The sequence below is a fragment of the Pandoraea apista genome (genome assembly GCF_001465595.2).
GTDB classification, from domain to species: Bacteria; Pseudomonadota; Gammaproteobacteria; order Burkholderiales; family Burkholderiaceae; genus Pandoraea; species Pandoraea apista.
Map to the genome: position 1 here is coordinate 573,297 of NZ_CP013481.2, position 115,343 is coordinate 688,639.

At 62.7% G+C, this 115,343-nt stretch carries 95 protein-coding genes, 2 tRNA genes and 3 rRNA genes (1 of these 100 only partly in view); 45 read left to right on the plus strand and 55 right to left on the minus strand.

The genetic code is table 11. From position 1 onward, the window contains the following. On the minus strand, positions 1 to 1,319 hold the 5' portion of the coding sequence (locus tag AT395_RS02685; RefSeq protein ID WP_042113280.1) for a GumC family protein. It extends 820 nt beyond the left edge of the window; 1,319 of the gene's 2,139 nt are visible here — the first part of the coding sequence; it begins with the start codon at positions 1,317 to 1,319; the stop codon falls past the left edge of the window. A 257-nt stretch (positions 1,320 to 1,576) separates the two neighbouring features. Here AT395_RS02685 and AT395_RS02690 point away from each other — a divergent pair, with 257 nt between their 5' ends. From AT395_RS02690 to AT395_RS02705, 4 genes are all read left to right on the plus strand, one after another. After that, a complete protein-coding gene (locus AT395_RS02690; RefSeq protein ID WP_042113279.1) occupies positions 1,577 to 2,293 on the plus strand; it encodes a polysaccharide biosynthesis/export family protein in 717 nt (238 codons plus the stop codon). A 102-nt stretch (positions 2,294 to 2,395) separates the two neighbouring features. Next, positions 2,396 to 3,727: a hypothetical protein gene (locus AT395_RS02695; protein WP_053086325.1), complete on the plus strand. Its 1,332-nt coding sequence runs from the start codon at positions 2,396 to 2,398 to the stop codon at positions 3,725 to 3,727. Next, positions 3,702 to 5,369 (plus strand): glycoside hydrolase family 44 protein, encoded by a 1,668-nt coding sequence (locus AT395_RS02700; protein ID WP_231606066.1) that lies wholly within the window; start codon positions 3,702 to 3,704, stop codon positions 5,367 to 5,369. Before AT395_RS02695 ends, AT395_RS02700 begins: the two co-directional genes overlap by 26 nt. Position 5,370: 1 nt before the next feature. Then, a complete protein-coding gene (locus tag AT395_RS02705; RefSeq protein ID WP_072632756.1) occupies positions 5,371 to 6,711 on the plus strand; it encodes an oligosaccharide flippase family protein in 1,341 nt (446 codons plus the stop codon). Here the strand turns inward: AT395_RS02705 and AT395_RS02710 are convergent, their stop codons facing one another. Further along, positions 6,712 to 7,641 (minus strand): NAD-dependent epimerase/dehydratase family protein, encoded by a 930-nt coding sequence (locus AT395_RS02710; RefSeq protein ID WP_048628125.1) that lies wholly within the window; start codon positions 7,639 to 7,641, stop codon positions 6,712 to 6,714. It abuts the gene before it with no gap. A gap of 13 nt (positions 7,642 to 7,654) precedes the next feature. Continuing rightward, positions 7,655 to 9,373 carry an FAD-dependent oxidoreductase gene (locus AT395_RS02715; protein WP_048628124.1) on the minus strand — a complete coding sequence of 573 codons (1,719 nt, stop codon included), beginning with the start codon at positions 9,371 to 9,373 and terminating at the stop codon, positions 7,655 to 7,657. 233 nt (positions 9,374 to 9,606) lie between these two features. Here AT395_RS02715 and AT395_RS02720 point away from each other — a divergent pair, with 233 nt between their 5' ends. After that, positions 9,607 to 10,437 (plus strand): WecB/TagA/CpsF family glycosyltransferase, encoded by an 831-nt coding sequence (locus tag AT395_RS02720; RefSeq protein WP_082164674.1) that lies wholly within the window; start codon positions 9,607 to 9,609, stop codon positions 10,435 to 10,437. A gap of 44 nt (positions 10,438 to 10,481) precedes the next feature. Here AT395_RS02720 and AT395_RS02725 read toward each other — a convergent pair whose 3' ends face one another. Together AT395_RS02725 and AT395_RS02730 are read right to left on the minus strand one after the other, a co-directional pair. Then, on the minus strand, positions 10,482 to 11,897 hold the full coding sequence (locus AT395_RS02725; RefSeq protein WP_231606065.1) for an undecaprenyl-phosphate glucose phosphotransferase: 1,416 nt from the start codon (positions 11,895 to 11,897) through the stop codon (positions 10,482 to 10,484). 242 nt (positions 11,898 to 12,139) lie between these two features. Then, positions 12,140 to 12,667: an outer membrane lipoprotein gene (locus AT395_RS02730; protein ID WP_042113275.1), complete on the minus strand. Its 528-nt coding sequence runs from the start codon at positions 12,665 to 12,667 to the stop codon at positions 12,140 to 12,142. Between the two features lie 453 nt (positions 12,668 to 13,120). Between AT395_RS02730 and AT395_RS02735 the strand changes: the two genes are divergently transcribed. Beyond that, positions 13,121 to 14,608: an MFS transporter gene (locus tag AT395_RS02735; RefSeq protein ID WP_048628123.1), complete on the plus strand. Its 1,488-nt coding sequence runs from the start codon at positions 13,121 to 13,123 to the stop codon at positions 14,606 to 14,608. 109 nt (positions 14,609 to 14,717) lie between these two features. Here AT395_RS02735 and AT395_RS02740 read toward each other — a convergent pair whose 3' ends face one another. Together AT395_RS02740 and AT395_RS02745 are read right to left on the minus strand one after the other, a co-directional pair. Beyond that, entirely contained in the window at positions 14,718 to 15,518 is an 801-nt protein-coding gene (locus AT395_RS02740) for a hypothetical protein (RefSeq protein WP_042113272.1), read from the minus strand. Between the two features lie 212 nt (positions 15,519 to 15,730). Continuing rightward, on the minus strand, positions 15,731 to 16,207 hold the full coding sequence (locus tag AT395_RS02745; RefSeq protein WP_042113271.1) for a CBS domain-containing protein: 477 nt from the start codon (positions 16,205 to 16,207) through the stop codon (positions 15,731 to 15,733). 586 nt (positions 16,208 to 16,793) lie between these two features. Here AT395_RS02745 and infA point away from each other — a divergent pair. Next, positions 16,794 to 17,015 (plus strand): translation initiation factor IF-1, encoded by a 222-nt coding sequence (gene infA / locus AT395_RS02750; protein WP_010808709.1) that lies wholly within the window; start codon positions 16,794 to 16,796, stop codon positions 17,013 to 17,015. Here infA and AT395_RS02755 read toward each other — a convergent pair. The 4 genes from AT395_RS02755 to AT395_RS02770 all read right to left on the minus strand — a co-directional run bounded on the left by AT395_RS02755 (position 17,012) and on the right by AT395_RS02770 (position 19,621). After that, positions 17,012 to 17,470, minus strand: coding sequence for a GNAT family N-acetyltransferase (locus tag AT395_RS02755; protein ID WP_048628122.1), 459 nt, complete (start codon positions 17,468 to 17,470; stop codon positions 17,012 to 17,014). The two genes, infA and AT395_RS02755, sit on opposite strands and share 4 nt — an antisense overlap. 1 nt (position 17,471) lies before the next feature. Next, complete coding sequence (locus tag AT395_RS02760) at positions 17,472 to 17,768, minus strand: acylphosphatase (protein WP_042117472.1); 297 nt, start codon at positions 17,766 to 17,768, stop codon at positions 17,472 to 17,474. 157 nt (positions 17,769 to 17,925) lie between these two features. Then, on the minus strand, positions 17,926 to 19,038 hold the full coding sequence (locus tag AT395_RS02765) for a metallophosphoesterase (RefSeq protein WP_048628121.1): 1,113 nt from the start codon (positions 19,036 to 19,038) through the stop codon (positions 17,926 to 17,928). Positions 19,039 to 19,234: 196 nt separating this feature from the next. Beyond that, positions 19,235 to 19,621 (minus strand): nucleotide pyrophosphohydrolase, encoded by a 387-nt coding sequence (locus AT395_RS02770; protein ID WP_082117676.1) that lies wholly within the window; start codon positions 19,619 to 19,621, stop codon positions 19,235 to 19,237. 218 nt (positions 19,622 to 19,839) lie between these two features. Between AT395_RS02770 and AT395_RS02775 the strand changes: the two genes are divergently transcribed. From AT395_RS02775 to AT395_RS02790, 4 genes are all read left to right on the plus strand, one after another. Further along, positions 19,840 to 20,115, plus strand: a complete 276-nt coding sequence (locus AT395_RS02775) for a 2Fe-2S iron-sulfur cluster-binding protein (RefSeq protein WP_042113267.1) — start codon at positions 19,840 to 19,842, stop codon at positions 20,113 to 20,115. Between the two features lie 63 nt (positions 20,116 to 20,178). Then, positions 20,179 to 21,846, plus strand: coding sequence for an energy-dependent translational throttle protein EttA (gene ettA / locus AT395_RS02780; RefSeq protein WP_042113265.1), 1,668 nt, complete (start codon positions 20,179 to 20,181; stop codon positions 21,844 to 21,846). 167 nt (positions 21,847 to 22,013) lie between these two features. Beyond that, positions 22,014 to 22,799, plus strand: a complete 786-nt coding sequence (locus AT395_RS02785) for a 3-hydroxybutyrate dehydrogenase (protein ID WP_172961526.1) — start codon at positions 22,014 to 22,016, stop codon at positions 22,797 to 22,799. 82 nt (positions 22,800 to 22,881) lie between these two features. Beyond that, complete coding sequence (locus AT395_RS02790; RefSeq protein WP_042113262.1) at positions 22,882 to 24,063, plus strand: DUF3734 domain-containing protein; 1,182 nt, start codon at positions 22,882 to 22,884, stop codon at positions 24,061 to 24,063. Positions 24,064 to 24,218: 155 nt separating this feature from the next. On the opposite strand, the gene AT395_RS02795 is transcribed toward AT395_RS02790, so the two are convergent. The 6 genes from AT395_RS02795 to AT395_RS02820 all read right to left on the minus strand — a co-directional run bounded on the left by AT395_RS02795 (position 24,219) and on the right by AT395_RS02820 (position 31,024). Beyond that, positions 24,219 to 26,030, minus strand: a complete 1,812-nt coding sequence (locus tag AT395_RS02795) for a chemotaxis protein CheW (RefSeq protein WP_048628120.1) — start codon at positions 26,028 to 26,030, stop codon at positions 24,219 to 24,221. Beyond that, complete coding sequence (locus tag AT395_RS02800; RefSeq protein ID WP_042113260.1) at positions 26,027 to 26,554, minus strand: chemotaxis protein CheD; 528 nt, start codon at positions 26,552 to 26,554, stop codon at positions 26,027 to 26,029. The genes AT395_RS02795 and AT395_RS02800 overlap by 4 nt, the downstream gene beginning before the upstream one ends. Beyond that, positions 26,538 to 27,380 carry a CheR family methyltransferase gene (locus AT395_RS02805; protein ID WP_048628119.1) on the minus strand — a complete coding sequence of 281 codons (843 nt, stop codon included), beginning with the start codon at positions 27,378 to 27,380 and terminating at the stop codon, positions 26,538 to 26,540. Before AT395_RS02805 ends, AT395_RS02800 begins: the two co-directional genes overlap by 17 nt. A gap of 105 nt (positions 27,381 to 27,485) precedes the next feature. Continuing rightward, the gene (locus tag AT395_RS02810) at positions 27,486 to 29,183 is read right to left on the minus strand and encodes a methyl-accepting chemotaxis protein (protein WP_042113257.1); all 1,698 of its coding nucleotides are present in this window, start codon (positions 29,181 to 29,183) and stop codon (positions 27,486 to 27,488) included. A 1,022-nt stretch (positions 29,184 to 30,205) separates the two neighbouring features. Then, entirely contained in the window at positions 30,206 to 30,523 is a 318-nt protein-coding gene (locus AT395_RS02815; protein WP_042113255.1) for a hypothetical protein, read from the minus strand. A gap of 207 nt (positions 30,524 to 30,730) precedes the next feature. Beyond that, on the minus strand, positions 30,731 to 31,024 hold the full coding sequence (locus tag AT395_RS02820; RefSeq protein ID WP_042113251.1) for a hypothetical protein: 294 nt from the start codon (positions 31,022 to 31,024) through the stop codon (positions 30,731 to 30,733). Positions 31,025 to 31,186: 162 nt separating this feature from the next. Between AT395_RS02820 and AT395_RS02825 the strand changes: the two genes are divergently transcribed. Then, a complete protein-coding gene (locus tag AT395_RS02825; RefSeq protein WP_048628118.1) occupies positions 31,187 to 31,768 on the plus strand; it encodes a VOC family protein in 582 nt (193 codons plus the stop codon). A 71-nt stretch (positions 31,769 to 31,839) separates the two neighbouring features. Here the strand turns inward: AT395_RS02825 and AT395_RS02830 are convergent, their stop codons facing one another. The 5 genes from AT395_RS02830 to hemA all read right to left on the minus strand — a co-directional run bounded on the left by AT395_RS02830 (position 31,840) and on the right by hemA (position 36,102). Continuing rightward, positions 31,840 to 32,448 carry a UbiX family flavin prenyltransferase gene (locus AT395_RS02830; RefSeq protein ID WP_048628117.1) on the minus strand — a complete coding sequence of 203 codons (609 nt, stop codon included), beginning with the start codon at positions 32,446 to 32,448 and terminating at the stop codon, positions 31,840 to 31,842. A 10-nt stretch (positions 32,449 to 32,458) separates the two neighbouring features. Beyond that, a complete protein-coding gene (grxD, locus tag AT395_RS02835) occupies positions 32,459 to 32,773 on the minus strand; it encodes a Grx4 family monothiol glutaredoxin (protein WP_039373971.1) in 315 nt (104 codons plus the stop codon). Between the two features lie 81 nt (positions 32,774 to 32,854). Further along, positions 32,855 to 33,727, minus strand: coding sequence for a peptide chain release factor N(5)-glutamine methyltransferase (gene prmC, locus AT395_RS02840; RefSeq protein ID WP_042113248.1), 873 nt, complete (start codon positions 33,725 to 33,727; stop codon positions 32,855 to 32,857). Next, positions 33,727 to 34,809 (minus strand): peptide chain release factor 1, encoded by a 1,083-nt coding sequence (prfA, locus tag AT395_RS02845; RefSeq protein WP_042113247.1) that lies wholly within the window; start codon positions 34,807 to 34,809, stop codon positions 33,727 to 33,729. Before prfA ends, prmC begins: the two co-directional genes overlap by 1 nt. After that, positions 34,810 to 36,102, minus strand: coding sequence for a glutamyl-tRNA reductase (gene hemA, locus AT395_RS02850; RefSeq protein ID WP_048628116.1), 1,293 nt, complete (start codon positions 36,100 to 36,102; stop codon positions 34,810 to 34,812). A gap of 284 nt (positions 36,103 to 36,386) precedes the next feature. Here hemA and AT395_RS02855 point away from each other — a divergent pair, with 284 nt between their 5' ends. The 3 genes from AT395_RS02855 to AT395_RS02865 all read left to right on the plus strand — a co-directional run bounded on the left by AT395_RS02855 (position 36,387) and on the right by AT395_RS02865 (position 38,803). Further along, positions 36,387 to 36,641, plus strand: a complete 255-nt coding sequence (locus AT395_RS02855) for a GlsB/YeaQ/YmgE family stress response membrane protein (RefSeq protein WP_042113245.1) — start codon at positions 36,387 to 36,389, stop codon at positions 36,639 to 36,641. A 32-nt stretch (positions 36,642 to 36,673) separates the two neighbouring features. Then, complete coding sequence (locus tag AT395_RS02860) at positions 36,674 to 36,913, plus strand: GlsB/YeaQ/YmgE family stress response membrane protein (RefSeq protein WP_042113244.1); 240 nt, start codon at positions 36,674 to 36,676, stop codon at positions 36,911 to 36,913. Between the two features lie 390 nt (positions 36,914 to 37,303). Then, a complete protein-coding gene (locus AT395_RS02865) occupies positions 37,304 to 38,803 on the plus strand; it encodes an MDR family MFS transporter (protein WP_042113243.1) in 1,500 nt (499 codons plus the stop codon). Positions 38,804 to 38,897: 94 nt separating this feature from the next. Here AT395_RS02865 and AT395_RS02870 read toward each other — a convergent pair whose 3' ends face one another. Further along, complete coding sequence (locus AT395_RS02870; RefSeq protein ID WP_048628115.1) at positions 38,898 to 41,339, minus strand: penicillin acylase family protein; 2,442 nt, start codon at positions 41,337 to 41,339, stop codon at positions 38,898 to 38,900. Between the two features lie 264 nt (positions 41,340 to 41,603). Here AT395_RS02870 and AT395_RS02875 point away from each other — a divergent pair, with 264 nt between their 5' ends. After that, complete coding sequence (locus AT395_RS02875) at positions 41,604 to 42,008, plus strand: GtrA family protein (RefSeq protein WP_042113241.1); 405 nt, start codon at positions 41,604 to 41,606, stop codon at positions 42,006 to 42,008. 36 nt (positions 42,009 to 42,044) lie between these two features. On the opposite strand, the gene AT395_RS02880 is transcribed toward AT395_RS02875, so the two are convergent. The 3 genes from AT395_RS02880 to AT395_RS02890 all read right to left on the minus strand — a co-directional run bounded on the left by AT395_RS02880 (position 42,045) and on the right by AT395_RS02890 (position 46,271). Then, complete coding sequence (locus AT395_RS02880) at positions 42,045 to 43,163, minus strand: glycosyltransferase family 2 protein (RefSeq protein ID WP_042113240.1); 1,119 nt, start codon at positions 43,161 to 43,163, stop codon at positions 42,045 to 42,047. 5 nt (positions 43,164 to 43,168) lie between these two features. Next, complete coding sequence (locus AT395_RS02885) at positions 43,169 to 44,482, minus strand: glycosyltransferase family 87 protein (RefSeq protein WP_048628113.1); 1,314 nt, start codon at positions 44,480 to 44,482, stop codon at positions 43,169 to 43,171. Positions 44,483 to 44,885: 403 nt separating this feature from the next. Then, on the minus strand, positions 44,886 to 46,271 hold the full coding sequence (locus AT395_RS02890) for an SLC13 family permease (protein WP_048628112.1): 1,386 nt from the start codon (positions 46,269 to 46,271) through the stop codon (positions 44,886 to 44,888). A 139-nt stretch (positions 46,272 to 46,410) separates the two neighbouring features. Between AT395_RS02890 and AT395_RS02895 the strand changes: the two genes are divergently transcribed. Beyond that, positions 46,411 to 47,067 (plus strand): GntR family transcriptional regulator, encoded by a 657-nt coding sequence (locus AT395_RS02895; protein ID WP_048628111.1) that lies wholly within the window; start codon positions 46,411 to 46,413, stop codon positions 47,065 to 47,067. Beyond that, complete coding sequence (locus AT395_RS02900; RefSeq protein ID WP_197088107.1) at positions 47,064 to 47,537, plus strand: GNAT family N-acetyltransferase; 474 nt, start codon at positions 47,064 to 47,066, stop codon at positions 47,535 to 47,537. The genes AT395_RS02895 and AT395_RS02900 overlap by 4 nt, the downstream gene beginning before the upstream one ends. Positions 47,538 to 47,618: 81 nt before the next feature. On the opposite strand, the gene ychF is transcribed toward AT395_RS02900, so the two are convergent. Together ychF and ypfJ are read right to left on the minus strand one after the other, a co-directional pair. Further along, positions 47,619 to 48,713 (minus strand): redox-regulated ATPase YchF, encoded by a 1,095-nt coding sequence (gene ychF / locus AT395_RS02905; RefSeq protein WP_039373958.1) that lies wholly within the window; start codon positions 48,711 to 48,713, stop codon positions 47,619 to 47,621. A 163-nt stretch (positions 48,714 to 48,876) separates the two neighbouring features. Then, positions 48,877 to 49,740: a KPN_02809 family neutral zinc metallopeptidase gene (gene ypfJ / locus AT395_RS02910; RefSeq protein ID WP_042113235.1), complete on the minus strand. Its 864-nt coding sequence runs from the start codon at positions 49,738 to 49,740 to the stop codon at positions 48,877 to 48,879. Between the two features lie 186 nt (positions 49,741 to 49,926). On the opposite strand from ypfJ, the gene AT395_RS02915 reads away from it, so the two are divergent. The 3 genes from AT395_RS02915 to AT395_RS02925 all read left to right on the plus strand — a co-directional run bounded on the left by AT395_RS02915 (position 49,927) and on the right by AT395_RS02925 (position 53,840). Next, positions 49,927 to 51,126, plus strand: a complete 1,200-nt coding sequence (locus AT395_RS02915) for a UbiH/UbiF family hydroxylase (RefSeq protein ID WP_042113234.1) — start codon at positions 49,927 to 49,929, stop codon at positions 51,124 to 51,126. Positions 51,127 to 51,212: 86 nt separating this feature from the next. Continuing rightward, the gene (locus AT395_RS02920) at positions 51,213 to 51,977 is read left to right on the plus strand and encodes a DsbC family protein (RefSeq protein ID WP_042113231.1); all 765 of its coding nucleotides are present in this window, start codon (positions 51,213 to 51,215) and stop codon (positions 51,975 to 51,977) included. Positions 51,978 to 52,043: 66 nt separating this feature from the next. Further along, a complete protein-coding gene (locus tag AT395_RS02925; RefSeq protein WP_125347597.1) occupies positions 52,044 to 53,840 on the plus strand; it encodes a M61 family metallopeptidase in 1,797 nt (598 codons plus the stop codon). Between the two features lie 40 nt (positions 53,841 to 53,880). Here AT395_RS02925 and AT395_RS02930 read toward each other — a convergent pair whose 3' ends face one another. Next, on the minus strand, positions 53,881 to 54,819 hold the full coding sequence (locus AT395_RS02930; protein WP_045852649.1) for a LysR family transcriptional regulator: 939 nt from the start codon (positions 54,817 to 54,819) through the stop codon (positions 53,881 to 53,883). Between the two features lie 238 nt (positions 54,820 to 55,057). Here AT395_RS02930 and AT395_RS02935 point away from each other — a divergent pair, with 238 nt between their 5' ends. Together AT395_RS02935 and AT395_RS02940 are read left to right on the plus strand one after the other, a co-directional pair. Next, on the plus strand, positions 55,058 to 55,657 hold the full coding sequence (locus tag AT395_RS02935) for an FMN-dependent NADH-azoreductase (RefSeq protein ID WP_048628109.1): 600 nt from the start codon (positions 55,058 to 55,060) through the stop codon (positions 55,655 to 55,657). A gap of 40 nt (positions 55,658 to 55,697) precedes the next feature. Beyond that, a complete protein-coding gene (locus AT395_RS02940) occupies positions 55,698 to 56,597 on the plus strand; it encodes a pirin-like C-terminal cupin domain-containing protein (protein ID WP_048628108.1) in 900 nt (299 codons plus the stop codon). Positions 56,598 to 56,678: 81 nt separating this feature from the next. Here the strand turns inward: AT395_RS02940 and AT395_RS02945 are convergent, their stop codons facing one another. The 9 genes from AT395_RS02945 to dsbD all read right to left on the minus strand — a co-directional run bounded on the left by AT395_RS02945 (position 56,679) and on the right by dsbD (position 67,631). After that, complete coding sequence (locus AT395_RS02945) at positions 56,679 to 58,970, minus strand: TonB-dependent receptor (RefSeq protein WP_048628107.1); 2,292 nt, start codon at positions 58,968 to 58,970, stop codon at positions 56,679 to 56,681. A 325-nt stretch (positions 58,971 to 59,295) separates the two neighbouring features. Beyond that, positions 59,296 to 60,291: a uracil-DNA glycosylase gene (locus AT395_RS02950; protein WP_042113225.1), complete on the minus strand. Its 996-nt coding sequence runs from the start codon at positions 60,289 to 60,291 to the stop codon at positions 59,296 to 59,298. A 92-nt stretch (positions 60,292 to 60,383) separates the two neighbouring features. Further along, positions 60,384 to 61,079 (minus strand): CYTH domain-containing protein, encoded by a 696-nt coding sequence (locus AT395_RS02955; RefSeq protein WP_042113223.1) that lies wholly within the window; start codon positions 61,077 to 61,079, stop codon positions 60,384 to 60,386. Positions 61,080 to 61,221: 142 nt separating this feature from the next. Further along, positions 61,222 to 62,034 carry an indole-3-glycerol phosphate synthase TrpC gene (gene trpC / locus AT395_RS02960; RefSeq protein WP_048628106.1) on the minus strand — a complete coding sequence of 271 codons (813 nt, stop codon included), beginning with the start codon at positions 62,032 to 62,034 and terminating at the stop codon, positions 61,222 to 61,224. A 69-nt stretch (positions 62,035 to 62,103) separates the two neighbouring features. Continuing rightward, a complete protein-coding gene (gene trpD, locus AT395_RS02965; protein WP_058375286.1) occupies positions 62,104 to 63,132 on the minus strand; it encodes an anthranilate phosphoribosyltransferase in 1,029 nt (342 codons plus the stop codon). A gap of 37 nt (positions 63,133 to 63,169) precedes the next feature. Next, positions 63,170 to 63,757: an anthranilate synthase component II gene (locus AT395_RS02970; protein WP_048628104.1), complete on the minus strand. Its 588-nt coding sequence runs from the start codon at positions 63,755 to 63,757 to the stop codon at positions 63,170 to 63,172. A gap of 395 nt (positions 63,758 to 64,152) precedes the next feature. Continuing rightward, positions 64,153 to 64,965, minus strand: a complete 813-nt coding sequence (gene dsbG / locus AT395_RS02975) for a thiol:disulfide interchange protein DsbG (protein ID WP_082164671.1) — start codon at positions 64,963 to 64,965, stop codon at positions 64,153 to 64,155. A 9-nt stretch (positions 64,966 to 64,974) separates the two neighbouring features. After that, entirely contained in the window at positions 64,975 to 65,805 is an 831-nt protein-coding gene (locus AT395_RS02980) for a TlpA family protein disulfide reductase (RefSeq protein ID WP_048628103.1), read from the minus strand. Then, on the minus strand, positions 65,802 to 67,631 hold the full coding sequence (gene dsbD / locus AT395_RS02985; protein WP_231606064.1) for a protein-disulfide reductase DsbD: 1,830 nt from the start codon (positions 67,629 to 67,631) through the stop codon (positions 65,802 to 65,804). Before dsbD ends, AT395_RS02980 begins: the two co-directional genes overlap by 4 nt. Positions 67,632 to 67,803: 172 nt before the next feature. On the opposite strand from dsbD, the gene AT395_RS02990 reads away from it, so the two are divergent. Together AT395_RS02990 and AT395_RS02995 are read left to right on the plus strand one after the other, a co-directional pair. Next, the gene (locus AT395_RS02990; protein WP_042113215.1) at positions 67,804 to 68,469 is read left to right on the plus strand and encodes a response regulator; all 666 of its coding nucleotides are present in this window, start codon (positions 67,804 to 67,806) and stop codon (positions 68,467 to 68,469) included. Then, the gene (locus AT395_RS02995) at positions 68,466 to 69,878 is read left to right on the plus strand and encodes an ATP-binding protein (RefSeq protein WP_048628102.1); all 1,413 of its coding nucleotides are present in this window, start codon (positions 68,466 to 68,468) and stop codon (positions 69,876 to 69,878) included. The genes AT395_RS02990 and AT395_RS02995 overlap by 4 nt, the downstream gene beginning before the upstream one ends. 35 nt (positions 69,879 to 69,913) lie before the next feature. Here the strand turns inward: AT395_RS02995 and AT395_RS03000 are convergent, their stop codons facing one another. The 8 genes from AT395_RS03000 to rpe form a co-directional block, all read right to left on the minus strand. Continuing rightward, on the minus strand, positions 69,914 to 72,205 hold the full coding sequence (locus tag AT395_RS03000) for a DUF3141 domain-containing protein (protein WP_376738402.1): 2,292 nt from the start codon (positions 72,203 to 72,205) through the stop codon (positions 69,914 to 69,916). Between the two features lie 105 nt (positions 72,206 to 72,310). Beyond that, complete coding sequence (locus AT395_RS03005) at positions 72,311 to 73,525, minus strand: ABC transporter permease (protein WP_082164670.1); 1,215 nt, start codon at positions 73,523 to 73,525, stop codon at positions 72,311 to 72,313. After that, positions 73,525 to 76,326 carry a ribosome-associated ATPase/putative transporter RbbA gene (gene rbbA, locus AT395_RS03010; RefSeq protein WP_269432137.1) on the minus strand — a complete coding sequence of 934 codons (2,802 nt, stop codon included), beginning with the start codon at positions 76,324 to 76,326 and terminating at the stop codon, positions 73,525 to 73,527. Before rbbA ends, AT395_RS03005 begins: the two co-directional genes overlap by 1 nt. Positions 76,327 to 76,336: 10 nt before the next feature. After that, a complete protein-coding gene (locus AT395_RS03015; protein WP_042113212.1) occupies positions 76,337 to 77,410 on the minus strand; it encodes an HlyD family secretion protein in 1,074 nt (357 codons plus the stop codon). 20 nt (positions 77,411 to 77,430) lie between these two features. Beyond that, positions 77,431 to 78,984, minus strand: coding sequence for an efflux transporter outer membrane subunit (locus tag AT395_RS03020; RefSeq protein ID WP_045852648.1), 1,554 nt, complete (start codon positions 78,982 to 78,984; stop codon positions 77,431 to 77,433). A gap of 288 nt (positions 78,985 to 79,272) precedes the next feature. Further along, the gene (gene trpE / locus AT395_RS03025; RefSeq protein WP_042113210.1) at positions 79,273 to 80,778 is read right to left on the minus strand and encodes an anthranilate synthase component I; all 1,506 of its coding nucleotides are present in this window, start codon (positions 80,776 to 80,778) and stop codon (positions 79,273 to 79,275) included. A gap of 387 nt (positions 80,779 to 81,165) precedes the next feature. Then, complete coding sequence (locus AT395_RS03030) at positions 81,166 to 81,876, minus strand: phosphoglycolate phosphatase (protein ID WP_042113209.1); 711 nt, start codon at positions 81,874 to 81,876, stop codon at positions 81,166 to 81,168. Next, the gene (gene rpe / locus AT395_RS03035; protein WP_042113208.1) at positions 81,873 to 82,553 is read right to left on the minus strand and encodes a ribulose-phosphate 3-epimerase; all 681 of its coding nucleotides are present in this window, start codon (positions 82,551 to 82,553) and stop codon (positions 81,873 to 81,875) included. Before rpe ends, AT395_RS03030 begins: the two co-directional genes overlap by 4 nt. Positions 82,554 to 82,839: 286 nt before the next feature. On the opposite strand from rpe, the gene apaG reads away from it, so the two are divergent. Beyond that, positions 82,840 to 83,214 (plus strand): Co2+/Mg2+ efflux protein ApaG, encoded by a 375-nt coding sequence (apaG, locus tag AT395_RS03040; RefSeq protein ID WP_039375444.1) that lies wholly within the window; start codon positions 82,840 to 82,842, stop codon positions 83,212 to 83,214. Between the two features lie 27 nt (positions 83,215 to 83,241). Here the strand turns inward: apaG and AT395_RS25455 are convergent, their stop codons facing one another. After that, positions 83,242 to 83,502 (minus strand): hypothetical protein, encoded by a 261-nt coding sequence (locus AT395_RS25455; RefSeq protein ID WP_048628100.1) that lies wholly within the window; start codon positions 83,500 to 83,502, stop codon positions 83,242 to 83,244. On the opposite strand from AT395_RS25455, the gene mltA reads away from it, so the two are divergent. Beyond that, on the plus strand, positions 83,501 to 84,643 hold the full coding sequence (mltA, locus tag AT395_RS03050) for a murein transglycosylase A (protein WP_048628099.1): 1,143 nt from the start codon (positions 83,501 to 83,503) through the stop codon (positions 84,641 to 84,643). The genes AT395_RS25455 and mltA overlap by 2 nt on opposite strands. A gap of 66 nt (positions 84,644 to 84,709) precedes the next feature. Here mltA and paaK read toward each other — a convergent pair whose 3' ends face one another. The 5 genes from paaK to paaN all read right to left on the minus strand — a co-directional run bounded on the left by paaK (position 84,710) and on the right by paaN (position 90,556). Beyond that, positions 84,710 to 86,005, minus strand: coding sequence for a phenylacetate--CoA ligase PaaK (gene paaK / locus AT395_RS03055; RefSeq protein ID WP_042113203.1), 1,296 nt, complete (start codon positions 86,003 to 86,005; stop codon positions 84,710 to 84,712). A 96-nt stretch (positions 86,006 to 86,101) separates the two neighbouring features. After that, on the minus strand, positions 86,102 to 86,560 hold the full coding sequence (gene paaI, locus AT395_RS03060; RefSeq protein WP_172417036.1) for a hydroxyphenylacetyl-CoA thioesterase PaaI: 459 nt from the start codon (positions 86,558 to 86,560) through the stop codon (positions 86,102 to 86,104). Positions 86,561 to 86,681: 121 nt separating this feature from the next. Beyond that, positions 86,682 to 87,464: a 2-(1,2-epoxy-1,2-dihydrophenyl)acetyl-CoA isomerase PaaG gene (paaG, locus tag AT395_RS03065; protein WP_042113199.1), complete on the minus strand. Its 783-nt coding sequence runs from the start codon at positions 87,462 to 87,464 to the stop codon at positions 86,682 to 86,684. A 48-nt stretch (positions 87,465 to 87,512) separates the two neighbouring features. Further along, a complete protein-coding gene (pcaF, locus tag AT395_RS03070) occupies positions 87,513 to 88,715 on the minus strand; it encodes a 3-oxoadipyl-CoA thiolase (protein ID WP_048628098.1) in 1,203 nt (400 codons plus the stop codon). A gap of 146 nt (positions 88,716 to 88,861) precedes the next feature. After that, a complete protein-coding gene (gene paaN, locus AT395_RS03075; RefSeq protein WP_048628097.1) occupies positions 88,862 to 90,556 on the minus strand; it encodes a phenylacetic acid degradation protein PaaN in 1,695 nt (564 codons plus the stop codon). A 513-nt stretch (positions 90,557 to 91,069) separates the two neighbouring features. Here paaN and AT395_RS03080 point away from each other — a divergent pair. The 8 genes from AT395_RS03080 (at position 91,070) to AT395_RS03115 (ending at position 99,581) form a co-directional block, all read left to right on the plus strand. Further along, on the plus strand, positions 91,070 to 91,846 hold the full coding sequence (locus AT395_RS03080) for an enoyl-CoA hydratase (RefSeq protein ID WP_042113194.1): 777 nt from the start codon (positions 91,070 to 91,072) through the stop codon (positions 91,844 to 91,846). 82 nt (positions 91,847 to 91,928) lie between these two features. Beyond that, positions 91,929 to 92,732 (plus strand): basic amino acid ABC transporter substrate-binding protein, encoded by an 804-nt coding sequence (locus AT395_RS03085; RefSeq protein ID WP_042113191.1) that lies wholly within the window; start codon positions 91,929 to 91,931, stop codon positions 92,730 to 92,732. 583 nt (positions 92,733 to 93,315) lie between these two features. Beyond that, positions 93,316 to 94,848 (plus strand): 16S ribosomal RNA (locus AT395_RS03090). Between the two features lie 64 nt (positions 94,849 to 94,912). Next, positions 94,913 to 94,989: transfer RNA gene (locus AT395_RS03095), tRNA-Ile, on the plus strand. Positions 94,990 to 95,034: 45 nt separating this feature from the next. Next, positions 95,035 to 95,110: transfer RNA gene (locus AT395_RS03100), tRNA-Ala, on the plus strand. Positions 95,111 to 95,393: 283 nt separating this feature from the next. Beyond that, a 23S ribosomal RNA gene (locus tag AT395_RS03105) occupies positions 95,394 to 98,271 on the plus strand. Positions 98,272 to 98,415: 144 nt separating this feature from the next. After that, positions 98,416 to 98,528, plus strand: a 5S ribosomal RNA gene (gene rrf, locus AT395_RS03110). The 16S, 23S and 5S rRNA genes sit together here with 2 tRNA genes alongside, the layout of an rRNA operon. A gap of 231 nt (positions 98,529 to 98,759) precedes the next feature. Further along, positions 98,760 to 99,581 carry a DUF3047 domain-containing protein gene (locus tag AT395_RS03115; RefSeq protein ID WP_072632758.1) on the plus strand — a complete coding sequence of 274 codons (822 nt, stop codon included), beginning with the start codon at positions 98,760 to 98,762 and terminating at the stop codon, positions 99,579 to 99,581. A 97-nt stretch (positions 99,582 to 99,678) separates the two neighbouring features. Here AT395_RS03115 and AT395_RS03120 read toward each other — a convergent pair whose 3' ends face one another. After that, on the minus strand, positions 99,679 to 100,875 hold the full coding sequence (locus tag AT395_RS03120; RefSeq protein ID WP_042113189.1) for a M20 aminoacylase family protein: 1,197 nt from the start codon (positions 100,873 to 100,875) through the stop codon (positions 99,679 to 99,681). Between the two features lie 214 nt (positions 100,876 to 101,089). Between AT395_RS03120 and AT395_RS03125 the strand changes: the two genes are divergently transcribed. Then, the gene (locus AT395_RS03125) at positions 101,090 to 103,165 is read left to right on the plus strand and encodes a molybdopterin-containing oxidoreductase family protein (protein ID WP_042113188.1); all 2,076 of its coding nucleotides are present in this window, start codon (positions 101,090 to 101,092) and stop codon (positions 103,163 to 103,165) included. Positions 103,166 to 103,226: 61 nt separating this feature from the next. Continuing rightward, positions 103,227 to 104,348 carry an aminopeptidase gene (locus tag AT395_RS03130; protein ID WP_042113187.1) on the plus strand — a complete coding sequence of 374 codons (1,122 nt, stop codon included), beginning with the start codon at positions 103,227 to 103,229 and terminating at the stop codon, positions 104,346 to 104,348. 91 nt (positions 104,349 to 104,439) lie between these two features. Here AT395_RS03130 and AT395_RS03135 read toward each other — a convergent pair whose 3' ends face one another. Beyond that, on the minus strand, positions 104,440 to 104,919 hold the full coding sequence (locus tag AT395_RS03135; RefSeq protein WP_039375674.1) for a MarR family winged helix-turn-helix transcriptional regulator: 480 nt from the start codon (positions 104,917 to 104,919) through the stop codon (positions 104,440 to 104,442). A gap of 181 nt (positions 104,920 to 105,100) precedes the next feature. Then, positions 105,101 to 106,267, minus strand: a complete 1,167-nt coding sequence (locus tag AT395_RS03140) for a porin (protein WP_042113186.1) — start codon at positions 106,265 to 106,267, stop codon at positions 105,101 to 105,103. A gap of 318 nt (positions 106,268 to 106,585) precedes the next feature. Here AT395_RS03140 and coq7 point away from each other — a divergent pair, with 318 nt between their 5' ends. The 8 genes from coq7 (at position 106,586) to mraY (ending at position 115,330) form a co-directional block, all read left to right on the plus strand. Further along, complete coding sequence (coq7, locus tag AT395_RS03145) at positions 106,586 to 107,230, plus strand: 2-polyprenyl-3-methyl-6-methoxy-1,4-benzoquinone monooxygenase (protein ID WP_048628055.1); 645 nt, start codon at positions 106,586 to 106,588, stop codon at positions 107,228 to 107,230. 423 nt (positions 107,231 to 107,653) lie between these two features. Then, positions 107,654 to 108,082 carry a division/cell wall cluster transcriptional repressor MraZ gene (gene mraZ, locus AT395_RS03150; protein WP_010806918.1) on the plus strand — a complete coding sequence of 143 codons (429 nt, stop codon included), beginning with the start codon at positions 107,654 to 107,656 and terminating at the stop codon, positions 108,080 to 108,082. Between the two features lie 46 nt (positions 108,083 to 108,128). Beyond that, positions 108,129 to 109,058 carry a 16S rRNA (cytosine(1402)-N(4))-methyltransferase RsmH gene (gene rsmH / locus AT395_RS03155; RefSeq protein WP_376738401.1) on the plus strand — a complete coding sequence of 310 codons (930 nt, stop codon included), beginning with the start codon at positions 108,129 to 108,131 and terminating at the stop codon, positions 109,056 to 109,058. Further along, complete coding sequence (gene ftsL / locus AT395_RS03160) at positions 109,055 to 109,399, plus strand: cell division protein FtsL (protein ID WP_042113183.1); 345 nt, start codon at positions 109,055 to 109,057, stop codon at positions 109,397 to 109,399. Before rsmH ends, ftsL begins: the two co-directional genes overlap by 4 nt. Next, positions 109,396 to 111,171, plus strand: coding sequence for a peptidoglycan D,D-transpeptidase FtsI family protein (locus AT395_RS03165; RefSeq protein ID WP_042113182.1), 1,776 nt, complete (start codon positions 109,396 to 109,398; stop codon positions 111,169 to 111,171). Before ftsL ends, AT395_RS03165 begins: the two co-directional genes overlap by 4 nt. A gap of 32 nt (positions 111,172 to 111,203) precedes the next feature. After that, the gene (locus tag AT395_RS03170; RefSeq protein ID WP_048628091.1) at positions 111,204 to 112,742 is read left to right on the plus strand and encodes a UDP-N-acetylmuramoyl-L-alanyl-D-glutamate--2,6-diaminopimelate ligase; all 1,539 of its coding nucleotides are present in this window, start codon (positions 111,204 to 111,206) and stop codon (positions 112,740 to 112,742) included. Then, positions 112,739 to 114,145 carry a UDP-N-acetylmuramoyl-tripeptide--D-alanyl-D-alanine ligase gene (locus AT395_RS03175; RefSeq protein ID WP_048628053.1) on the plus strand — a complete coding sequence of 469 codons (1,407 nt, stop codon included), beginning with the start codon at positions 112,739 to 112,741 and terminating at the stop codon, positions 114,143 to 114,145. Before AT395_RS03170 ends, AT395_RS03175 begins: the two co-directional genes overlap by 4 nt. A gap of 15 nt (positions 114,146 to 114,160) precedes the next feature. Beyond that, entirely contained in the window at positions 114,161 to 115,330 is a 1,170-nt protein-coding gene (mraY, locus tag AT395_RS03180) for a phospho-N-acetylmuramoyl-pentapeptide-transferase (protein ID WP_042113180.1), read from the plus strand. Positions 115,331 to 115,343 lie beyond the last annotated feature (13 nt).

The following is a 115,343-nucleotide window of genomic DNA, read 5'->3' on the forward strand; positions in this document are numbered from 1 at the left end:
CGCATGCTCGCCATAATCAGCACGGTCAGCGCGGAAATCAGCAGGCCGGCAACGATCGATGCGGCAATCAACAGGCTCGCCGAGACACTGCGTTGCGAGGGCGGGAACGGCGCCTGAATCACGCGCACGTTCGTGCCGTTGATCTGGCTGACCTGCCCTTGCTGCACGCGCGCGAGTTCAACCTGGCGCGAGCGATCCTTGAAGCTGTCGGCAAGGATGTCGCGACGTGCCTGCAACTGGCTCAACTGGCTCGATACATCGCTCATGCCTTGCAGCTTCGAACGCGTTTGCTTGATCTGCTCGTCGAGCGCGCTTTGCTGTGCGAGACCGCCGGCGATGCTCGCGTTGAGCACGGCCAGACGTTCCTGCACCACATCGTAGTAATTGTTATGACCCAGACGCGTCGCGGTCATCATCTGCTGCTTCTGATTCGCGATGTTGGCGCGCATGTCGGCGATCTGCTTGTCCAACTGCTGCACGAACGGCGACGTCGGCAAGTAACGCGAAGCGAAGTCGGCACGCTTGGTCTCCAGCTCCATGAGCGTGACCTGCATGCCGTTGATCGCACGGCTGGATTCGGAGTCGTCAGAGTAGATCGGAATGGTCGAGCGCACGTCTCTGGTCGACGCCTGCAACGACTTCAGTTCGCTGCGGTCCTGCGCGAGCTTGGCGTCGGTTTCCAGCTTGCGCTGAACCAGTTCGGCCTCGAGTTGCACGGCGCGCGACGTCTGGTCGTCGATCTTGACGATGCCGTGCTTTTTCTGGAACGCAAGCAAATCGGCGTCGGCCTTGTCGAGCTGCTTGCCCACGTCATCACGCTGGCTGACCAGCAGATTGACGCGGCCCGAGGTAAAGATCGAAGCACGTTGGCGGAAATACTTGTCGAGCAGACGCGCCAGCGCCCCGGCCGCCACTTTGGGATCGGTATCCGAATAACTGAGCGAGATGGTGTTGGCGAGGTCGTTCTGCTCGATGTGCAGGCGGCGCTCGAAATTCTGCAATTCGCGATTGATGTCGCTCTCGGTCGCCCCCGGACCAAGCTTCGACAGGATCACTTCCCGGTGCAGTTCCGGGCTCGACAGAATCTGCGCTTCCACGCCGTTCAACTGCCCGGGCGGCGGCTGTATCGATACGCTGGGATTCGGGTTGTTGGTCTGATCGTAATAACCCGCGTTCAGGACCAGCAGCGTCGCTTGTGCCTTGTACGGAATCGGTACGAACAGCGCAACGAGAATGCCGAGGGCAACGATTGCGAGAAATACGGTTGTCGCAATCTTGCGGTAATAGAAAAGTGTGTTGAGATAATCCCGGATCGTCACATCGACGACCGCAGCACGCCGGTCAGGCCTTGTTCTAGTCGTAATCGCCATAGAGATGCAAGAAACAGAAAGGTTGCCCGGCCATTGTGAATGGTTACAAGGCGCATATCTTACGGAAGAAAGTCCCCGAAAAGTCCCCCAAAAGCCGATATTGTCCTATAAATCCGACGTTCTTTTATCGTGCTTGGCGAGACGGCCGAACTGCACTAGAGTACGGTCGAAACCGTGAAACTCCTCCGCTTCTTGCCATCTGTCCCATGAATATTCTCCGCACGACCTGCGCACTGATGCTGACGATGCTCACAGCATGCACGCACACGTGGGTCGACACGAAATACCAGCAGGCCGATCGCTTCGCTACCTGGGTGGACGCAGCGCCGAGCCCGTATCGCTTGTTGCCCGGTGACGATATTTCGGTCGTTCTGCCATTCAACATCGAACTCAACTACAAGGGCCGCGTGGCCCCGGATGGCACGATCGCCATGCCGTTCGCCGGTAATCTGCCGGCCGCCGGGCAGACGCTCGCCCAGTTCGGCGAGACAGTCAACCGCGCACTGGCGGCCAACGGCATGACCGCCAACGCCCACGCGATTGTCGCCGTCACACAGACGGCGGCGCACATCTTCGTCGGCGGCGAGGTGGGCAAGCCCGGCGAACTGGCGCTTACCCCCGGCATGAGCGTGATGCAGGCAGTCATTACCGCACAGGGCTTGCTCGATACGGCGCGCACCGGCGAAATCGTGCTGATTCGACGCAGTCCCGACGGCCGTCCTATGCTGCGTACGGTGGACGTGAAGGCGCTCACTCAGCAAGGCGACCCGGCGCAGGACATCGTGCTGCAATCCAACGACACGATCTTCGTGCCGAAGTCGTCGATCGCCGAAGTGGACATGTGGGTCGACCAGTACATCAACAAGGGCCTGCCGTTCCAGAAGAACCTGAATTACGACATCAACGGCGCACGCAGCTTCTGATGCTCTGATGTAGATAACCGCTCGCGTCCGGCTGCCGCAGGTTTCCCTCGGCCGCCGGACCCGCCGAATCCGCCAAGTCTAACCACCGAATTCAACCACTTCGTGACAGCCGGGCCGCAAACCCTCGAACTGGATTCCGCCACCCCCAGCGAAACGACAGACGCTCTGCCGCCGGTCTTCGCGGGCGACTTGCCGCGCACGTTCGTCGTTGGGTGTCTGGTTGCGCTCTTGCCGTTTTTCGGCCAGACCTTCCATTACATTACGGCCCTTTACCCGCTGTGGGCACTGTCGAAGGCGTTCCCGATTCTCACGCTGCCGCTGGTGCTGCGACTGGGCAGTCAGCCACGCTTTCCGATGACCCGGCAGGTGCTGCTGAGTTTCGCGTGGCTGCTGCTGGTGCCGAGCTTTGCCGCCGTTATTTATTTCCACGAGAGTGTTTTCGTCAGTATCACGGCGCAGGTGAAGTTGCTGCCGATTCTATATTTCTTTTCGTTTTTGGCGTTGTTGCTGATGCTCAAGCCCACCCTGGGCGAATTGGGGCGCAGCTTTGTGATTCTGGGCGCGGTCGTTGTCGGCGCCTTGATTCTCATGTGGATCGTGGTGCCCGCCAGTTGGTACAAGGAAACCTATGTTTTCGGGCAGGCGCCGTTCTTCACCAGCGACAGTCGCGGGCATCGCATCCGGATGTCGATGTATTTCCCGTTCATTCTGTTGTTTTTTTGTTACCGCCGCGCATTCTTCGAGCGGCATCTCGGCTATCTGGCCGGTGCGCTCGTCTGTCTGGCCGTTGCGCTGCTGATCGTGAAATCGCGTGCACTGGCGATCGGCATTCTGGGCGTGCTGGTCATCAACACCTTCGTGTGGGCGCGGCCGCGCGCGCGGATCGGCTTGCTGCTGGTGGCTCCTGTCGTGCTGGCGGCGATTTTCTCGATGGGGTATCTGGCGACCATTTTCAGCGCCGGGGCCGAGACGGGGTTCGATACCCGCCGCATTTCCGCGCAATTGGCGACCCGCTTCCTCGGTGACGACGCCCTGCGCTGGTTGTTCGGCGTGGGCACCATCAGCCCTGCGAGCGGCGATACGCTCACGACCTACTTCCACCATTTCTTTTTCCTGGCGGACATTACCTGGCTGGGTATCGTGTTCGAGTTCGGCCTGATCGGTGCGCTGATCATCCTGTGCCTGCAACTGCGGGGATTGTTTTTCTACCGGCGGTTGCGTGCGGAAGTCGAAGACGATTTCCTGGGTGCGCTGTACGACTATCTGGTCTTCGTCCTGCTGGCTTCGTTCTTCTATCCTCCAACGCTTGCGCCGGGCGAGACCGCCGTTATTCTGGCGATCTTCGTCTATATCTGGCGCGAAGGCGGTTTCGATCATCGTGCACATCGTGCAGATACCCGGAGTTTTCATGCGACGCGTGTTGCCGCGCCGTAGTGCGTGTTCCAAACTGGTTCATCTGATGGGCGCGGCCGTGCTGCTGACATCCGCCGCGTGTACGAAGGCGACCTCCGGCGAACCCCTGCCGGTCGCCATTGCCGTGGACGCCGCCGCGAATCGTCACCCGATCAGTCCGTTGATTTACGGCATCAACTTCGGTACGACGGCGATGTTGCAGGATCTGCGCGCGCCATTGAATCGTTCGGGCGGCAATAGTGCGTCGGCCTACAACTGGCGGCTCGATGCCCGCAACGCGGGGCGGGACTGGTACTACGAGAGCCTGCCGGTGAATCCGGCCGATATCAACGATCAGTTCGGCGACCGGTTCGTGGCGTTGACGCAGGCCGGCGGTGCGACCCCGATCATCACGATTTCGATGCTCGGGCGCGTAGCCACGCTTTCACGCGCCCGCGAAAGGCTGGCCAGCTTCTCGATTGCCAAGTACGGGCCGCAACAGAATTACGATGTGGACGGCATGACCGACGCGGGGAACGGTATTCTGCGCGATGGCACGCCCGTTGTGAACGATCCGAACGACGCTACCGTGCCCGACGATCCGGCGAGCCAGCAGGCGCGTGTCGCGGCGCTGGTGCAGCAATTCGGGCCGGCGCGTGCGGGTGGCGTGCGCTACTACGCCATGGATAACGAACCCAGCCTATGGCAACTGATCCACAACAACTCGCATCCCGTTGGCGCACATGCGAGCGAAATTGCCGCCAAGGTGATCGCTTACTCGCGCGCGGTGAAAGCGGCGGACCCGGGGGCCAAGGTGCTCGCGCCGGAAGAATGGGGCTGGAACGGGTATCTGTATAGCGGTTTCGATCAACAGTATTCGATCAAGCACGGCTATGCGCAGGCACCGGATCGTCAACACGAGACCGGCGGCATGCCTTACATCCCGTGGCTGCTCACGCAGTGGAAGAAAGCCGGGCGTCCGGTCGATATCTTCAGTCTGCACTTCTACCCGCAGAGCAAGGAATATGAGGAGCCGGTCGATAGCAATTCAGAGGCTATCGCGCTGATGCGCAATCGCTCCACGCGCAACCTATGGGACCCGAATTACAAAGATCCGACGTGGATCAACAGCGTCGTTGCGCTGATTCCGATGATGCGCCAGTGGGTCGACACGTATTACTACCCCGGCACGCCCATCGCCCTTACCGAATACAACTGGGGGGCCGATCACCGCATGAACGGCGCGACCGCACAGGCCGATATTCTGGGCATTTTTGGCCGGGAGCGGCTGGACATGGCGACCCGCTGGGGCACGCTCGATCCCTCGATGCCGGTCTACAAGGCGATCAAGCTGTATCGCAATTACGACGGCAACGGTGGCGAATTCGGTTCGACCAGCGTTGCCGCCACCGTGCCGGACCCGGATACCGTTTCGGCGTTCGCCGCACTGCGTGAGAAAGACGGCGCCCTGACCGTGATGGTCATCAACAAGCAACTCGAGCGAGCCACGCGGGCCACGATCTCGCTGGCCAACTTTGCACCGTCGGGCACGGGGGAAGTGTGGCGTCTGGCCGACAACCAATTGACCCGCCAGCCGGACGTCACCTATGCCGGCGGCGAACTGCGGGCCGATCTGCCGGCCCAGAGCATTGTGCTCTTCGTGCTGCGCAAGCCGGTGAAGTGATATGACGGATTCGGGCACGCCGCCGGGCAAGACGGGCGCATCGATGATTCGCGGCAGCGCGATCAGTCTGGGTGTTCGCTTGCTCGACCTGCCCAGCCGCTACGGTTTTCACTTACTGATTGCGGCAGCGCTTGGCGTTGTCGACACCGGTAACTTCTACATCGTGTTCAGCACGATGGTGGCACTTGCTGGGTTCGGGCGTCTGGGGATCGATCAGGCGCTGACCCGGCAGTTGGCGATGGACGTCGCTTCAGGCCAGTCAGGCGCCGTTCGCCCGATGATTCGGCGCGCGCTCGTGCGGGTCTTCACCGCGTCGGCTGCGGTGTCGGTTTTGCTGGCTGCGGGCGCGGGGGTGTTCGCGCACGACATTCTCAGAAAACCCGAACTTACCGTGCCGCTTATGCTTGGCGCGCTCTCGTTCATTCCGCAAAACGTGGGGGCGGCCCTCGCCGGTGCGCTCGCAGGCTTGCAGCGCGTGGGCTACAGCCAGATGATCTATTCGTGGCTCTGGCCCGCGATTTTCTGCGTGGCGGTCATTCCGCTGGTGGTCACCGGACAGTTGACGGTGACGAATACGCTGGTGCTCATCGCCGTGAGCTTCACGCTCGCGGCGGTTGCCGGTGCGGTGCTGCTGCGACGCTTCCTGCGCGAGGTTCCGGCAGGCATGCCGCACGGCACTCTCCCGGGGCTGCTCAGGCCTGGTTTGTCGCTGTTCTCGCTGGAACTTACGAAGCTGCTGATTACGTCGGCGCCTGCCATCGTTCTCGGGATTGTCGCAACCTCGCGTGAGACGGGCCTTTTCGCCCTTGCGTGGCGGCTGGCGCTGGTCGTCAACATTCTCATCAGTGGTGTGACCGGCATGGCAGCGCCGCGATTCGCAAGCCTTTATGCACGTCAGGATCTGCCGGGGCTCGAGCGCAGCGCTGCGCAAGCGATCGGACTGGTGCTGTGTCTGGCGCTGCCGGTGACCTTGGGCATGCTGGTGATTCCGCAGCATTTGCTGGGCCTGTTCGGTCACGGCTACGACGACGGAGCGAGCGCGTTGCGTGTGCTGGCGTTGGGGCAGATTGCCGCCGCCTGTTTCACTGCGATGCCCGAACTGCTCGGCATGACGGCGCACACGCGTGCGCTCATGCGTATCAACGTGGTGTCCGTCGGGGTGCTATTGCTGGGCCTTGCCGTGCTGACACCCCTTGGCGGAAGTGTTGGGGCGTCCGTGGCGGCGTCGCTCGCTATTGCCGTGAATGGGGCCGCGGCCACATGGGCGGCCCGCCGATTGCTCGGCGTGTCGCCGTTTGCCACGCTCTGGCAGTGGACGGCGGGACGTGTCGCCCGCCGTTGATCAGGACCGCGCCGCTTCTGCCCGAACGGCCTCGCGCCAAGGTGTCCACGTCAAATCGAAGGTCTTCTCCGCCAGACTGGCATCGAGGCAAATGTCTTGCTGCCAGAGGTGCGCGAGCGACGGCGGCAGCGGCGGAGGTAATGACGTCAGGCCGATCTTGCGGCCTGCAATCTCCGCGATCTTGAGTGCGGGAGCGACCAGTTTCGTCTCGATCTTCAGGCGTCGCGTACCGATGCGTTTGACGGGCGTGGCGCCCAGCGCCATCGCATAAGCGATGAAGTACTCGTTCCAGCGCGGCGCGTTTGCCATTGCGAGGTTGTAGGCCCGGCCGCCAGCGTCGGGCCGTCGCAGCGCGCCGAGCGCGGCGGCGACCACATCGTCGACATGCACGAGGTTGCTGTGCGCGTCGCCCGCCGCGCCGAGATCGCCGAGGCGGCCAGCGCGCAGCAGTTGCGCAATGCGCTCCGACCATTGCGGACTACCGCCGCCGTAGACGCATCCCGGGCGCAACATCGAAACCGTGGGCAGGCCGGCGAGCGCCTGCTCCGCTTCCACTTTGGCCATACCGTAGGGGCTCGCCCCTGCGAGTGCCGCTGTCTCGTCGATCCGGCCCTCGGCTGTGCCGTAGACAGCCATCGAGCTGAAATACACCACAGGAACCGGTGCGCTGCGCGCTTCGAGCGCAGCGCGCAGCGCACGCGCGTTGGCAACGATCGTTTCGGGCGACCCGGCAACGCAGTTCACCACACCGTCGACGTCGGCGAGTGCGGCGCCAAACGCGGCGGCGCTGAGCGCATCCACTGGGCGCAGGCCGGCATCGGCACGGCGGGAGGCGGCGATCGGTTCGGCCCAATCGGTGGCGGCGAGTGCGTTGACGACATGGCGGCCGATGAAGCCGGTGGCGCCGGTAACGAGGATGCGGGCTTTCATGGAGCGGTGGGTTTCAGGGAGAAGTCGGTGAGAGGGCGGTGGTCGAAGCCTTCGGCAGCGGCAGCGCGCAGACATTGGCATGGCTTTGCAAGTGATCGGCAAGCCGCAGTGCCAGCGCCACGATGCTCAAGGTGGGGTTCGCCTGTCCGGACGTCGGGAAGACCGCCGAGCCGGCAATGAACACGTTGTCGGCCTCGTGTAAACGGCTGTCGGCGTTGACCACACTGCTCGCGGGATCGCTGCCCATGCGCGCGGTGCCGATATGGTGGCCGCCGTAGGCACCGTAACGGGTCATTTCGGCTTCCACCTCGGCGGGGTCATACGAGAAGTGGCCAACGCCGGTGCGTTCGATTTCCCGGGCAAGCGCAGCCAACGCCAGCGTGACGGTCGCCACATCCTGCGGCGTGTACTGCCAGTCGATGTGGATGCGGCGCATGCCCAGTGCATCCACGCCGTCACCCAGCGTTACGCGGCTATCCGCGTTGGGGACCTGCTCGGCGTGAAAATCCAGGCTGAAACGAAGATTGGCAGGCCGTACGATCACGGAGGGGAATTTCCGTTCGGCGAGTGTCCGGTTCAACAACCAATGCGTGAGAAATCGCACAGTATTCGGCACATCCGTGACGACGTTTCGCGCGTGCGCCAGCCAGTTCCCCACGCCACCCGTGGCGTCGCCATACAGGCGCTTCGCGTATTCATACGGCACGATGGGGCGTGCCAGATACAGCGCCGAGAGAATGCCATTGCGATGTCCGGCATCGGGAATACGGGGATGGTGCAGACGGGCAATGAAATTGCCCGCATGCAGGTCGCGCTGCGCTTGCGGCCGCAGGGCCAGCCGGCGGCGGCAATAGATGCCTTCGTCCGATACGTCGTAGCCATGCCAGACCGAGGCGGCTTTCGAGAGGTCCATCGTGCCGATCGTGCCCGCGAGATGGCACATGTAGTACCGCCCGACGACGTCGTTCGCATTTCCCAGCCCCCGGCCGCTGACGCCGGGGCTGTTCAGCAGCACGCGTGGCACTTCGAGACCGCCGGTCGCGAGTACATAGGCCCGGGCGGCAACGGTAAAGGTCTTTCCTTCGAGCGTTCGCACGTCGGCCGGTCCGACAAGGCGCGCTTGCCCCTCCTGAATCGGCAGACGGCAGAGGTTGGCGTGCTGTATGACGCGTATCCGCCCCTTGGCCAGACGGTTGCGGTAACGCGCGCCGAAGTCCGTCGGGCAACTGGACCTCTCAAGCGTGTTCGTCGAGAAGACATCGCTCTCGAAGCCGCCGATCATGGGGGGCGAAGGGGGAGACGGAGGGGGGAATGCCTGCTCGGCGGTGTAGGCAAATTCACCGGCCTCGCACAGGGCGTTGGCTTGCCCGTACCACGGCATCAGGTCGTTCAGCCCAATGGGCCAGCCGCTGTGCGGTATATAGTCGCGGGCGTCGAAGTCGATGGCATCGAGCGGCATGCAGCGTCCGCCCCACAGCGTGGTCGAACCGCCGAAGCGGCGTACGCGATAACTGTCGGCGGGCGGATGCAGCCGAGGGTCGGCGAGGGTGCCGGCGTAGAGCTGCTGCACGGCCGGCTCGGGAGTGTCGCCGCCGCTCTCGAGCAGGATCACGTCGAGCCCGCTCGTTTCGAGCGCAAGGGCAAGCGTAATGCCGGCGGCGCCTGCACCGGCGATGCACAGGTCGGCTTGCAGACAGGTACCGGAGGGAATATCGCGGGCGTCGAGGATCATCGTCTGCGGGAACCGGCAGCGTAGCTAACGGTAAAGAGAAAAATGAAGACAAAGGGACGGCGCAGGCAGCCGCTGCGATGGTAGCCGATCCCCCGCTCCGGGATGACAACTTTTCGCGACAGGTGCGCACACTGCCGCGAAAAGTGTCGCTGACGAACAGAAGACTCACTGCTACTATCGTGCCTGCCATCGAATGCACCCGGCATTGCCGCGCGACAGGAACACGCTAAGTCATGACCCGTGACACCGATCTGAAAAACGCACCGCACACTTCCGTTCGCCCCCGGTTCGAGCCGAGCATCTCGCTGTTCGGATTGAATATCGCAGCCGTGCCGTTCGATACGGCCGTCGACGTGCTCGCGCAGGCGGCCGCGCAACGCGACGGCCGTGCGCGCATTGTGGTGACGCCGAACGTCGATCACATCGTGCGGCTCGACAAGCAGCCCGAGTTCAAGCAGCAGTACCGTGAAGCCGACTACCTCTTCGCCGACGGCATGCCGATCATCTGGGCGAGTCGTCTCTTCGGCATGCCGCTGCCGGGGCGCGTGACCGGTGCCGATCTGCTGCCTGCCTTGTGCGACAGAGTGCGTGCGTCGGGACGCCGTGCAGTCTTCGTTGGCGGCCGGCCGGGGCAGGAAGCGCAGTTGACCGAAGGATTGTCTCAACGCTTTCCGGGACTCGATTTCACTCTGATGGTCCCGTCGATGACGTTCGATCCGACCGGGCCGGAAGGCGAAGAGATCGCGCAACGTGTGCGTGCCGCCGCGCCCGATCTCGTCTTCGTCTGCCTTGGCATGCCGAAGCAGGAGCGTTGGGCGATGGCGTACGCGGGCACTATGCCGGGCGGTCTGATACTGTGCGTTGGCGCGGCGATCGAGTTTGCGGCCGGCATGCAGAAGCGGGCGCCGAGGTGGATGCAGCGCACAGGCCTCGAATGGGTCTTCCGCATCATGCAGGACCCGGGGCGGATGTGGCGCCGCTATCTTGTCGACGACCGTCGCTTCATTGGTATCTGCTGGCGGCAATGGCGCAGCTTCGCACGCGAGGGGCGTCCGTCTGTGTAGTGCGGGCATGAGGGGCGTCTCGCGCACGTGGCGAGCGAGGGCGCTCAGACCGCGTTGCGTCCCGTCACTATCGCCGGGATCGTCTTGAGCAGGATCTTGATGTCGAGCCACAGCGACCAGTGGGTGATGTAATAACGGTCGTATTCCACACGACGCCGCATCTTGTCCGGCGTATCGGTTTCCCCGCGCAGACCATTGATCTGCGCCCATCCCGTAATACCCGGTTTGACGCTGTGGCGCAGCATGTAGCCGGGAATCACGCGCCGGTACATTTCGTTGTGCTCTTCCGCGTGCGGGCGAGGCCCGACGAGACTCATCGATCCATTTAGGACGTCGAACAATTGCGGCAATTCATCCAGCGATGTGCGGCGCAGATGCTTGCCGAGTGGCGTAATGCGGCTATCGCCCGCATGTGCTTGCCGCAAGCCGCCGGTGGTGGCGGCAGCGGCATCTTCCTGCTGGTCCACTCGCATCGAGCGGAATTTGCGCACGATGATCGGCTCTCCGCGTTCGCCGTAGCGGCGCTGGCGGAAGAGAATCGGACCGGGCGAATCGAGTCGCACGGCAATGGCAATCGCGATCATCACCGGCGCCAGCAACAACAGCAGCACTGTTGCGCCGACCAGATCGATGGTGCGCTTGACCATTCGCAACAGCCCTTGCACGGTGATGTCGTGCAGCGCAAGCAATGGCACGCCGGCCAGATCGGTGCTGGTCATCGGCAGGTCGCCCGGGAAGCGGAACTCGGGCAGCAGGTAGATCGAGGCCGTTGAATCGTACAACCGGTTGACGATGTCGCTGGTGAGTTCCTTGTTGTCTTGCTGTCCGATGGCGATGAAGACGATCTCGTAGGCGTTGGCCTGAATGTGCGCTGCGGCGTCGGCGTAGCGGCCGAGGTAAGGCGGCAATACTTCCCCGTCTTCTGCCGTGACCGGCGTGTCGTTGTAATAACCCGACACTTGGATGCCGAGAATCGGCGAGCGGCGCAGACGCATATGCAACTTGCGCGCCTCGGGCCCGAGCCCGAAAAATGCGGCGCGTCGCTGATTGCCGGGGGCGTTGTTGATGCTGTGCGCCATGCCGCGCAGGATCGCCAGTCCGATCATCTGCATGGGCAATGCCAGCAGCGCCCACTCGGCGACCATCAGACGCACGTCTTCGGTGCGCTCGTACGTCAGGAACAGCAGCACGATCGTGGTCAGCAGCAACCGGCACCAGCGCATGGCGCCGCGTCTGAGCATCCAGCCTACGTCACGTGCGCTTGCGAGCAGGTGGAAACTGGCGAAGACGATGAATGCGGCCGCCGCCAGAACACCTACGAGTGTTAGCCCGTATGGGGTATAGGGGTTGTGTCCGTTAAGCAGGAGGACGACGAAGAAAGCGCCCGCGTTGAGCACGGCGCTGAAGCCGCCGACCATCGCCATGAAAAGCCGATGGTGGTAGGTCGTCTGTGTCGACATGACGGGATTCGAAGGGTAGCAATAACTGGCGGGACTCGACAAAGTTCCGGAACGGCGAGAGCCCTCCGATGGTCGCGCGTATCTTATCAGGCAATATTCCCTTTGCGTGTGAACGCTAAGGCGACGCATTATTGCCGCGTTTCGTCCCCCCGGCGTCCCCCGTCAAAATCAGGCTGACCCAGAAAACAACAACGCCCGCCGGATGGAAATCCGGCGGGCGTTCATTTCGGTGCCGCTTCAGATCAGTACGGGTAAACCGTATCGTTCGCGACGGCGGCGCGCTGGCCCTGCTGCACGCGCAATGGCGGCGCTTGCGTGACCGTGGCCACGCGGCCGTCGTCCAGACGCACCGTGATGCGATAGAGCACGTTCGGCTGCCCCATGCCGTTCTCGATGCGGTTGCCTGCGATGGCACCGATCACGGCGCCGCCGATGGTGGTGGCGGTGCGTCCGCGCCCGCCGCCCATGGTGTTGCCGAGCAGGCCGCCGGCTGCGCCGCCGAGCACCGTCCCCAGAATGTTGGGGCTGTTGTTCGCGCCGTTCATCTGTTCAATCGATTCGACACGGCCGTAAAGCGCACCCGGAATCTGCTGCTGTTGTTGGGGCGGCTGCTGGTAGCCAGGTTGATAGCCTTGCTGATACCCCGGTTGTTGGTAGCCCTGCTGGTAGCCTGGCTGCTGGTACCCGTACTGCGGGCCCGGTGCAACGCAGCCAGCCAACATGACGGCGGCCAGTGCCGCGCTGATTCCCGTAAGTGCTTTGATGTTCATTTTGGTTCGTCCTCGTGAGCGTGAGGTAAATGCGCCGCCGCCTTGATGGGTGACGTTGCGCACAATGTGTCGCATCTCTTGCGACCACGACGCGGAATGTAGGGTTCCGCAGGCCTTTGTGCTGTAAGAAAAGGTAAGTGTTTGTAATGGCGACCACGTCGCTATGGCGCGGGTTCGCGGCGCCGCCGCGCATTTTGATGTGTTCCTCGATGATATTCCCGTTGGGTGAGACATGGGGTCATGCTCTGTAAATGCTTAATGCATGAGTGCAATCAACTAATTTTCATGGAGATATTCGCGCTTTGTTGCTGTGCGACGTCAAAAATTCGCTTTGTGACGCGGGAATCGTCTAAGCATATAACCAGAAAACACTTGGATGCACCGGTACCAAGCGGTAACATCGCGACCTTTGGCGCTGGCCAGACCGATCATCGTTTTTCCCTGTTCCGCATTATGTCCGTCGACGTTTCCTTGTCTTCTGCCGCGTCTGCACACGCGAGCCCCGCGGTATCGTCCGCCTCTCATGCCAAAGGTGCCGCCGGTCCCGCAGTGATCCGCTCGGCTGCCGATGTCGCGCAACTCGTCAACGAGGGTGGCGCCCGCGTGTCCAACGCGCGCTGGATCGTAGCCATCGCGCTCGGGGGGGTCTTCCTCGACGCCTATGATCTTGGCGCGCTCGCTTTCGGTCTGAAAGACGTGGCCCGCGAATTCCATCTCACGCCGGCAGGCACAGGCATGGTGGCATCGGCCATCACGTTCGGCGCCATCGTGGGGGCATTCCTCGGCGGATACTTCACCGACCGCATCGGCCGTTATCGCGTGTTCATGGCCGACATGCTGTGCTTCGTGATCGCAGCCATCGCCTGCGCATTTGCGCCGAACGAGTACGTGCTGGCCGGCGCGCGCTTCGTGATGGGGCTGGGCGTGGGGATCGACTTGCCGGTGGCGATGGCATTCCTCGCCGAATTCTCGAAGCTCAAGGGGCGAGGCAACAAAGCGGCACGGGTCGCGATGTGGTGTCCCACCTGGTATGCGGCGATCTGCGCGTCGTACCTGCTCGTGCTGCTCTGCTACTCGGTGTTGCCATCGTCGCACAGCGCGCTCTTGTGGCGAATCATTCTCGGCTTCGGCGCGATTCCGGCGCTGGCAATCATCGCCGTGCGTAGCCGCTATATGAGCGAATCGCCGGTGTGGGCGGCGAATCAGGGCGACCTCGAGGGCGCCGCAAAGATTCTGAAGCGTTCCTACGGTATCGATGCCGTTGTCGCCGCCGATGCGCAGCGGGTGGCACCGAAGCGCCCTGCCGCATGGCGCAACTACGGGGCGTTGCTCAAGGGCGTGTATCTGCGTCGTACGACGCTTGCGACCATCATCGCCGTGGCGTCGTCGTTCGCGTACAACGCGGTGGCGTTCGGGCTGCCCGTGATCATCGCGAGTTTCCTCGCGCAGTCGATGCTCACCACAATTCTGATGTCGCTCGCGCTGAACCTGCTGTTCGCGTTCACCGGTGGGTTGCTGGGCGTGCGCCTTGTGCCGAAGGTGGGGGCCTGGAAGCTGACGGTACTCGGCTACGCCTGCCAGTTGGCGGCGCTCGTCGGTCTTGCGCTGGTCGGCAAGCCGGACGGTGCGGTGCAGGTGGCATGGGCGTTGGGTTTCCTCGCGCTGTTCCTGCTGGGACAGGGTTTTGGTCCGGGGGCGCATTCGATGACGTTTGCATCGCTGAGCTACCCGACGTCGCTGCGCGGCGTGGGGGTCGGCTTCAACCAGACCCTGATGCGCACCAGCTCGACCGTCTCGCTGTTCCTTTTCCCGGTGCTGGCGGCTGCGCTGGCGACGAAGGTGTTCTGGGTTATCGCCGCGGCGCCGGCTATCGGTTTGCTGGCGCTGCTCGCGATCCGTTGGGAACCGTCGAATTACGACGTCGACGCAGAAGACTTCTGAGCGTTGCCCGCCTGCGGGCGGATCCGTGGCGGCGCCGCAATGGCGCCTGCCAATATCGGGCGGCGAGGGTCGCGAGACCGTAGGACCTGTGACAGGGACGCCCGACAATTCAGCGCAACCCGATCTCGGGCGAGAACAGGCGCTCACGCTTCATGAACGGGTCGATGTCGCTCGCCAGATTGCGCTGGCGCGAACACGACGTTTTCCCGTTCATCTCGATACACTCCCGGGTGCCCAACGGATTGCCGCCTTCGCGCGTGGCCTTCGGTCCGCTTACCGCCGCCTGACCCGATCCGAATTCACGCGCGAAGGCGCGTTGTGCGACGTTGCCCTGCACCGACGGCGTATCGAGTGATGCGGCGCGCTGCGACTGGTCGGTGACCGCGCGCTCGGCGCTCGCGATTGGCGACGAGGCTTTCGCCGCCGATTGTGCGCCGGCGTTCCGCGAAATATCGGCGCGCCAGTCAGGTGCCGGGGCGCTCGGCGCTGGCGACGGCGCCCCCCGTAGCTCGGCGGGCTTGACGGATAGTGAGGGCGGCGAAGTCTGCGGCTGCGGTGTTGCAGGTGCCGGTGCACGGGCTGTGGGCGGGGCGCTGGCGCTGCGCGGTGATTCGGCGCCGGAAGAGGCTCGATGCGCCGGATTGCGCGGCGCGGGTGTTACCGACGGCGTGGATGGCGCGATGAGCGTGACCTGCATGGCCGTGCGTCCGGAGGCGTTGTCGCTGAGGTCGACGAGAGAGGCCGGGGTGGCGATCCACGCCAGCCAGTGCAGCGCGAGCACCGCCCCCGCGGCCCACCAGACGCCGCGAGGCAAGTGCGTGTCAACGGCATGGAACGCCGAACGTCCGTCGATCGAAGACGCCTGGCGGGCGAAGGCCAGATCGGTTGAGTTAGCGGGTGTGAGGGACAAGGGCAGGCATGGACGCTGTCGAAAACCGGGAGGGGCGTTTGCATTTTGGCATACGCCGCCCAACACAGCGGACCACGTCTGGCTGTTTGTGTCATGTCCCCGAAAAAACGGCGCTTCGAACGAAGCGCCGTGCCCCTGATTGCGCTGCCGGTCTTAATGTGACGAATGCGACGCGATGCCGGGTGGCATCGATGTGCGGAGTGAGCGCTGGCTCAGCTTGGGCGCGATGACGTGCGGCCCGTCAGCGCGGCGCCGCCGCCCATGATGTAGTTCTCGAGCTGGTCGATGGTGAACTGCTGTTCCGTAATGATGGCCTTGACCAGATCGCCAATGGACAGCAGGCCGATCAGTTCGCCGTCTTTCATGACAGGCAGGTGACGAATGCGGTGCTCCGTCATCAGCGACATGCAGTCTTCGTTGGTCTGCTCGGGGCTGACGTAACGCACGGCCGAGGTCATCACGTCGCGTATCGGCGTGTTGACCGAGGTGCGTCCCATGAGCGCCACTTTGCGCGCGTAGTCGCGTTCGGTGAAGATGCCGACGATCTTGCCGTCGTCTTCACTGACCAGCACCGCGCCGATCCGTGCTTCGGCCATCAGGGTCAAGGCATCGAGGACCGAGTCGGTCGGGCGTACCTGGTACACCGTGTCGGCCGATTTCGACTTCAGGATCTGAGCGACTGTTTTCATGGTCTTCCTCCTGCGGGCTACGGGTACTTACAGCATAGTTGAGTGCTCGTCGCGCGTCATGCCCGCGTTGACCCCGAGTGAAGGGTCCGAGGGGCAGCCCCATGCGTGAGCCGTAGGTGCCGTCATTGGTGCATTGCGTCACAAATAGACGACAAAAGCTTCCAAAAGGGCTTGCCATTGCTATATTTTTCCCACGGCCGACGTAGAAAGGCGTATCCTAGCGGGATCGGCGAAAATTCGCCGATCATCGCCTGACGATCGCGAAATGCTTTATCGGCGCCGCTGACAGCCATGTCCTGCGAGCCGGATCACTCGGTGTGCCGATGACGCGGACCCTACGGTCTTCGCCCTCCCGACACGCACTGCTCGTCATTGTGGCACTGCCGCAATGTGCCTTGCTCCTTCGAACCATCGCCGCTTTTCGGTGCGCCGTCATGCCTTCGTGGCCGGTCCACCGGGTAGGCTCCTTTTGGCGTTCGATGTGCACTCCGTCAAAGACAGGAGTGCGGCGAGGGTATTGGCGAACGAACCTTCAGTAACATCGGTGCTGCGCCCTCGCGAGCGGCACCCTCAAGAGGACACGATATTGGCCAAGGAAGAACTGATCGAATTCAGCGGACACGTCTCGGATGTGCTGCCGGACAATCGCTTTCGCGTCACGCTCGAAAACGGCGTGGAAGTGATGGCATATGCGAGCGGTCGCATGCAGAAGAACCGCATCCGCATTCTGGCGGGTGACCGCGTGACGCTGGAAATGTCGCCCTATGACCTGAGCAAGGGCCGCATCAACTACCGTCACAAGAATTAAGTCAGCGAAGACGTCTGGCTTTTGCGCGCAAGCCGTTGCCCGTCACGGGCATAGCCATGCCGCGCATAGAAGCGATGTGCGGCGACCCGATGGTCGCTGCTCGTCACTTCGAATTTCTCGCATCCCTGCTCGATGAACCATGCGTGCGCGGCCGCCATCAGCGCGTGCCCGACGCCCGAGCCTCGCACATTCTCCTCGACCACCAGCGCTGTAATGCGCCCCAGACGCCCCGCCAGATGAAACATGGTGAGCGCGTGCAAACCCATGCATCCCACGATTTGACCGTTTTCGTCGACCGCGACGAACGCTGCGTCGTCGCCATTGGCCGCTGACAGGGCGATGTTCCGGAGAACGATCTCCAGCGGCGTGTCGTAGCCCAGTTGTGCGAGCAAAGCGACGATGCGAGGAGCGTCGTCGTCGACGGCGCGGCGGGTCGTGAGTGGGGGTGTCGTCATGTCAGAGCTGTTCGAAACGGTCGAAGCGGCGGCCGGTGTACTCCACTTCGCTTTCAAATTCAGTTACGCGTGCGCCGGGCGGCCCATGCCGCATCCATTCGAGCATCTTGTCGACCTGGTCGGGCGTGCCTTGCACCGTCGCGAGGATGTCGCCCTCGGGCAGTGCCTGCACCCAGCCGCGGACACCAATCAGATGCCCCTCGCGCACCGCCGCCTGTCGATAGCCGACGCCCTGAATCTTCCCGCGCAAACGGACGACAACGGTTTCGAGCGAGGAACTGGGCGGGAGTGACTTCATGGCGGCGAGTAACAGGAAAACGAGCAGGAAAACGGGCAGGAGAACGAGCGAGAAGCACGTACGCGAACGCAAACGACAGGCTTTCGGGGCAGGCGCGATTGTAGCGTCATCGCGTGACGGCCACGCTCGCGCCTTCCCTGGCGCGCGGTGTTGACGCTTACGCCTTGCCCGGCACCAGATGCAGGCGCGTGATCTCCGATGGCGCACCGAACCGCTTGGGCGGTCCCCAATAGCCCGTGCCACGGCTCACATAGATCGCCAGCCGGCCGAGCCGGTGCAGGCCATGCACATACGGCTGTTGCAACGGTACGAAGTACATCCACGGCCAGAATTGTCCGCCGTGTGTGTGTCCGGAGAGTTGCAGATCGAAGCCGGCTTCCTGTGCCGCCGGTGCGCTGCGCGGCTGGTGCGCGAGCAACACACGCGGCACCCCCTCGGGGGCGCCGGCGATGGCGGCGAGCGGGTCGCTGCGCTTCTCCGGATCGAAATGGTGCGCGGTGAAGTCTGTCACGCCTGCCACGGTCAGCGACGCGCCTTCGTGCTCAAGCACCACATGCTCGTTTTCGAGTACGGTCAGGCCGATGCGGCGCAATTCCTCGACCCATGCCGGGGCCCCCGAGTAGTACTCATGGTTGCCCGTGCACACATAGGTGCCGTGGCGCGAGGTGATCTGCGCGAGCGGTGCGATGTGATCGCGCAAGGCGTGCACGCCGCCGTCGACCAGATCCCCGGTGATGGCGACCAGATCCGGCTTGAGTTCGTTGGTCGCTTTGACGATGGCTTCAATGTAACGGCGGCGAATGGTCGAACTGACGTGAATGTCGCTCAACTGCACGATGGTGAAGCCCTTGAGTTCGGGCGGCAGGTTGGCAATGGGTACGTCGATGTCGACGACGCGTGCGAGGCGCCGCGCGTTATAGAAGCCAAATACGGTGGCCAACGCGGTCAACCCCAGCACAATGACCGCGGAGCGGGTCACGAGTTGTTCGTCGAGTACCGAGAAGGCCATCGCAACGCCCAGCACGAGATCGCGCAGCAGCGTGAGAACGAATAGCGTAGAGAAAATGCCGATGGCCGTCATGCCGGTCCAGGTCAGCAATGTCGCGAGTGGCTCACGCTGAATGGCACGGCTCATGAGGCCGAGCGGGATCAGGACGGTCGAGGCGATCAGCCATAACCCTCCCAACACCTTCCAGCCCGCGTCAACCGGCAGGGGCGTGAGCAGCCGCCAGCCAATATACGCGTGCAACAGCGCGATGAGACCGAGCATCAACCAGCGCGGCCGTGCGGGTAATGTGCGTCGCGACGACTTGCCGTGCGCGTGTGCGCTACCGGAAGGGGGCTGCGGCGCCTGTGAGGCGTGAGACGGTTGAGACATGGCGTGGTCTGATCGGAAATCGGGGCGGCGTGGGCGCTATGCCAGCGTTATGCGGGCGCGGCGCGCGATTACAAGAGCGCGCGAAAAACTATGCGCGCGGCGCTGGGTACTTTTGTGCGTTCATCACGAGTTTCTCCGACACCGCCCGGTTCAGATCAACGCCCAGCACCGACGACAGCCGCACGAGATACATGGCGATATCCGCCAGTTCCTGTTCAACATGCCGCGCCTCGCTTGTCTGCATGACGGCTTTGGCTTCGGCATCCGTATGCCACTGAAAGATCTCGACCAGTTCGGCCACTTCGACGGACAACGCCATCGCAAGGTTCTTCGGCGTGTGGTACCGGTGCCAGTCGCGCGCGTCGGCAAATGCTTGGAGGGCGGCTTCCAGCCCGGTCGTATCGATGAGGCGGTCGTTCGCGACATCGGTGCCGACGTCACCGGAAACAGCGGATTCCTTTGGGGCAGCAGACATGGGAGACGGTATTCGGAAGGGTTGGCCGCAGATGGGCTCGGGGACGCGACAAAAAGCCGCAGGAACGAGGTATGGTAGCGCGTTGAGGCAAGATGCGCCGTGCACTGCTCCGATCTCTTCCGAAACCGTATCCCTTGGACAGTTCCTCTTCCGATCCCGTCGCCGCACCGAATGAGCACCGGGAAGCGCCCGAGCCGGCGGCTCACCGTGTGACGGTCATGCCGTCGGGCTGGCAGTTCGATGCGCCGGCCGATACACCGATTCTGCTGGCGGCGCTGGCGGCAGGTATCAAACTGCCGAGCTTGTGCCGCAACGGCACCTGTCGCGCGTGTCTGTGTCAGGCTCGAACCGGCGGTGAGCCTGCACCGGTGGCCTATCGGATCGACTGGCCGGGGTTGTCGCGCGAAGAGAAGGGGCAGGGTTGGCTGCTGCCGTGCTGTGCGTACGCGCGCGCGGACCTCGTCATCGACGCGCCCGACGCTGCGCTTTGTTAAACTTGGCGCTATCTGGCGCTCGCCTCCGAGCCGTCATAACCGTTTCAGGATCAGGAAAGCCGAATGGCACAGTACGTATTCAGCATGAACCGCGTGGGCAAGATCGTGCCGCCCAAGCGTCACATCCTCAAGGACATCTCCCTGTCGTTCTTCCCGGGCGCCAAGATCGGCGTGCTGGGCCTGAACGGTTCGGGCAAATCCACGCTGCTCAAAATCATGGCGGGCGTGGACAAGGAGATCGAGGGTGAAGCGATTCCGATGGCGAACCTGAATATCGGTTATCTGCCGCAGGAGCCGCAGCTCGATCCGGAACAGACGGTGCGCGAAGCCGTGGAAGGCGGCATGGGCGAAGTGTTCGAAGCGCGCACGAAGCTCGACGAGATCTACGCCGCGTATGCCGAGCCGGATGCCGACTTCGATGCGCTTGCCGCCGAACAGGCCAAGTACGAGGCGATTCTCGCCGCGAGCGACGGTAACAACATCGAACAAACGCTGGAAGTCGCCGCCGATGCGCTGCGTCTGCCGCCGTGGGACGCCAAGATCGGCGTGCTCTCGGGGGGTGAAAAGCGCCGTGTGGCGCTCGCCCGTCTGCTGCTCTCGAAGCCGGACATGCTCCTGCTCGACGAACCGACCAACCACCTGGACGCCGAATCCGTCGACTGGCTCGAACAGTTCCTCACGCGTTTTCCGGGCACCGTGGTCGCCGTTACCCACGATCGCTACTTCCTGGATAACGCCGCCGAGTGGATTCTCGAACTCGACCGCGGTCACGGCATTCCCTGGAAGGGCAACTACAGCTCCTGGCTCGATCAGAAGGAGCAGCGCCTGAAGCAGGAAGAGTCGACCGAGTCGGCCCGTCAGAAAGCGCTCAAGAAGGAGCTGGAGTGGGTGCGTCAGAACCCGAAGGGCCGTCAGGCAAAGTCGAAGGCACGTCTTGCCCGTTTCGACGAGCTGAACAGCCAGGAATACCAGAAGCGCAACGAAACCCAGGAAATCTTCATCCCGGTGGGTGAGCGTCTGGGTAACGAAGTCATCGAGTTCAAGAACGTGTCGAAGGCTTTCGGCGACCGTCTGCTGATCGACGATCTGAGCTTCACCGTGCCGCCGGGCGCGATTGTCGGCATCATCGGCCCGAACGGCGCCGGTAAGTCGACTTTTTTCAAGATGCTCACGGGCCGCGAACAGCCGGACAGCGGCGAGATCAAGGTGGGGCCGACGGTCAAGATGGCTTACGTCGACCAGAGCCGCGACGCGCTGGATGGCACCAAGACGGTGTTCGAAGAGATCTCGGGCGGTGCCGATGTGCTGACGGTGGGTAAGTACGAAACGCCGTCGCGTGCCTATATCGGCCGCTTCAACTTCAAGGGCTCGGACCAGCAGAAGCAGGTCGGTTCGCTCTCCGGCGGTGAGCGTGGCCGTCTGCACATGGCCAAGACGCTGATCTCCGGCGGCAACGTGTTGCTGCTCGACGAACCGTCGAACGATCTGGATGTCGAAACCCTGCGAGCCCTTGAGGACGCGCTGCTCGAGTTCGCCGGTTGTGTGATGGTCATCTCGCACGATCGCTGGTTCCTCGACCGTATCGCCACGCATATTCTGGCCTTTGAAGGCGACTCGCACGTCGAGTTTTTCCCGGGCAACTATCAGGAGTACGAGGCGGACAAGAAGAAGCGCCTCGGCGAGGAGGCCGCAAAACCGAAGCGAATCCGCTACAAGCCGATCGCGCGGTAATGCAGGAAAAGGCGCCGCAAGGCGCCTTTTCTGTTTGAACGGTGGCATGGCAGGTCGCCGCAACCGGCTTGCCGTCCACCACCCGTGTTCGACGTGCCATGCCGACGCGCACTGCGCGGCATGACCCGCCATTTTGACGAATCAGGAGTGAGCAAATGAGCCAGTCAGTGAATCAGTTGAATGGGAAGGTCGCCGTGGTGACCGGTGCGGCCAGCGGTATCGGGAAGGAAATTGCGCTGACGCTCGCGCGCGCCGGAGCGGCCGTGGCGATTGCCGATCTTAACCAGCAGGGTGCCGACGCCGTAGCCGAAGAGATCAAGGCGGCAGGCGGCAAAGCCATCGGCGTGGCGATGGACGTGACCAGCGAAGAGGCGGTGAACAGCGGCATCGACAAGGTCGCCGATACGTTCGGTTCGGTCGACATCCTGATCTCGAACGCGGGCATCCAGATCGTCAATCCCATCGAGAACTACGCGTTCTCCGACTGGAAGAAGATGCAGGCCATTCACGTCGACGGCGCGTTCCTCACGACCAAGGCGGCGCTCAAGCATATGTACAAGGACGACCGCGGCGGCATCGTCATCTACATGGGCTCGGTGCACTCGCATGAGGCGTCGCCGCTCAAGTCGGCCTATGTGGCGGCCAAGCATGCATTGCTGGGCCTCGCGCGCGTGCTTGCCAAGGAAGGGGCGAAGCACAACGTGCGCTCGCACGTTATCTGCCCGGGCTTCGTGCGCACGCCGCTCGTGGACAAGCAGATTCCGGAGCAGGCCAAGGAACTGGGTATTTCGGAAGACGAGGTCATCAAGAAGGTCATGCTCGGCGGCACGGTCGACGGTGTGTTCACCACGGTCGACGACGTTGCACAGACCGCGCTCTTCCTGTCCACTTTCCCGACGGCCGCGTTCACGGGCCAGTCGTTCGTGGTGAGCCACGGCTGGTTCATGCAATAAGCAGACGGTTGCACCGCGCCGGCAGTCTTGAACGCCGGCGCCGCCCCGAAGGTCAGTATCAGGAAGTTTCAGGAGAACGGTCATGACGGCCAATCCGCCGAAAGTCCCCAAGCGCGCTATCGATCTGCCGCCCTACGAGACGGTCGCACTCGTTTTGCAAGGCGGGGGAGCACTCGGGGCCTATCAGGCGGGGGTGTACGCCGGCTTGTTCGAAGCGGGCATTGCTCCGAACTGGATCGCGGGCATTTCCATCGGCGCGCTCAATACGGCGGTCATCGCGGGGAATCCGCCGGCGCGTCGCGTGGCCCAGCTCGAAGCGTTCTGGCGCACGATCTGCGAACCTGCCGTGTTCCCTCCGCTGCCCGCACCGCTCGAAGCGGCCATTCTCAACGGCCCGGAGTCGGGCCGCATTGCTTACAGCGCGTGGCAGGCCTGGCGCGCCATGGTCGAAGGCCAGAAGGGCTTTTTCTCGCCGCGCTGGCCGCAGCCGCTGCCTACCGCCATGGGCGATCCGGCGCATGCGAGTTATTACGACACGTCGGCGCTACGTAGCACGCTGGAGCGTTTCGTCGACTTCGACCGCATCAATTCGCGTGAGGTTCGGGTGTCCGTTGGCGCTGTCAACGTACACACGGGTAATTTCGTCTACTTCGACAACACACGTGAGGTGTTACGCGCGGAACACTTCATGGCGTCCGGCGCTTTGCCGCCGGGTTTCCCTGCTGTGGAAATCGACGGTCAGTTTTTCTGGGATGGCGGCCTCGTATCGAATACCCCGCTCTCGGAAGTACTGGGCACGTCGCCGCGTCGTGACACGCTCGCGTTTCAGGTCGATCTGTGGAGTGCGCGGGGGCCGCTGCCCGACAATCTGAACGACGTTGCCGACCGGCAGAAGGACATTCAGTTTTCGAGCCGCACGCGTCTCGTGACCGACAATCTTCAACGCGCTCAGCATTATCGTCGGGTCCTGCGCGAGGTGCTCGAACGGGTGCCTGCGGAGGTGCGCGCGCGCGACCCATGGTGTCATGCCGCCGAAGAGATCGCTTGCAGCAAGCGTTACAACGTCATTCAACTGATCTATCGCAACAAAGAGTACGAGGGGCACTACAAGGATTATCAGTTCGGCCTGTCCACCATGCTCGATCACTGGGCGAGTGGCCTCGACGATGTGCGACGCACACTCGCGCACCCCGAATGGCTGACGATGCCCAACGACACGACCGGCTTCATCACGCACGATATTCATCGTCACGAAGTCGTCTGACGCCGTCTGCATCCCGCGTTCCCCGCCCGGCACCTCACCGCACTGCTGCCATACCACCCCTGCGACGTGCCCCCCGACACGCCGCAGGGCCATGCAACCAGCGCGGGTCTCGCGCCGGCATTACACCGAAAATCCCTCCCGAGCATCGCCTGCAATTACTGCACCAGCGCGGTCTCCAGCCGCGTTTTGAGCGGTTGTAAATCGAGCAGCATCGCAGTGCGTGCAGCACCATCTGCCGCAGGCAACTCGACCGCTTCGCGCATGTCGTTGCGCATTTCATGGGTGGCCCGGCCGAGCAACATGGCGGGCACCGGCAGCTTGTCGGCTTCGTCGATCGTGACAATGTTCTCGATCGCGTCGACGAGCAGCCCGAACTTGTCTTTGCCGTGTTCGATCACGAGAATCTTGCGCGCTTGCGTATCGTCTTGCGACGGCATGCCGTACAGCGCTCGCAGATCGACGATAGTGACCAACTCGCGCCGCAGGTTGAGCATGCCGCGCACGAACGGTGGCGCACCCGGCGCGGGTATGACGTCCGGCGAATCGTGAATGATCTCGCGCAACTGATCGAGACGCACCGCCAGCATATGTTGCAGACGGAACGACACGTAAGCGTGCCGCGTGCCTCGGGCCGACTTCGCCCCGGTGCCTTGATACGCCGAATCGCCCGCCTTCGCGGGCTGCGCCTTGTCGGTCTCGCGGTACAAGTCGCGATGGCCACGCGTGAGGTCGAGTACCTGCGAGTGCGTGAAGAGTTCGTCCGCGTTGAGCAACACGATGTCGTCGGCTTGCTCGCGTGTGATGCAGCCCGAGAAAAGCTGCGCGTGCGAGGCACTGAACGACGGCATGGCGAGCAATTCATCGGCGTAGTACGTCACGATACTGTCGACGGCATCCACCAGCAAACCGAAGTGCACGTCTTCCTGCTTGACGATCAGAATGCGCCGCGGGTCCGACGCCGTACCCGCAATGCCGGCTTCCGGGCGGCTCGCGTGCAATCCGAGGAAATGCGCGAAGTCGACGACCGGCACGACGGTGCCGCGCAGGTTGAGCATGCCGACGCAAAACTCGCTGGCAAGCGCCGAGCTCTGCAAGTCGGGAATGCGGATGATTTCGCGAATCGCACTCATCGGCAGTGCGAGGCGCGAGTGCTCGACAATGAACGACACGCATTGCGATCGCTGACGTTGCTGGCGGCGTTGCGGCGCCGTGAGCGCCTGCCGCGCGAGCAACTGCGGCATGTTCTCGATGTGCACGAGCGCGGCCGGTGCGAGGATCTGGAGAATGCGGTCGCCGCCGTCGAGTTTGATCGCACCGGAGACCACCTGTGGCGCGGTGTGCGATGCGTCGTACTCGAACCCGGTGCGTTGCGAGGCGCGCACGCGCAGGATCTCGCTCGTCGTGTCGAACAGCAGCCCAACGCGCACGCCGTCGACATCGACAATGGCGATCTTCTCGGTCGCGGGTGCGGCGTCGACCGATGTGTGCGACGTCATGGCGAGCAACGGCTTCAGGTCGACGATCGGGATGAGGGTGCCGCGCAGGTTGAATAGCCCGAGCAGAAACGATGGCGAAAGCGGTACGGGTGTGACGCGCTCAGGGTAGTTCACGACCTCCTGCAACGCGGCAATGGGCAGGGCGAACTCGACATCGCCCAGATGAAACGAGCCGAAGACTTCGATGTCGTCCGGACTCGACGGACTCTGAGCGGGGGGTATGCGTGCGGCTGCGGCACCGGGCGCGGGGTCTGCCGCTCCGGCTTGCGCTTCGGCCGGCTGCGCACGCGCCGAGGCGGTCGGCGATGCCGTGTCGCCGTGAGACGGCATGTCGCGCAGGCGCGTCGTCGTGCCGGCGGGCGTGCCGTAATCGGCATACCCCCGATAAGGCGACACCGTGGGCGGCAGTACGGCCGTGCCCGCGACGGCGTCGCGATGCAGAAATGGAAATCCTGGCGTGCGTGCGTTCATGATTCCCGTCCTACGAGTCGAAGCGCGGGGCGACGCAGCGTCGCAGCGCCCCCGTTGGTGCCGATCGCGCGAACGTGGAACGCGTGATTCGCACAATCGATGGTGAGTTGCCGTCCGATCTCACCGCCGACTTCGACGTGCACGATCGGAATACCGGTCTCGGCAAGCAACGCCTGCGCCATTTGGGCGTTGGCCACGCCGATCAACCCGTGCCGGGCGGGCGGCTGGTGCGGCATCATGTTGCCGCCGCCAGCGATCACGGCTTCGATCTCGCCGCGGCGTGCGCCATCGGCCTTCATGAGTGCGAGCAACGATGGCACGGCTTGCGTTACGTACTTTGCCCCGATAGCGAGCGTGGGATTCGGCGCCTCGGGCAGCAGGCAGTGCGCGAGTCCGTAGAGTCCGCGTGCGCGCCACATCAGACCGATGCCCACACACGAGCCGAGCGTGGCGCGCAGCACGTCTTCGCCGCGCCCGATGCGCACCTCGCCCATCAACACCTGAATGTCATGCGACGGCCCCATTTGACGCTCCCTGATTCCGGTAAATGAGAGGTTGCTCAAACTGATAGCCGGTCGAGAGCCGCGAGAGCGACTCGGATTCACCGACGATCAGCACGCCTTCGGGGGCAAGTGTGCGGCGTACGTTCTCCAGAACGCGTTCCTGGTCGGTGGTTTCGAAATAGATGAGCACGTTGCGCAGCATGACGAGATCGAACGCCTCGCGACGCACCATGCGCTGATACAGGTTGTGTTCGGCAAATGTAATGTGAGCCCGCAATTCCGGCGCGACGCTGAAACCGCCGGCGTTCGGACGGAAGTACTTCGCGAGCATGGCCGGGCGTTGCTGCTTGAGGCCGTCGATGCTGCGCCCCCCGTAGTTGCCGGCCATCGCCACGGCCAGCACCTGACTCGAAATGTCGGTGGCATGAATCTGGTACTGGAACCCGGCGTGCCGAATGCGGAATTCTTCGCAGATCATTGCGGCCGAGTACGACTCTTCGCCGGACGACGCGGCGGCCGACCACATCCGGAAGGTGCCCCCGGGATTGGCGGCGTGCCAGCGCGGCAGATAGTGCTGGGAGAAGTAGTCCCAGACACGCGGCGTGCGAAAGAATGTGGTCTCGTTCGTCGTTACGAGATTCACGAAGTTGCGCACTTCCTCTGGCGTGTTTTCGAGCAGCGCGAGATAGTCGCCGTAGCAACGCAGTGAGAGCGTGCGCAGGCGAGGGCGTAACCGGCCCTGCAACATCGTCCACTTCTTCTCGCTCATCGAGATACCGGTGTACCGGTGAACGGCGCGTAGTAGCGCTAATTGGGTACCGGGGTCGGCGTCGGCTTCAATTTCCATAGTCAGCCCTCTTGGAGGACATTCGATCCGGTTCTGTACCGTCGGACAGCGCCGGAAAATACCGGTCGGCGACCGCGCAAGCCTGCGGTCGCCGCCGGGTAGTGCTTACACCTTGAATCGCGATACGGTGCGGTCGAGTTCCTCCGCGCCCTGATTGAGACCGGTCGTTGCCTGCGCGATCGTCTCGCAGGCGCCGGCGGACTTTTCCGTCTCTTCCGCAACGTGCTGAATGGCGAGACTGACTTCACGCGCGGCAACGAGTTGCTCTTCGGCGGCACACGAAATCTCGGAGATTGCCTGCGTGGTGCGCGACACACCGCCAACGATCTTCTCGAATGCCTCGCCCGCCTGACGCGACACTTCGCTGCCCTGCGCTACGCGCTTGGTCGACTCGTTGATGAGCTTGGAAATCTCCTTGGTCGCCTGCGACGAGCGCTCGGCGAGCTTGCGCACTTCGTCGGCCACGACCGAGAAGCCGAGGCCGTGCTCGCCCGCGCGCGCCGCTTCGATCGCCGCGTTGAACGCGAGCAGGTTAGTCTGCCCGGCAATCTCGCCGATCACCTTCACGATCTCGCTGATGTCTTCCGACGACTTGTTGATCAGCTCCATCGCTTCGACCGAGCGGGCAATGGCGCGCGCGCCGGTTTCGGCTTCCTGCTGCGTCGATTTGGCGAGCTGGTCGGCGCCTTTGGTGTTGTCCGCAATCGAGTTGATCGACGCCGTGAGTTCTTCGATGGACGCGTTCATCTCTTCGACGGTTGCGCCGAGCGCCTGGGCACCGGTGGCGACGGTATTTGCACGATCCGCAATGTCGCGCGACGCGCCGGAGAACTCGCCTGCCGAATTGACGACCTTGCCGATCACGCCGCGCAGGTCATCCATCATGTGACGAATACCGTCGGCCAACTGGTCGATGGGGTCGCTGCCCGAAACGGCGATTTCGCCGGTCAGGTCGCCCGCAGCCGCACGATTGACCGTGTCGAGCAGCAAAGCCACCTTGCGCTGGTCGTCTTCGGCGCGGCGCTTCACGCTCGCCTCCAGTTCGACCTGCTGCGTAATGTCGGTGGCGAACTTCACGATTTTGTACGGACGCCCGTTCGCATCGAGGATCGGGTTGTACGTCGCCTGAATCCAGATTTCCCGTCCGCCGCGCGCGATGCGCTTGTAACGGCCCGCGTCGAATTCGCCGCGATTGAGCTTCGCCCAGAAGTCGTGATACAGGTGCGAGGCGACGTATTCCGGCTCGCAAAACAGACGGTGATGCTTGCCGCGAATGTCGTCGAGCGAGTAGTCAAGCGCCTTCAGGAAGTTGTCATTGGCCGTGATGACGGTGCCGTCGAGGTTGAATTCGATGACCGCTTGCGCAAGGTCCATGGCGCGCACCTTGCCTTCGAATTCGGCCTGACGTTCCCGGTCGGCGGTGATGTCGGTGGCGAACTTGATGACCTTGTAGGCCACGCCGTTGGCGTCGAATACGGGGTTGTAAGAGGCGCGAATCCATACCTCACGGCCGCCCTTGCCGATGCGCTTGTACTCGCCGGCATCGAATTCGCCGCGGCCGAGTTTGGCCCAGAATTCGCGATAAGCGCCAGACGCCGCGTAACTGGCCTCGCAGAACATGCGGTGATGCTGGCCCTGAATTTCGTCGAGCCGGTACCCAAGCGTCTGCAGGAAATTATCGTTGGCGTGCAGAACGCGCCCTTGCAAGTCGAACTCGACGACGGCCTGCACGCGATTGAGCGCGGCGCTGACGGCCTGTAGCTCCTGCTGTTCCATCTGGAATTCAGGCGTGGCGATTTCCATGACCTTCTCCCCTGATACGCTAGCCCCGGCGCGTGTCGTGCGGCCGTCACGAAAGGGATGCTGCGGTATGCCCCGTAGTTGGCGCGCAGTCCTCTATAGACGCGATTACGACAGCGCAATAGGCAACTTGAGATCAGTGCCTACCCGCATGTTGTTTTTGCATCGAACCGTAAAAACGCTTCGAAAGCCGCGTCAAATAAGGAGTTAAAGATATAGGAATGGCGCGCGAAGTCGACGCTGTTATAGCGTCAATACACTTCAAACGTGCAGATGAAATGGATAATCAGTTTTCGCCTGCACGATAACGGCGCAGGAAATGGTCGCGATCCGGAATCGGAGATTCTCGATATGGCGGATCGGAGGCGTGGCGAAAAAGACCCCCTCCCGCGTCTGAAACGGGAGGGGGGGCGTACTCAAAGTCGCACTCTTCGGGGCAATTGAAAGGGCGACGCACATGACTATGCAATCCCCGTGCCAGACGGGGCGATGCCTGGAAGTGCCCGTCGTTATTGACTTGTGGCATACCCGGGCATGCGATGTTACGACCGCATACGCCACGTGTTACGTAACAAAGTGCGACACATTCCCGATTTGGCAACCTTCGCTTACACGGCTTACAGACGCGTGATGGGCTTCCTACAGGCGCGACGATATAAAGAAAGCGAACGGATTCACGTTCCATTTCAGGAGTTAGATCATGAAGTTCGTCGTTGCTGCGCTGCTTGCCGTCACGCTTGCCGGGTGTGTTGTCGTTCCGGCCAGGCCGTATTACGGAGGCTATTACGGCCATCCGTGTTGCTATCGCTATTAATGCTTAAAAATGTTTTACTCAATAAAAAACGATGGCCGACTTCGGGAATTGAAAATCAAGTTCCATCAATGAACAGGGAGCCATGTTTTTTCCAATTCCGATAAAAAAAGCCCCGCAGGTTTTACCCTGCGGGGCACTTCTTGTCGGTCGTCGCGAACCCGCGTCATCGGTGGGGCGGGGTTCGCGATAGCGATAGGCCGCTTTGACTCACTTAACGGTGATGATGCCAGTCGCGGCGATCGTAATCGCGACGATCCCAGCCCCGATCATGACGCCAATGGCCCGGTGGCGGGCCACGCCAGTAATGCGGTCGCGGTGCGTAGACCACGGGCGGGGGCGGAGCGATGACCATCGGGGCCGGGGCTGCGTACACCGGCGGCGGTGCATAGACCGGGCCCGGCGCTACGATGGCCGGCCCGGGAATGCCGATATTCACCGAGACGTCGGTGCGGGCGAACGCACTGCTCGAAACGAGTACCGCCGCGATGGCTGTGACGGCCGCAGCAGCGATCCGGAATTGACCTTGCATCTGTTCTCCTTGTTTTCCGTCTGGGCCGGTGCGCATCGACTCGATGCGTCACCGGCGCGCGATTCGTTGTGCAGATTTTACGGTTCGCGTTTGCCGGCCTGTGCTACGGCGGCACTACAGATGTAACAAGGCGTAAGGAAATTTGCGATGACGATCGCAGGCAAGGGCCTTTCGCTGACTTTGGCTCGCTTTGTCTTGCTTAGCGATTCAGCGTCGTTCGTGATCTCGCGGCGCGAGAAAACTCGCAGGACGACGTCCGCGTCGCGCGGACGTCGCGAAGTACGACGGGCGCCGCAGGTCCTGGGTATCGTTCGGCGAGCGCCAGTAGGGGGTACGCTGCGTGCCGAGCAGATCGCCCGGACGGTGTGGCGATAGTGGCGGCATCGACGCTGGCCAGGCCACCTGACGCCAACGCGCGCCGGCGGGCACGACGAGTACCAGCATGACGAAAACGAGGGTCACGACTGCGTAGACGACAACAGGCGAGAGGGTGGTCTCCATGACAAACTCCGGTCGCGAACATGTCACACCACGGGGGGATGCGGCTTGGCACGCAAAGTGTGGCGTTTTCACTATAGTCCATGCGGCTCTTGCTGACACTCGGTTGCTGCTACGCAGGTTGCGGGACTACACTACAGGCGCAGTTTCCCGAATGCCGCTGCCATGCTGCGCGGCGGCCACGCTGGCGTCAATCGCCACTTCGCTGTCCGGGGGATCGTGATGAATCAGGTCGAGCCAGACTCCACGCTCGCCGTCGCGTCGACGGCACCTGTGACCCCTGTGGCCATCGATCACGTCGCGTACCCGAGTTACGACGCAATTCTCACACATCGATTCTACGTCGACGTCATGGGTTTCACGCTCGCCGGCGCGCAGACCGGCATGAGCCGCCTGTGGGGCAAGCCTTATCTGCTGGTGAGCTATGAGATTGCGACGGGCGAAGCGCTGGCGTTCTTCAATTGCGACGGTCTGGCGCCGGACGGGCATTCCGACACCCCTGCGGCACAGATTCATCACGTTGCTCTGCGCGTGAGAGACCTCGAAGCGCTTGAGCGCTGGAAGTCACACCTCACTGCGCACGACGTGCGGTTCGCGGTTGAGCATCATGGCGATGGAGACCATCTCTATCTGCTCGATCCGAACGAGATCATGTTGGAGTTGTGTGTGCAGACCCCCGAGTCGGCTGCCGGGCAGTGGCAAGGGGCGCTCGACACTTTGCAGCGCTGGGTCGACGGCGTGAGGTGAGCGGCCGCGAAGGCGCTCGACGCACTCGCAACGCGCGTCACAGCGTCACACACCGCCGCAGACAAACCAACTCAGGCTTCGGTGTCCTTGCCAAGGCCGTCCCAACTCGTCGCGACGGGGGGCGCGATGTCGAACAGGTCGATCACGCGCGAGACCGTATCGTCGACCATGGCATCGAGCGATGCCGGATGGTTGTAGAACGCCGGCAGCGGCGGGTAGACGATGCCGCCCATTTCGGTAACCGCCGTCATATTGCGCAGATGCGCGAGGTTGAAGGGCGTTTCGCGCACCATCAGCACGAGGCGGCGGCGCTCCTTCAGGGTGACGTCGGCGGCGCGGGCGATCAGATTGTCCGAAAGCCCGTGCGCCACGCTCGCGAGCGTCTTCATCGAGCAGGGGGCTACGACCATGCCCGCAGTCGCGAACGAGCCGCTCGCGATGTTGGCGCCGACCTCACGCACGCTATGGTAGTGATCGGCTAGCGCCTGCACGTCGGCACGCTCCAGCCCGAGTTCGTGACGCAGCGTCAGCCAGCCTGCGCCCGACACCATCAGATGCGTCTCGACGCCGCCCATGGCACGCAGGCGCTCGAGCAGACGCACCCCATAGATCGCGCCGGTCGCGCCAGTGATGGCAACGACCAGACGCGCGGGCCGGGGGGTTCCCGTCGATACCGTCATCGAGGCGGAATTACGCGAGGTCGGCGAGAACCTGCTTGAGTTCGCCGCTCTGGTACATCTCCATCATGATGTCCGAGCCGCCGATGAATTCACCGCCGATGTAGAGCTGGGGAATGGTCGGCCAGTTGGCGAATTCCTTCACGCCCTGACGAATTTCCTCGTCTTGCAGCACGTCCACCGTGAACAGATTGTCGACGCCGCAGGCCTTCAGGATCTGCACGGCGCGGCCCGAGAAGCCACACATCGGGAATTGCGCATTGCCCTTCATGAAGAGCACGACGGGATGTTCGGTGACGATTTGCTGGATACGTTGCTGGGTGGTCATGGTGGAAAAGCCCGTTGGGATGCCGGAAATTCGGCGTATCTGGCATTTTAGCGGTTTTCGGCCGCGTCCGTCGGCGTGTGCTCAGACGCGCCGGCCGCCGGTCGTGCGCTCGATACCCGCCAGATCGCGCTCGGAGAAGACGTCGGCGAAGCCCGCCGCCCGGCAAAGCGCACGAACGTCGGCGGCCTGATGATAGCCGTGCTCGCAAAGCAGCCAGCTATCCGGCAGTAGGCGCGACCGTGCCCCGGCCACGATGGTGCGCAGCGCGGCCAGACCGTCGGCGTGATCGGTCAGGGCGTCGACCGGCTCGAAACGCAGATCGCCCTGCGAGAGATGTTCGTCCCCTGACACGATGTACGGCGGGTTCGAGACAATGATGTCGAACGGGGCAGTGTCGCCCGGCAACGCGGCGTACCAGTCGCTGGCGACGAAGGTGACACGGGCGTCCAGCCCAAGTCGACGGGCATTCTCGCGCGCGACGTCGAGCGCGTCGGTCGAGCGGTCAAGGGCGGTGACGCGGGCGTCGGGCCGGCTGTGGGCGATGGCCAGTGCAATCGCGCCGCTGCCGGTGCCCAGATCGAGCACGCGCGGCGTTGCGCGTCCGTCGAGCCGCGCCAGGGCGAGTTCCACGAGCAATTCGGTTTCCGGCCGGGGAATGAGGACTGACGGGCTGACCGTCAGCGTCAGGCCGAAGAACTCGCGTGTGCCGGTCAGATAGGCAATGGGCTCGCCCGCGAGGCGACGCGCATGCAGCGCGCGATAGACGGCGACGGTCTCGGGCGAGAGCGGCTCGCGATCCCGGGTAATCAGTTGCGTGCGGGTCCAGCCGAGCACATGGCCGAGCAGAATGCGCGACTCCGGCGGCGGGAGTCCCGGTTCGCGCAGCAGCGAGGCAACGGTAGCGTCCGTGGTGCCCGTCTGCGCAGCGTGAGCGTCGCCGGCGCCGTGCGGCATCAGGCGGCCTCGCCCAGCGACGCCAGCAGTTCGGCCTGATGCTCGGTGACGAGGGCGTTGATCATCTCGTCGAGATCGCCGTCCATGATGTATTCGAGTTTGTAGAGCGTGAGGTTGATGCGGTGATCCGTCATGCGCCCTTGCGGGAAGTTGTACGTGCGGATGCGTTCCGAACGATCGCCCGAGCCGATCAGGCTTTTGCGGGTGGCGGCTTCCTTGGCTTGCTGGGCGCGCAGTTGGCCGTCCTTGATACGCGCGGCCAGCACTTTGAGTGCCTTGTCCTTGTTGCGGTGCTGCGAGCGGTCGTCCTGACATTCGACAACGATGCCCGTCGGCAAGTGCGTGATACGCACGGCGGAGTCCGTTTTGTTGACGTGCTGCCCGCCCGCGCCCGACGCGCGGAACGTATCGATGCGGATGTCGGCCGGATTGATTTCGACTTCGGCGACATCGTCGGCTTCCGGCATGACCGCCACCGTGCACGCCGACGTGTGAATGCGGCCTTGCGTTTCGGTGGCCGGTACGCGCTGCACACGATGACCGCCCGACTCGAACTTCAGACGCGAGTACGCGCCCTGTCCGATCAGACGCACGATCACTTCCTTGTAGCCGCCCAGATCCGATTCGCTGGCCGACATGATCTCGACCTGCCAGCGCTGGCGTTCCGCGTAACGCGTGTACATGCGCAGCAGATCGCCCGCGAACAGCGCCGATTCGTCGCCGCCGGTGCCCGCGCGGATTTCCAGAAAGATGTTGCGGTCGTCGTTCGGATCGCGCGGCAGCAGCATGCGTTGCAGCGTGCTTTCCATGTCGTCCATACGCGCTCGGGCATGAGCGGCTTCGTCTTCCGCGAACTCGCGCATTTCCGGGTCGGCCGCCATTTCCTGGGCTGCTGCGACATCGCTCTGGGCGTCGCGGTACTGGCGATATTGTTCGACGACCGGCGCCAGCTCGGCGTGTTCGCGTGTGAGCTTGCGGTAGTTGTCCAGATCGCGCGTGACGTCGCCCTGGCTCAATAGCCCATCAAGCTCGACCAGACGTTGTGTCAACTGGTCGAGCTTGGCTTGCATGCTCGCTTTCATCTATTTGTCGGCGTTTCCCGAGGTGCGGAACAGTTCGGGAATGAGGTGAATGATTTGCTCGCGCGAATCGCCGCGCGCCGTATTCAGCGCGTGCGTCGGGCCGTGCAGGAATTTCTTGGTGAGGGACAGGGACAGGGCTTCGAGTACGGCGGCGGGATCGTCGCCACGCGCGAGCATGCGCTGGGCACGCTCAAGCTCGGTCACGCGCATTGCCTCGGCGGTGCCGTGAATGTCGCGGATGACCGGCACGACGCTGCGGGCGTCGAGCCATTGCATGAAGTTCTGAACACGCGTCTCGATGATCGCCTCGGCCTGTGCGACCGCGGCCTGACGCAGCGCATTGCCTTCGCGCACTACCGCGCCGAGATCGTCGACGGTGTACAGGAAAACGTCGGCCAGACGGCCGACTTCCGGTTCGATGTCTCGTGGCACGGCCAGATCGACCATGAACATCGGCTTGTGCTTGCGGGCCTTGATGGCGCGCTCGACGGCCCCCAGGCCGATCAGCGGCAACGTGCTCGCTGTGCACGACACGACAATGTCGAACTCATGCAGGCGCTGCGGCAGCTCCGACAGACGGATGGCCGTGCCGCCCAGACGCTCGGCGAGCTTCTCGCCGCGCTCGGCCGTCCGGTTGGCGATGAACAGCGCCTTCGGATTTTGCGCGGCGAAATGCGTGGCGCATAGCTCGATCATTTCGCCCGCGCCGATGAACAGCACCTTCTGCGTGCTGATGCTCTCGAAAATGCGCTGGGCGAGACGAACCGCTGCGGCGGCCATCGACACCGAATGCGCACCGATCTCGGTCTGGCCGCGAACTTCCTTGGCGACCGCGAACGTGCGCTGGAATAGCTGATTCAGATAGGTGCCCAGTGCGCCCGCCTCGGATGCGGTGCGCACGGCATCTTTCAACTGACCGAGGATTTGCGTCTCGCCGAGCACCATCGAGTCGAGTCCGCTCGCCACGCGAAACGCATGACGTACGGCATCGGACTGGGGAAGGGCGTACAGATGAGGAGCAAGGTCGCCGGCCGGAATGTTGTGGAACTGGGCCAGCCAGTGCACCGCGCGCTCGCGCGCGGCGGCGTCGTCGGTGACGCAGTAGATCTCGGTGCGATTGCAGGTCGACAGAATGGCGGCCTCGGGGGTGCTCAATCTGCCGCTATCGCCGCCGGTCCACAAACTCTTCAGACCTGCCAGCGCCGGCTCGATTCGCTCGAACGGAAACGCCACCCGTTCGCGCAGCGAGACGGGCGCCGTGTGGTGGTTCAGGCCGAGAGCGAGCAGTTGCATGATGTGGGGGATCTGATAGCCCCTGATTATAGCGCGTCGACGCGATACCCGTTTCGGGGGTGCCGCAGCTACCGCGCTTTGGGATCGCGTGCTCCATCATGGCGCAGACGTCCGGTTTTGACAAATAGACATCCCTTATACCCGGCATAGCGCGGACCGCTACCGGTGTCGCCGTCTGATATATCAGACGGCGGCCAAGCCCGGCGGGGCTGCAAATGGCGATTGCCGAAACGGCCGGTTTCAAGGCTATACTGCCTTCGGATTCCCGTCCTTGGAGACACGTCATGGGCATTATCGGCACCATCGTTGTCGGTCTGATTGTCGGCCTCATCGCACGCGCCCTGCATCCCGGCCGGGACAGCATGGGCATCATCATGACCATCATCCTCGGCATTGCCGGCGCGCTGCTCGCCCGCTATGTCGGACAGTTTCTCCACTTCTACACCGAAGGCCAGTCGGCCGGCTGGATCGCCTCTATCATCGGTGCGATCGTGTTGCTGGTGATCTACGGCGCCATCAAGCGGAGCCGCGCGGCCTGAGCGCGCGCTGACGCTAACCACGAGGCCCTGTCATGGACATCGTCGTGCTTTTGCTGGTAGGACTCGTCGCCGGGTGGCTTGCCGGGCTGGTGGTCGGCGGCAGCTTCGGTCTTATCGGCGACATGGTCGTCGGGGTGATCGGCGCGTTCGTCGGCGCATGGCTGCTCCGGCATCTGGGCATTGCCGTGGGATACGGCACGCTCGGTCGCATCATCACTGCCACCATCGGCGCGATCGTGCTGCTCGCGTTGTTACGTCTGGTGCGACGATAGGCCGCACGCGCGCTCCGGAATTCGAGACGTTCTCCGGCGGTTTGTGTCGCGCCGGGGCAACGTTGCCTGACGGATCGGCGTAACGGGCGTTTTGCGTAGTCCGAGACCTTCCAAAACCAGCCTCCGAGCAGGGTTTTGCGGGCCGCAGAGGCCCGTGGGACAAGGGTTTTGGCCTCGCGGCCCGATGACGCCGCGGGCGTCATACGCGTTTTCCCGCGTTCGGCTATGCTTGTCGCCATCGCCAGGCCCAAGTCGTCTTGACTACGCGTGCGGCACCGCCGCCACGTTCGATCCCCGTCTTCCGTCCTCTGGCGTGGCTGCCGTGCCTGACAGGGCGCGGCGGCGCTCCTCGCAAGTTGGTACGCCCGATCCCCCTCATTAAAAGAACACATGTCTGCGACACGCAATTCCATGCGGCCATTCATCGTGGCATCCGTCATGGCGGCGACCTCCATGGTCGCCATCGAGGCCACGATCATTTCGACCGCCATGCCGCAAATCGTCGCCCAGCTCGGCGGCCTGAATCTGTATAGCTGGGTCTTCTCCGCGTTTTTGCTCGCACAGACCGCCATGACCGTGGTGTTCGGCAAGCTGGCCGATCTCTACGGCCGCAAGCCGGTCATCCTGGTGGGCATTGTTGTCTTCCTGGTGGCCTCGCTCGGCGGCGGGCTGGCGTGGTCGATGCCCGCGATGATCGCTTTCCGCCTGTTGCAGGGTGTGGGCGCCGCGTGCATTCAACCGGTCAGCCTGACCATCATTGCCGATTACTACCCGATCAGCGAGCGCGGCAAGGTGCAGGGCTATCTGGCAAGCGTGTGGGCCATCTCGGCCGTGCTTGGTCCGATGCTCGGCGGCCTCATCATTCGCGAGTTGTCGTGGGCGTGGATTTTCTGGATCAACATCCCCATCGGTTTGCTGGCGGCAGTGGGCTTCATCGCTTATCTGCATGAAGAGGCACCGCGCCAGCGTCCGAGTATCGACGTGCTCGGCGCCGTATTCTTCACGATTGCCGTGGCGGCGCTGATGATTGCGCTCACTGATGCCAACGCCTTCTCCGACACGCATGTCTGGGCCGGGGTGCTGGCTTGTGCCATCGCGTCGCTGCTGTTCGTGTGGCAGGAACGTCGCGCGAAGGACCCGATGATCTCGTTCGCGCTGTGGAGCCGTCGTCCGATTGCCGCGGCCAATGCGGCGACACTGCTCTCGGGCATGGTGCTCATGGGGCTGACTACCTTCCTGCCGATGTATGCGCAGGGGGTGCTGCGTCAAACGCCGGTGGTCGCAGGCATGGCGCTCACCATGATCATGGTCGGCTGGCCGATTGGCGCGACGCTTGCCGCCAAGACCTTCACGCGCTTCGGTCTGCGCCGCATTCTCGTGGGCGGCAGCCTGCTAATGCCGGTCGGCGGGATCGTCTTCGCGTTGCTGGGGCCGAGCAGTTCGCCGTTGCTCGCGGGCTTCGGCTCGTTGCTCATGGGTTTCTCGATGGGCACGGGCAGCGTGAGCGCGCTCGTGCTGATTCAGGAACTGGTTGACCCGTCGCAGCGTGGCAGCGCCACGGCGTCGAACATCTTCTCGCGCAATCTGGGCAGCACGCTGGGCGCAACGCTCTTCGGGGCCGTGCTCAATTTCGGGCTGACGCATTCGAGCGATGTGGGCGTCGTGACCTCAGATCAGTTGCGTCACGTACTCGAAGACCGGGGCGTGTCGACGGTGGCCGATCAGGCGATTCGCGCGGTGTTGCAACATTCTCTGCACCTGACGTTCCTCTCGATTCTGGCGATTTCGGTCGGCGTGGTGGTGTTGCTGCTGCTGGTGCCCACCAACGCAGTGGACCGTTCGCGCGGCGCCAAGCGTGAAAAGCCCGAATTCGTGCCGGGCGGACACTAATCGGCGCATTCGTCTGCGAGATATTGAAAAACGGCCGGCCGGGATCTCCCGCCGGCCGTTTTTTCATGGCTTCGGCACATCAACTACCGAGGTCTCAACGCGACGCTTCCGGCACCAGATGCAGACGCGACTCGGTATCCGCTTCAACGGCCGCACGCGAGTACGGCAACTTGAAGTACTCGCCATCGAGCCACTTCTGTGCCAGATCGCGATAGTGCGGGCTGTCAGGGTTGCCCGATTCGCCGGGCAGGTTCATCGCCCGCGTGTTGTCCCAGTTGCCTACATCGACCACGATCCGGAACGACGGCCCGTTCGTCTGCCGGAAATCGCTCACCCGGTAGGTCGACTGGTTCGGGGTGAACGGACTGCCGCCCTTGGGCAGCGGGCCGACGTTGAGCTTGGCGCGCATGTCGGCGTCTACCGCGTCGGCGAGCGGGTGGGCGTTCAGATTCGTCTGAAGTTTGCCCCACTGCCATGCGCCGGGATCGCTCCCTTGCAGCTTGACCATCTCACCCCAAGCGTCGCCCAGACTCGAGAGCAACACGGCGTCTCGTCTGGCGTTGGCATTCTCGCCGAAGCGGGCCGCGGGCTGTTCGAGCGCATCGAGCATGGCGGCCGGGTCGGGGGCGCCGAAGCTGTCTGCCGCGGCCTTGGGCAGCACCGCATTCTTGTAGGCGCGGCCAAGATGACGGCTGAACCAGACTTCCTCGAGCGCAGCCTGAGCGGAGTCTGCCCGCATGTCGGCATCCCAGCCTTTGAGCAGCTTGAGCGCGGCGGCCGTTTGCGGGTCGTCGCTCGAGAGCGGGGCGAGCAACGCCATCAGACGCCGCGCCGGAATCGACACGATGTCGTTTTGCAGCCGCTCGGAGTCCTCGATCGACACCTTGTCCTTCGCCTTGAGTACCTCGTCGATGCGGGCGTGCCGTGAGCCGTTGGTCCATTCGAAGCCGAGCTTGCGTTCGGCGTAAGGGTAGCCGGCCGGCATGTTCATCTCGTTGGATGTCGTGAAGTAACCGGTCGCCGGGTTATAGGCGGACGGCAACTGGTCGCGCCGCCAGAAGCCAGCCCACTCATAGCGGCCGTCGCCCGGCACGGGCATCAGGCCGTCCCAGTTGGGACGAATCGGGGCCATGCCGCTCGGCACCCAACCGATATTGCCCGCCGTATCCGCGTAGACCTGATTGACGGTCGGTGCGCCCCATGTGTTCAGCGCCGTCTGAAACTCGGCGTAGGTTTTCGCGCGCATGTAACGCATGGCGTCGAAGTAGGGCGACATACCCGGCTCCAGCCAGGCGGTGCGCACGGCATAGGCGCGGTGCTTCGCGGCGTCGACGTAAATGACCGGGCCGTGCTTTGTGAACTTGAGGTCGGTCTGGACCGGCGCACCGTCGCGCACTTCGATGGTCTCGTGGACGGTGCGCATCGGCACCCACTTGCCGCGATAGCGATACTGATCGGGGTTGGCGGGGTTCAGCTCGTAGACGTACAGATCTTCCTGATCGATGTTGAAGATCGTGAGGCCGAACGCGATGGTGCCGTTATGGCCGATCGCCACACCGGGAATGGCCGGCTCGCCCGCGCCGATCAGATTGAGCGTGGGCGTGCTCACCTGCACGATGTAGCGCAGGCTCGGCGCGGCGTAAGCGCGGTGCGGATCGTTCGCCATAATGGCGCGGCCCGTGGCGGACTTCTGCGGGGAAATGACCCAGTTGTTGCTGCCTTCGGCCGATTCGGTCGAGACATCGTACGGGCCGTTGTCCGCGAGTTGTACCACGTCGGCGTCGGCGCGTTGCAGCGAATCCCGGGTGATCTTCACGCCTTGCGTGGCGAGATCGAAGACTTTGAGCAGATCGTCGGGAAGGCACGGATCGAGTCCCTCGGGCACTTGCGTTTTCCATGCCGGTTGCAGGCCCACGCGCACGCTGTCGGCGTCGAGCGAGGCACGGCACACGACTTTGGCGCGAGCGACTTCGCTCTTCAGATTACGCGTCAGACCGTGGCTGCGAATGCGCACGATGTCTTCGGCCGACCATTTCGCCGGCCAGTAGCCGACCTTGCGGAATTCGTACGGCATCTGATCGGGGTGTGATGCAAGCCAGCCGATATAGGCGTTCACGCCAGCGGCAAACGCCTCGGCGGCGGGCTTGGCGTCGGGGCCGTAACGGCGCCACTCGGTGGCCATGTCACCCCGGTAGACGAAGCGGCGTGCGGCGTCGTCCTGCGCGACGTAGGCGCGTCCGAACACTTCGGATAACTGGCCGAGGCCGCGGCGTCGCCACAGGTCGATCTGGAAAAGACGGTCGCGTGCAGCGTTGAAGCCCTGCACGAAGAAGCCATCGCGCTCATTAGCGGCGAAGATGTGCGGCACGCCGTTATGATCGATCAGGATGTCGGCCGGTTGCGACAGGCCGGCGACGGTCAGGGTTTGTGTTGGCGTTGCCGCCGCTGCGCCATCGGCAGCATGCAGCGACGCACTCCACGTCGTGACGGCAAAGGCCAGCACACTGGCGGCGTGGATAGCATTGGGGCGATGCATTGTCTTCCTCCTGTTCTTGTTGGGGGGCGTGATACTGCGGAGTACCACGCAATCCTAGACGGATCGCAAAGGTGTGCAACCCATATTTTTGAAAATGGAATAAATTCTTAATCGTCGAGCCGCAACGGGGTGTTTCGCCGCGTCTTGCCGTGAGGGGAATGCGCCCGTCTCGTCAGGTGAACCCGCCGCCTTTTACTTGTCGCTTCTGCGAGCACGCCAATGCCGGATATGCCTCAGACGCCCTCGAATGAACCTGCCACGCGGATGGAACGCTGGCGTGCGTCGCCGCATGTGCGCACGCTCGTGGTGCCGCTCATGCGCTTCGGGGTCTCGGGGGTGATTTCAACGGCGGTGCATGTGATCGTTGCGATCACACTCATCGAGGTCTTCGGGGCGGGGTCGGTACCGGCGAATGCCGTGGCGTTCTGCACTGCCACGCCGTGTTCCTATCTGCTCAATACGCTATGGAGCTTCTCTGCGCGAGTGCATCGCACAAGTCTCGCGCGTTTCGTCCCGGTGTCGATTTTCGGGCTGATACTCACCACGGTCGTCGCGCGTATGGTCGAACATCTTGGCGGCAACCCCTGGATGGGCATCGCCGCCGTCGTGCTCATCGTGCCGCCGACCACGTTTGCACTACATCGCTACTGGACCTATCGTCAGGGATAACACCGGTCACGGCAGTTCAATGCGTTCGCCGTCGCCTCAACGAACGATGAAACGATGGGCGCGCGACGCGAGCGACTTGCCGCCGCCGGCGTGTGCCCGGATCGCCTTTCGCGCAGGTGCCGGCCGTGCACCGGATTCGTGCAGCGGCGCGCGCGACGGCAAGTGGCTCACCTTGACGCTCGACTGGTAGCGACGCCGCACCAGATACAGCGGACGGCCTTTCGACTCGTAGTAGATCCGCCCGACGTACTCCCCGATCACCCCGATTCCCACGAGCTGAATGCCGCCGAGGAACAGAACACCGACAAGCAGCGAGGCGTAGCCGGGCACGTCGACCCCGTGGATAAGTGTGCGCAGCGCGATATAGCTGCCGTAAGCGAGCGAGACAAGGGCGAGCGACACGCCGATATAGGTCCAGCAACGCAGTGGCACGGTGCTGAAACTGGTAATGCCTTCGAGCGCGAAATTCCACAGCCGCCAGCCCGAGAACTTGGATTCGCCCGCGCTGCGCGCTTCGCGCACGTACTCCACGATTTCCGTGTGGAACCCCACCCACGCGAACAGTCCCTTCATAAAGCGGCGGCGCTCGGGCAGCCGCTTGAGCGCGGTCACGACACGCCGGTCGATCAGACGGAAGTCGCCAACGTTCTCGGGCAACTTCACTTCCGAGAGACGATTGTGCACCCAGTAATAGAGGCCCGCGGCGACCCGTTTGGCAACGCTGTCGCTCGCCCGGTTCGTGCGTTTGGCCAGCACGACTTCAGCGCCGTTGCGCCAGCGCTCGATCATCACGGGGATAAGGGCGGGCGGGTCTTGCAGGTCGGCATCGATGGGGATCACGGCGTCGCCCTGCGCTTCGTCGATGCCTGCGCTCAGCGCCGCTTCCTTGCCGAAATTGCGGGTGAAGTCGATCACGCGGATACGCGCGTCGGCCCGGCGCAACGCGAGCAGAGTACTTAGCGTGTCGTCGGTACTCCCGTCGTTCACGCATACGATCTCGAAGCGCACATGGCTCATGCTGTCGAGCACGGGGGCCACGGCGCGGTAGAACTTGTCGAGCGCGGGCGCTTCGTTGTGACAGGGCACGACGAGCGAGACGAGCGGCGTGCGCAGCTGCGGCGGCGGTGAGTGGCGGGTATCGACGGCGCGGGGCATGGTAGTTACCTCGTGAACGCAGGCGCGGTGGCAGACGAGCGGCGACGTGAGATGAGGCTGCCCGAGGTGTGCGAGGTGTCCGGCACATCCGGCAAATCGGGGACATGCGCAAGGCGGCGACGGCGGCGCCACAACAGCGCGAGCGTCGTCAGCGTGATGAACGGCATGAACTGGAAGCCGATGTGTTGCACGCCGAGCAGACCGCACAGCGGTGTGAGCCATAGCACGACGAGCCATTCGCGTTCACCGCGCAGCCATCCGCGCGCGATGCCGTCGCGCACATACCAGGCGATGACGAGTGCGAGAATCGCGAGATCGTAGTCGTAGAGATAGGGGCTCACGAGTGTGGTCGCGCACACGAGCATGGCGGCGCGCAACGCGAACGCCGTCGGCCGCCGCCAGAAGTCGATCATCGCCGCCACGGCGCACAGTGCGACCCCGCCATGAATAACGGCCGCCATCAGGAGCGATGCGCCCAGCATGCGTGCCGTGACGAAGAACGTCGGCACGCGGGCGATCTGCGCAGTGCCGTCGACGATGCTCTGCCGTGCAAATGCCGTCGCGTGCAGGAACGCCGGATAGACATCGGGGCCGAAGACCGCCGCGGCGAGCGCCGTTGTGCCAATGACCGTGACGACACACGCCGTCAACGCGCGCCACTGGCGAGCGCAGAGAAAGGCCAGCGGGAAGAGCAGGGCGAGATGCGGTTTGATGAAGAGCAGACCGGTGAGAACCCCCGCCCAGACCGGGCGCTTGCGCAGCATGGCCAGCGAAAAGCCTGCGAGTCCGGTGGTGTAGAGCGAGATTTGTCCTGCGAGGATTACCACCAGCACACCGGGGAAACCGACGGTGGGCAGTCGGGCATCGCGCCACGGGGCAGTGCGTCGCAGGGCGGCGTAGTAGAGCGCGAAGCCGACACAGGCATACCCCGTGTAAGCGTAGGTGAACGAGAGCAGCGCGACCGGCGCGAGCAGCAGCATGGCGACGGGCGGATAGAGCCACGGCATCACCCCGCCCAGCTTCTCGGCCCAGGGTTGCCCGGCAATCTGTACGCGCGTCATCAGTTCGATGTTGTAGGCGTCGAGCGGATGCCCTTGCAATACGAAATGCGACGCCCCCCAGAACGGCAGGAAATCGAGGCCGACAGGGCCGATCTTCGGCGTCGGGAGATACGAGTGCTGATACCACCAGGCCACGCCCACGGCGATGGCGAAGAACAGGCCGGCGCCGCTGTACAGACGAATGCGCGCGCGGTCGTCGGACCAGTGTCGGCGCTCGCGCGGTGCTGCTTCAACGACGGTCGACGGCTTCGATGTCATGCATGAACCTCCCCTCGGCTGCATGAAAACGGCGATGTGCGACTACGGTGACTGCATGGGGTAACGCGCGGTGATTCCGGTTTGCTTCTTGTCTGATGAACGATTGTCGCGGGTCGCGCGCCGCAATCTCAAGCAGGGCATTCCCGGTATGGCGCGCGTTGCGGCATTGTGCGCGGCGTCTCACACGCCGAAGGCTTCGAACGGCGAAGCATTGTCGCCATGCCCGGCACGCACGGTTCCATATTAGACGAGACGGTCTGCGAAAGGATCGGGACAAGCGGCTTCGGCACTTGGCGAATCGGATTCCCCTGGCCGATGTGGCAAACCGGCGTTTGAAGGAAGAATTCGAGCCGCGTGATCGGACAATGTGCCGCCATGCGCTCTACGTCGTACGTTGCAACGGTCAGTGAAGGCGAAGGAGACCGATGAGTTGCCACCAGAGCGCGGTGAGCGGTACGACCGTGACGAGCGCGACAAGCGCGGTTGCGACGCAATAGCGGGTGGCGTCGCGAACGCCGATGCCGGCCAACGCCATGGCCAGCACGAGCGGCGGGGCCTGATATGGCAGCGCGATGGTGGAGATGCCGACGGCTTGCGTCAGCAAGACTGCCTTCACGCTGAGAGGTGCGCCGAGGGCAAGGGCCGGTACCAGCGGGGTGTACAGAGCGGGCGCAGCATTCGAGGTGACGAGAAACGTCAGCGCCACCGACAACCCGACGAGGACCAGATACGCCCATGCCGTCGACATTTGCGCGAGATCGAGCCGGGACAATACCGGGCGCAGTGCATTGGCGAGTCCCGCATGATCGACGGCGGCCGTCAGTCCGATGATGGCGGCGACGAACCACAGCGGCGCGAGCTTGACCTGTTTGAGAAACGCATCCGGATTCACCAATCGCAACGGTCCGAGGCACAGCAGCGCAATGCCGAGTCCGACCCAACCGGCGGCGATGTGATGCCAGGGCTCCGTGAGCCAAAGACCGAGCATCAACGCCAGTGCGGCCAGCAGACGCCATTCGTGCGGGTGCATTGCGCTGTGTGAATTGTCGTTCGCCAGTGTTTCGGGGAGGGGCGTCAACCGGTCAGGAAAGCACCGCATCGCCACGGCGACCAGCACGATCCCGCGCACAACGGCAAGCACCGGCACAAGCGCAACCGCGTATTCGCCATAGCCGAGCCGAATGCCGAGCACCGTCTCGGCAGTCCCGGCCATCACGAGGTTAGGCAGATTGGCAGGAAGAATGGCGGTCGACAACTCGCAACTGGCCAGCGCCGTCGCGAGCAGAAGACCGATGCGGCCGGGGCGGCCCTCGGTCAATCCGACACGCTCGCAGAAGCTCAGCACGATCGGCGTGAGGATGGCAATGCGGCCAAGCGTTGACGGCATCACAATGCCGAGGACGAAAGCGATGACAACGAAGCCTGTCAGCGCGATGCCATAAGCATGGCCGCAATGGTCGGCGAGCCGCGAGGCGACTCGCTCGCCGAGTCCGGTGACACTGAGTGCCATGCCGATGACCGCGCCGCTGAAGACAAGCCAGAACGCACTCGACGTGAAGCCCGAGAACACCACATTCGCACCGAGCGACGTGCCGGTCGCGAGCAGGAACATCAACACGAGCGATACGAGGAAGTCCGGCAACCAGCCGGTCGCCCAGTAGCCGAGGCAAAACAGAACGATGATCGCCACGGCGAGCGTGTCGCCGCGCAGACCCGCAGCGTGCAGAGCGAGACCGGCGCCGGCGCTTAACCCGGCGAGCAGGGCATGACGCCAAAGTCGGCCGGGCATAAAGGCGTCGGCAGGGGCTGCGGCGACCGCAGACACGGGGGCAGACGAGGAGGGGCTGACCGGGGGCATAAACGTCACCTGTCCTTAAATAATATATAATTTGTTTTGATTATATATAGTTAACCGACGGAGAAGGTCGATGCGTCAGGATGCGGGCACGGGCACGGCGGTGGAGCGCACATACGAAGCACTGCGCGAGCAGATCGGCCGTGGCGAGTTGAAGCCGGGCGAGGCGCTGCGTCAGGACCATCTGGCGGCGGCGTTGGGCGTGAGTCATGTGCCGGTGCGCGAGGCGCTCACCATGCTGGCGTCAGATGGATTGGCGGTAAGCCGTGTCAATCGCGGCACGGTCGTCACTTCGCTCACGGAAGACGACGCGCTGGAACTGGCGGATTTCCGGGCGTTGCTGGAGGGGAGATTGATGGCGCTGGCGATGCCGAATTTGTCGCGGGCGGATCTCGCGCGGGCGCGGGCGGCGCTCGACGCCCTGGAGGCGGCGACAGAGCTTGCGGACATCGTGACACGCAACGCCGCGTTTCACGGCATGCTCTACGCGAAGGCCGAGCGTCCCTACTTTCAGCGTGCTGTGGCAACGGCGAGACTGAACCTTGGGCGCTATCTGTTCCTCACTTGGCAGAAGACGGGTAACGCGACGCGCTCGCATGAAGAGCATCGTGAGTTGCTGCGTTTGTGCGAGGCGGGTGACGATGCCGGCGCCGTTGCGTTGGTGCAAGCGCACAACCGCGCGACAGGCGAGCAAATTGCACAGATCATTCGGGAAGGATGGGCGGCGTGAGCGAGTTCGGAACCTGTCATGCCGACGGCGGCGATTACGTTGTCGAGGCGCTGGCGGATGCGGATCGGCGTGCGGTTGCGAGACTCTATTACGAGGTGCGCGTCGCCACCATGACGTGGCTCGATCCGTCGACCTTTGGCGAGAACGATTTCGCGTTGCATTCGGCGGGCGAAGAGGTGCTTGTCGCGAAATCGGACGATGGCAGCGTTCTGGGCTTCGTTTCGGTGTGGCGCGCCGACGAATTCATCCACATGCTCTATGTTCGCCAGTCTTCGCAAGGAAGTGGCGTTGGCGCGCGGCTACTGCAAGCGCTGCCCGGTTGGCCGGGGCGTCGCTACCGGCTGAAGTGCCTTGTCCGAAATACGCGCGCCAGCGCGTTTTACGCACGTCATGGCTTCCGTGTGACGGGGCATGGCGTGTCGGACGAGGGCGAATACGAGGAGATGACGTTTGCGGGGCCACGGAGCTGAAACCCTCGCATTTCCTGCGCTGAAAACAAAACACCCCGGCGCGATGGCCGGGGTGTTCGGGAATCCTGCGAGACGGCAGCGTCAGACGTTGAACAGGAAGTTCATCACGTCGCCGTCATGCACGACGTATTCCTTGCCTTCGGCGCGCATTTTGCCGGCTTCCTTCGCGCCCTGTTCACCCTTGTACTGGATGTAGTCGTCGAAGGCGATGGTCTGCGCACGGATGAAGCCGCGCTCGAAGTCGGTGTGAATCACGCCGGCGGCTTGCGGAGCGGTGTCGCCCACATGGATCGTCCACGCGCGCACTTCCTTTACGCCTGCCGTGAAGTACGTTTGCAGGCCCAGCAGCTTGAAGCCCGCGCGAATCACGCGATCCAGACCCGGTTCGTCCATGCCCATGTCGGCCAGGAATTCCGCCTTGTCGGCGTCTTCCATATCGGCAATTTCCGCCTCGATAGCGGCACATACGGCAACCACCGGCGCATTCTCCGCTTCGGCGTACTTGCGCACGGCGTCCAGATGCGGGTTGTTCTCGAAGCCGTCGTCCTTCACGTTGGCAACGTACATCGTCGGCTTGGCGGTGATCAGGCAGAACGGCTTGATGAGCGCCTGCTCGTCGTCCGAGAGCTTGAGCGAGCGCACCGGACGCGCTTCGTTAAGCACCGGTACGACCTTCTCGAGCACGGCCACGAGCTTCGCCGCTTCCTTGTCGTTGCCCGACTTGGCGGCCTTCGAATAGCGTTGCAACGCTTTTTCGACGGTGCCCAGATCGGCCAGCGCCAGTTCGGTGTTGATGACCTCGATATCCGAAATCGGGTTCACCTTGCCGGCAACGTGGATGACGTTCTCGTCTTCGAAGCAGCGCACGACGTGCGTAATGGCGTCGGTTTCACGGATGTTGGCGAGGAACTGGTTGCCCAGCCCTTCACCCTTCGATGCGCCTGCCACCAGACCGGCGATGTCCACGAATTCGACCGTTGCCGGCATGATGCGCTCGGGTTTGACGATCTCGGCCAGCTTGCCCAGTCGCGGGTCCGGCACTTCCACCACGCCGACGTTCGGCTCGATGGTGCAGAACGGGTAGTTTTCGGCAGCGATGCCCGCTTTGGTCAGGGCGTTGAAAAGGGTCGACTTGCCGACGTTGGGCAAGCCGACGATGCCGCATTTGAGGCTCATGCTAAATCCTGTCTAATCCGATATATGCGCCGTTGCATTCGCCGGTCGTTGCGTCGGTGATTGCGTCGCGGAAAGTCCGCTATTGTACCCGTTCTGCCTGCAACAACGCCCTTGGCCCAATGGCATCCGCCCATGCAGCGGTCCGGGCCTGCGGCCACTGCGCTCAACTCAGTTGCTTCGCGGAGAACGTGTCGCACTTGCGCACGTCGCCGTATTGCAGCCCCTGCCGCAGCCAGTACACCCGCTGAGCACTCGTACCGTGCGTGAACGACTCGGGCACCACGCGGCCCTGCGACTGCTGTTGCAACCGGTCGTCGCCGATGGCCGCAGCGGTTTTCAGGCCCTGCTCGATGTCGCCCGGCTCCAGCAACTGCTGATTCGCCTTCGCCGCGTTGTTCGCCCAGACACCGGCGAAGCAGTCGGCCTGCAACTCCAGCCGCACTGACAGCGCATTCGCCTGTGCTTCACTGGCGCGGCGGCGAACTTCGTCGAACTTCTCCGAAATGCCCAGCAGATTCTGGATGTGATGCCCCACTTCGTGCGCAATCACATACGCCTGAGCGAAGTCGCCGCCTGCACCGAAGCGCTGCTGCAACTCGTCGTAGAACGCCAGATCGATGTAGACCTTGCTGTCGCCCGGGCAGTAGAACGGCCCCATCGCCGTTTGTCCGGTGCCGCAGGCCGTAGGCGTCGCGCCCGAGAACAGCACCAGCTTCGGTGGCACGTACTGCCGGTTCAGTTGCTGCGGGAACACGGTGGTCCAGGTGCGCTCGATGTTACCGAGCACCTTGCGGGTGAACACAGTTTTCGGATCGTTGGCTGGCGCGGTGTTCGGCGCCGGCTGCGACTGTGTCTGCCCCTGAAGCATCTGCGAGCCTTGAATGATGACGCGCGGATCGATCCCGAAGAAGTACGACGCGGCCAGCGCGACGACAATCGTGCCGATGCCGATCGTGGTGCGTCCGCCGAAACCGCCGCCCCGCCGATCCTCGACGTTCTGGCTTTCGGATTCATTGTCGAGACGCATAGGGGGCTCCGTGTCGGTAATCGATATGGGCGAAAGTATAGCGCCGGGGCGTGACGCGCGACGCTGCGTCGCAGGAGGTGCCGGGCGGCAGGCCGTCGCGGGCGCGGCAGGCGTGCGACAATACGCCATCTCGTTTTCTGAACCAGCCGGCTCGCGCGATTCAGGCGCTGGCGCTGCATTCGCCGCATGTCTCAAACGCATACCTCCAGCCAAACGCACGATGTCATCGTGGTCGGTGGCGGTCTGGTCGGCAAGGCTGCCGCCCTGCTGCTCTCCCAGGCTCGCCTGTCCGTCGCACTGCTCGCCCAGCCGGCCGCTGCCGCACCGGGCGCGGGCGCTGCCGGCGGCGATCGGTGGGACGCCCGCATCTACTCGCTATCCTCCAGTTCGCAAACGCTGTTCGAGCGCATGCGCGTATGGCAAGCGGTCGATCCCGCGCGCGTGAATCCCGTCTATGACATGGAAGTCTTCGGCGACGAGCGCGGCAGTCTTCACTTCTCCGCGTATCAGGCGGCCGTGCCGCAACTGGCCTGGATCGCCGAGTCGTCGAATCTCGAGCGCGCACTCGACGCCGCGCTTCGCTTTTCCCCGCAAGTGCAATGGCTCGACGCCCGCGCCGACGCGCTCGAAATCGATGCCGCCGCCGCTTCGGTGCGCCTGTCCGACGGCAAGACGCTGCGCGCCTCGCTTGTGGTCGGCGCGGACGGCGCTCACTCATGGGTGCGCAGCACCGCCGGACTCGACGGCACCGTGCGTCCCTACGAACAACTTGGCGTGGTGTGCAACTTCCGTGCGGAACGGGCCCATCGCGATACTGCGTTCCAATGGTTCCACGACGGCGAGATCATCGCGCTATTGCCGCTCCCCGATCAGCACGTCTCGCTGGTCTGGTCGGCCGCCAACGATCACGCGAAGCACTTGCTCGCGCTCGATCCGCAGGATCTGGCCGATCGCGTTGGTGCGTTTTCGAACGGTGAACTCGGCCGGCTCACGCCGGTCTCAGCGCGGGCTCAGGGCTTTCCGCTCGTGCTTGCGCAGGCCAAACGCCTGATCGCACCGCGCGTGGCGCTGGTCGGCGATGCGGCGCACGTGGTGCATCCGCTCGCCGGTCAAGGCATGAACCTCGGTCTGCGCGACGTGGCGGCGCTCGGCGATGCCCTTGCCGGGCGCGAGTCGTTCCGCGACTGCGGCGATGCCGCGGTATTGCGTCGCTACGAACGTGCCCGCAAGGAGGATATCGGCAGCATGGCGTTCACGACAGACGGCTTGCACAAGTTGTTCTCGACGAGCAGCCCGCTTGCGAAGTTCGTTCGCAATGCCGGGCTGGACAGTGTGAACATGCTGCCCTTCGTCAAAAAATTCCTGATCGGCCGCGCCCTGGGCTGACCCTTTGGGCGTCAATGCCGGCGATTCCGACGACCACCGGAATCGCCACACGCGCCGCTTGCTTGATACATTTCTGGAGATATTCGATGTTGCAACGTTATCGCGCCTCGGCGCTCGCAGCGTTCGGTCTGGCGGCAGTCTGCGCCGCAACGCTTACGACGTCGGCGGTTGCGCAGAACAAGTCCGATGCGTCGCTTGACCGGGTGAAAGCCGCCGTGCAGAAAACGCTTGGCGCAGATGCCCCCATCAAGTCGGTGGCGCGCACGCCGATTCCCGGGCTCTATGAAGTGTCCATCGGCGGCGAGATCATGTATGCCGACGAGAAGGCGCAGTACGTGATTCTTGGCGGCAACCTCGTCGATACGAAAACGCGTCAGAACCTGACCGAAGCGCGTCAGTCGGAGTTGAACAAGGTCGACTTCGCCAAGCTGCCGCTGGATCGCGCCATCAAGTACGTGAAGGGCAACGGCAGCCGCAAGATCGCTGTCTTCTCCGACCCGAACTGCCCGTATTGCAAGCGCTTCGAAGACTCGCTCAAGAACTCGAAGCTCGACAACGTCACCGTCTACACCTTCCTGTACCCGGTGCTCGGCCCGGATTCGGACGCCAAGTCGAAGGCGATCTGGTGTGCCTCCGAACCGCTCAAGGCGTGGCACGACTGGATGCTCGACAAGAAGGCGCCCCCGACGCCCACCGCCAAGTGCGACGACGGTGCGGTCAGGCAGAACGTGGCGCTCGGCCGCCAGTACAACGTAACGGGCACGCCGACGATCATTCTGTCCGACGGCCGCCGCTTGCCGGGCGCCGTGCCTGCCGACGAACTGGAAAAGGCGCTCGCGACGGTCAAGTAACTGTCTGCCGAACGCCTGTTTCTCCCGAAAACAAGAAGCCGCCACGTCATGAAAGCCACGTCAGCCTTGCCTGCGATCCGTTACGCGATCGTTCCGAAGTCGCCTGCCGCCCACCTGTTCGAAGTGACCGTCACGGTTTCGAATCCTGCCCCCGAAGGGCAGCGTTTTACGCTGCCCGCGTGGATTCCGGGCAGCTATATGGTGCGCGAGTTCGCTCGCAATATCGTGACGATCGGCGCCACCTGCCGTGGCCGCAAGGTCGCGCTCGACAAGCTCGACAAGCACACGTGGCAGGCGGCGCCGTGCAAGGGCACGTTGATCGTGACCTATGAAGTGTATGCATGGGACTTGTCGGTGCGCGCGGCGCATCTCGACGATACGCACGGCTTCTTCAACGGCACGAGCGTGTTCCTGCGCGTGGAGGGTCAGGAGCAGGCGCCCTGCGAGGTCGACGTGCTGCGCCCGCGTGGCGCGGCTTACAAGGCGTGGCGCGTCGCAACCGCGCTCGAACCGGCCCAGGGCACCGCTGCGCTCGACTTTGGCCGCTATCTGGCGGTCGATTACGACGAACTGATCGACTCGCCGGTCGAGATGGGCGCGTTTGTGCACGGTACGTTCAAGGCCTGTGGCGTAACGCACGAAGTCGCCATCACCGGGCCCGTGCCGAACCTCGACCTGGATCGGTTGCTGCGCGACATGAAGAAGATCTGCGAGGCGCAGATTCGTCTGTTCGAGCCGGGCGCCAGTTCGCGTTCGCGCGTGCCGATGTCGCGCTATGTCTTCTTGCTGATGACGGTCGGCGAGGGTTACGGCGGTCTGGAGCACCGTGCCTCCACGGCTTTGCTCGCGAGTCGCAACGATCTGCCTGTGCAGGGGCAGACGAACATGAGCGACGCCTATCGCGGCTTCCTCGGTCTGGTGAGCCATGAGTACTTCCATACGTGGAACGTCAAGCGCATCAAGCCGGCGGTGTTCGCGCCGTACACGCTCGATCAGGAGAACTACACACGCCTGCTGTGGCTGTTCGAAGGCTTCACGTCGTATTACGACGATCTGATGCTGGTTCGCAGCGGCGTGATTGCGCCTGCCGCGTATTACGACCTCGTCGCCAAGACGGTAGCCAACGTGTTGCGTGGCAGCGGGCGTTTCAAGCAAACCGTGGCCGAGAGTTCGTTCGATGCGTGGACGAAGTACTACCGTCAGGATGAAAACGCACCGAACGCGATCGTCAGCTATTACACGAAGGGCTCGCTCGTTGCGCTCGCTCTCGATTTGACGATCCGCTCGCGTACTCGTGGCCAGAAGTCGCTCGACGACGTTATGCGTGCGCTCTGGCAACGTTATGGCCGCGACTTCTATCGCGGCTCGCCCGTGGGTATCGACGAAGACGCGGTGCAGCCGTTCTTCGAAGAGGTTTCCGGGCTCGATCTGTCGGAGTTTTTCGCCACGGCGATCAACGGCACGCGCGATCTGCCGCTCGCAACGCTGCTTGAGCGCGTGGGCCTCACACTGTCGCCGGTGACGCCGGAGAACGGCCGTCCTGCGCTCGGCGCGAAGACGGCCAAGCGCGGCGACGATCTCACGCTGACGCAGGTGCTCGATGGTGGCGCAGCGCAAGCCGCCGGTCTGTCGGCGGGCGACGCGCTCGTGGCCATCGACGGGCTGCGCGTGACGCCGGGCAACATCGACAAGTTACTGGAGCGCTATCGTCCCGGCGACCGGGTGACGGTCCACGCTTTCCGTCGCGACGAACTGCGCGAGACGGCACTCACGCTCGATGCGCCGGAGATCTCGCAGTACCGCATTGCCGAGACCAAAGATCGCGCCGCCGCACAGCGTCGCGCGAAGTGGCTGTCGGCCTGACGCGTCTTACCGCTTCGCGCCCGGCCGGTGTGCGCGGCGCTTAACCTTCTGCCGGACCCGGCACCGCCGGGTCGCGGTTCTCTTCCGGACAGGATCTGGCAACCGCGAGCATGTGCTCGATGAATACCTGTGTCTTGCGCGGCAGGAAGCGCCGGGAGGGCGTGACCAGATGCACCGGACTTTCGGGCAGCGACCACGCCGGCAGCACCTTCACGAGACGTCCTGTGCGCAGGGCGTCGTCCGCCAGAATATCCGTGAGCGCCGCGATGCCGCTGCCTGCAAGCGCCATCTCCTTGACCATGCCCATGCTATTGACCTGAATCGCTCCGTGCATGGTGATGTCCACACGCTGACGGCCCTTGTGCAGCGTGTCCGAGTTGAACAGGCGACGCGCGCCTTGCAGGATCACGAAGCGATGTCCCGCGAGTTCGTCGGGCGTGGCGGGCAGTCCCGTCGCGCTCAGATACAGCGGGCTTGCATACAGGCTGCGTGTGAGTTTGAGCAGCGGCCGCGCCACGAGTGTGGAGTCGGAGAGTTGTCCGGCCCGGATGGCAACGTCGACACGCTCGGCAATCAGATCGACCTGCCGCGAACTCAGATCGACATCTACCGTGATCTCGGGATAGGCAGCGCAGAACGTGGCAAGGGGCACTGCCAGCCACTGTGCGGCAAAGTCGCCCGGCGCGGTGATGCGCAGACGTCCACGCGGCTTGCTCGACAACTGTGAGGCAAAGTCGCGCGTCTCTTCCACTTCTTCGAGAATCGGCAGGCAACGCTCGTAATACGCCTCGCCCACTTCGGTCAGCTCGAGGCGTCGCGTGGTCTTGTGCAACAGCTTCGTGCCCAGCCGCGCTTCGAGTCGAGACAGACGCCGGCTCACCGTCGCCTTGGGCAGATCGAGCCGCTCGCCCGCGCGCGTAATGCTGCCCGAGCGCACGACCTCCGCGAAGATCAGCATGTCATTCAGATCGTCAATCATCGCGAGTGCTCCTCGGTGACGCAGGGCGTCCGGCATGGACAGCCGCACCGAACATTGGCGGAAAGTGGGTCGAATTACATTGTTCCAAAAAGGGAACAAACAATTCGATTTTACCGGCTTGTTTCATTTTTAGGGGTAACTACAATTCATCCCAAGCCGACGCACAATTCAAGGCACTCCCGAGAACGGGGTCCGGTGCGCACGGATTATCGAACCCCCAGGCTCAGGAGCCACTGAAATGACCACGATTCTGCAAATCAATTCCGCCGCCCGTTCGCAAGGCGCCAATTCGACCACCCTCGCCAATGAAACGGTTGCGCAACTGGTCGCGAAAAACCCCGGTGCCAAGGTTGTCGTGCGTGACCTGCTGGCCGACGGTGTGCCGCATCTGGACGAAGCGGTGATCGGTGCGTTCTTCACGCCGGAAGACCAGCGCTCGGCTGAACAGAAAGCCATCATTGCCCGCAGCGACGAGTTGATCGCCGAAATTCAGGCCGCCGACTATGTTGTTTTCGGCGTGCCGCTGTACAACTTCCAGGTGCCGACGCAACTGAAGTCGTACTTCGACTGGATCGCCCGTGCCCGTGTGACGTTCCGCTACCGCGAAGACGGCAGCGTGGAAGGCCTGATTCAGGGCAAGAAGGTGATCGTGGCGTTTGCACGCGGCGGCAACTACAAGGACACGCCGGCTGACAGCCAGACCCCGTACATCAAGACGATTCTCGGCTTCCTCGGCATGACGGACGTGACGTTCATCTTTGCCGAAGGTTTGGCACGCGGTCCGGAATCGGCGGCTGCGGCTTTCGCGAACGCTCGCGAAGCCATCGCTGCGCTGTAAGCCCCGGGTATCGCGGTTCTCCCGCACGCGCAGGCCCCCAATGGTCACTCCGACGCCCTTGCATCCGCGTCAGACGAAGCGTCCGGCCGCCCATGCCGACGCAAGCGCCATCCCGCGCGTGCTTCCCGTCTCCCGGCCCGGCCGCTGTGCCGCCGCCGCGGGGGCGGGTATTTTCGATCAGGTCGACGAAACGGACCCGTTTCTGTCGGTCGACATTTTTCGCCGTCACGGCGCCTGTATTCCGGCGCACCCGCACGCGGGATGTGTGGTGGCGACCTATCTTTTCCCCGAATCGACCGCCTCGCTGCGCTGCCGTCATGCCCACGGTGGCGACGACGTTCTGCCCCCGGGCGATCTGCTCTGGCTGGACACGAACTGCGGCACGGTGCACGAGGAAGTGCCCGATAACGCTCGCGCCGCAGTGCGCGGCGTGCGACTGATCGTCAATCGTGCCGGGCGTCATGCGCGCGGCGCGCCGGTGCAAACCGTCGTTCGCGCCGCCGCTATGCCGCGCTGGTCCGAGGGCGCGGTCGACCTCACGTTGGTCTGCGGACAGTGGGATGAGCGTGAGGTGGCGCGTGCACAGGGCGAGCGCACCACGTTGTTGCAGCTCGACTGGCGCGACGACGCGTTGCGAACGCTGACCATTCCGTGCGATGGCCGTCGTTGGGTGGCATTGATTGCACAGGGCGAGGCGGCGCTTGCCGGTCATGCCCTGCGTGCGGAAGGCGGCGGGGCGGAAGCTGTGACGCTGCCGCCCGGCGTGTGGCAACTGGCCGGGCGCGCCGGGGCGCGTCTGATTGTGGCCGGTGGCGAGCCGCTTGCCGAACCCGTGGTCTATCGCGGCAACTTCGCAGCGCGCGACGAGAGCGATCTCGTTGCGCTCACGCGCCGCTATCAGCAAGGCGAGATGGGCACGCTGCCCCCTATCGTCGAATAAGACCCTACCCGCGCGTCCGAAAGCAAAACGGGGATCCGGCCACCTGGGCCGGATCCCCGTTTCCGGTTTACCGAAGTGCGATTACTGATGGAAGTTCAGCGTCAGCATGGCGGTGCGACCCGGTGCCCATGTTGCGTAGATCGGATAAGCGCTCGCGTAGTATTTTTTGTCGAAGATGTTCTGCACGTTCAGTTGCAGATCGACAGTGCGCGACACGCGATACGTTGCCATGGCGTCGAAGCGTGCGTAACCCGGTGTCCACTTGCGCGTGGTGGACGACACCGATGCATAAGTGAGGCTCGAGAGTGTCATGCCCGCGCCGACGGTGAATTTTGGCATCACTTCATAATCGGTCCACAGCGTGAGGTTGTGCTTCGGCACCATCACCATCGGCAGGCCGTTCGAGCCCGGCGCTGCCCCCGGTCCCGCGTCCGTCGTGATCGCGTTCAGATACGAGTAACCGCCGAACACGCGCCAGTGGTTCGTCAGGCTGCCGGCCCAGCCGAGTTCGGCGCCGCGCACGCGTTGACTGCCCGCGTTGATCGTGCCGCCGAGGCCATCCGAGACGCGCGCGTTCGTCTTGTCTGTCTGGAACAAAGCAGCAGTCAGCGACAGGCGTTGATCGATCACGTCCCACTTCGCACCGACTTCGATGTTGCGGCTGCGTTCCGGCGAAAGGTTGTTGTTCGTCGCGGTGATCTGGTCGGTACCGCCGCCCAGACCGCTGTTCGCGCCCGGCGGGTTGGCCGAAGTGCCGTACGACGCATACAGGCTCAGCGACGGCAGCACCTTGTAGATCACCCCCAACTGGAAGCTGAACAGGTTGGAGGTGTTTTTCAGATCAGGGGCTCCCGCCTGCACGGCGCTGACGTCGAAACGATCGAATCGCGCGCCCGCGTTGATGAGCCAGCGATCCGAGAGCTTCACGCTGTCGAACAGGTAGGCCGACGCCACGTTGGTGCGCGTGTTGGTCGCCGCGCCGGGGAAGCTCTTGTCGCCGTTGAGCGCAATGCTGCCGGTCCAGGGGTTGTCCGGATTCCAGTTACCGAGGGTCGTGCAGTTGTACGCCACCGAGCACGGACCGCCCGAGCGAATGTTGTTGCCGGCGCGATCGGTGACGAGATAACCCTCGTACCGGCTTTGCTCGTTGCTGAATTCGACGCCGCCCGTGAGCGTGTGCTCGAAGCCGAACAGCGTGGCTTTGCCCGTGAGTTCGGTCTGGTTGGCGATGCTGTTGGTCGCGTACTTCCCGCTCTTGGCTTGCAGCGAAATGATGTTCGACGTGGCCGACTGGAACTGCGGATTCGTGGCGATGTAATCGAGCGTGGCGCGGCCGACCATCGTGGTGTTCTTGATCTTCCACGTGTCGTTAATGCGGTGCTCGACCTTGATTTCGCCGGTGTCGGTCTGGCCACGGCGATAGTCGCGGTTGTTCAGGCCGTAGAACTGATTGCGCTGGAAACCGCCGTCCGGCGTGCCGCCTGCCGAGCGGAACGGCGCGCTGAAGTCCGGCATGTCATACGAATTCAGGTGGTAGTAGCTGACCGTGACGGTGGTCGGGCTGTTCAGGCCAAAGGCGACCGACGGTGCCACGCCCCAGCGCTTGCTGTAGACGTTGTTGCGACCCGCCTGATCGGCATCGTGGCCCATCACGTTCAGGCGCACGGCGGTCTGATCGTTGACCTGACGGTTCACGTCCATCGTCAGACGCTTGTAGCTGTCGGTGCCGAGACCGAGGCTCGCGTTGGTGAAGTCTTCCAGACGCGGGGTCTTGGTCGTGATGTCAATGCTGCCACCGACAGCGCCACGTCCGGCATAGACCGAATCCGGGCCCTTGATGACGCTGATGTTCTCAATGTCGAACGTCTCGCGGTTCTGTACGCCGGAGTCGCGCATGCCATCGACGAAGATCGAGTTGCGCGATTCGAAGCCGCGAATGACTGGGCGGTCTGCCGACGGGTTCGCGGCGGCATCGCCACCGATGAACGTGATGCCCGGCACGGTCTTGAGCGCGTCGGCGAAAGTCGTGGCGTTCGTCTGCTTGATCAATTCTTCCGGAATGACTGTGATCGAGCGCGGCGTGTCGCGCAGCGGGGCCACGAACTTGTATGACGGCAACGTCTTTGTCTGCATGGGCGACGATACGGTGCTGTCGTTGACCTGTGTCGTCGGCAGGGCGACCGCAGGTGCGGCGGTCGGGGCAGACGTTTGACCATTGGCCGACGAAGCCGACGAAGCCGACGAATCGGGCGATGCAGCCGACGTTGACTGGGGCGTTTGCGCTTGGGCGTTCAGGGAGCTGAAGCTACCGGCGACCACGAGGGCGCAGGCTGAGGCAAGCAGACGCTGACGCGTCTGGAAGGCGGTTGACATACGTGTGTTCCGGCAGTGGCGTCACCGTCGGACACTTCGCAGGCCGGGCAACGCACAATTATTGTTTTTGATAATGAGATAGATTCGCATTACCGTTACGGAGCGGAAGTGTAATATTTCAAAACATTCCTGTAAACGTTTAATCGCGCGCATGACGCCGTTTTTCTCACGATGTGGAATTCATGAGGCGGCATACGCCGATTCGTATCGGTCTGCCGATGAGATTCGCCCGGGCGCAGACGCGATCGCCGGGACGATCACGTCTGCGCGCCGGGGGGCGCAACGTCGGAAATGGGGAGAGGCTGCGGGTGAATCCCGCAGCGGTTCAATTCGGCACGCGCCAGTCGATGGGCGTCTTGCCGTGTTGCCGAAGGAAGGCGTTGGCGGCGCTGAAGTGGCCGCAGCCGAGAAAACCGCGATGCGCCGAGAGGGGCGACGGGTGAGGCGCCTCGAGCAGCAGATGGCCGTGACCGGCGAGCAGCGGCGCTTTGGCCTGCGCATGGCTTCCCCACAGCAGAAAGACCAGCGGCCCCTGCTGCGCGGCAAGGCCTGAGAGCAAGGTGTCGGTGCAGGCTTGCCATCCCCCGGTCTTGAACGGCTTCGCATGACTGGCTGCGTTGGCGGCTTCCACCGTCAGCGTGGTGTTCAGGAGCAGCACGCCTTGTTTCGCCCAGGCGTCGAGATTGCCGTGCGAGGGCGCGGGGATGCCGAGATCGCGTTCGATTTCCTTGTAGATGTTGCGCAGCGATGGCGGCACGCGTACGCCGCGTTGCACCGAGAACGCCAGACCGTGCGCCTGCGCAATACCGTGATCGTCGCCGTGATAGGGGTCTTGCCCGAGGATGACCACCTTGACGTCCTTGGGCGAGGTCATGCGAAGCGCGTGGAAGATGTCCGCCGGGTAGACGGTCTTGCCGGTGGCGACTTCGGCGTCGACGAAGCGGCACAGCGGTGCGTAAGCCGCGCTCTCGACGAATGGTGAGACCAGCGTTTTCCAGTCGTGCGGTAATGCGTCGAACTGATCTTCGACACGGCCTTTGAGCGGACCCGCGGCGTTGTCGCCGCCCGAGCCGGGGGTGGCCGCCGCCGCGACCGGCCCGGACACCGGGGTCGACGATGCCCCCGATTTAGGCGGACGTCCGCGGCGGCGCGGCGGCGCATCGGCGGCCTTGGGTACCTCCGGCGTCCCGGTCGCCTGGGGAGCGGCTTGCTCCGGCACGGTCGCGTTGTCAGTGCTGGCGGCCGGCGCAGCGTCGTCGAACAGCGAACCCTGCCGTTCGTCGTGTTTCGCCGGGGATCCGGCGCGTGAGCGTGATGTCATGCAATGCGTCTGTCGAGTGGGCCCGGCAGGCCAATCAGGCCAATCATGCCGAAAGGGCGGGCGGTGTAAGGAGGGCGGTCGGCGCGCGTCGGTCAGTGGCCGAGAACATCTTGCCGCAGACGATAGCCGCGCTGTGCCTTGCTCACATTGTCGCTGTGCAACTCGGGCAACACATCGCGCAAGTTCTGCGCGAGGGCGTGGAGAACGCGCTCGCCCTGACCTTCGCGATCGTTGTCAGGCGTGTCGAGCAGCTCCAGTTCGACCTCGACGAGCGGCGCCGTGTGACGTTTGCCACCGGCGTCGACGGCGACCTCGCCCCGATCGAACGCAATCTCGACGGCGGTGCCGTCACCGGCGATATACCGCCACAGGCGCCGCACGAAGTTTGTCTCGAACTGGGCGACGACATTCGCTCCTTCGGCACGCAACAACTCGGCGGTAGCCGGCACATCGCAGGCTGCAATCAGCTTCGGCAGTTCGAGCGCTTCGCCCTGCACGGCTTGCTCCCACTCATGACGCACATGCAAGCCATCGCGCGCTTCGCCAACCGACTTGAGCGTTTGCAGCCATTGTCCGGCGTGAGCGTCGCGCGCCACGAAGCGCAGGCGTAGCGCAGCCTTGGCGCTTGCCAGCGCGAGCGAGGGGGTGTCGAAATAGCGATTGACGAGACGGCGTTCCCCTCGCGCTTCGGCGCCGGGCAAGCGGTCGAGGTGAGAGATCAGCGCGTCGGCGCGTGCGGCGGGCAGGTCGCCCGGCAGAGCAAGTTTGAGTTCGCGTTCGATGGCCATCGAGCAGCTCCTTTGAGGGGGAAACGCCGGGCGTGCCGTGCGTCGCTGCTCCGTGCAGGCGCGATACAGCTTGCCGGGCATCGAGTGGTGTCCCAAGCGGGACACCGTGCCATCGATCGCTTATGTGACACGGGGTTGCGCGTCAGCGGGGCATGTCGAACAGCGTGGCGAGTGCATCGCCCGGCTCGGGCGCGCGCATGAAGGCTTCGCCGACGAGAAAGGCATTGACGTTGGCCGCGCGCATGCGCGCCACGTCGTCACGCGACAGGATACCCGACTCCGTGACCACCAGACGGTCGTCCGGAATGTGTTTGAGCAGGCCCAGCGTCGTGTCGAGCGAGACTTCGAAGTTGTGCAGGTTGCGATTGTTGATGCCCAGCAGCGGCGTGCTCAGCTCCAGCCCCGCGTCAAGTTCGCGGCCGTTGTGCACTTCGACGAGTACGGCCATACCGAGTTCGTGCGCCTGCGCTTCGAGCTCGCGCATATGCGCCAGCTCCAGCGCGGCGGCGATGAGCAGAATACAGTCGGCCCCCATCTCGCGCGCCTCGTAGACCTGATAGGCATCGATCATGAAGTCTTTGCGCAGCACGGGCAGATCGCAAGCGGCGCGTGCGGCCTTCAGATACTCGGGCGCGCCTTGAAAGAACTGTACTTCGGTCAATACCGAGAGACAGGCGGCGCCGCCTTGCTGATACGACTCGGCAATTTTCGGCGGCACGAAGTTCTCGCGAATCACGCCCTTGGACGGGCTGGCCTTCTTGATTTCGGCGATCACACCGGACAAACCGCCGTCGATCTTCGTGCGCAGCGCACCTACGAAGTCACGCGTGCGCAGCGCGCTGTCGCCGACAGTGGCTTCGGCGTCGCGGCGCAAGCTGGCGAGGTCGCGAACGCGCTTCGCAGCGGCGACTTCTTCGGCCTTCACGGCCAGGATCTTGTCGAGAACGGTAGACATATCGATTTAGGATTCGGAGCTACAGGATAGCGGCGGGCGCGATCGGGCCCGCCGGGGGCGTGTCGAATTTCAGGCTTTGAACCGCTGCGTGAATGCGATGAACGCGTCGAGCTTCGCGCGCGCCGCGCCGCTGGCGATCGATTCGCGCGCCATGCCGATGCCGTCGGCAATCGATGCTGCACGGTTGGCGGCGTAGAGGGCGGTGCCGGCGTTCAGCGTGACGATCTCGCGAGCGGTGCCCGCCTTGTTATCGAGCGCTTCGATGAGCATCGTCTTCGACTCCTCGGCGCTGCCGACCTTCAGGCTGCGATTGCTCACCATCTGCAGGCCGAAGTCTTCCGGATGAATTTCATATTCCGTGACCTTGCCGTCCTTCAACTCGCCGACCAGCGTGGCGGCGCCGAGCGACACTTCGTCCATGCCGTCCTTGCCGTAGACCACGAGCACGTGTTCGGCGCCCAGACGCTGCATCACGCGCACCTGAATGCCGACCAGATCGGGGTGAAACACGCCCATCAACTGGTTCGGCGCACCGGCCGGATTCGTGAGCGGGCCGAGAATATTGAAGATCGTGCGCACGCCCATTTCCTTGCGGATCGCGGCAACGTTCTTCATGGCCGGATGATGGTTCGGCGCAAACATGAAGCCGATGCCGACATCGCGCAGACACTCGGCCACCTGTTCGGGCGAGAGCATGATGTTCACGCCGAGCGCTTCGAGCACGTCGGCACTGCCCGACTTCGAGCTAACGCCACGATTGCCGTGCTTGGCGACCTTCGCGCCGGCCCCGGCGGCCACGAACATCGACGCGGTGGAAATATTGAACGTGTGCGACACGTCGCCACCCGTGCCCACGATGTCCACAAAATGCTCGTCGGCCGGTGAATCGACGTGATTCGCGAACTCACGCATCACTTGCGCGGCGGCGGCGATCTCGCCAATGGTTTCCTTCTTCACGCGCAGGCCGGTAATGATCGCGGCGGACATGACCGGGGAAATCTCACCCTTCATGATGAGGCGCATCAGGTGCAGCATCTCGTCGTGGAAGATTTCGCGGTGCTCGATGGTGCGCTGCAGGGCTTCTTGCGGGGTAATCATCGTTGTCTCTCTTTTCTGTCGGTTCGGTGCCGATAACTCAGGCGGCTTGTGCCACACGCGGGGCGGCCTGCAGGAAGTTGCGCAAAACGTCGTGGCCGTGTTCCGACAGGATCGACTCCGGGTGGAATTGCACGCCTTCGACGTCGAGCGTCTTGTGACGCACGCCCATGATTTCGCCGTCGTCTGTCCACGCAGTGACTTCCAGGCAGTCGGGCAGCGAGGCGCGCTCGATGGCCAGCGAGTGATAGCGCGTGACAGTGAAGCGTTTGGGCAGATTCGCGAACACCCCTTGTTGGGTCGTTTCGATCTCGCTCACCTTGCCGTGCATGATTTGCTGAGCGCGAACCACCTTGCCGCCGAAGGCTTCGCCGATGGCCTGATGGCCGAGGCAGACGCCGAGAATCGGAATTTCACCGGAGAAGCGCTTGAGCACGTCGAGTGTGATGCCTGCGTTGGCCGGGCAGCTTGGGCCGGGCGATAGGCAGATGCGCTCGGGGGCGAGGTCGTCGATCGTGTCGAGGGTGATTTCGTCGTTGCGAAAGACCCGCACGTCTTCGCCCAATTCACCGAAGTACTGGACGATGTTGTAGGTAAACGAGTCGTAGTTGTCGATCATCAGCAGCATGATGGTCCCTGTTCGTCTGGTGACAAAGGATTGTCGAACGCATGAGATTTGCGAATTCCCCCTGAGCGTGCCCCCACATTGAGTTCGCGATCCGCGGGGGAGGGCGCTATGGGGATGAGATAGACGTGGCGGGTTACCGCCACCAGCGCAGGGCGGCGGTCAGGGGCGACCAGAGGAGGGAGGAAGACTGATGCGACTTCATAGTGACGCCGATTGTAGCAGCATCTGCCGGGGGGCGTGGGCAGGGCGTCGTAAAAAGCGGTCAATCGGCGGGTTTCGCGCGTGAACGGGGCGTTTCTCGCAAGAATGTGCGCACCGCAGCCACCATCCTTCGACGATTCTGCAACGGCGGCCGAGCGGGGGCATCGCCCTCGTTCGGCCGCTCGCCGGGGCCTTCAAAGCGTGCCGAGTACCGTTGCCAGTGCTTCGGGGCGCGGCATGCCGTTCACGCGTTGGATCGCGCCCGTTTCGTCGCGATAGACGATACCGGGCGTGCCTCGAAACCCAAGTTCCGCCATCAATTGCTCATGAGCCGCCAGCGTGTCGGCGATCTCGGGCGACACGCCCGGCGCAGGGGCAATGCCACCGCTGGCGTACTGTTGCTCGTTTCGTAAAAGCGCAGCGGTACGGTCCGGGGCGCCGAGAATGGCTGCCGCCTTCGTGCGGCTGTCGGGCTTGATGACGCCCACCATCACATGGCGCAATTGCACCTTGCCGGCGTCGACCCATGGGCGCGCCGATGCCCAGAAGCGATTGCAGAAGCGGCAATTCGGGTCGCTGAACGTGTACACCACGCGCGGGGCGTCTGCCTTGCCGTCCTGCACCCACGAGGCGGCGGCGAGTTTCGACCAGACGGTCTCGCTCGTCGGCTGAGTAAGGAGGTCGTCGATGCGCTCCATGTCCAGCGGGTTGCCGTTCGCATCGATGCGCGTGCCGACGATCGCTGTGCCGTCGCGCAGCACATAGAGGGCAATCGGTTGCTGGCCCGCCGTGCCGGCGAATCCGCGAAGCTCGGTGCCGGTACCGGTGTCGAATGGCCGGAGATCCTGCAACCCCTCTTGTGCCAGGGCGCGAACAACCGCAGGCGTGTCCGGGCTGCCGGTCTGCGTCGCACCGCCGAAGCGGCCGGGAACGACCATGAAGACGGCGGCGACGATGAGGACCGGCACGGCGATCAGGGCGGGAATGACAAACTTGCGAACAGACATCGAAAACTCCTAAGGCGTACGAGGTGCCGGCGTTTGGTTGAGACGGCCTTGCAGCGTGTCGCGCAGCCGCGCTGCCGTCAGCTCACCAAGGTGGGCGTCGACCAGACGGCCGTTCGTATCGAAGAACAAGGTGGTGGGCAGTCCGCGCGCACCGGCGGCCTGCATGGCTAGCGAGGTGGGATCGAGCAGCAGATCGTCGAATCGAAGGCCCTGCGACTGGACGAACGCCTCGACCGTGTGGGCGGCCTCGCCCTGATTGATCAACAGAAATCGCACGTCGGGGTAGTCGGCCTGCGCTTTCTCCAGCACCGGCATTTCGCGTCGGCACGGCGGGCACCAGCTCGCCCACAGATTCATCACGACGGGACTGCCGCGATACGCATCGAGCGAGACCGGCTGACCTGTCACCGTGGAGAGCGTCAACGATGGCAGCGGCGGGGCGGCGCGTTGCATCACGCTCAACCCCACTTGTGCGGCGCCCCAGATCGTCACGCCCGCAGCGAAACCATACAGCATCGGACGGCGTCGGGAAGGGTGACGCCTAACGCGCCATAGCGCCCAGCCAAGCGCCGCGGGCAGGCCGGCCCAGACATTGAAGCCACCGTCGCCAATGGCGACGATGGAGAGCGGAGTCGCCACGTAATCCGACCACCAGCGCAGCACATACGCGAAGCGTGCAACGAGCAGACCGACGAACAGTGCGTCGAGGAGCGCGCTGGCGGCGGCGCGGCGCGGATCGGCGTCGGTAGTGCGCAGAAGATAGCGGGCAACGAGCCACGCCACCGCCACGGCTGTGGCGACGGCCGCCGCCTGCACCGAGAAGGGGCCGATACCGGTCATGCGACCCCCGCGGCGTCGAGGCGGCGCAGGAAGCTGCGCGCATCGAGTTCGCCGACCATGCGCTGGGCGCGCACTTCGTTACCGCTCGCGTCGATCAGGATGAGCGTGGGCGGGCCGAGCACCCCCCAGCGTTTCATCAGCGCCTGATCGATCGCGTCGTTCTTCGTCACGTCGGGGCGCAGCACCTGCATGCGGGCCAGCCGTGCGGCGACAGCAGGATCACCGAACACGTTGCGTTCGATGACATGGCAGCTCACGCACCAGTCCGCATAGAAGTCGATCAGCGTCCATTGCCCTTTCGCGGCGGCTTGTGCGATGCGTGCGTCGACATCCTCTGCCGACTTGACGCCGACATACTCGACCGCCTTGCCGTTGCGGGCATCTGCGCCGCTTGGGGTGGCGGCGTACGCCCGCTCAAGCGGTCGCAGTACCGAATCGTTGCCCGCCGCCGCGCCGACCAGCAGGAACACCGACCAGACGCTTGCCAAAGCCGCCGCGAACGTCAGCGTCCAGCTCGCGGGTTTCCCGCGCAACTGCCAGGCCCAGGCGGCGAATCCCACGCCGAGTCCGAGACCGAGGGCCCCCCAGAGCAGAAGACTGATGTTGCCGGGGACGAAGCGGCTCAGCATCAGAACGGCCATGCCCGTCATGACATAGGCGAAGGCAATGCGCACACGAACCATCCACGCCCCGGGCCGCGGCAAAACACGCGAGCCGAACAGCGCAATGGCCAGCAACGGGAGCCCCATGCCGAGCCCGAGTGCGAACAGCGCGATGCCGCCTGTCCAGGCGTTGCCCGTCTGGCTGATGTAGAGCAAAGCGCCGGCCAACGGGGCAGTCATGCACGGGCCGACGAGGAGTGCCGAGAGGAAGCCGAGGGCGGCGGCGCCTGCGAGACTGCCGCCGGTGCGTTGGTGTCCGGCGGCGTCGAGCCGATTCGTGATGAAGGCCGGCAGGCGCAACTCGAACAGACCGAACAGCGATGCAGCCAACACGAGGAACAGCGCCGCGAAAGCGCCGAGCAGCCATGGAGATTGCAACGTTGCCTGCAAATTGGCACCGGCCAGACCTGCCGCCACGCCGACTGCGGCATACGTGAGCGCCATCGCCAGTACGTACGACAGTGAGAGGGCGAGCGCGCGCAACGGGGCGGGACGATTGCCCACGATCATCGTCGAGACGATGGGGATCATCGGCAGCGTGCACGGCGTGAAGGCCAGCAGAAGACCGAAACCGAAAAACAGCAGCGTTGCGGCGACAGGGCCGACCGTGGCCAGCCGGTGCGCGGCGGCCTGATCTTCCGCGAGCGGCGCGGCGGCGTTGGTGTCGACATCTCCATCGACAGAGGGGGTGGATGGTGTCGCGGAAACTGCCGGCGCATCGGGCGCCGGGGTCGCGCCTGCGGGTAAAGCGACTTTCATCGTCTGCGGCGGATAGCAGATCCCCGCATCGGCACACCCTTGCCAGTGCAGCGTTACCGGCCCCGAAGTCGCTGCGGGCAGACGAATGCGCAGTGCGTCGCGGGTGTAGATTTCCGTGTCGCCGAAGAACTCGTCCGTATGCCTGGCGCCTTCGGACAGCGTCAGATCGACGGGCTTGCCCGAAGGATCTTCCGCCCGCAGCGAATGCCGGTAAACGTAGTAGTCCTTTGCAACGTGCCCGATAACTTCCAGATGATCCTGCACCGGCTCGACGGGAGAGAGCGACAGTACTTGCGACGCGTCGAGGAACTTCGGCTCGCTTTGCCACGTAAACGCGTCGGCGGCGCGTGTTGCGCCGAACGTGCTGAGAAAAATCACAAAAATGTAGAAGAAGCGGCGTAGCAAATCTGTTCTCCTGAAGGAGGTCCAAAGCAGACGAGAGCGTGCCCTATGCCGATTAACCGAGAGTTAACGCTGGTCGCCCCTGTGGATTTCACGTTCATACGCACCCCCACCGCGCGCCATGAGTTACGCAAACTACGTAACATGACGCGGTACTCAAGGGAGGTGCGGAGGCATGCGAGTGTTGTTGGTTGAGGACGATGCGTTGATCGCGAGCGGCATTGATGCGGGGTTAGCGGCGTTGGGCATTACTGTCGAGCATGCCTCTAGCGGTGCGGCGGCGGTGGCGGCCCATGCGGAGAACACCTTCGACGCGTTGGTGCTTGATCTGGGGTTACCCGACGGCGACGGCCTTCAGGTGCTGGCGAGGATTCGTGCGGTCGAGCCGGGCGTTCCCGTGCTTATCCTGACGGCGCGCGACGCCATCGAGCATCGGATTGCGGGGTTGAATGGCGGGGCGGACGATTACATGGTCAAGCCGTTCGACTTGCGCGAGTTGGCGGCGCGGTTGCACGCATTGATGCGACGCACGCAGGGGCGGGCGGCGCAGATCATCGAAGCCGGGCCGCTTCGGTTGGAGCCCGCGAGCGGTTTGGCGTGGCTCGACGGCGCGCCGGTAGAGCTATCGCGAAAAGAGATCGACTTGCTGGCGCATCTGGCCAGCACGCGGGGTCGATGGCTGACGCCGGACATGTTGCATGAGCGCCTGTATGGCTTGACGGAGCGTGTGAACAGCAATGCACTGAACGTGCACATACACAACGTACGTCGCAAGTTGGGTTGCGATGTCATTCAGACGGCGCGCGGCCTGGGCTATCGATTGGGGTGGGCGTTGTCATGAGTCTTCGATTGAGAGCGGTGCTGATAGCGGGCGTAGCGTTGATCGTACTTTGGATGGTGGCCGCGACGTGGATGATGCGTGGCGTGCAGGCCAATCTCGACAGGGCGTTGGATGAGCGTTTGGCGATGTCGGCCCGGATGGTATCGGGGTTGCTGGCCAAGGTGGCGTTATCGCCGCTGGGCACGGGCGAGGGACAGTCCAATTTGGGCGATGTCATACGTGTGGGCACCCACGACGGGATTGCGTGCGAGATTCGTTCGGTGCAGGGGGCGGTGTTGGCGCGCACCGACGGCGGCCCGCACGCGGGAAGCGCGGCGTTGCCGTTGGGATTCAGCACCCTGGAGGTCGATGGCGAGCGTTGGCGAATCTATGTCTTGCAGGACGACCGGGGCTATCAGGTCATGACGGCGGATGGGTTGGCGCGGCGAGCGGGCTTGATACATGCGTTGCTGAGGGCGGCGGGCGTACCGTTCCTGATTGCGGTCGTGGGTGGTTTGCTGGCGTTATGGATCGGCATAGGCAGGGGGTTGTCGCCATTGGAGACATTGCGTGCGACGTTGCGCAACAAGCGCGCCGACGATACGGCGCCGATCGATCTGGGGCGGGCACCTGCCGAGTTGCGACCGGTGGTTTCGGCGTTAAATGGCTTGTTGGATCGTCTGACGCGGGCCTTGTCGTACCAGAGAGCGTTCACTGACGCTGCGGCGCATGAACTACGGACACCCTTAACGGCGGTGGACACGCATTTACAGGTGGCGGAGATCACAAGCGGGGCGTCTGCTGCACGGGCGTTGCATCAAGCGGGCATGGGGGTGCGCCGGTTGCGTCATACGCTGGATCAGATGATGACGTTGGCGCGAGCGGAGGCGCCGGCACAGGAGCAGGACATATGCGAATCGGTGCGAGCGGCGATAGTGGAAGGCGTGAGCGAATGGGATGTGGTGGACCGGGGCCCCGTTCCGCTGCGAGTTGGGTCAATGTCCGAGTGGCGGCATGGGGCGCCGGTCCGTCGTGGGCGGCCACGGGTCGTGTTTCGCATGGCGTGCGAGGACCGTGGCACGGCGGTGCCGCATTCGATGTTGAGCACAGCGGTGAGGAATGTCGTGGACAACGCGTTGCGCTACTCCCCGGAGGGGAGCTCGGTCGATGTGACGGTGGAAATAAGCGAGCAACGGCGGCAGTATCGCATCGAAGTGGGGGATCGGGGCCCGGGTCTCGCGCCTGAGCAGGCGGCGCAAATGGGGCGGCGTTTCTGGCGGGGGGATCAGGGCCGGCAGCGGGGCGAGGGTGCAGGATTGGGGATATCGATCGTGCGGGCGATTGCGTCTCGCTTTGGTGCTGAGGTCGAGTTCGTGCCTCGTGACGGGGGTGGTTTGCTGGCGCGGCTTTACGTGCCGATTGGGCGATGACCTTCGGAGGCCCGGTGCATCGCCCCTGCCGGGTTTCAGCGGGACTTCCTCACTTTCGGCGCCGGGGTCGCGCGCGCGGTTTTCGCGGCGTTTTCGAACACGGCCAACACCTGCTCCAGATCGCTTTGCTCGCCGCCGTCTAGCGGCACGGCGAAGCTGAGATCCTTCACGGCCTTCGCCACTCGCCGGATATTTCCCGGTGTCGAGTGGGCAAGCATGCCGGGAATGGCTTCCATCGCGGCGTCTGGCTCCATGCGCAGCAGCCCGGCCTGACGCCGGATCATCTCGCGGAATTGCTCGATCGAAATATCCTTCTCGCCGCGTGGCAGCGATCGCGCGAGATTGAACTGGCGCTCATCCGCTTCACCGTGCAGACGATGTACCCAGAGCAGCGCACGAATGCCGGCTTCGAGCAATCCGCCTTGACGCAGTTCGTGGCGACGCTGCGCCAGCGTTTCCCGGACAAACGCCATGTGTTCCGGCGATGTGCCCGGATGCACGCGCACCGCTGCGCCGTCGCTGCCATGCAGCCCGGCGAGCGCTTGTACCCATGGTTGCCCGTAAATCAGTTCGAAGGCCTTCTCATAGCCATCGTCGCGCATATCGCGATAGAAGTTGAGCGACTGCTCGATGGCGTTTGAAATCGACGATTCCAGTGCGAGGAAGGGGTTGTCCGGCGCCACCGGACGACGCGTTTCACGCACGCGATTCGCTTTCTCGGCGATGGGGGCGGCAAATGGATTGCGATCCGACCAAAGCTCGTAGCTCACGCGCAGCGGATGCAACAGCCGCATCCAGTACGCCGAGTTGGGCGTGACCATCGCGCGGACCCACGGTTGCACAAGACTGCGGTACAACCCGAGATTGATGTCAGACAGATGTGCCACCGCCGCGAAGCGCCGATCGCTCTCGGCGTCCGGCTGCACAATGGCGCGCACATCTGCGACGCTGCGCCGCTGAATCGACATCACGTAATCGCCATCGATCAATTCCCGATGCGGCGTGTCCTCCGTCTTGTCGGCGATCTGTGCCTGATAGATGCCCGCCGGCAGCACATCGATCAGATCGATATTGCTGACGAACTTGCGATGCTCCTTGCGACCGGTGCTGCCCGACACAAAGATGCCGAGATGGCCGATGCTGTCATGCGTGGCATACACGATCGTCTGATCGTGGCTGAGCACTTCCGCGTCGTCGCGATACATGTCCGTCACGAAGCCCAGCGCCTGAGGCGGCGGCGTAATGTTGTCGCCATACGAGCAGAACACCACGATGGGCGAGCGGATATTGCGCAGATCGATCCGGATGCCGTCGCTCGTGATCAACTCCGCGCTCGTGAGCCGGTTGCCCACGAACAGGTTATCCACGATGTACTGCATCTCCTGCGCATTGAGGAACACATGCCCGCCCCAGTATTTCTCGAAGCTGAGATAGCGCGGTGCCTCCGTATCGACGTTGGCGTAAAGGTGATATTTCTTGCGCCACAGCGTATTCGCCGGGTCGAGATTTTCGAAGTTCTGCACCAGCCACGCGCCGTCGAAGCGCCCGTCGCCCAGATCGCTCGTGAGCGCCGTCAACCAACTGCCGCCCAGCAGACCGCCCGAATAACGCATCGGATTGCGCCCGCGCCAGCCGGCCCAATAAGACAACGGTGCGCCGGCTACGATGATCGGCCCGAACAGTTCCGGACGCATCGCCGCCGTCATCAACACCTGCCAGCCCGCCTGACAATTGCCAATCACTGCCGGCTTGCCCGCGCTCTCGGGATGCAGCGAAATCACCTTCTCCAGAAACGCGGCTTCGGCGTGCATCACGTCTTCGACCGTCTGGCCGGGTACCGGATCGGGCAAAAAGCCCACGAAATAGCACGGATGTCCCGCTCGCAGGGCCGCGCCGATCTCGCTGTCGGGCTTGAAGCCACCGATGCCCGGGCCGTGGCCCGCGCGCGGGTCGACTACCACGAACGGACGTGCGTTAGGCAGCGTGGGCGTTTCCTCCGGCGGCAGAATGCGCATCAATGCGTAGTTGCACGGGCGCGGGAGGTCGTGCGCGTCGAGGACTACCTCGGCAGGAAAATCGAGCACATTCGGCGCCGATTCGGCGAGGTGCGCCTGATACTGGTTGCCGCGCTGACGCAACACATCCGCGTACAGCACGCTGCGCTGCCACGCATCGACGGCATACTCCGCGGCCGCGGCCATCCACGGCAAGTTGGCCATCCACGGATTGGCGGCCGACCACGGGGTATCGGCTGCCTGGGTCGCGTCAGCAGAGGAGGTGGCGCGCGAAGCACGGCGTTCGAGTGCGGCAGACGACTTGGCAGACATGGCAAAGACCTCGCAAATCGGGCATGACAGGAGGGCCGAACGCGGTTGGGGGCACGGACCGCATGGACCACACAGTCCACACAGCCCGCGCAGCCCGCACAGACATTAGGCCATCGAACTGAGCGTGCGGCGAAAACGCCGCAGCGAGAAGGCGAAGAACACGGCGCCAATGACCGCGAGCGCCACGAACTGCACCCACACGACGCCGATCCCGGCGCCGCGGAACAGGATCGCCTGGCCCAGCTCGACGAAATGCGTCGTGGGTGCGGCAAGCATGATGTCCTGCACGAGCTTCGGCATGCTTTCGCGCGGCGTGTTCCCGCCCGAGAGCATTTGCAGCGGCAATAACACCAGAATCAGCAACATGCCGAACTGCGGCATCGATCGGGCGAGTGTTGCGAGAAAGATACCCATCGACGTCGTGGCGAACAGGTGCAGTGTCGCGCCCAGCAGGAACAGCGCCACCGAACCGCCGATCGGCACATGCAGCGCCCCGCTCACGATCAGCCAGAGCGACATGGCCGCTGCGATCAGCACCACCAACCCCATCGACCATACCTTCGCCAGCATGATCTCGGTCGGTGTCACCGGCATGACGAGCAAATGCTCGATCGTGCCGTGCTCACGCTCGCGAATGAGCGCAGCGCCCGTGAGAATGATCGAGAGCATCGTGATGTTGTTGATGATCTGCATCAGCGCGCCGAACCAGGCACGTTCGAGCGTCGGGTTGAAGCGCACCCGCAACGCCAGATCGACCGGCAATTCCGGCGTCGATCGGTAACGCTGGAGAAACTCGCGGACCTCCGCCGATACGATCTGTTGCACATAACCGCTGCCGGAGAACGCCTGACTCATGCGCGTGGCATCGACATTGAGCTGAACTTGTGCGGCGCGCCCTGCCAGAATGTCGCGCTGAAAATTGGGCGGAATATTCAGCGCGAACGTGTACGCGCCTTCGTCCATACCCTTGTCGACGGCGTCGGCCGTAATCATGCGCGGCAGGGTGAACTGCGGCGGATAGAACGCCGAAACGATGCGTTGCGAGAGTGGCGACACGTCTTCGTCCACAATGGCAATCGGTGCGAGGTGCAGCGTGTCGGGCTGGGCCGTCGCTGCCGAATACACCGACGCCGTGAACGTGTAGACGATCAGCACCAGCATCATCGGATCGCGCACCAGACTCCAGAGCTCTTTCACCCCGAGCCGGAAGATGTTCGCCAGATGCCGCCGCCACGCATGCGCGCGCCGGGCTTTCGCGAGACCGGCCGTGGCCGGTGGTGCGGGCGGGGGAGACGCTTGCGGTGCGCTGGGGGTGGCCATCACTTGTCCTGTTTCTTGAGGAGCAGGATCGTGGCGCCCAGAATGACGGGCACGGCAACGAGCATCGGCCAGAAGGCGTTGCCAAGATCGGCAAACCCGAGCGCCTTGTTGAAGACGCCACGGCTGATAATCAACATGTAAGTCGCCGGATAGATCTCGCCGATGAACCGGCCCGAGCCCTCCATCGAGGGCACCGGCGTGAGCATCCCGGAGAATTGGATCGCGGGAATCATCGTGCCGATCATCGTGAAGAACAGGGCCGCGATCTGGCTGCGGGTGAAAGTCGACGCGAGCAGGCCAATGCCCGTGGCGACGACGTTGAAAATGAAGACGGCGGTGACCAGCGTAAGGAAACTACCCTTGATCGGCACACCGAACAGCGTCACGGCGATGAGTGCCATGAGCAGGAAGTTGAGCATCGCGAGCGCGACGTAAGGGATCTGCTTGCCGATCAGGAATTCCGTGCGCGACACCGGCGTGACATACAGATTCAGAATCGAGCCGAGTTCTTTCTCCCGTACCACGGACAACGCCGTGAGCATCGCGGGCAACATCAGCAATAGCAGCGGGATGACGGCGGGCACCATTGCCGGAAGACTCTTTACGTCGGGGTTATAGCGATAGCGTGTCTCGATATCGAGCGACGCCGTTGGCCGCACGCCGAGGCGTCGCAAAGACTGATCGGCCAGCCAGTTCTGATGCATGCCCTGCACGTAACCCTGCACCGTCTCCGCCCGCATCGGCATCGCGCCGTCGATCCATGCGCCGATCTGCACGGCCCTGCCGTGCGACACGTCGCGGGCGAACCCCGGCGGTATCTCAATGGCCAGCGACAGCTCGCCGTTGCGCAGGCGCCGGTCCATGTCGTCGTAATCGGTGATGGGTCGTTGCTCGACGAAGTAGCGCGACCCCGCAATGTTGAGCGCGTAGTTCTGGCTGAGCGTGGTCTGGTCGCGGTCGAGCACGGCGTAACGCAGGTCTTCCACGTCCATGCTGATGCCGTAGCCCATCACGAGCATCAGGACGAGCGAGCCCACCAACGCAAGCGTGGCACGCACGGGGTCGCGTTGCAGTTCCAGCGTCTCGCGCCACAGGTAACTGATCATGCGGCCGAGTGAAAACGCCTTGTGGCTCGCATGCGTGGCCTCGGCGGCGGTGTCCGCAAGCGTTGTGTTCGGCGATCCGGACGCCTCGGCAGTATGGGACGTTTCGGGGGCTTCGGGCGTACCGCCGCCCGCTTCGACCAGGTATTCGATGAACGCCTGCTCCAGCGTAGCCGCGCCTTTATCCTGCGTGATCTTCGCGGGCGGATCGGAGACGAGCACTTTGCCCGCGTGCATCAGCGAGATGCGGTCGCAGCGGTCCGCCTCGTTCATGAAGTGCGTGGAGATGAAGATTGTCACGCGATCCCGGCGAGACAATTCGACCAGCAGGCGCCAGAAATTGTCGCGGGCCACCGGATCGACCCCCGAGGTCGGTTCGTCGAGAATCAGCAGTTCGGGTTTGTGTACCATCGCCACCGCAAGCGACAGCCGCTGGCGCATGCCCAGCGGAATGCTGTCCGGCAGGGCATCGAGTACATCGGCCAGACCGAAGCGCTGCACCATCTCCGCCACGCGCGCGCCGACTTCTGCCTCGGGAACATGGAACAGCCGCGCGTGCAGCACGAGGTTCTGATGCACCGTCAACTCGGTGTACAACGAGAACGCCTGCGACATGTAGCCCACGCGACGGCGCGTATCGATATCTTTCGGATCGACCTCGTTGCCGAAGAGCCATGCCTGACCTTCGCTCGCTTGCAGCAGGCCGGTGAGCATCTTCATCGTGGTCGATTTGCCGCATCCGTTCGAGCCGAGAAAGCCGAAGATCTCGCCGCGACGAATACGAAAATCGACATGATCGACAGCGATAAAATCGCCGAACCGCATGGTCAGCCCTTTGGCCTCGATGGCGATTTCCGTATGCTCGTCGATATGCAGCGGGGGAATCACGACCGGCTCGTAGCCGATCTTCTTGTCGTCCGGCAACAGGTCGATGAATGCGGCTTCGAGGTTGTCGCGGTGCGTACGCGCCAGCAATTCGGCCGGCGTACCGGTCGCGAGTACTTTGCCGGCGTCCATCGCCACGAGCCAGTCGAAGCGCTGCGCTTCGTCCATGTACGCGGTGGCGACGATCACGCTCATGGCCGGACGCTCCCGGCGAATGCGCGCGATCAGATCCCAGAACTGCGCGCGGGCAAGCGGGTCGACGCCGGTTGTCGGTTCATCGAGAATCAGCAGATCCGGATCGTGAATCAGAGCGCAGCACAGGCCGAGCTTCTGCTTCATCCCGCCCGAGAGCTTGCCGGCCGGACGTTCGAGAAACGGATGCAGGCCGGTGCTTCGCGTAAGGTCATCGATGCGGCGGCGACGCTCGGCAGCGTTGTGGCCGAACAGGCGCGCGAAGAATTGCAGGTTCTCTTCGACGGAGAGCGTCGGGTAGAGATTCTTGCCAAGCCCCTGCGGCATGTAGGCAATGCGCGGGCAAACGAGATCGCGGTGGGCTTTGCTCGCCATGTCGCCGCCGAGGGCCTCGACCGTGCCCGTCTGCACTGCGCGCGCCCCCGCGATGAGCGATAGCAATGTGGACTTGCCGACACCGTCCGGGCCGATCAGACCGACCATGCAGTTGGCCGGAATGTCGATGCCCACGTCGTCCAGCGCTAGGGTTTTGCGGCCGTAACGCAGTGTCACGCCGGCGACGTGGACGACCGGCGGCACAGCATGTCCCGGTGGCGAGCGAAGCATGGGGGGCGCGGTCATGATGCGCGCCTCACTGCGGCAGCTTCGTCTGCAATTGGGCCGGCCACGGCGCCTGGCTGTCGGTCTTCACCCATGTGACACCGGGCAGGCCGGTCTTCACGAGCGCGAGGTGCTTTTGCAGCAATTCCGGAGCAATTTGTGCGCGCACGCGGAACATGAGCTTCTGACGCTCGCTCTCGGTCTCCACGGTTTTCGGTGTGAATTGCGCCGTGCTGGAAACGAACGAGATGCTTGCGGGAATCACGTACTGCGGCGCCGCGTCGAGAATGATGCGCGCCTCGGCGCCGATGGCCAGACGCCCCGCCACCGTTTCGGGCAGGAAGAACGTCATGTAGACATCCGACAGGTCAACGAGGTTGAGTACCTTGCCGCCAGCCGCCAGCACTTCGCCCGGCTGTGCCACACGATATTGCACGCGGCCGTCGCGCGGCGCCTTGAGTTCGCTGTCAGTGATATCGGCTTCGATACGGTTGACGGTGGCCTGCGCGGCTTGCACAGTCGACCGGGCTCCGGTGACCTGAGCGTTGGCGGCTTCCACGGCCGACTGCGCGGCGGCGACTTGCGCGCGAGCGGCGTTGACAGCCGCGCGTGTGCTGCGAACCCGTGCACGGTCGTCGTCCAGTTCCTGCACCGACGAGGCGCCTTCCCTGGACAATGTCTCCGAACGGGACAAACGCCGTTGCGCCGCATCGAGTTCGGCTTCGCGGGCGGCGACATTTGCCTCGGCCGTCGCCTTGTCGGATAGCCTAGCGGCGGCCTGTGCCTGAATGGCTGCGACGTTGGTCACTGCCTGCTGATACTGCGCGCGCGCTTCGTCGCGCTGCGCGTTGAGCGTGTCGATCTGCATCTTGGCGAGCACCTGACCCGCTTTCACGAAATCGCCTTCCCGAACGTAGATGGCTTCGACACGGCCGGCAAGCTTGGTCGCGACGTCGACTTCCGTCGCTTCGATCCGGCCGTTTCCACTTGCGAAACCCTCGCCGGGGCCCGTGTGGCTGTAAGTCTTCCACCCGTACCAACCCAGCCCGATCACGGCGAGCACGATCAGCGCGGGAACCAGTTTCTTGGCATTGGGAAGCGTCATGTTCTTTTGACCTCTTGAATTTATTGGACGGCTGGCGCGGCGTTAGTCGGACTTGCGGCACCCGTCCCGTCAGGTGGCGACGGTTCGACGACGCGAGGCGTGCGTGCGAACGGTCCACCCGGCGCGGCGGCGGCCGGCATGAGGCGGCTGCCCCCGCCAAGCGCCGTGTAGAGCGACACGCGCGCGGACAGCAGCGCGCGGCGCGTCTGCACCGTTTGTTGTTCGATGGCGAGGAGATCGCGCTGCGCGTCGAGCACTTCGAGGAAGGCTGCAGCGCCGTGGTCGTAACGCAGTTTGGCAAGCCGTGCGCGTTCTGCCTGCGCGTCTTGCGTCGCTTGCAGGATCGTGACCTGATCGGCCAGCCAGCGGCGTGCGCTCAAGGCATCTGCCACGTCGCGGAACGCGCCCTGAATCGTCTTCTCGTAATTCGCCACCGACTCCACGCGTCGGGCCTCGGCGAGATCGAGATTGTTCACGAGGCGTCCGCCCTGAAAGATTGGAATATTGATGCTGGGCGTGAATGTCCATGCGGCGCTGCCCGCCTTGAACAACCCGTCGAGCGCGCTGCTTGCCGTGCCCACTGAGCCGGTGAGCGTGATCTGCGGGAAAAAGGCTGCGCGCGCCGCACCAATGTTCGCGTGAGCGGCACGCAATTGGTATTCGGCGGCGATGATATCGGGCCGGTCTTCCAGCAACGACGAGGGCAGGCCGGGTTCGAGGTCGCGCATCAGACGCGCGTCGTCGACCGTGCGATCCAACGCCAGCGGCGACGTGTCAATCGGCGCCCCCACTAGCACTTGAAGCGCATGGGCCTGTGTGGCGCGCTGTTGCTGGAGTTGCGTGACGAGCGCACGCGCTTGTTGCCATAGCGTGGTGACTTCGGTGAGATCGAGCTTTGATGTCGAGCCGACCTGCTCGCGACGCGTAAAGATACGCAACGACTCGGCGCGGCTGTCCACCGTCTGCTGCGCGAGGGCAATGCGTTCGTCGAACTCGCGCAAGCTCAGCCACGTCTGCGCGACTTGCGAGATCAGGCTCAGTTCAAGGGCGCGACGAGAGGCATCGGAGGCCAAATAATCATCGAGCGCAGCATCCTTCAGATTACGGATGCGTCCCCAGAAGTCCAGCTCCCAGGTCGACAAGCCGAGGCCGACCTGATACTGGCTGCTGATGTAGGGGTTGCCGGTGAGACTCAGATCGCGCGGCAGCCGCTGACGTGTCTCGCTGGCGCCGGCGCCCAGTGAAGGAAACAGATCGGCGCGTTGAATGCCATAAGCCGCTCGCGCTTGTTCGACACGGGCGAGCGCGACGCGCAGATCGCGGTTATTGGCCAGTGCGGTCTCGATGAGGCTGCGCAACTGCGGATCGGCGAAATACTCGCGCCAATCGAGCGCAGACGCCGGTTGTGCGGCGGCAGTGGCGGCAGATGGGCTGACATCGGGCGTCCACACATCGGCCACTGGAGCCTCGGGGCGCGCATAAGTCGGCGCCATCGAAATGCAGCCGCTAAGCAGGGTAGCGACAAGTGCGGCTGTCGCGGCAATCGCGAAGGTGTTCGCGACGCCAGAATGCATACGTGAATTGCATGGTTTCGCCATAGAAGCTTCGACCTCCCGACGGACACCTAACTATAGCTCGGTGACGTAAATCGGCGTATACCAGAGAGGTCGAAAAAAAGCGAACGGTTGTGCTAAATCAACAGGGGCCCCGAATCGAGTAGAGCATCGACTCAGGGCCCTGTGAATTTAGATGTCACGCGCATGCAATATAAGGAAAGCGTTCGCGTTTCAAACAGCGGCTTGCTTTACTTTGGTGCGGTAGCGCACGGCAGTGGTCCGCGCGCCGTATGGCTGAGTACTGGTTCAGTACTCAGCGTCGAGACCGTCCTGCACCTGTTCGGCCGCACGCAGCACGGCACGCGCCTTGTTTTCCGTCTCTTGCCATTCGGATTCGGGTACCGAGTCGGCCACGATACCGGCAGCGGCTTGCACATACAGATTGCCGTCCTTGATCACGCCCGTGCGAATCGCGATGGCGACATCCATTTCACCACCGAACGACAGATAGCCCACGGCGCCGCCGTACAGGCCGCGCTTGACCGGCTCGAGTTCGTCGATCAGTTCCATGGCGCGAACCTTCGGTGCACCGGTGAGCGTGCCGGCGGGGAACGTGGCACGCAGTACGTCGATGTTCGACAGTCCGGGTTGCAGACGGCCTTCCACCGAACTCACGATGTGCTGCACATGCGAGTACTTCTCGATGACCATCTTGTCGGTGACTTCCACTGTGCCTGTCTGCGCGATGCGGCCCACGTCGTTGCGCGCCAGATCGATGAGCATGACGTGTTCCGCGATTTCCTTCGGGTCGCCAAGCAATTCGGTCGCCAACTCAGCGTCGCGTTCGGGCGTGGCGCCACGTGGGCGGGTGCCGGCCAATGGGCGAATCGTCACGATTTCATGCTCGCCGTCGGGCGTTTGACGACGCTCCTGACGCACGAGGATCTCGGGCGACGCGCCCACGACCTGGAAGTCGCCGAAGTTGTAGAAGTACATGTACGGCGACGGATTCAGGGAGCGCAGCGCGCGGTAGAGCGACAGCGGGGCGTCGCGATAGGGTTTGATGAGGCGCTGGCCGACCTGAACCTGCATCAATTCGCCCGCTTCGATCGCTTCCTTGGCCTTCGCGACGGCCGCGAGGTAATCCGGCTTGGCGAACTCGCGGAAAGTTTCGGTACGCACGCTGCCGGACGTGACCGGGGCGTCGACCGGCGCCTTCAGGCGGGCGCGCAACTCGCGCAGGCGCAGGCGTGCTTTCGAATAGGCTTCCGGCTGCGTGGGATCGGCATAGATGATGAGGTAGAGCTTGCCGGTCAGATTGTCGATGACAGCGAGTTCTTCCGTGAGCAGCAACTGAATGTCGGGCAGGTTCAGATCGTCGCGCGGCGTGGTGTGCGCGAGCTTCTTCTCGATGTAGCGCACGGCGTCGTAGCCGAAGTAACCGGCGAGGCCACCGCAAAAGCGCGGCATGCCCGGCCGCAGCGCCACTTTGTAGCGCGCCTGAAACTGGGTGATGAACTCAAGCGGATCGCCGTCATGGGTTTCGACGACGGCACCGTCGCGTACCACTTCGGTTTTCGGACCGAAGCTGCGCAGCAGCGTGTGGGCCGACAGGCCGATGAACGAGTAACGGCCGAAACGCTCGCCGCCGACGACGGATTCGAGCAGAAAGGTGTTCGCGCCACGGCGATCGCCCAGCGCCAGCTTGAGATACAGCGAGAGCGGCGTATCGAGATCGGCGAAGGCTTCGGCGATCAGCGGAATGCGGTTGAAGCCCTGATTGGCCAGCGATTTGAATTCGAGTTCGGTCATGTTGCACTCTGCCTGCAAGTTTGCCGGCGGGTGAGCCCGCAGATTCGGCGTGGATTGGCGTTGAGAATACCTGAGTCGTGTCGGGGTGGATGTGCTGACCCACACCGGGGCTTGGTGAGCGCGCACGCATATGCGATGCGACGGCGACGACCGCGTCTCGGTGAATCCGCGCGCCGTACGAGACGGCGTGCCGATCTATGACTTCTTGGGAACAACAACGATGCAAGAAACGGGTTGCTGAAGACGAACTCCAGCGGTCCCGGCCACCCCTTTGAAGGGTTCAGCAGGACCAGCGTCGCCAGGGCCAGGCCCCCCGGTCGATCACGCTAAGACTCCGTTTCTTGTTCAGGAACATGCGCTTGAATGGCAGTGTGGACGATGGCGAACTCAGCTCGCCAGAGAGGGCGTTGCTTCGGGCAGAATGGCCCGGGCAGCGCCCAGAATTGAGGCGACTATACCATCCGTGTCGATCGTTTGTATAGATTCGCCATGGTTGTAACCATACGGCACCGTGAGCGACCGGCAGCCCGCCGCGCGGGCGGCTTGCGCGTCGTTGGCCGAGTCGCCGACCAGCACGGCTTGCGCCGGCGAAACACCGAACGCTTCGCAGGCTTTGACCAGCGGCATCGGGTCGGGCTTGCGCTTGGGCCATGAGTCGCCGCCGTACACGAGGTCGAACTGATCGGACAGGCCGTAGTGCTCGAGCAAGGCCACTGCAAAGCGATGCTGCTTGTTGGTGATGCACGCCACCGGCAGACCGGCGTTGCGCAATGCCGTCAGCCCTTCGCGCACTTCGGGATAGAGGGTCGTGTGCTCGCCGTTGATCGACGTATAGACGGCTTCGTACTTGTCCTGCGCACGTTCGAACAGCGCGTCGATGTCGGCTTCGGGAAACCGCTCGGCGAGGGTCTTGCGCACCAGATTGGCGGTGCCTTTGCCCACGAAGGTCATCAGGCGCCCGGTCGGTACCGGCTCGGCGCCCAGATCGGCCAGCATGGCGTTGAGCGCCACGCTGAAGTCGCCTGCCGTGTCGACGAGCGTACCGTCGAGGTCGATCAGCACCGCGCGGATGCCGTCCAGTCGAAGCGGATGGGTCATGCCACGCTCGCGAGTTGGGCGCGCATCTCGTCGATCACCGCCTTGTAGTCGGGTTTGCCGAAGATTGCCGAGCCGGCGACGAATGTGTCGGCCCCGGCGGCAGCGATTTCGGCGATATTGTCGACCTTCACGCCGCCGTCGATTTCCAGACGAATCTCACGGCCGGTGTCGGCGGTGTAAGCGTCGATGCGCTCGCGCACGGCGCGCAGCTTGTTGAGCGCCTCGGGAATGAACGACTGGCCGCCGAAGCCGGGGTTGACCGACATGATGAGCACCATGTCGAGCCGGTCCATCACATGATCGAGGTAATGCAGCGGGGTGCCCGGGTTGAACACGAGGCCGGCCTTGCAGCCGTTGTCGCGAATCAGGCCGAGCGTACGGTCGATGTGTTCCGACGCTTCCGGGTGAAAAGTGATCAGATTGGCGCCGGCCTTGGCGAAATCGGGCACGATGCGGTCGACCGGGCGTACCATCAGGTGCACGTCGATGGGCACGTCCACATGCGGGCGGATTGCCTCGCACACCATCGGGCCGATGGTCAGGTTGGGAACGTAATGGTTGTCCATCACGTCGAAGTGAATCCAGTCGGCGCCCGCCGCCACGACGTTGCGGACTTCTTCGCCCAGCCGGGCAAAGTCGGCGGACAGGATGCTGGGGGCGATACAGAATTGCGTCATGGCGAGGGCGGGAGTAGCGTCAAAAGCGATATTTTAAAGCTTTCGCCTGACCCCTGCCCGCTGTGAGCCGAAGGGAGGGGGGGAGCGCGCCCCAAACGAGCGCTTTGCCTGCGTGTTTGCCGGTTGCGACCTGCGACGACTTGCCGCAGAATGCCTTGCAAAACAAGAGGGCGCATGTGCCGCACGTCCATCACGATGGCGCTCGCGGCCAGCGCCGCACCACACGCAGTCTGAGCTGTCAGACCAGAAAGTCATCAGAGAGCACCATGCGCAACAGGAACACCCGATGAGCCAGTACGAATTTACCGTCACGGTGCGCCCGCAATATCTCCCGGAGCAATCGGAACCGGATCGTCGGCAATTCGCCTTCGCCTACACGATTACGATTCGCAACAGCGGGGAAGTGCCGGCCCAACTGATTTCGCGTCATTGGGTGATCACGGACGGCGACAACCATGTGCAGGAAGTGAACGGTCTGGGCGTGGTCGGCCATCAACCGTTTCTGCAACCCGGTGAGCAATTCGAGTACACGAGCTGGGCCATGGTCGCCACGCCCGTGGGCACGATGCGTGGCGAGTACTTCTGCGTGGCAGAGGATGGCACGCGGTTCGAAGCGCCCATCGCCGAGTTCGCGCTGACCATGCCGCGCACCTTGCACTGAGCCGGGGAGGCGCAGGGTGTTCGCACGTCAGCGGCGGTCGTCGGACCAGTCTTCCCGTTTGAGCGGATCGTCGGCGTCGCGCTCGGCCGGGTCGGAGTTTCGCGGCCCGGCGGGACCGATCGGGTCGACGGTATCGCTCGGCATCGGCCGGATGGCGCGCATTTGGCGAACTCTGCGTTTGGGCGACGGTTTGCGTCGCATCACGACAATAGCGGCGACGATCACGATCGCCAGCAACACTTCCGGCAGGACCAGCAAGGCCGGATATTCATCGAACAGATTACCCATGACGCTCTTCCTGAATGTGTTCGGGCGGTGGCGCGCCGGCCGGGGCCTGGCGCTCGCTGCGTTTGCCGCACTGCTTTACGGTTGTTCGAGTGTGCCTCCTTCGGGCACCTATCGTCCAGGCACGCCGCCGTCGACGGTCGCGACACCGCCCTCGGGCGCCGGCCGCATGCAGGCCGTGTCGTGGTCGCAGGTCGAGGGCTGGCAGGACGATTCGCTCATCGGCGCGCGCCTCGCGCTTTCGCAGAGCTGCGTGAAGCTGGGGCGTCAGAGCAACTGGCAGCCGGCCTGTCGCGCGGCAGAGCATCTCGACGATCTGGACCCGGCGGCAGTGAGGCAGTTCTTCGAACAGTACTTTACGCCGTTTCGTATCGCGAACTCCGACGGCACGCAAACGGGCCTGATCACGGGCTACTACGAACCGTTGCTGCATGGCTCGCGCGTGCGCGGCGGTATCTATCAGACGCCGCTTTACAAATGGCCCGCCGGCCGTAAAGCCGGATCGCTGCCCGCGCGTGCCGAACTCATGCGTAGTGGCATGTTGCGCGGTTACGAGCTGGTCTACGTGGACGACCCCATCGAGGCGTTCTTCCTGCAGGTGCAAGGTTCCGGTCAGGTGCTGCTCGACGACGGCACGGTGATGCGCGTGGGCTATGCCGGCAACAACGACCAGCCTTACAAGTCGATTGGACGCTGGTTGATCGATCGCGGCGAGATCACGGCCGCGCAGGCGACAATGCAGGGCATCCGTGCCTGGGCGCGTGCCAATCCGTCGCGCGTGGACGCGCTGCTGGATGTGAATCCGCGCTTCGTCTTCTTCCGCGAAATGCCTAACCACGGCGTGGGCGGCATCGAAGGCCCGATTGGCGCGCTGGGCGTGCCGCTCACGGCAGAGCGTTCGATTGCCGTCGATCCGGCGTCGATCCCGCTGGGCAGCCCGGTGTTCCTCTCGACCACGCGTCCGCCCTTCGGCGCTCAGGCGAATGCGCCGATCAACCGGCTGATGTTCGCGCAGGATACAGGCAGCGCCATCAAGGGCGGCGTGCGCGCCGACTTCTTCTGGGGGCTGGGCGACGACGCGGGTGATCTGGCCGGACGCATGCGCCAGAGCGGCCGGATGTGGGTATTTCTGCCCAACCAGTGAGGTCGCGCTTCAACGAAAAAAGCCCGCGATATTCGCGGGCTTTTTTTGATGGCGACGAATGCGCAATCAACGCGGACGCTTATCCACCACCCGGCGTGCCTTGCCCACCGAGCGCTCGATGCCGCCGACGGGTTTCACGCGCACGGCACACGACACACCGATGAGTGTCTTGATGTCGCGCTTGAGTTCGCTGCCGGCTGTTTGCAGTGCGCTGTCGTCGTGGCAACCCACGGCCGCTTCGACTTCCACCGCCATCGTGTCCATCGGACCTTCCTTGTCCAGAATGATCTGATAGTGCGGCGAGAGCACCGGCTGACGCAGCAGCAGTTCCTCGATCTGCGAAGGAAACACGTTCACGCCGCGAATGATCATCATGTCGTCCGAGCGGCCGGTGATCTTCTCCATGCGACGCATCGTGCGTGCCGTACCCGGCAGCAGACGCGTGAGATCGCGCGTGCGGTAACGAATGATCGGCAGCGCTTCCTTGGTGAGCGAGGTGAACACCAGTTCGCCGAACTCGCCGTCGGGCAACACTTCGCCCGTCTCCGGGTCGATGATTTCCGGGAAGAAGTGATCTTCCCAGATGGTCGGTCCGTCTTTCGTTTCGGCACATTCGCAAGCCACGCCCGGGCCCATCACTTCCGACAGACCGTAGATGTCGACCGCGTCGATGCCCATGCGCTTTTCGATGGCCGAGCGCATGTCGTTCGTCCAGGGCTCGGCCCCGAAGATACCGATACGCAGCGACGAGTCGGCCGCCACCATGCCCTGACGTTCGAGTTCGTCGGCAATCGCCAGCATGTAGCTCGGCGTGACCATGATGATGTCGGGCTTGAAGTCCTGGATCAGTTGCACCTGCTTTTCGGTCTGTCCGCCGCCGAACGGGATGACCGTCAGGCCTGCGCGCTCCGCACCGTAGTGCGCCCCAAGACCGCCCGTGAACAGACCGTAGCCGTAGCTGATGTGCACCTTGTCGCCGCGGCGCGCGCCCGATGCACGGATCGAGCGTGCGACCAGATCGGCCCACGTGCTGATGTCGTTGGCGGTGTAGCCCACGACCGTCGGCTTGCCCGTAGTGCCCGAAGATGCGTGCACGCGGGAGACCTGCTCCATCGGTACCGCAAACATGCCGAACGGATAGCTGTCGCGCAGATCCTGTTTCGTCGTGAACGGGAACTTGGCCAGATCGGCCAGCGAGGTCAGATCGTCCGGATGGACGCCGGCTTCGTCGAATTTCCGGCGATAGACCGGCGAATTCTCATAGGCATGCCGCAACGTCGTCTTCAGACGTTCGAGCTGAAGGCTGCGCAGTTCGTCGAGGCTCGCTTTCTCGATCGGCTCGAGCGGCAGGGCGGTGGTCATGACTGTCTCCTTGGGGCTTTCTACTACTTACTGTTGCTAACTTTTACGCAGGTGTCTCGCGAACCCGTATCCGGACTCGCGTATTGCCGGGGCGTGTCAGACGACGTTGCCCTTGATCTGTGCGGACTTGCCGCGGAACATTGCGACCACGTCGCCGGCCGAGTTCGTCAAACGAATGTCGTAAATCCCATGACGCCCCGAGAGCACCTGCTCTTGCGCTTCTGCCGTGAGCGTGTCGCCGCCCGCGACCGGCTTCAGGAATTCGATGCTGCACCCGGCCGCCACCGTGTTGATGTTGTAGCTGTTGCACGCAAATGCGAAGGTCGAGTCGGCCAGCGTGAACATCAGGCCGCCGTGGCAGATGGCGTGACCGTTGAGGAATTCGTCACGAATGCGCATCGTCATGCGTGCATAACCCGGACGCACTTCCTGCAATTCCATACCCAGCCACTGGCTCGCACGGTCGCTGCGGTACATGGCCTCGCCCGTGGCGCGGGCAAGTTCTTCCGGGGTCATCTCGCTGCTTGCCTTGGGGGCGGGGGAGGTCAGGCTCATGGTGTCTCTCGTCTTGTTATGGTGTCGGTCTCTCGCGCGGCGCGGGCGGTCTTGGCGGGCTTCGTGCATCGCTGCCGGGCTTGCGTTTGTGTTTTCCGTGCGCGGTATCCGTGATCCGCAGTCAGCGGCCTTCGAATTTCGGCGCGCGTTTCTCGAGGAATGCGTTCACGCCTTCGGCATAGTCGTACGAAGCACCCAGCGCACGTTGCCCATCGCGCTCGAGATCTAGCTGCTGGTCGAGCGTGTGGGTGGTCGATGCGTACAGCGCTTCCTTGATGGTCGCGAGCGCCCTGGTGGGTTGTGTCGCCAGGTGGACGGCAAGCTTTTGGGCTTCGGCGAGCAATGCCTCGTCGTCGACGCAGCGCCAGATCAGCCCCCACTGTTCGGCCTGCTCGGCCGAGAGCTTGTCGCCGAGCATCGCGAGCCCCATCGCGCGGGCCATGCCCACGCGCTGCGGCAGGAACCATGTGCCGCCCGTGTCGGGCACCAGACCGATCTTGACGAACGCCTGCACAAAGTTGACCGATGCGCCCGCGAGCACGATGTCGCAGGCCAGCGCCAGATTGGCGCCCGCGCCTGCGGCGATGCCGTTGACTGCCGCGATCACCGGCAGCGGCATCGCGCGCAGTTTGCGCACTAGCGGGTTGAAGTTCTCGTCGATCAGCGCGCCCAGATCGGTCGAAGCGCCCGGCGTAAAGTCGAGATCCGCCAGATCCTGCCCCGCGCAGAAGCCGCGTCCGGCACCGGTCAGCACAATAGCGCGCGCGCCTTGTGCCTGTGCGGTATCGAGGGCGTCGCGCAGTTCGGCGTGCATCTGCCGGGTGAAGCTGTTGAGCTTCTCGGGGCGATTGAGCGTGATTGTCGCGACGTTGGCTTGCAGCGTCAGTTGAACGGTGGCGGTCATCGGTGTCTTCCTCCGGGTGTCTTCTAATGTCGAGGGCGGTGCGAACGATCAGACGCGCTCGATGGCAATCGCAATGCCCTGGCCTACGCCGATGCACATCGTGCACAGAGCGAAGCGTCCGCCCGTGCGGTGCAACTGGTACATCGCGGTGGTCACCAGACGCGCGCCCGAAGCCCCCAGCGGATGGCCCAGCGCAATGGCGCCGCCGTTCGGGTTCACGCGGGCGTCGTCGTCGGCAATGCCGAGTTGGCGCAACACGGCCAGACCCTGACTCGCGAAGGCTTCGTTCAGCTCGATTACGTCGAACTGATCCAGCGTCATGTTCAATTGCTTGAGTAGCTTGAGCGTGGCCGGGGCCGGGCCGATGCCCATGATGCGCGGCGCGACACCGGCGGTCGCCATGCCGAGTACGCGTGCTCGCGGCGTGAGGCCGTGCAGCTTCGCGGCGCTTTCGCTGGCGAGCAGCAGGGCGCACGCGCCGTCGTTCACGCCCGAGGCATTGCCTGCGGTGACGGTGCCGTCCGGACGCACCACACCCTTGAGCTTGGCCAGCGACTCGAGACTGGTCGCGCGCGGGTGTTCGTCACGATCAACGACGATCGCGTCGCCCTTCTTCTGTGGGATGGAGACCGGCGTGATTTCCTGAGCGAGCGTGCCGTCGGCCTGTGCGCGCGCGGCCTTTTCCTGACTGCGCAGCGCGAAGCGGTCCTGGTCTTCGCGGTTGATCTTGAAGTCGTCGGCCACGTTTTCGGCCGTCTCCGGCATCGAATCCACGCCGTATTGCGCCTTCATCAACGGATTGATGAAGCGCCAGCCAATGGTCGTGTCGAAGATCGCGGCCTGACGCGCGAACGCGCTGTCGGCCTTGCCCATCACGAACGGCGCGCGGGTCATCGACTCTACGCCGCCGGCAATCATCAGCCCGGCTTCGCCCGCCTTGATGGCGCGCGCTGCGCTACCGATGGCGTCCATGCCCGAACCGCACAGGCGGTTGAGCGTGGCGCCCGGCACGTCGATCGGCAACTCGGCGAGCAGCGCGGCCATGCGCGCCACGTTCCGGTTGTCTTCGCCCGCCTGATTGGCGCAGCCGTAGATGACATCGTCGATCAGCGTCCAGTCGACGTTCGGATTGCGCGCCATGAGCGCTTTGAGGGGGATGGCGCCGAGGTTGTCGGCGCGAACGTCTTTCAGGGCGCCGCCGTAGCGGCCGATGGGCGTGCGGATCGCGTCGCAGATGAAGGCTTCGGTCATGATGTCTCGTTCCTGTCTTTTCTTGGGGGCGGGGTGCGCGGCGGCCGCGCGACGGCAATTGCCTATGGTAGTGGCTTACCGTCGCGTTGGCGCGTGCCGTGAGGTGCTTTGCCGCCCCCTCTATCTATATAGATGTGTCGTGACGCTCAGGCCGCACCGGTGTCGGACTTCGCCGGCACGTGGTGGCGGCTCTGTACGACACGGAAGCGATTCGCAACGAACGCCGCGTCGGCAAGGCTGGCGTTTGCCGCCGGGTTGCCGCCAGTGCCGTGGTAATCCGAGTAGGCGGCGGACTGGTTCACGAACACGCCGCCGGTCAGGTTGAGCGACAGTGCGACGCGACCTTCGATGGCGGCGTCGAGTGCCTGGGCTTCGCCTTCGGGGGTCGTCGTGTAAGCCGACAGCGTGAGGGCGCCGTGTTCTGCGGCGGTGCGCCCGGCCAGCGCGAACGCTTGTGCGCTGTTGTCGACGGCGATCACGAAGGCGATCGGGCCGAACCACTCGCGGGTGTAGACGGTGTCGTCAGCGACATCGAGGGCGACGATCAGCGGTGTGCGCACGCGGGCATCGGCAAACGCCGGGTGTTGGAGCGTCTGGCTGTCGAGCACGATGCGGCCGACTTTGCGGGCTTCGTCGATACGGGCGAGCACACCTTCGTTCTGAATCGCGCCGAGCAGTTCGACCGCCTTGGCCGGGTCGCTGCACGTTTTCTGAACGCTGCCTGCGATGGCGGCCACGACGTCGTCGAACGACACTTTGCCGTCCGGTGTCTGGATACCGTCGCGCGGAATGTAGATGTTCTGCGGCGCGGTGCACATCTGACCCGAGTACAGCGCCAGCGAGAAGCCGATGTTGCGGGCCATCCCTTTCAGGTCGTCTGTCGAATCGATCACGATCTGGTTGACACCGGCCTTCTCGGTGTAGACCTGCGCCTGACGGGCGTTGGTCTCCAGCCAGTCGCCGTTGGCGGTGCTGCCGGTGAAGTCGATCACACGCACTTCATTGCGCTTGGCCAGTTGCTGGACGATAGCGCCATCGTTCGGGTTGGTGGCGGCGAGCGTGACGACATCCGGATCGAAACCGGCTTCCTTGAGAACTTCGCGGGCAATCTTGACGGTGATGGCCAGCGGCAGAATCGCGCCCGGATGCGGCTTGACGATGACGGCGTTGCCCGTGGCCAGGCTGGCGAACAGACCCGGGTAGCCGTTCCACGTCGGGAACGTGCAGCACCCAAGCACCAATGCCACGCCGCGCGGCACGACGGTGTAGCGCTTTTCCATCGCGAGGGCCGGGTTCTTGCCTTGCGGTTTTTCCCAGTAAGCGTTTGCCGGAATGCGGCGCAGTTCGTCCCAGGCGTAAGCCACGGCTTCAAGGCCGCGATCCTGAGCGTGCGGACCGCCGGCCTGGAAGGCCATCATGAAGGCCTGGCCCGTCGTATGCATCACGGCGTTGGCCATTTCGAAGCTGCGGGCGTTCAGACGCTTGAGGATCTCAAGCGACACGCCGACCCAGGCGTCCGGCGAAGCGGCACGATACGACTTGTGGGCATCGGTCACACGGGCGAGCAGGGCATCGATCTCGAAACCGGGATAGGTCGTGCCGAGTGCAAAGCCAAACGGCGACGCCTCCTGGCCCACGCTACCCGTGCTGCCGCGCTGCTCGAGCGGGAAGGCGGCGTTCAGGTATTGCTTGAAAGCGGCTTCACCGTCGGCGGCGGCCGTTTCGCCATACGCACGCGGGCTCGGCATTTCCGTGAACGGGCTCCAGTAACCACGCGTGGCGATGGCCTGAAGGGCGCGCTCGAGAGTCTCTTGGTGTTTGGCGAAGAGGGGATGAGTCATGGTTGTGGATGTGTCCGTGTCGGGATGCGGCTGGCGGATTCGCTGTCTGCCGGCGGGCACGCTCGTGCGGGCGCGCGGCAAGACGCAGGGAACGGCACCGGGTCGTCGTCGATATGTCTCATGAACATTAATTGACCGACCGGTTGGTTTGTTAATATAGCATCAAATCTTCCGGGCGTGGCGCGCGATGATGCCGGGTTTTCCCCGACGGCTCACGCGGTATCCGGGCAGACATGGCGGCGCGCATTGCGCATGACCCGGCGCGGGTTGGCGGGCCGTTTGCTTGGCGGAACGAGAGGTGCGTGGCCGGGGGATCGATGGCATCATGCCTAACCACTGCAGTCGACGCCCGGCGAGTCCGTTACCCGGATTTGCCGCGTGCGCCGCAGCGCCGTTGCGAACCAATGGCGTGTTCATCGCCTTATGCCTGTTTCCGGCGTTTGCGAGGGTGTCATGCCCAGGCGGCGCCAGCCCCGAACCACAAGACGAGACTTTGACTGGAGGAAGAAGAGGATGACGTACGAGAACATTTTGGTGGAGACGCGCGGCCGCGTCGGTCTGATCACGCTGAATCGTCCGAAGGCGCTCAATGCGCTGAACGATGCGCTGATGGACGAGTTGGGGACCGCGCTGACCGCTTTCGACGCCGACGAGGCCATCGGTTGCGTGGTGATTACCGGTAGCGAGAAGGCGTTCGCGGCAGGGGCCGACATCGGCATGATGTCCAAGTACACCTTTGCCGACGTATTCAAGGGCGATTACATCACGCGCAATTGGGAAACCGTGCGTCGAATCCGAAAACCGGTGATTGCTGCGGTATCGGGTTTCGCCCTCGGTGGCGGGTGTGAGCTGGCGATGATGTGCGATTTCATCATCGCGGCCGACAACGCAAAGTTCGGACAACCGGAAATCAAGCTCGGCGTAATTCCGGGCGCGGGCGGCACGCAGCGTCTCACGCGCGCGGTGTCGAAAGCCAAGGCGATGGACATGTGTCTGACAGCGCGTTTCATGGACGCGACCGAGGCGGAGCGCGCTGGTCTCGTATCGCGCGTAGTGCCTGCCGACAAGCTGCTCGACGAGGCGATCGGTGCTGCCACGACCATCTGCGAATACTCGCTGCCGGTTGTGATGGCGGCCAAGGAAGCGGTCAACCGCGCGTTCGAATCGACACTCGACGAAGGCGTGCAGTTCGAGCGTCGCGTGTTCCATTCGCTCTTCGCGCTTGAGGACCAGAAGGAAGGCATGGCGGCATTCGTCGAGAAGCGCAAGCCGGTTTTCAAACATCGATGAGCTTGTCGTAAAGCCGGGATGACCTCCTGTGCGGGGGGCGTCCTATGATAGTCTGCCGGTTTTTTCAGCAAGGGACGAATCGATGGCGACTAAACGACGTGCGTTCGCGCTGGCCCTGGTCGTGGCCTCCGGGCTGCTGTTGGGGGCTTGCGGGAAGAAGGAAGAATCGGCTGCGGGCCGGTCGGTCGGACCGGATGGCGCGCAACCTGTGTACGTCGTCGGTTCGGATGCCGCTTATGCGCCATTCGAGTTTGAAACCGATACCCGCCAGATCGCTGGCTTCGATATCGATGTGATGAAGGCCGTCGCCGACAAGGCGGGCATCTCCATCCGATTCATCAATACGCCGTTCGAAGGCATCTTCAATTCGCTGGTGCAGGGGGATCGGGACATTTTGATTTCGGCCATCACGATTACAGATGAGCGCCGCAAGCAAATGGATTTCTCGACGCCTTATTTCGAGGCATCGCAGTTGATCGCCGTGCCGATCAATTCGACCGTGCAGAAGTTTGACGATCTGAAGTCGATGAAGGTCGGTGTGCAGACGGCGACCACGGGCGACGAAGTGGTTCAGAAGCTCATGGGCAAGAACAATCCGTCGGTCAAACGCTTCGAGGGCACGCCGCTGGCGATGAAGGAGCTTGAGGCGGGAGGTGTCGATGCGGTGGTGGCTGACAACGGCGTCGTGGTGAATTTCATCGCGAACAATCCGGATGCAAAATTGCGTACGGTTGCCGATAGCAGCTTCCCGAAGGAGTATTACGGCATTGCGGTGCGTAAGGGCGACACCGAGCTGTTGGCCAAGATCAACAAGGGCATTGATGCAATCAAGTCGGACGGCACGTACGACGCGATCTACGAGCGCTACTTTGGCAAGAAGTCCTGAGGTATCGCGCGCCCTATCTAAGTAGCATCGGCACCTGCGGGTGCCGATGCCTGATGAAAAAGCCCCGTCGAGACGGGGCTTTTTCATGGGTTTTCAAAATATTTTCACAAAGGGCTTGCCAGGGTTCGGGGTTTTCACTAATATCTCGTCTCTCGCAACGACAGCGACGCGGCGAAAGCAGCGACGAAGGAGAGGCGAGACGGGCTGTAAAGCCCGGTGGTTGGCGGTTTTGATGCGAGCGAGTGGCTACGGCGACGAGCGAAGAAAGCGAAAAAAACTGTTGACGACGACGAGAAGCTGCGACATAATCTCACTTCTCTGCTGCTGATGCAGCGACGCAGAAAACGAAGCGACGGCGCGGTAAGTGTGCGACGAAGCGAAGTCAGATGCGATTGATCTTTAAAAATTGAACAACCGATAAGTGTGGGCACTCGATGAATAGTGCGTCTGCTTCGGCAGATTAGCTTTAAATTTATTGAGGCTCACATAGTAATAGGTAAGTTAAGTAATTAACTTGTCAGCATACTTTGAGAGCGACCGGTTCAAGTGATTTATCACGAAAACCGAAAACAGTAACAGGTTTAAACTGAAGAGTTTGATCCTGGCTCAGATTGAACGCTGGCGGCATGCCTTACACATGCAAGTCGAACGGCAGCACGGGTGCTTGCACCTGGTGGCGAGTGGCGAACGGGTGAGTAATACATCGGAATGTACCTTGTAGTGGGGGATAGCTCGGCGAAAGCCGGATTAATACCGCATACGCTCTGAGGAGGAAAGCGGGGGACCTTCGGGCCTCGCGCTACAAGAGCAGCCGATGTCAGATTAGCTAGTTGGTGAGGTAAAAGCTCACCAAGGCGACGATCTGTAGCTGGTCTGAGAGGACGACCAGCCACACTGGGACTGAGACACGGCCCAGACTCCTACGGGAGGCAGCAGTGGGGAATTTTGGACAATGGGCGCAAGCCTGATCCAGCAATGCCGCGTGTGTGAAGAAGGCCTTCGGGTTGTAAAGCACTTTTGTCCGGAAAGAAATCCTCTGGGTTAATACCTCGGGGGGATGACGGTACCGGAAGAATAAGCACCGGCTAACTACGTGCCAGCAGCCGCGGTAATACGTAGGGTGCAAGCGTTAATCGGAATTACTGGGCGTAAAGCGTGCGCAGGCGGTTTTGTAAGACGGATGTGAAATCCCCGGGCTTAACCTGGGAACTGCATTCGTGACTGCAAGGCTAGAGTATGGCAGAGGGGGGTAGAATTCCACGTGTAGCAGTGAAATGCGTAGAGATGTGGAGGAATACCGATGGCGAAGGCAGCCCCCTGGGCCAATACTGACGCTCATGCACGAAAGCGTGGGGAGCAAACAGGATTAGATACCCTGGTAGTCCACGCCCTAAACGATGTCAACTAGTTGTTGGGGATTCATTTCCTTAGTAACGAAGCTAACGCGTGAAGTTGACCGCCTGGGGAGTACGGTCGCAAGATTAAAACTCAAAGGAATTGACGGGGACCCGCACAAGCGGTGGATGATGTGGATTAATTCGATGCAACGCGAAAAACCTTACCTACCCTTGACATGTACGGAATCCTGCTGAGAGGTGGGAGTGCTCGAAAGAGAACCGTAACACAGGTGCTGCATGGCTGTCGTCAGCTCGTGTCGTGAGATGTTGGGTTAAGTCCCGCAACGAGCGCAACCCTTGTCCTTAGTTGCTACGCAAGAGCACTCTAAGGAGACTGCCGGTGACAAACCGGAGGAAGGTGGGGATGACGTCAAGTCCTCATGGCCCTTATGGGTAGGGCTTCACACGTCATACAATGGTCGGTACAGAGGGTCGCCAAGCCGCGAGGTGGAGCTAACCCCAGAAAACCGATCGTAGTCCGGATCGCAGTCTGCAACTCGACTGCGTGAAGCTGGAATCGCTAGTAATCGCGGATCAGCATGTCGCGGTGAATACGTTCCCGGGTCTTGTACACACCGCCCGTCACACCATGGGAGTGGGTTTTGCCAGAAGTAGGTAGCCTAACCGTAAGGAGGGCGCTTACCACGGCAGGATTCATGACTGGGGTGAAGTCGTAACAAGGTAGCCGTAGGGGAACCTGCGGCTGGATCACCTCCTTTCTAGAGCAAGCACTGGAAGTTGAGTGTTCACGCTTATCGGTTGTTGACTGCGTAGATCTAAGTCGGGTCTGTAGCTCAGGTGGTTAGAGCACCGTCTTGATAAGGCGGGGGTCGAAGGTTCAAGTCCTTCCAGACCCACCAAGCTAACCACCGCCTGACCAAGTCAGATGGTAACTGGCTTGAAATGGGGGCATAGCTCAGCTGGGAGAGCACCTGCTTTGCAAGCAGGGGGTCGTCGGTTCGATCCCGTCTGCCTCCACCAATTCCTTAGATCGCACATCGATGTCAGTCAAAAGCTTTTACGTCTGCAGTAAATCCCAATGGTGATGAAACGTGAATGTTTTTGAATGACAGCAATGTCATGCAGTATTTGTTCTTTAACAATTTAGAAGAAGTAGTAGTACAACGGAAGCGCGTTAGAGATGGCGCGTGGAAATTGTACGGGTTGTGATTGTATCAACCAGTATTTAAGTGATCGAAAGATGACTTGGAATACGGCACAACGCGATAACTCAACCTATAGCTGGAAGACATTCTGGTTATAGGGTCAAGCGAATAAGTGCATGTGGTGGATGCCTTGGCGATTACAGGCGATGAAGGACGCGATAGCCTGCGAAAAGTTGTGGGGAGCTGGCAAATAAGCATTGATCCACAAATGTCCGAATGGGGAAACCCGGCCTTTTAGGTCATCCTAGACTGAATACATAGGTCTAGCGAAGCGAACGCGGCGAACTGAAACATCTAAGTAGCTGCAGGAAAAAAAATCAACCGAGATTCCCAAAGTAGTGGCGAGCGAAATGGGACCAGCCTTCAAGATTTAGCACCGGTGTTATCAAAACGGAATGGAAAGTCCGGCCATAGTGGGTGATAGCCCCGTATGAGAAAACCCTGGTGTGGAACTAAGCTTGAGATAAGTAGGGCGGGACACGTGAAATCCTGTCTGAAGATGGGGGGACCATCCTCCAAGGCTAAATACTCGTAATCGACCGATAGTGAACCAGTACCGTGAGGGAAAGGCGAAAAGAACCCCGGGAGGGGAGTGAAATAGATCCTGAAACCGCATGCATACAAACAGTCGGAGCCTCGAAAGGGGTGACGGCGTACCTTTTGTATAATGGGTCAGCGACTTACATTCAGTGGCAAGCTTAACCGAATAGGGAAGGCGTAGCGAAAGCGAGTCCGAATAGGGCGTTCAGTCGCTGGGTGTAGACCCGAAACCAAGTGATCTATCCATGGCCAGGATGAAGGTGCGGTAACACGTACTGGAGGTCCGAACCCACTAATGTTGAAAAATTAGGGGATGAGCTGTGGATAGGGGTGAAAGGCTAAACAAACTTGGAAATAGCTGGTTCTCTCCGAAAACTATTTAGGTAGTGCCTCGTGTATCACCTTCGGGGGTAGAGCACTGTCATGGTTGAAGGGTCCATTGCGGATTACTTCGCCATAGCAAACTCCGAATACCGAAGAGTGCAATCACGGGAGACAGACATCGGGTGCTAACGTCCGGTGTCAAGAGGGAAACAACCCAGACCGCCAGCTAAGGTCCCTAAATATTGCTAAGTGGGAAACGAAGTGGGAAGGCTAAAACAGTCAGGAGGTTGGCTTAGAAGCAGCCACCCTTTAAAGAAAGCGTAATAGCTCACTGATCGAGTCGTCCTGCGCGGAAGATGTAACGGGGCTAAGCAATATACCGAAGCTGCGGATGCGAGCTTGCTCGCATGGTAGGAGAGCGTTCTGTAAGCCTGTGAAGGTGTCTTGTAAAGGATGCTGGAGGTATCAGAAGTGCGAATGCTGACATGAGTAGCGATAAAGGGGGTGAAAGGCCCCCTCGCCGTAAGCCCAAGGTTTCCTACGCAACGTTCATCGGCGTAGGGTGAGTCGGCCCCTAAGGCGAGGCAGAGATGCGTAGCTGATGGGAAGCAGGTTAATATTCCTGCACCGTCGTATGATGCGATGGGGGGACGGATCGCGGAAGGTTGTCCGGGTGTTGGAAGTCCCGGTCCCTGCAGTGGAGAAGGCGCTTAGGCAAATCCGGGCGCGTAATTCAAGGCTGTGGGGCGAGCGAACTTGTTCGCGAAGCAATTGGAAGTGGTTCCAAGAAAAGCCTCTAAGCTTCAGTCATACGAGACCGTACCGCAAACCGACACAGGTGGGCGAGATGAGTATTCTAAGGCGCTTGAGAGAACTCGGGAGAAGGAACTCGGCAAATTGGTACCGTAACTTCGGGATAAGGTACGCCCTTGTAGCTTGACTGGCCTGCGCCAGAAGGGTGAAGGGGTTGCAATAAACTGGTGGCTGCGACTGTTTAATAAAAACACAGCACTCTGCAAACACGAAAGTGGACGTATAGGGTGTGACGCCTGCCCGGTGCCGGAAGATTAAATGATGGGGTGCAAGCTCTTGATTGAAGTCCCGGTAAACGGCGGCCGTAACTATAACGGTCCTAAGGTAGCGAAATTCCTTGTCGGGTAAGTTCCGACCTGCACGAATGGCGTAACGATGGCCACACTGTCTCCTCCCGAGACTCAGCGAAGTTGAAGTGTTTGTGATGATGCAATCTACCCGCGGCTAGACGGAAAGACCCCATGAACCTTTACTGTAGCTTTGCATTGGACTTTGAACCGGTCTGTGTAGGATAGGTGGGAGGCTTTGAAGCAGGAACGCTAGTTTCTGTGGAGCCGTCCTTGAAATACCACCCTGGCTTGTTTGAGGTTCTAACCTAGGTCCGTAATCCGGATCGGGGACAGTGCATGGTAGGCAGTTTGACTGGGGCGGTCTCCTCCCAAAGTGTAACGGAGGAGTACGAAGGTACGCTAGGTACGGTCGGAAATCGTGCTGATAGTGCAATGGCAAAAGCGTGCTTAACTGCGAGACTGACAAGTCGAGCAGGTGCGAAAGCAGGTCATAGTGATCCGGTGGTTCTGTATGGAAGGGCCATCGCTCAACGGATAAAAGGTACTCTGGGGATAACAGGCTGATACCGCCCAAGAGTTCATATCGACGGCGGTGTTTGGCACCTCGATGTCGGCTCATCTCATCCTGGGGCTGTAGCCGGTCCCAAGGGTATGGCTGTTCGCCATTTAAAGAGGTACGTGAGCTGGGTTTAAAACGTCGTGAGACAGTTTGGTCCCTATCTGCCGTGGGCGTTGGAAGTTTGAAGGGGGCTGCTCCTAGTACGAGAGGACCGGAGTGGACGAACCTCTGGTGTACCGGTTGTCACGCCAGTGGCATCGCCGGGTAGCTATGTTCGGAAGAGATAACCGCTGAAAGCATCTAAGCGGGAAACTCGCCTTAAGATGAGACTTCCCTAGGAACTCGATTCCTTTGAAGGGTCGTTCAAGACCAGGACGTTGATAGGTCAGGTGTGGAAGCGCAGTAATGCGTTAAGCTAACTGATACTAATTGCCCGTAAGGCTTGATCCTATAACCAGTGTGTTTTCCCTGGTTTGAGTGACGTGTGTGCGCCAAATGGCGCTGATACATTCACAACCCAAACTACATGATGTACTACGCTTCTTCTGAATTGGTTTTGTTGCACGCCTAGTGCAGCAGAACATACAAGTTATGCCTGATGACCATAGCGAGTTGGAACCACCCCTTCCCATCCCGAACAGGACCGTGAAACGACTCCACGCCGATGATAGTGCGGATACCCGTGTGAAAGTAGGTAATCGTCAGGCTCCCCTAAAAACCCCTTGCTACAACGCGTAGCAAGGGGTTTTTGCTTTGTGCGCGTCCAATGGCTCAAGGGATACTTCCTTTGAAATTCCCCGCGCGATTCATCGGCTTGGGGAGCCTCGGCAGCATGATGTGAAATTCCCGATAGATCGGCGTCCATTTCTCGCTTAGCATTCGACCACGGGGTTAGTGAAGTTCGTGGAGAGAAACAGGTGGTAAATCAGGATCGGGGCATGCGCCACGCAAAGTGGTGCGCAAGAACGGCATATTTCGGTGCCGCAATGGTCATGTCGGGAATTGTTGGATGCACCTCGCCAGGCGCATCTTCAACGCGCACCTCGACAATCGCCATGCAGATGCAAAGCAACGAAATTGCTCCGCTTTCCGCTGCCGTGAATTCAGAGGGATTGCCCCCGCATTGGGAGACTTATCTGGTCACCCGGAAAAAGAGGCTCACCGACTACCAGCAAACTACCGATAGTGATGGAATTGCCGTAGTTCGTGCAACCGTCGATGGGTCGGCATCCGGAATCGCTCAAAAGCTCGACATCCCCGTGTATCCCGGCGCGAAATTGACATGGCGTTGGCGTGCCGATGCCATGCCCGCCAAGGCCGATATTCGTACGAAGCAATTCGACGACGCGCCTGTACGCATCGCGCTCGCATTCGATGGCGATGGGGCGAAACTCACCGTACAGGATCATTTGCACAGAGAACTGGCCCGCTTGGTGAGTGGGCGAGAATTGCCCTTCGCGACGTTGATGTACACGTGGGGAGACGACAAGTTCGCTGCGGATGAGGTCATCGCGAATCCCTATACCGGACGTATCCGCTCCGTAGTTGTCGAGCGTGGGGAAGCGAATCTCGGGAGATGGCAGACCTATTCCCGTGATATCGCCAAGGATTACGAGAAGGCATTTGGCGAGCCTCCGGGACGTCTGATTGGTATCGCCATCATGAGTGATGGCGACAATACCCAGTCGAAGTTCACGGCCTGGTACGGTGACATCCGCTTGGAAACGGACGGCATCCCCACGACTACCGCCGCTAAATAGGTAGCTTGGGCGGCCTCCGGCGACGTTGAGAAAGAAAAGGCCGGCATGTCATTTGCCGGCCTTTTTATTGAAATCCGGACGACCGGATCACAACAGCTTACTGATCGCGTCCAAAATACGTTTCGACCAGTTTCACCCAATAGGTGCCGCCGAGTGGGAGCAGGTCGTCGTTGAAGTCGTAGCTGGCGTTGTGCAGATTGCATGGCCCGAGGCCGTGCCCCGAGTCTCGGTGCGTGCCGTCGCCATTGCCGATGAATACATAGGCACCGGGCTTTTCGAGGAGCATGAACGAGAAATCCTCCGCGCCCATCGTCGGTTCGACCTTGTCGTTGACGTTTTCGTCACCGACTACCTCGCGCATAACGTCGGCACATAGTGCCGCCATGGCCGGGTCGTTGATTGTCGGCGGATAGTTGCGGTGGAATTCGATTTCCGCAGAACAGCCGAGGCCCTTGGCGACGAACTCGGAAATCTCGCGCAGACGCGATTCAATGAGATCTAGCACTTCGATCGAGAACGTGCGGATCGTACCGCCCAGCCATGCCAGATCGGGCACCACATTTGTAGCATCGCCCGCATGGATCTGCGTGATGGACAGCACTGCGGCGTCGATCGGGCGTTTATTGCGCGTGATGATGCTCTGCAAGGCCTGCGCCACCTGAACGGCTGCAATGACCGGATCGATCCCCGCATTCGGAATGCCTGCGTGGGTCCCCTTGCCGCGAATGGTGATCTTGAATTCGTTGCTCGAGGCCATCATCGGGCCCGGCGTTACTGCAAAGGTGCCGGTCGGCACGCCCGGCCAGTTATGCATACCGAACACAGCCTGCATAGGGAAGCGTTCGAACAGGCCATCCTTGATCATCTCGCGTGCCCCGCCGCCACCTTCTTCGGCCGGTTGGAAAATCAGATAAACAGTGCCATCGAAATTGCGGTGCTTCTGAAGATATTGCGCTGCGGCAAGCAACATCGCCGTATGGCCATCGTGGCCGCAGGCGTGCATCTTGCCATCATGTTTGGACGCGTGTTCGAACGTGTTGGCTTCATGAATCGGCAGGGCATCCATGTCGGCGCGCAGACCGATAGCACGGTCGCTGCTGCCATTCTTGATGATGCCGACGAGCCCGGTTTTACCCAGTCCGCGATGGATGGGGATGCCCCACTTGGTCAACGTCTCGGCAACGACGTCGGACGTACGCTTTTCTTCGAAACAAAGTTCGGGGTGCGCGTGAATGTCGCGTCGGATAGTCTGAATTTCGCCGCGAGCGGCGTCGATTTCTGGAATGAGCTTCATGACGGGGATTCCTGCAAGACGCAATGGCTCATCTTACCCCTAATAGCCTGGGCTGGCATCCTGGTAGGAAATGCCCGAACCAAGCCTCGGATGTATCTGGAAATATGCCGCGAATGCCCGTGTGGCGGGGCGAGGCGAGAACGAACGTAATACAATGGCGCCAGCGTCCCACCGTTGCAGGACGCAGCAATTCGGTAGAGAGAGGAATAGTTCCATGACGACCAACACCCATGTCGTTCGGGCCGCATGCCCGCATGACTGTCCCGATACATGTGCGTTGCACGTCACCGTGGAAAATGGCGTCGCGATCAAGGTCCAGGGGGATCCTGACCATCCGACGACGAAGGGCGTCCTGTGCACGAAAGTCTCGCGTTATACCGAGAGAACCTATCATCCGGATCGCCTGTTGTATCCGCTCAAACGCGTCGGCCCGAAAGGCGGTGGGCAATTCGTGCGGGTCAGTTGGGATCAGGCGCTCGATGAGATTGCCGCCCGACTGAGCGCCATTGCAGCGCGCGAACCCGAGGCCATCCTGCCTTACAGCTATGCCGGTACGATGGGATTCGTGCAGGGCGAATCGATGGCTGCGCGTTTCTTCAACAAGCTTGGGGCGTCTGAACTCGATCGCACGATCTGCGCGAGTGCAGGAGCGGCGGGGCTGCGATACACCTACGGAGCAGGCGTTGGCATGCACGTCGAGCATTTCGTCGACAGCAAGCTGATTCTGATCTGGGGCAGCAATCCGATTACGTCGAGCGTCCATTTCTGGGCAATTGCGCAGGAAGCGAAGCGCCGTGGCGCGAAGCTGATCGCCATTGATCCCTATCGTTCGCTGACTGCCGAGAAATGCCACCAGCATATTGCTTTGTTGCCGGGTACGGATGCCGCATTGGCACTGGGCATGATGCACGTGCTGATTGCAGAGGATCGGGTCGATCACGAGTACATTGCCCGGTATACGGTGGGTTATGCCGAGCTTAAGGACCGTGTGCGGAGCTATACACCAGCGCGTGTTGCGCAAATCTGCGGCATCAGCGAGGAGACGATCACAACGCTGGCGCGCGAGTATGCGAGCGCGAAACCCGCGGCGATTCGGCTGAACTACGGTATGCAGCGCGCCAAAGGCGGTGGTCAGGCAACACGCGCCGTCGCATGCCTTCCGGCACTGATCGGCGCCTGGCGCGATCCGGCCGGAGGGATGCTGATGTCGACGTCCGGCTACGCGCCTGTCGACGCGATGGCGCAGGCGCGTCCGGATCTGCGGCCTCAGCAGGGCAAGCCGGCACGCGTGGTCAACATGAGCGCCATTGGCGATGCGCTTTGCCACCCGGGCGACGAATCGTTTGGTCCGAAGATCGAAGCGCTGGTGGTCTATAACAGCAACCCCGTTGCGGTGGCTCCCGAGTCGGGCAAAGTTGCTGCCGGCTTCGGCCGGGAGGATCTCTTTACGGTAGTGTTGGAACATTTCCAGACCGATACCGCCGATTATGCCGACTTCGTATTGCCGGCAACGACGCAGCTCGAACATCTGGATATTCACAAGGCATACGGACACACCTACCTGCTGGCGAACAATCCGGCGATCGCACCGCTCGGTGAAGCCAAGCCCAACTCGGAAATCTTCCGTCTCCTGGCGCAACGTATGGGGTGGCAGGATCCCTGTTTCTCCGACACCGACGATCAACTGGCAGAGCAATCCATTCGTTGGAACGATGCCCGCATGGCAAACAGTGACTGGGAGACCCTCAAGCGCGATGGATGGATTCGCTATGATCTTCCGGAGGCGCCATTTGCGAACGGGCAATTCTATACGCCATCGGGTAAATGCGAGTTCTATTCCGAACGCATGTTGCAGGAGGGCTTCGACCCATTGCCCGATTGGGTGCCACCGTATGAATCGGTCGCCAGCAATCCTGAATTAGCGGCCCGCTATCCGCTGGCGATGATCTCTCCGCCGGCGCGCAATTTCCTGAATTCGAGCTTCGTGAACGTCGATAGCCTGCGAGCATCGGTCGGCGAACCGACTCTGGACATCCATCCGTCGGACGCTGCCCCTCGTGGCATTGTGGACGGCGTTGGCGTTCGGATTTTCAATGATCGCGGCACGCTAAACGCCAAGGCCAGGGTCACGGAGAAGGCGCGCGAGGGGGTCGTCGTCGGCCTGTCTATCTGGTGGAAAAAGCTCGCGCCGGACGGCAAGAACGCCAACGAAGTCACGAGCCAGCAACTCACCGATCTTGGCCGTGCGCCGACGTTCTACGATTGTCTGGTCGAGGTTGCACCGGTATAAGCCCGGTGGATTTCAGGCTAACGTCGAGGGCCTCGCGATGCCGATCTTGTTTGAGATGGGGATGACGTTTTGCCGCTGGCGGGGTCGTGCGCTCGTGGCGATAGTGGCAGGATCGAACCTGCTGCTCGGTCTGGGCGGGTGTAGTCAGGTTGGCTATTATGCCCAATCGATCAACGGGCACTTTACCGTGCTGCATGAGGCGCGACCTGTGTCGGACCTGCTGGCCGATCCATCGATCGATTCGCGATTACGTACGCGCCTTGTCGACGCGGAGCAAATTCGCAGCTACGCGGTATCGGCGCTCGGTGAACCGGATAACGGGAGTTATCGCAGCTATGCGGACCTGAAGCGTCCGTTCGTTGTCTACAACGTCTTCGCGGCCCCTTCGCTCTCGCTCAAGCTACGGGAGTCCTGCCTGCTGGTTGTCGGCTGCGTCGAGTACCGCGGCTACTATTCACGCGAATCTGCCGAGGCCTATGCCGCCGAGTTGCATCGCGACGGTTGGGAAACATTCGTTGCAGGCGTTCCAGCGTATTCCACGCTCGGCTATTTCGACGATCCGCTGCTGAATACCTTCATTTATCTTCCGCGTGCGGAAGTGGCGCGAATGATCTTTCACGAGCTTGCCCACCAGATTTTATTTGTCCGAGGCGACACGGCATTCAATGAGTCGTTTGCCGTGACGGTGGAGACCGTGGGTGTCCAGCGCTGGCTCGCGGCGCACCCCGAGGCAGCGATGGACTATGAGCGATACGACGCGCACCGGCGTCAGTTCCGGAAGCTAGTGGAAAGTTATCGCAAACGTCTGGAAGCGCTCTACGCTGGTCCGGAAGCGGATGCAGAGAAAGCGGCTGGCAAAGAGGCCATCTTCGAGCGCATGCGCGCCGACTATGAGGCGTTGAAAGCGTCCTGGGGGGGATATAAGGGCTTCGATCTATGGTTTTCCACCGATTTGAACAACGCGAAGATTGGGTCCTTCGCGACGTACAACCAATGGGTGCCAGCATTCATGGCGCTGCTCGCACGGCAGCACGGCGATTTGCCCAAGTTTTACGCAGCAGTCAAAGCCATGTCCAAACGACCGGAAGCCGAGCGCAACGAGGCACTCGCCGTGCTGGATAAGACCCCGGAGGCGGCTATGGCACGAGCTTCGCTGGAACGCCCAATGCAGGCGGGGCGATAAGCCAAATTGCGCAGTCCCTCGCTTTTTCCAGGCGGGTCACCGTTGAACACGCGACTCGCAGTGCCAAACCGCATTCGGCGACTATGGCGCGCTAACCGATCACGGACTTCAGGTCTCCCAGCAACGCGTAGAGCTGCTGTTGGCGATCTTCCGGCAACTGCCCCAAACGCTGCTCGATCCATGTCTCGTGCGCCCGGGCCATATTGGAGAACGCTTTTTTGCCGCGGGGCGTGAGTTTGATCAGGAAGGCACGCCGGTCGTTGACCACCGTCTCGCGCGTCACCCAGCCTTCTTTCTCCAACTGATCAGTGATGCCGGTGACATTCCCGCCAGTGACCATCATCCGCTTGCTCAATTCGCCCATCTTCAGGCCTTCCGGATGGCGGTCGAGCTGTGCCAGCAGGTCGAAGCGCGGCAATGTGCAATCGAATTCCTGGCGCAAACGCGAACGGATATCCGTCTCGATCATGTTCGCGCAAGTGAGCAGCCGCAACCACAGACGCAGGGCGTCGTGCTCGCGATCGTGGGCTCGCGTTTCGAGATCGAGAGAGTCGGAGTCGGCGAGGCTCATGGTCGGGGAATAAAATTTACAGTATGGAAATTTTAGGTTTGAAATAAACGCTCGGTCAAGCTGGGGGTGCTACGAGGTCGGAGACATTTTTCAGAGGCAGGGGATCCGGTCGCAGCAATAAAAAAGGGCACCCGAAGGTGCCCTTTCGTCAAACAAAGACTAAGTGACAGAAGCTGTCAGCTTAGAACTTGTGACGGATACCAGCCGTGACTGCGAACTGATTCGAGCTGTTCGAGAAGCCCAGACCGTTCAACGAAGCGCCACCAGGAGCGTCGTCGTTGGCGTGTTGCCACAGACCAACCAGGTACGTGTCCGTGCGCTTCGACAGGAAGTAGTCGACGCCCAGGTTGACTTGGTGGTACTTCGGCGACGTGCCGTTCTTGCTGCCAATCGCACCGTTGATCGTCGACCACGTGTACGTGTACGAAGCGCCCAGTTGCAGAGCCGGGGTCAGCATGTACTTAGCATTCAGTTCGGCGTTGTCGAACTTCCAGCTGCCGCCACCGATGTATTGGTACACGCTGTGGGCGTACACCAGACCGATGGTAGCCGGGCCGAAGGCGTACGAACCGCCTGCCGATGCGATCCATGCCTTGTCGCTAGCGCCGCCAGCCGTCATGGCCGTCGTCGTGTCGCCCGAACCCGTGTTAGCCAGCACGCCCGAACCGTTGCTGCCCGGCGAACCGAGGTACAAGTAGCCAGCGCCGAACGACAGCGGGCCGTTAGCGTAGCCTGCGCCGAACGAGTAAGCGCGGTTGTTAGCGAAGCCCGTACCCGTCGTGCCGTTGTTGGCCGAGTTCGAGAAGCCGTACATACCGCCAGCGCTGAAGCCGCCGTAGTTGACCGACGTGTACTTGACACTGTTGTTCACGCGGAACGAGTTGTTCAAGTTGTCGTTATCGAACGGGTGAGCGCCCGCGAACGTCGACCATTGGCTGCCCGAAGCGTACGGACCAACGAAGTCAACCACGGAGTCGTACTGACGACCGATGGTCAACGTACCAGCCGTTGCGCTGCTCAGACCAACGTAAGCTTGACGACCGAACATGCGACCGTTCTGGCCCAGCGTGCCGTTGCCCAGGGTGAAGCCGTTTTCCAACACGAAGATCGCCTTCAGGCCACCACCGAGGTCTTCAGCACCCTTCAGGCCCCAACGCGAACCTTGCAGGTTGCCGTTGGCGAACTGGAAGTTCTTCGAAGCGTTACCCGTGCCAGCCAGGCTACCGCCAGTCTTGCTGACATACTGCACGCCAGCGTCGATGATACCGTACAGGGTCACGCTGCTTTGAGCGTGAGCAGCGCCAGCGAATGCGCCGAGCACACCCAGAGCGAGAAGCGACTTTTTCATTGAGTGATCTCCAAAGGATTGTGAGATTTGTTTAACAAGGTCACTAGTGATAACGTCCTTGCTAATCAACTTCGCGAGAAGTTGGACGTAATGTAACAAATTCAATGTGGGCGGCAAAGGAAAAGGCCGGTTTTACGCGGGTTTGCGGCATCCTTTGTTTCGTTTACGCAACAGCCCGGAAACCGGCGTCCAGCGGGGATTTCATGCGTTTGCGCCCGCGCAAGGCACGCCGGATAAAGGGGCGTATCATCGGCGGCGGACGCGAATGAATCGTCCTTTGTCCCACATTGTGAAAAATTGAGGTGAGTTGAAAGTACGATGTTCTCCGACAGCCTGATTTCCGAACTTGACCGCGGCCTGCGAGCGATTGCCGGTATTACCCAAGCTTCCCGCCCGACGCCTGCGCCTGCGACCTCTCTGGATGGCGACCCCGTTGGCGACGATGCCCTGACGTCGCAAGAGCGTCGTCATGTGGCTGGCCTCATGCGGGTGAACCACGTTGGCGAGGTTTGCGCACAGGCGCTCTATCAGGCGCAGAAGCTGGCAACGAAGCGTCCGGAACTGAGGGCGGCCTTCGAGCACGCCGGGAAGGAAGAAGAGGACCACCTCGCGTGGACGGCCCACCGTCTCTCGGAACTGGGTTCGCGCCCCAGCCTGCTTAATCCGCTCTGGTACGCCGGGGCGTTCGCCATTGGCTTCGTCGCAGGCAAGTGCGGCGACAAGGTCAGTTTGGGCTTCGTGTCGGAGACGGAGCGCCAGGTGGAGCATCACCTTGAGAGCCACCTGGACGATCTGCCGCCGCACGATCTGCGCTCGCGCGCCATCGTCGACCAGATGCGCATCGACGAAATCGAACACGGTCAGGCCGCGCGCGATGCCGGCGGGGTCGACCTGCCCGTGCCAGTGCAGCGAGTCATGCGTGCGGCCGCCAAGGTCATGACGACGACCGCCTACTATATATAGACAGAGCGTCTGCACGTCTCCCCGAAAGACCCCTACCTTCCCAGTCGATCTCCTCTTGCGCGACGCATGCCGGCCGGTAATTGCCCGGCCCTGTCACGGCGTGAGCGCGCACTACCCGGTATCGATAGTGCTGGCGGGCCTCCCACGAGGTGATGCCCAAAGTTTGAGGTTCCACTTTCACTATCGCAGTTATGTCTTTAATTTTCCTGACAAAATTCCGTTTTCCGGCTTTAGGAAAGTGAGCTAAGTCATTGTTCTGTCTGGCAAATTCACTCCTAAAAAAGGGTGAAAGGCTTGACCGGCCAAACACTCTCCTCTAAAGTGGGAAATAGTGTGAGAAAGTGTATTTTTGTGTGGTGTAAGGCACAAAATCTTTCTCGTTCGGCATGACGGGCAGGCGGACGAAACCTCACGGGAGCGCACGTGTTTCAGGGAGCCTCAGCACTTTCACTCGATGCAAAGGGACGGATGTCGATTCCGGCCCGGCATCGTGACGTGCTTCAAGGCGACGCTGAAGGCAAGGTGACGATCACCAAGCACCCCGACGGATGTTTGCTGCTGTTTCCGCGTCCCGAATGGGAAATCTTCCGCGGCAAGATCGCCGCACTGCCGATGGACGCGCACTGGTGGCGACGCATCTTCCTGGGCAATGCTGCCGACGTCGAGATGGATTCGGCGGGCCGTGTCCTGGTGGCGCCGGAGTTGCGTGCAGCTGCGGGCATGGACAAGGAAGTCATGCTGCTTGGCATGGGCAGTCACTTTGAACTCTGGGATGCCGCGACGTATGCCGCCAAGGAACAGGCGGCGATGGCGCAAGGTATGCCGGAAGCACTGAAAAACTTCACTTTTTGACAGATCAGGTGGTCCGACGAGCATGGCGCACGCGGTGGAAACGGTAATGCAGCACCGCACGGTCCTGCTGGAGGAGGCCGTGGATGCCTTGCTGTGGCGCGACGACGGCGTATACGTCGACGGCACGTTCGGCAGAGGCGGACACAGTCGCAGGATTCTGGAGCGGCTCGGTCCCAAGGGGAAGCTGATCGCATTCGACAAGGATCCCCAAGCGATCGCGGAGGCGGCAAATATTGCCGATCCGCGATTTTCGATTGAACACGAAAGCTTCGCGACGTTGCGCGAGGCGTTGGCCCGACGCGGTATCGACAAGGTGTCGGGGGTTTTGCTGGACCTGGGCGTCTCGTCGCCGCAGTTCGACGACCCTGCGCGTGGATTCAGTTTTCGTTTCGACGGCCCGCTCGACATGCGCATGGATCCCACGCGCGGCGAGTCGGCTGCCGACTGGCTGGCCCGGGCAACGCTGGAAGAAATCACGGAGGTCATCAAGGACTATGGGGAAGAACGGTTTGCTTTTCAGATTGCAAAGGCGCTTGTTGCTCGCCGGGCAAACGCCGACCACCTTGGTCCACTCGTCAGCACTCGCGAGCTTGCCGCGATCGTGGCGGGCGCCGTCAAGACCCGTGAGAAGGGCAAGGATCCGGCAACACGCACCTTTCAGGCTCTACGGATTCACGTCAATCAAGAGCTTGCGGACTTGCAGATAGCACTCGACGTGGCGGCCGATGTCCTCGAAACGGGAGGCAGACTCGTGGCGATCAGCTTTCATTCGCTGGAAGACCGCATCGTGAAGCGCTTCGTGCAAGCGCGAACGAGCGCGCCGGCGGTAGATCGCCGCGTGCCTTTGCGCGCCCACGAAATTCCCGAGCCGCCCTTTAAATCCAGTCGTAAGGTCAAGCCGTCCGCCGAAGAGGTGGAGGCTAACCCGCGTGCGCGCTCGGCGATCATGCGGGTCATGGAGCGGGTGGCAACATGAGCCGGCTCAATATTCTTCTGCTCGCGCTGCTTATCGGCTGCGCGTTGTCGCTGATCAATGCGCAGTACCGCGCGCGCGGAACGTTCGTGGAACTCAACCGCGAGCAGGCGCTCGAGCATCAACTGCTGCAGGACTGGGATCGTCTCCAGTACGAGCAGAGTGCGCAGAGCAAGAGCGCGCGTATCGAAAGCGTGGCGCGCAGCGATCTGAAGATGCAGGCCGTCTCGCCCGGCCGCACGCAATACCTGTCAGCACCGGCCGGTAGCGCCGGCGCGATGGTGGATGTCCCGGTGCCCACGGCGAGCGCCGCGTCTGCCCCGGCGAGCGGAGGCAAGCGATGATTCGCCGCAAAGACGCCAAGGCCAAGACCAAGGATGTGCAGTTCTCTGCCAGCCCGGTCCTGTCCGTGCGTCTGCCGATGTGGCGCTCGAAGATGCTCGTCTTTGTGATCTTCGGCGCGTTTGCGTCGCTGGTCGCGCGTGCCTTCTGGATTCAGGGGCCGGGCAACGCCTTCTATCAACGTCAGGGCGAGAGCCGTTACGAACGCACACTGGAAATGTCCGCCACGCGCGGCAAAGTGTTCGACCGTAACGGGCAGGTGCTCGCCACCAGTCTGCCCGTCAAGGCCATCTGGGCTATCCCCGAAGACGTGCCCGACGACGTTTCGGCGCAGCAGATTCGCCAGCTCGCGCGTTTGCTCGAGATGAGCGAGCCGGATCTGCGCCGCAAGCTCAATCAGGAAAAGAGCTTCGTCTACGTGAAGCGTCAGGTATTGCCGGACGTGGCCAAGCAGGTCGCCGATCTGGACATCCCCGGCATTTATCAGCGCAAGGAGTACAAGCGCTTCTATCCGGAAGGCGAGATTGCTGCGCACGTAGTCGGCTTCACGAACGTTGAGGATATCGGGCAGGAAGGCGTCGAGCTTTCGATGCAGAAGGATCTGGCCGCCACGCCCGGCAGTCGCCGCGTGATCAAGGATCGTCTGGGCCGCGTGGTCGAGGACATCGATATTCTGGCGCAGCCGCGCGACGGTCACGACATTACGCTCTCGATCGACAGCAAGATCCAGTTCCTCGCCTACAGCGAACTGAAAGACGCCATCGAGCGCACCGGTGCGAAAGCCGGCAGCGCCGTGGTGCTCGACGTTCGCACGGGTGAGGTGCTCGCGCTGGTGAATCTCCCGACGTACAACCCGAACAATCGCACGAACCTGACCGGCGCGCAGTTGCGCAACCGAGTCATTACCGACACGTTCGAGCCCGGTTCGATCATGAAGCCGATTACGGTCGCCGCCGCCATCGAGAACGGTTACGTGAAGCCGACCTCGACCGTCATGACCACTGGCCGGGCGACCTTTTTCGGCGCAACGATTACTGACACACACGACTACGGTTTGCTCACCGTGGCAGGCGTTATCCAGAAGTCGAGCAACATCGGCACGGCCAAGCTCGCGTTGCAGATGAAGCCGCAGGAAATGTGGGACATGTTCACGAGCGTGGGCCTCGGTCAGGCACCCAAACTCGGCTTCCCCGGCGCCGTGGCGGGACGTCTGCGTCCGGCCAAGAGCTGGCGTCCGATCGAGCAGGCGACGATGGGCTACGGCTATGGCTTGTCGGCTTCGCTGATTCAGCTTGCGCGTGCCTACACCGTGTTCGCGCACGACGGCGAACTCCTGCCCATCTCCATCTACAAGACGGACGGCAGTGTAGTGAAAGGCACGCCGGTCATCTCGCCGGCAACGGCCCGTGAAGTGCGCAAGATGCTGGAGATGGTGACTTCGCCCGGCGGTACCGCTACGCGCGCCCAGGTAGTTGGCTATCGCGTGGGCGGCAAGACCGGTACCGCTTACAAGCAGTCGGGCAAGGGATACGACAAGAGCAAGTACCGCGCATCGTTCGTGGGCATGGCGCCGATGTCGGAGCCGCGCGTGATCGTGGCTGTCACGCTCGACGAGCCGGGCCGCGGTTCGCACTACGGCGGCGTGGCTGCCGGTCCGGTGTTTGCTGCCATTGTGGGCGGCACGCTGCGATCGCTGAATGTGGTGCCGGATTCGCCGGTGACGAAGCTCGTGGTGAGCGACAAGGTAGAGGAGAGCGAGCCATGGGCACCGTGACCCCGACGCCTCAGACTCCGGCCACGCTCGCCATGATCGCGGACGCCACCGAGCGCGCCACGCTCGCGCAGGCATGGGACTGGCTGCGCCGCACGGTGCCGGCCGGAGCAACGCTGCACGCGGATAGCCGCCGTGTGATGCCGGGCGACGTGTTCGTGGCCTACGCCGTCAAGGGCGCGGACAGCCGGGGCTTCATCGCCGACGCTGTGGAGCGCGGCGCTGCCGCCGTGTTGTGGCAGAGCGATGGCTTCACCTGGCCCGCCACACTGGCCAGCGTGGCGAATGTGCCGGAATTCGGTGTGCCGCGACTCGACTGGCTGGCCGGTCCGCTGGCGGCGCTGTGGTACGGCGAGCCGAGCGTCGGCATGACGATGCTGGGCGTGACTGGCACGAACGGAAAAACGTCGTGCAGCCAATGGCTTGCACAGTTGCTGTCGAAGGCGGGCACCCGCAGTGCGGTGATCGGCACGCTGGGTAGCGGCTTCCCTGGTCATTTGACGGTCACGGGCTTCACCACGCCGGATGCCGTTCAGTTGCAGCGCAGCCTCGACGACCTGCGCGCCCAAGGGGCGAAGGCGGTCGCGATGGAAGTCTCGTCGCACGGCCTTTATCAAGGTCGCGTGAACGGCGTGGCGTTCGATGTCGCTGTCTTCACCAATCTGACGCAAGACCATCTCGATTATCACGGCACGATGGCCGAGTACGAAGCGGCCAAAACGCGCCTGTTCGACTGGCCTGCCCTGAAAGCGGCGGTCGTCAATCGGGACGATGCGATGGGGCGTCGCCTGCTCAAGCGTCTGGCCGGGAAAACGCAGGTCTACGAATACGGGGTGCACGGCGACGCGGTGTCGGCGCATGGCAACCGCGTGTTGCGCGCCGAGGATATTCGCGCAACGACGGCCGGTACGCGCTTCACGCTGCACATCGACGATCACAGCCAGCAGATCACGGTGCCCCTCATCGGTGAGTTCAACGTGAGCAACGCATTGGCTGTGCTGGGCGCTGCGCTGGCGGCCGGTGTGCCGCAAGACGCGGCCATTGCCGGATTGGCGACGCTCACCCCCGTGTCCGGCCGCATGGAGCAGATCGGGCAACCGGGACAGCCGCTGGTCGTGATCGACTACGCCCATACGCCCGATGCGCTCGACAAGACGCTCGAAGCCTTGCGCCCGGTAGCCTCGGCGCGCGGCGGCAAGCTCGTCTGCGTATTCGGTTGCGGTGGCGATCGCGACGCGGGCAAGCGTCCGCAAATGGGGGCGGTGGCCGAGCGTCTCGCAGACGCCGTCGTGCTGACGAGCGACAACCCGCGTACCGAAGCGCCGGCAGACATCATTGCGCAGATTGCCGCAGGTCTGGCGCAGCCCGACGCGGCACGCCGGATCGAAGATCGCGCCAGCGCGATCCTGCAAGCCGTGCGCGGCGCGCAAGCCGCCGACGTGGTGCTCATCGCGGGCAAGGGACACGAAAGTACACAGGAAATCATGGGTAAGAAGCGGCCATTCTCCGATCAGGAGCATGCGCGTTTGGCACTTGCCGCGCGTGCCACGACTGTGCGCGGAGGTGGCGAATGACGATGTGGCAACTGAGCGACGCCCAAGCCGCCGTGGCCGGTTCGCACGTAACGGGCGCACTGTCGACCGCTTTCACGCGCGTTGTGACGGACAGCCGCTCGGTGCAGCCGGGCGATCTCTTCGTGGCGATCAAAGGTGAACGTTTCGACGCACACGACTTTCTGGCTGATGTGGCGCGCGCGGGCGCTGCCGCCGTGGTGGCTGCGCGTGTGCCGGAAGGTTTCGAGACACCGGCGCTGATCGTTCCCGATACGCGAATTGCGCTGGGTGAGCTGGCCGCCGCGTGGCGCCGCCGCTTTGCGATTCCCGTGGTGGCGGTTACCGGCAGCAACGGCAAGACGACCGTCAAGGAAATGATCTCGGCGATCTTTGCCGAAGCTGTTGGGGCGGCGGCGCGTCTGGCCACGGCCGGCAATTTCAACAACGACATCGGCTTGCCGCTCACGCTGTTCCGTCTGAAGGACGGCGACAAGCTGGCGGTGCTCGAACTGGGCATGAATCACCCCGGGGAGACGGCATATCTCGCAAAGATCGCGCAGCCGACGGTCGCTGTCATCAATAACGCGCAGCGCGAGCATCAGGAGTTCATGGTGAGCGTGGCGGCCGTTGCGGAAGAGCATGCCGCTGTGTTGGCGGCGCTGCCCGCCGACGGCGCGGCCGTGTTCCCGGCCGAGAGCGAATTTGCGCCGATGTGGCGCGAGATCGCGGGCAAGCGTCGTGTACTCGACTTCGCGCTCGACACGCGCGCTGCTGTGTCGGGGCGTTATGACGTCGCCACGCGTTTGCTGCGTGTGGCGTCGCCGGCCGGCGAGTTTTCGGTCACGTTGCCGCTGCTGGGCGAGCACAACGCGCGCAATGCACTGGCGGCGATTGCATGCGCATTGGGCGCCCATGTCGATATTGGTTCGATCGTGCGGGCACTCGAAGCGTTTTCCGCCGTCAAAGGCCGGCTTCAGGTGTCAACGCTCTCGAAGGGACCGCTCGCCGGCGTCACCCTGATCGACGACACCTATAATGCGAACCCCGATTCTGTGCGGGCCGCTATCGACGTACTGGCGCAAACCCCTTCGCCGCGAGTTCTGGTGCTGGGCGATATGGGCGAAGTGGGCGATAACGGACCGGCGTTTCACCGTGAAGTGGGCGAGTATGCCGCGCAGCGTGGTGTCGATCGACTGCTGGCGATGGGGGAGCAGACGCAAGCGAGCGTGGCGGCCTTCGGCGACGGCGGCGAGCATTTTTCGGATGTCACCGATGTCGCTCCGCTCGTGGCCGAGTTGAATGCCACGCTGAGCGCGCCGGCCACGATATTGGTAAAGGGAAGCCGCTTCATGCGGATGGAGCGCGTGCTTGAGCAGTTGCGCGCGACGAGTGAAGGCGGGGGCGTCGACGCCCCCGCCAAGTGATAAAGGATTGATGGAATGTTGCTGACGTTGGCGCAATGGCTGCAAGCGGATGCGAGCTATTTGCGCGTGTTCAACTACCTGACGTTTCGGGCCGTGATGGCGAGTCTCACGGCGCTGGTGATCGGGCTCTCGTTCGGGCCGATGGTCATTCGCAAGCTTGCCGAACTGAAGGTGGGGCAGGCGGTGCGTACCGACGGCCCGCAGACTCACCTGATCAAGTCGGGCACGCCCACGATGGGGGGCGTACTGATTCTCATCGGGATTACCGTCGCCACGCTGCTCTGGGCGGATTTGAGCAATCGTTTCATCTGGATCGTGCTGACCGTGACACTGGGCTTCGGCATCATCGGCTGGATCGACGATTACCGGAAGGTGGTCTACAAGGACCCGCGCGGCATGTCGTCGCGCGAGAAGTATTTCTGGCAATCGGTCATCGGCCTGTTTGCTGCCACCTATCTGGCGTTCTCGGTATCGGAGACGAGCAACCTGAAGGTCTTCGAGCTGTTCATCAGTTGGGTGCGCAACGGTTTCCCGCTCGATTTGCCGCCGAAAGCCGACTTCATCGTGCCGTTCTTCAAGACGATGAGCTACCCGCTGGGCGTGTTCGGTTTCATCGCGTTGACCTACTTTGTCATCGTCGGCTCGTCCAACGCCGTTAACCTCACGGACGGTCTCGACGGCCTGGTCATCATGCCGGTCGTGCTGGTCGGTGCGGCCCTTGGCGTGTTCGCTTACGTGATGGGCAACGTTGTTTACTCGAAGTACTTGCTGTTCCCGCATATTCCGGGCGCGGGCGAATTGCTCGTGTTCTGTTCTGCCATGTCGGGCGCTGGGTTAGCGTTCCTGTGGTTCAACACGCACCCGGCCCAGGTATTCATGGGCGACGTCGGCGCGCTGGCGCTGGGCGGCGCGCTCGGCACGGTCGCGGTGATCGTGCGGCAGGAAGTCGTGCTGTTCGTGATGGGCGGCGTGTTCGTCGCCGAGACGCTGTCGGTCATGCTTCAGGTCACGTGGTTCAAGTACACCAAGCGACGCTTCGGAGAAGGGCGGCGAATCTTCAAGATGGCGCCGCTGCACCACCACTTCGAATTGTCGGGATGGAAGGAAACGCAGGTGGTGGTTCGCTTCTGGATCATCACGCTGATGCTGGTGCTGATCGGTCTGTCAACGCTGAAGTTGCGCTGACAGCGCGACGAAA

Coding starts and splice junctions, on each gene's coding strand:
- AT395_RS02765 (WP_048628121.1), bottom strand. CDS start 19,038: ATGCTCGGTCTCATCGCGCTGTTGCACGCGTATATTGGCTGGCGGCTG.
- paaG (WP_042113199.1), bottom strand. CDS start 87,464: ATGACCGCCACCGTTCAACTGACGCTGCAAGCCAACGTCGCGACAATC.
- AT395_RS03115 (WP_072632758.1), top strand. CDS start 98,760: ATGCGCCACGCAAAGTGGTGCGCAAGAACGGCATATTTCGGTGCCGCA.
- AT395_RS03135 (WP_039375674.1), bottom strand. CDS start 104,919: ATGAGCCTCGCCGACTCCGACTCTCTCGATCTCGAAACGCGAGCCCAC.
- AT395_RS02980 (WP_048628103.1), bottom strand. CDS start 65,805: ATGACCGGTATCGGCCCCTTCTCGGTGCAGGCGGCGGCCGTCGCCACA.
- AT395_RS02725 (WP_231606065.1), bottom strand. CDS start 11,897: ATGTCGACACAGACGACCTACCACCATCGGCTTTTCATGGCGATGGTC.
- trpE (WP_042113210.1), bottom strand. CDS start 80,778: ATGACCGAACTCGAATTCAAATCGCTGGCCAATCAGGGCTTCAACCGC.
- rpe (WP_042113208.1), bottom strand. CDS start 82,553: ATGACGCAATTCTGTATCGCCCCCAGCATCCTGTCCGCCGACTTTGCC.
- AT395_RS02770 (WP_082117676.1), bottom strand. CDS start 19,621: ATGTCTGCTGCCCCAAAGGAATCCGCTGTTTCCGGTGACGTCGGCACC.
- rbbA (WP_269432137.1), bottom strand. CDS start 76,326: ATGACCGCGCCCCCCATGCTTCGCTCGCCACCGGGACATGCTGTGCCG.
- AT395_RS02885 (WP_048628113.1), bottom strand. CDS start 44,482: ATGACATCGAAGCCGTCGACCGTCGTTGAAGCAGCACCGCGCGAGCGC.
- paaN (WP_048628097.1), bottom strand. CDS start 90,556: ATGACTCATCCCCTCTTCGCCAAACACCAAGAGACTCTCGAGCGCGCC.
- mraY (WP_042113180.1), top strand. CDS start 114,161: ATGTTGCTGACGTTGGCGCAATGGCTGCAAGCGGATGCGAGCTATTTG.
- AT395_RS03140 (WP_042113186.1), bottom strand. CDS start 106,267: ATGAAAAAGTCGCTTCTCGCTCTGGGTGTGCTCGGCGCATTCGCTGGC.
- AT395_RS03000 (WP_376738402.1), bottom strand. CDS start 72,205: ATGTCTGCCAAGTCGTCTGCCGCACTCGAACGCCGTGCTTCGCGCGCC.
- rsmH (WP_376738401.1), top strand. CDS start 108,129: ATGCAGCACCGCACGGTCCTGCTGGAGGAGGCCGTGGATGCCTTGCTG.
- AT395_RS02815 (WP_042113255.1), bottom strand. CDS start 30,523: ATGCAAGGTCAATTCCGGATCGCTGCTGCGGCCGTCACAGCCATCGCG.
- ypfJ (WP_042113235.1), bottom strand. CDS start 49,740: ATGCGTCTCGACAATGAATCCGAAAGCCAGAACGTCGAGGATCGGCGG.
- AT395_RS02880 (WP_042113240.1), bottom strand. CDS start 43,163: ATGCCCCGCGCCGTCGATACCCGCCACTCACCGCCGCCGCAGCTGCGC.
- AT395_RS02915 (WP_042113234.1), top strand. CDS start 49,927: ATGTCTCAAACGCATACCTCCAGCCAAACGCACGATGTCATCGTGGTC.
- AT395_RS03020 (WP_045852648.1), bottom strand. CDS start 78,984: ATGCATTCTGGCGTCGCGAACACCTTCGCGATTGCCGCGACAGCCGCA.
- AT395_RS02790 (WP_042113262.1), top strand. CDS start 22,882: ATGACGGCCAATCCGCCGAAAGTCCCCAAGCGCGCTATCGATCTGCCG.
- dsbG (WP_082164671.1), bottom strand. CDS start 64,965: ATGTCTGTTCGCAAGTTTGTCATTCCCGCCCTGATCGCCGTGCCGGTC.
- AT395_RS02775 (WP_042113267.1), top strand. CDS start 19,840: ATGCCGTCGGGCTGGCAGTTCGATGCGCCGGCCGATACACCGATTCTG.
- AT395_RS02940 (WP_048628108.1), top strand. CDS start 55,698: ATGGTCACTCCGACGCCCTTGCATCCGCGTCAGACGAAGCGTCCGGCC.
- AT395_RS02715 (WP_048628124.1), bottom strand. CDS start 9,373: ATGATCCTCGACGCCCGCGATATTCCCTCCGGTACCTGTCTGCAAGCC.
- AT395_RS02800 (WP_042113260.1), bottom strand. CDS start 26,554: ATGGGGCCGTCGCATGACATTCAGGTGTTGATGGGCGAGGTGCGCATC.
- AT395_RS02990 (WP_042113215.1), top strand. CDS start 67,804: ATGCGAGTGTTGTTGGTTGAGGACGATGCGTTGATCGCGAGCGGCATT.
- AT395_RS03085 (WP_042113191.1), top strand. CDS start 91,929: ATGGCGACTAAACGACGTGCGTTCGCGCTGGCCCTGGTCGTGGCCTCC.
- AT395_RS02870 (WP_048628115.1), bottom strand. CDS start 41,339: ATGCATCGCCCCAATGCTATCCACGCCGCCAGTGTGCTGGCCTTTGCC.
- AT395_RS02950 (WP_042113225.1), bottom strand. CDS start 60,291: ATGACATCACGCTCACGCGCCGGATCCCCGGCGAAACACGACGAACGG.
- AT395_RS03125 (WP_042113188.1), top strand. CDS start 101,090: ATGACGACCAACACCCATGTCGTTCGGGCCGCATGCCCGCATGACTGT.
- AT395_RS03015 (WP_042113212.1), bottom strand. CDS start 77,410: ATGACGCTTCCCAATGCCAAGAAACTGGTTCCCGCGCTGATCGTGCTC.
- grxD (WP_039373971.1), bottom strand. CDS start 32,773: ATGACCACCCAGCAACGTATCCAGCAAATCGTCACCGAACATCCCGTC.
- AT395_RS02995 (WP_048628102.1), top strand. CDS start 68,466: ATGAGTCTTCGATTGAGAGCGGTGCTGATAGCGGGCGTAGCGTTGATC.
- AT395_RS03170 (WP_048628091.1), top strand. CDS start 111,204: ATGATCGCGGACGCCACCGAGCGCGCCACGCTCGCGCAGGCATGGGAC.
- ettA (WP_042113265.1), top strand. CDS start 20,179: ATGGCACAGTACGTATTCAGCATGAACCGCGTGGGCAAGATCGTGCCG.
- mltA (WP_048628099.1), top strand. CDS start 83,501: ATGACGCTCTTCCTGAATGTGTTCGGGCGGTGGCGCGCCGGCCGGGGC.
- AT395_RS02825 (WP_048628118.1), top strand. CDS start 31,187: ATGCTGCGCGGCGGCCACGCTGGCGTCAATCGCCACTTCGCTGTCCGG.
- AT395_RS02820 (WP_042113251.1), bottom strand. CDS start 31,024: ATGGAGACCACCCTCTCGCCTGTTGTCGTCTACGCAGTCGTGACCCTC.
- AT395_RS25455 (WP_048628100.1), bottom strand. CDS start 83,502: ATGGGTAATCTGTTCGATGAATATCCGGCCTTGCTGGTCCTGCCGGAA.
- AT395_RS03030 (WP_042113209.1), bottom strand. CDS start 81,876: ATGACCCATCCGCTTCGACTGGACGGCATCCGCGCGGTGCTGATCGAC.
- AT395_RS02930 (WP_045852649.1), bottom strand. CDS start 54,819: ATGATTGACGATCTGAATGACATGCTGATCTTCGCGGAGGTCGTGCGC.
- ychF (WP_039373958.1), bottom strand. CDS start 48,713: ATGAGCCTCAAATGCGGCATCGTCGGCTTGCCCAACGTCGGCAAGTCG.
- AT395_RS02805 (WP_048628119.1), bottom strand. CDS start 27,380: ATGGAAATTGAAGCCGACGCCGACCCCGGTACCCAATTAGCGCTACTA.
- AT395_RS03175 (WP_048628053.1), top strand. CDS start 112,739: ATGACGATGTGGCAACTGAGCGACGCCCAAGCCGCCGTGGCCGGTTCG.
- coq7 (WP_048628055.1), top strand. CDS start 106,586: ATGTTCTCCGACAGCCTGATTTCCGAACTTGACCGCGGCCTGCGAGCG.
- paaK (WP_042113203.1), bottom strand. CDS start 86,005: ATGACCACCGCCCTGCCGCTCGAGCCGATCGAGAAAGCGAGCCTCGAC.
- AT395_RS02705 (WP_072632756.1), top strand. CDS start 5,371: ATGACGGATTCGGGCACGCCGCCGGGCAAGACGGGCGCATCGATGATT.
- AT395_RS02895 (WP_048628111.1), top strand. CDS start 46,411: ATGCGTCAGGATGCGGGCACGGGCACGGCGGTGGAGCGCACATACGAA.
- AT395_RS02795 (WP_048628120.1), bottom strand. CDS start 26,030: ATGAACGCACGCACGCCAGGATTTCCATTTCTGCATCGCGACGCCGTC.
- AT395_RS02810 (WP_042113257.1), bottom strand. CDS start 29,183: ATGGAAATCGCCACGCCTGAATTCCAGATGGAACAGCAGGAGCTACAG.
- AT395_RS02700 (WP_231606066.1), top strand. CDS start 3,702: ATGCGACGCGTGTTGCCGCGCCGTAGTGCGTGTTCCAAACTGGTTCAT.
- AT395_RS02745 (WP_042113271.1), bottom strand. CDS start 16,207: ATGAAAACAGTCGCTCAGATCCTGAAGTCGAAATCGGCCGACACGGTG.
- AT395_RS02855 (WP_042113245.1), top strand. CDS start 36,387: ATGGGCATTATCGGCACCATCGTTGTCGGTCTGATTGTCGGCCTCATC.
- pcaF (WP_048628098.1), bottom strand. CDS start 88,715: ATGACCGAAGCCTTCATCTGCGACGCGATCCGCACGCCCATCGGCCGC.
- trpC (WP_048628106.1), bottom strand. CDS start 62,034: ATGTCTACCGTTCTCGACAAGATCCTGGCCGTGAAGGCCGAAGAAGTC.
- AT395_RS02760 (WP_042117472.1), bottom strand. CDS start 17,768: ATGAAGTCACTCCCGCCCAGTTCCTCGCTCGAAACCGTTGTCGTCCGT.
- AT395_RS02730 (WP_042113275.1), bottom strand. CDS start 12,667: ATGAACATCAAAGCACTTACGGGAATCAGCGCGGCACTGGCCGCCGTC.
- ftsL (WP_042113183.1), top strand. CDS start 109,055: ATGAGCCGGCTCAATATTCTTCTGCTCGCGCTGCTTATCGGCTGCGCG.
- AT395_RS02860 (WP_042113244.1), top strand. CDS start 36,674: ATGGACATCGTCGTGCTTTTGCTGGTAGGACTCGTCGCCGGGTGGCTT.
- AT395_RS02875 (WP_042113241.1), top strand. CDS start 41,604: ATGGAACGCTGGCGTGCGTCGCCGCATGTGCGCACGCTCGTGGTGCCG.
- AT395_RS02890 (WP_048628112.1), bottom strand. CDS start 46,271: ATGCCCGGCCGACTTTGGCGTCATGCCCTGCTCGCCGGGTTAAGCGCC.
- AT395_RS03005 (WP_082164670.1), bottom strand. CDS start 73,525: ATGGCCACCCCCAGCGCACCGCAAGCGTCTCCCCCGCCCGCACCACCG.
- AT395_RS03165 (WP_042113182.1), top strand. CDS start 109,396: ATGATTCGCCGCAAAGACGCCAAGGCCAAGACCAAGGATGTGCAGTTC.
- apaG (WP_039375444.1), top strand. CDS start 82,840: ATGAGCCAGTACGAATTTACCGTCACGGTGCGCCCGCAATATCTCCCG.
- paaI (WP_172417036.1), bottom strand. CDS start 86,560: ATGAGCCTGACCTCCCCCGCCCCCAAGGCAAGCAGCGAGATGACCCCG.
- AT395_RS02955 (WP_042113223.1), bottom strand. CDS start 61,079: ATGGCCATCGAACGCGAACTCAAACTTGCTCTGCCGGGCGACCTGCCC.
- AT395_RS02690 (WP_042113279.1), top strand. CDS start 1,577: ATGAATATTCTCCGCACGACCTGCGCACTGATGCTGACGATGCTCACA.
- AT395_RS02920 (WP_042113231.1), top strand. CDS start 51,213: ATGTTGCAACGTTATCGCGCCTCGGCGCTCGCAGCGTTCGGTCTGGCG.
- prmC (WP_042113248.1), bottom strand. CDS start 33,727: ATGCCGCACGGCGCCGGCGACGCTCACGCTGCGCAGACGGGCACCACG.
- AT395_RS02945 (WP_048628107.1), bottom strand. CDS start 58,970: ATGTCAACCGCCTTCCAGACGCGTCAGCGTCTGCTTGCCTCAGCCTGC.
- AT395_RS02865 (WP_042113243.1), top strand. CDS start 37,304: ATGTCTGCGACACGCAATTCCATGCGGCCATTCATCGTGGCATCCGTC.
- AT395_RS02970 (WP_048628104.1), bottom strand. CDS start 63,757: ATGCTGCTGATGATCGACAACTACGACTCGTTTACCTACAACATCGTC.
- AT395_RS02720 (WP_082164674.1), top strand. CDS start 9,607: ATGACCCGTGACACCGATCTGAAAAACGCACCGCACACTTCCGTTCGC.
- AT395_RS03120 (WP_042113189.1), bottom strand. CDS start 100,875: ATGAAGCTCATTCCAGAAATCGACGCCGCTCGCGGCGAAATTCAGACT.
- AT395_RS02755 (WP_048628122.1), bottom strand. CDS start 17,470: ATGACGACACCCCCACTCACGACCCGCCGCGCCGTCGACGACGACGCT.
- AT395_RS03130 (WP_042113187.1), top strand. CDS start 103,227: ATGACGTTTTGCCGCTGGCGGGGTCGTGCGCTCGTGGCGATAGTGGCA.
- AT395_RS02830 (WP_048628117.1), bottom strand. CDS start 32,448: ATGACGGTATCGACGGGAACCCCCCGGCCCGCGCGTCTGGTCGTTGCC.
- AT395_RS02735 (WP_048628123.1), top strand. CDS start 13,121: ATGTCCGTCGACGTTTCCTTGTCTTCTGCCGCGTCTGCACACGCGAGC.
- AT395_RS02935 (WP_048628109.1), top strand. CDS start 55,058: ATGACCACGATTCTGCAAATCAATTCCGCCGCCCGTTCGCAAGGCGCC.
- prfA (WP_042113247.1), bottom strand. CDS start 34,809: ATGAAAGCGAGCATGCAAGCCAAGCTCGACCAGTTGACACAACGTCTG.
- hemA (WP_048628116.1), bottom strand. CDS start 36,102: ATGCAACTGCTCGCTCTCGGCCTGAACCACCACACGGCGCCCGTCTCG.
- trpD (WP_058375286.1), bottom strand. CDS start 63,132: ATGATTACCCCGCAAGAAGCCCTGCAGCGCACCATCGAGCACCGCGAA.
- AT395_RS03080 (WP_042113194.1), top strand. CDS start 91,070: ATGACGTACGAGAACATTTTGGTGGAGACGCGCGGCCGCGTCGGTCTG.
- AT395_RS02710 (WP_048628125.1), bottom strand. CDS start 7,641: ATGAAAGCCCGCATCCTCGTTACCGGCGCCACCGGCTTCATCGGCCGC.